The sequence below is a fragment of the Mesorhizobium sp. M0243 genome, assembly GCF_040321775.1.
Taxonomy (GTDB): Bacteria; Pseudomonadota; Alphaproteobacteria; order Rhizobiales; family Rhizobiaceae; genus Mesorhizobium.
On record NZ_JAMYSF010000009.1, the window covers coordinates 1 to 113,569 of the forward strand.

The window sequence follows — 113,569 nt, forward strand, 5'->3', positions numbered from 1 at the left end:
CATCTCAAAACACGAACAGGATGGAAACGAATCTCCATCCTGTTCGATAGGTCTTACCAGATCCTCATCCAGCCCAACTTAAGTGAACTGCATTACGCCCAATGGGCGGCGTTTTTCGTTTGTAGCCAATTGATTTCGTTGCATCCGAGCAGAGACTCCAGCCAAAGGATTGACCCTTCGCCATGGTTGCGGCACCCTTGGCCGTGGGTTGGGTGTCACGAACAAGGCGCCTATGGATGTCGAAGAAGTTGAAAGCTGCAATCATTGCAGCCCTTGTCGCTCTGGCTGCTGGTTTCGCCGTCAGCAACGGGCTGATAAGCCAGCAGACGGCCGATGAGATCAAGGCCAGGACTGACCAGGTTCTGACCGAGGAAGAGGCCGCACAGCCTGCGCCTCAGCCTGACAGCCCCGCCCCGCCTTCCACGGAACCCGCACCGCAGGCTCCGGCCCCTCCCGCCGCGGCACCCCCGCAAGGATCACAACCGGGTCAATGAAGAAGCCCCGCCAGAATGGGCTCCTCTCGTGCGATCGTGCCATCACCATACCTGCTGAGTGTATCGTTTTAATACAATCGCCGATTGGTAGACTTGCGCCACGGATAGGCAGTTAGTTTCAGCGTCAGGCAAAAAGGGGGGAAATGCCTCGCACTGGGAGAAAACGATGTCCGTACAAAAAGGCGACTTTCGAACCAACAGAGCCGACTACGTGATTGCCGCGATGCATGGCGGAGTGACCGCCGAAGACAGCGTTCGAGACGAGAACCTGGCAAGGAGAAAGAAGTCCCTGTGGCTGAAGGAGCGGCGATCGGCCAAGTCGGCTGAGAACCCGTTGGACAGCTCGCCGCTGTCTAAAAGAAGCCCTCGCGGTTAGCGATTTACAATCACCCTTCCGCGATCACACCATATCCGCACACAACCCACTCACCCATATTGCAGGTGCCGCCGTCGGTGTTGACTAGCTCCGACGGCGGCCTAGTTCGTGGCGAAATAACCTCCGTTTTTTGAGAAGACGGCGGGACTAAGGTCTTGTGCCCTACACGCAAAGGTCCGAGTGGTCCTGTTAGGTTCCGGAAATGTCTCTTGGACGTTCCGCTATTTTATCCAATTGAAATTTAGCGTTACCGTGTATTCTCGCCCGATAGCGGCGCCTGATCCGGCTGCCCGCATCCGCCCTGGCTGAGTCCCCTCAGCCGATGCGCTCACCGCTCTTCGGATCGAATAGATGCAGCTGGTGTGGTTCGGCCGCCAACCGTACCTCGTCGCCGGGCTTCACGCCGGCACGGCCCATGGCAAAGACGCAAAGCTGCTGGCTGGCCAGCTTGACGTAGAACTGCGTCGAAAGCCCGAGCGGCTCGACCACCCTCACCTCGCCCTTCAACGCGCCGTCATCCGCCAATTTTATATGCTCGGGCCGCAAACCGACGGTGATTGCGTCACCATCCTTGAGCGGCAGGCCTTCCGGCAGCCTCAGCGCCTGGCCATCGGTCAGCACGGCCTCCGGGGTAGCGCCCTCCCGAACCGTCGCCGGCAGGAAATTCATGCCGGGTGAGCCGATGAAACCGGCGACGAACATGTTGGCCGGCCGATCATAGAGATCAAGCGGCGCGCCGACCTGCTGGATCAGCCCGTCATGCATGACGACGATCCGGTCGGCCATGGTCATCGCCTCGATCTGGTCGTGCGTGACATAAACCGATGTCGTCTTCAGCTGCTGGTGCAGCGCCTTGATCTCGGCGCGCATATGGACGCGCAGCTTGGCGTCGAGGTTCGACAGCGGCTCGTCGAACAGGAAGACCTTGGGGTCGCGCACGATGGCACGGCCCATGGCGACGCGCTGGCGCTGGCCGCCGGACAATTGCCGCGGCAGGCGCTGCAGGAACGTGTCGAGCCCGAGCCGCTTGGCGGCGCCGTCCACCCTGGCGTCGATCGTCGTCTTCTGCGCCTTCTTCAGGAGCAGGCTGAAGCCCATGTTCTTCGACACGTCCATATGCGGATAGAGCGCGTAGGACTGGAACACCATGGCGATGTCGCGGTCCTTGGGTGCCACGTCATTGACCAGCCGCTCGCCGATGCGGATCTCGCCGCCGGAAGCCTCCTCCAGCCCGGCGATCATGCGCAAGAGCGTGGACTTGCCGCAGCCTGACGGGCCGACCAGGACGACGAACTCGCCATCGGCGATTTCAAGGTCGACCGCGTGCAGGACGCGGACGGCGCCATAGTCCTTGCGGACCTTTTCGAGCGTAACAGAGGCCATCGATCTATCCTTTGACGGCGCCGGCGGTCAGGCCGGTGACGAGATAGCGTTGCAGGAAGGCGAAGAAGATACAGACCGGGATCAGCGCCAGGATGGACGCCGCCATCATCTGTCCCCAGTCGACGGCGAACTTGCCGATGAAGGTGAGCAAGCCGACGGCAAAGGTCTTTTGGTCGTCGCTGGAAATCAGCATCAGCGCGAACAGAAGCTCGCTCCAGGCGGCGGTGAAGACGAAGCCGAGCGTTGCGCCCATGCCCGGTAGCGTCAACGGCACGATCACCTTGCGCATCGCCTGCGCTCGGGTGCAGCCGTCGATCATCGCGGCCTCCTCCAAATCCTTTGGAATGCCGTCGAAGAAGGACTGCATCAGGAAGGTGGCAAAGGCCGTGTTGAAGGCGGTGTAGATGATGATCAGCCCGGTCAGGCTGTTGATCAGGCCGATCTGACCCATCACGCGGTAGATCGGCGGAATGACCATCACCAGCGGAAAGGTCTGGGTCAAAAGCAACATCAGCGCAAGTGCTGCCTTGCCGCGAAAGGTGAAGCGCGACATGGCATAACCGGCGAGCGTGGCGATGATTGTCACCAATGCCGCCGTCGATACCGAGACGATGACGCTGTTGAGGAAATAGCGCGGGAAATCGGTGGCCTCGAGCACGGTGACGAAATTCTTCAACGTCATCTGCGACGGCCAGAACGTGATGCCTTCGGAATAGAGCAGCCGCTCCGGCGTGACCGAGATCTTCAGCGTCCAGTAGATCGGGAACAGGGCAAAGAGCACGTAGGCCGCGATTGCCGCGTAGAGGCCGATGCCGCCGAAGAAGCGCTGCGAGGTTGAGCGTCCTGCGATCATCAGACGTGCCTCACCAGGGTGCGGCGGATACCGATCAGCGCAATCGCATAAGCAATGAGCAGGACGAGCAGCAGCACCGCCACCGCCGAGGCATAGCCCTTGTCCAGCGATTTGAAGGCGCTGACATAGATGTAGACCGGCACCGTGTTGGTCGAGCCGGCTGGCCCGCCCTCCGTCATGACGAAGATCAGGTCGGCGAAGGTGGCGATCCAGATGGTGCGCAACATCACGGTGATGGCGATGGTCGGCGCCAGAAACGGCAGCGTCACCTTGGTGAAGCGCTGCCAAGGCGAAGCGCCGTCGATGGCCGCTGCCTCATGCAGTTCCGACGGAATGGATTTCAGCGCCGCCAAGAGCGTGATGGCGAAGAACGGAATGCCGAACCAGATGTTGGCGACGATCGGCCCCCACATGGCGGTTGAGGGATCGGAAAGCACATTGGTCGGCTGGGCTTTCAGCCCCAACGCAAACAACCAGTGCGGCAATGGGCCGATGATGGGATTGAACAGCCAGGCCCAGGTCAGGCCCGACAAGAAGGACGGCACCGCCCAGGGCAGGAACACCAGGGCTTGCACGGCCTTGCGGCCGCGAAATGGCTTGTCGAGCAGCAGCGCCAGGCCGAGGCCAAGGAAGAACTGGAAAAACAGACTGGCGACGGTCCACCACAACGTGTTGACCAGCGCCTGCCCCAGCACCTGATCCGACAGCATCGCCTGATACTGCCCAAGCCCGACATATTCGGACTTGAACGCCGAGAATTTGCGGAAGGAGTAGCTGATGCCGATGACCAGCGGCACCAGAAGCACCACGACCAGCAGGATGATCGCCGGGCTGAGATAGAGCCATGGCTCGATTGCGGCGTGGGATAACCGCTTGCGGCGCGGCTGGCCGGCGGATCGTATTTCGGACACGGCATAGGTCATTGGTTTAGGGGTCACTCCTGGAACGTCGGCTGGCGGAGAGCGTCCTTCTCCCCGTGAAACTGGGAGAAGATGCCGTAGACAGATGAGGGGCAGCGCTAACCTGGCAGAAGCTAGTGCTGCCCTCATCCGTCATTTCGTGACACCTGCTCCCCGTGAACGGGGAGAAGGGAAGAAAAGCTACTTCTTGTTCTTCGCCAGCCAATCCTGCTGTTCCTTGGTCAGGAAGGCAGCCCACTGGTCGGCGACGTCCTTGGCCGTCTTCTGGCCAAGCAGCACTTCCTGAAAATTCTTGATCGCCACCTGGTCGACGAAGTTGCCGAGGTTCTCCAGATGCGTTGGCGGGGTCACCATTTCATATTTGGAGCTGTCGCTCAGCTCCGTGAACCAGCCCTTGAACTGCTCGGTCTTGAAATGGGGATCCTGGTCGGCGCCGTTGTGGATCGGGACGACGCCGACTTCCTTGGCCCATTCCAGATTGTCCTTCGGCGAGAGCAGCGTCGCCATCAGCTTCCACGCGTCGTCCTTGTGCTGCGAGTTGGCGAACATCGCCCAGCCGGCATAGCCCAGTGTCGGATAGGATTTGCCGCTCGGCCCGACCGGCAATGGCGCTACCGCGAAATCGTCGGCGCTCATCTTCTCGGCAATGCCGAGCAGCGCGTCCGGATCCTGGTTGAGCATGGCGCAGGTGCCGGAATAGAAGCCGGTGACCGTTTCGTTGAAACCCCAACTCACCGCATCCTTAGGCGCCAGTCCGTCCTTGTACATGTCGGCCAGCATCTGCAGGCCCTTGACCGAGCCTTCTTCGTTGATCGTCGAAGTGCCATCCTCGTTGAAGTAGCCACCCTTGCCGGCGGCGATGTTCATGAACATGTGCATGCCGTTGAAAGCGCCCGGCCCGCCGCGCAGGCAGTAGCCATATTTGCCCGGCAACGCAGAGATTTTCTTGGCGTCGGCGATGAAATCATCGAGCGTCGCCGGCGGGCCATCGAGGCCGGCTTCCTTGAACAGTTTCTTGTTCCAGAACAGCGCGTTCACATAGTAGCCGTAAGGGATCATGAACTGGGTGTTGTTGACGGTCGAGCCGAACTGCTTGGCGCGGTCGCCCAGCGTCTTGGCATCATCCCATTTGGCCATATAGGGGCCGAGATCCTCGAGCTGGGCATTGTTGGCGTAGAGGCCCATCCAGCGTTCCGGCATTTCGACGATGTCAGGCGTATCGCCGGCCTGCACCATGGTCAGGAATTTCTCGAACGCCTGGCCCCAGGGCAGCGAGATAAGCTCGACCTTGATGCCCGGATTGGCGGTTTCGAATTCGGCGATCTGCTTCTTCAGGAATTCGGTGCGCGGCGGGCTGGTGATGACTTCGACCATTTTCAGGGTCGAGTCGGCCACAGCACTTCCGGCGGAAATCGCCAGTCCCGCAACGGTGGCAAGCATGACGGTCAGTTTTTTCATGTTCAAGACTCCCATTTTGAACCCGCTTGTTATTTTCTGGCTTTTTCGAAGGCTTGGGCGACATCCGCCCACAGGTCTTCGACACTCTCCAATCCGATATTGAAGCGGATGGTTCGGGGGCTGACGCCGAAGCGCGCCATCGAATTCAGGCCAGGCGTCTGCTCCAGCGACGCCTTGGCCGGCACGACCAGGCTTTCATGCCCGCCCCAACTGACGCCGATGCGGAAATATTTCATCGCATCGACGAAGACGGGGATGTCGATCTCGTCCGTCACCTCGAAGGAGAACAGACCGGCATAGCCGGCCAGTGTCGCCTTGCCCGGATGGTTCGAATAGACAGGATGGTTGACGCGCTCGACATTGGCATGCGCCTTCAGCCGTTCGGCGATGGTCAGGCCGCTCTTCATGTGGTGCGGCAGGCGCAGCGGCAGCGTGCGCAAGCCGCGCAGCAACAGCCAGGCTTCGAATGGCGACAGCTTGCCGCCGAGATAGGAATAGGTCTGCTCGTTGATGTGCTTGATATGAGCGGCCGAACCCGCGACGACGCCAGCGACGGTGTCGCTGTGGCCGCCAAGGTATTTCGAGGCCGAATGCAGCACCAGGTCGACGCCATGCGCGATCGGCTTCTGGAACACCGGCGTCGCCCAGGAATTGTCGATGGTGGTGACGATGCCCTGTTCCTTGGCCAGCCGTGTCAGATGCGCGATGTCCTGCAGCTCGAACATCATCGAGGTCGGGCTTTCCAGGTAGAGCAGCTTGGCGCCGGGAAGTGCCGCCGCGACCGCATCCGGGTCGGAGCCGTCGACATAGTCGACCTTGATGTTGAGCCGAGGCAACAGCCGCTCGAACAGCCGGTAGGCATCGCCATAGCAATTGCGCACCGCCACGATGCGCTCGCCTGCCCCAACGAACGCAAGCACCGTGGCACTGATCGCCGCCATGCCGCTGGAAAAGCCGCGCGCGGCTTCTGCGCCCTCAAGCGCTGCCACGCGCGCCTCGAACTCCATCACCGTCGGATTGTCGCCGCGCGAATAGATCGGCTGCTTTCGTTTGCCAGCAAAGGTATCGGCCATCTCGGCATAGCTGGCGAAGGTGAACAGCGAGGTCTGGTAGATCGGCGGCACCACCGCACCGCCAGGGAACGGTTCGTCATGCGCCAAGAGTGTCGCCGCCTCGGCGAGATAGTCGTGATCGAAACCGGATGGATGCTCGTTCATGTCTGGCTCGAAAGTTTGAGTTTGGCGGCACCGCGCTTGAGATCGTCCTCGACGGTAGCGATCAGCTTGAGGGCTTCGGCGCGGGCGCCCTGCGGGTCACGGGCTGCGATGCATTCGTAGATGGTGCGGTGATAGGGAAAGCTGGCATGGCCGAAATCGCGAACGCCGAGCGGATGCTCCCAGAAGCGGTGGAACAACTCGTACATGGCGGCGATGATCTGCTCGAACAGCGGATTACCCGAGGCCCGGTAGATCGCCTGGTGGAACTCCCAATCCTCTTCCGCCGACATGCCGTCGCGCGTGCGGAACGCCTGCTCCATGATGTCGAGCTTGCGTGCGATTTCGGCGATATCTGCCTGGCTGGCGCGTTCGGCGCAAAGAGCTGCGGCCTCCGCCTCCAGCGCGCGGCGGATCTCCATCGTCTGCATCAGGCTGGTGAAATCATTGCCGCCCGCCAGCGTCAGCGGCATGTGCAGCATATCGTGTGAAACAGCCGCCTTGAGATAGGTGCCGCTGCCCTGCCGCCTCTCGACGAGGCCGAGCCCTTCCCAGCGTGTCAGCGCCTCGCGCACGGTGTTGCGGCTGACCTTCAGCCGCTCGGCCAGAATGCGTTCGGTTGGAAGCCGCTCGCCCGGCTGCAGGGCTTCGGCGCGAACAAATCCCACCAACGCCTTCAACACCGCGTCGTCGCGCGCCGTGGTCTGAATGGGTGGCAGGCTGTTCTGGTCCACATTTCCTCCAAGTGGTCCAATGGTCCAACCAATTTCTGCACAGAAGGAAGCTCCTGTCAACCAACTGTCAGGAGCACTGTCGGAGGGAGCGACGCAATACTTTCAAGGCGGTCGCGCGATCGCGCTTCGATCGTATCTGCTAATCTGAGGCAGCAGGCGACCCGAACCAGGTGGTCAGCGCGTCCACCAGCCCCTGTTGGGTTCCCGCCCCGGCCCAAGCCACATAACCATCGGGCCGGATCAAGACGGCGCCGGGCGCGGCGACCCTCCCGAGCACCGGGAGGTCCCAGATACCGGCGTAACCGGCGTCGATCTGCCGGACCCGATCAGCCCAGGGCGCGAGGTCCAGCCTGCCGGGCTCACCGAAGTTGAGCAGCACGGGCCGCGCGTCGTGCAGCAAGGTGAAGACCCGCAACGGTCCGTCAGCGGTGGCCAGATCGAGATCGGGCATTCGCCGCCCAAGCAGCGGATGCCCCTCGCCGAAGTCGTAATGGACGCCCAGGCCGGACATCTCGGCGGCGATCCGTTTGCGGGGCTCATCCATGCCGAGCAACTCGGCAAAGATGTCGTTCAATGCCTTGCTGCGGTCATCCGTACGACGAAGAGCGACCTGTGCCATCGTGTTGCGCAACACGCGGGCAGCGACCGGATGGCGTTCGGTGTGATAGCTGTCGAGCAGGCTTTCCGGTGATATCAGCTTGACCACTTGGGCGAGCTTCCATCCCAGGTTAACCGCGTCCTGCACGCCGATGTTGAGGCCCTGTCCGCCCATCGGCGGGTGGACGTGCGCTGCGTCACCGGCCAGCAGGACGCGTCTGTCGCGGTATTTCACGGCTTGTCGCGTCATGTCGGTGAACCGCGAGAGCCAGGTCGGATTGTGGACCCCGTAATCGGTGCCGTAGATGGCGATCAGCGCCTCGCTGAGCTCGCGCAGGGACGGTTCGCCGCGGGCCTCCAGGTTCGGTTCCGTCAGCACGACGCCAACTTTTTTGCCGTCCTCGATCTTACCCAGGGCATGAATTCCGAAGGCGTTGCTGCGGAAGCCCCATTCCGGCTCTTCCGATATCTCGACCTCGGCAATCATCCAGCTCATCGTCGGATCCCATCCGGCGAACTCAATACCGGCTGATTTGCGAACGGTGCTGCGGCCTCCGTCGCAACCAACCAGATATGTCGTCTCAGCCGGTGGCCGTTGGACAGTTTGACATCGACGCCGCTGGCGTCCTGAGCAAACCCCGCAACCTCGTGTCCGCGATAGATCGGCACCTTGAACTCGCCGACCCAGTCGGCCAGGATGCGCTCGATGTGGTTTTGCCGCAGCGCCAGCAGATAATTGTGGCGCGTGGGAAAATCGCTGATGTCTAACCGGATCATGTGGAAGCCCACGGACGGCGATATCTGTCCCTGTGAAAGAAACCGATCCGCAATTCCGCGCTGGTCGAGCACCTCAAGAGTGCGCGCATGCAGGCCGCCAGCGCGCAATCCTGCCAGTTTCTGATCCGGTCGCCTTTCGACAATGGCAACGTCCACGCCTGCCAGCGCCAGTTCGCCTGCCAGCATCAATCCCGTCGGACCACCCCCGGCGATCACAACCGCATGATCTGAAATCATTATCATAACTCCCGTTTTCCGCACCCTGGCTTGGGTCGCGGTTTTACGGGAGGAGCCGGGTCTTGCCGCAAGCCTCTTGTGCGCCATATGTATGAAATGGAAGGGGTATTCTTCCCCTCATCGTTGGCTGCCCTCACAGCGAAACTGTGTAGGAACGGCTAGAACGGGTGTTCCGATTTCACATGCAGAAACGCAGATTCCTCCGTGCTTTGGCACGGAGTTCTGATGTTCTTTTGGAGAGAAGGGGGCCGGTCGGCGTTTGGCAGCGGTACGAGGAGGCCACTATGTGCCAGCGCCGGCCGGCCGACCCCACGGACCCAGGAGATGCGGCGGACCTGAGCATCATGGGGTATTCCCAGGATCGGAGCCGGCTTTCTATCCTCGTGCCGGCTTCGTCTAGGCCTGCACAGTTGCGCAAGAGTTTATGAAAATCAACAGTTTCTTAACCAAGGCTCGCGAATCGCTTGGATTAAGGTAAACGGGTAACCCTGTCAGGTTGACAGGATAATCGGGGCTGGATCGCTACGCCGCCTTGGCGACGACGCGATTTCGGCCGCCGCTTTTGGCTTCGTAGAGCGCGAGATCGGCACGCTTCATCAGCGCCGCGACCGTGTCCACCCCCTTCAGCACCGACGACACGCCGACGCTGACCGTGACTTCGATCGCCTTGCCGTCCTGCCCGATGGCGAAAGCCGCCTGGGCGATTTCGGCGCGAATGCGCTCGGCTACCTTCTCGGCCACCGCGCCCTCGGTGTCCGGCATCACCACGACGAACTCCTCCCCGCCAAAACGGCAGGCAAGGTCGATACCCCTGACATTCTTGCGCAGCCGTCGTGCGAATTCCCGCAGAACCTCGTCGCCCCCGTCATGACCGTGCGCGTCGTTGATCGCCTTGAAGCGGTCGAGGTCGGTGATCATCACCGACAGCGGCCGGCGCCGCGCCACCGCGCGATCGAACAGCGTCTGCAGATGGCTGTCTAGATAGCGGCGGTTGTGCAGCCCCGTCAGGCCGTCGGTCACCGCCATTTCGATGGTCTGGGTGACGCTGGCGCGCAGCTGGTCGTTGTAGCGCTTGCGGCGCACCTGGGTGCGCAGCCGCGCCGTCAACTCCTGCTGGTCGATCGGCCGCATCAGATAATCATTGATGCCGAGTTCGAGGCCGCGGATGATGCGTTCCTCCTCGCCCTCCTCCGCCAGCAGGATGATCGGCACGAAACGGGTGCGATCGAGCGAGCGCAACTGCGAACAGAGCCTCAGCGGATCGAAATCGGCGAACGCGGTCGAGATCATCACGCATTCATAGGACGTCTCGGCGGCCTGGAAGAAACCGGCATGCGGATCGCTGGAGATATCGAGATCGGCGCGGTCGCGCAGCATCTTCTGAATGCGCTCGACGGATGATTTGCGTTCGTCGATCAAAAGCACTTTGGGCGTCGTGTCCTCGGATGCGAAATTGCGGCTGAGCAACTCCTCGATGCCGATGTTGCGCGTCGTCGAGGCGCGCAGCCGCAACTCGTCGGTCAGCGACTTCAGGCGAACCAGGCTCTTGACGCGCGTCATAAGCTGCAGGTCGTTGACCGGCTTGGTCAGGAAGTCGTCGGCGCCGGCCTCGAGCCCGCGGACGCGGTCGGAAACCTGGTCGAGCGCGGTGATCATCACCACCGGAATGTGCGATGTCGCCGGATCGCTCTTCAGCCGCCGACAGACCTCGAACCCGTCCATGTCAGGCATCATCACGTCGAGCAGCACGACATCGACCTTGCCGTTCTCGCAGGTCTCGATCGCATCCGGCCCGTTGGTGGCGGTCAGCACTTCGAAATATTCGGCCAGCAGCCGGACTTCCAGCAGCCGCACATTGGCAGGGATGTCGTCGACGACGAGGATCCGCGCAGTCATTTCACAAGGCTCCGGCTCGGCTGAAAGGGCACATCACGCATCGCCCAGATAGGATTTGATGGTTTCGATGAAACGCGGCACCGAGATCGGCTTCGAAATATAAGCCTCGCAGCCGCCCTGGCGGATACGTTCCTCGTCACCCTTCATGGCGAAGGCGGTCACCGCAATGACCGGGATGACGTGCAGCTCGTCGTCTTCCTTCAGCCATTTGGTCACTTCAAGCCCCGACACTTCAGGCAATTGGATATCCATCAGGATCAGATCCGGCCGGTGCTGGCGCGCCAGATCGAGCGCTTCCAGACCGTTGCGGGTGCGCACGGTCTCGTAACCGCTTGCCTCGATGAGGTCCCGAAAGAGCTTCATATTGAGCTCATTGTCCTCGACGATCATAACCTTCTTCGGCATCGATTTCCCGTCCCGGCTGCCCTTCCGCTTCGAAGGCGACCGTCATGCGCCCATGTCTGAACGCACCAAACCCTGCTTCACTTTACGGCAATATGATTGACGAAACGGAAATCCGCGGCTGGAAAACAGCGCGAATTCCACCTCGTCCCTGCGCGTCCAAAGGGCGCGCCACGCTCTAATGGCTTGCCGCAAGCAACTCTTGCCATTACTGCGGGAGAGACTCATTCCACACACCGAAGGTAGTGATGGCAAACGCAGCGTCAATGCGCGAAGAAGCGGAATCGATTGCCGTGAAGGCCCTGGGCTTCGTCGCCTCCGATCCGGAGCTGCTGCCGCGCTTTCTGGCGATCACCGGCATAGAGGTCCATTCGATCCGCAAAGCCGCCAGCGAGCCGGGTTTTCTGGCCGGTGTCCTGCAATTCATCCTCGCCCACGAGCCGACTCTGATGCGCTTTGCCGAGGAAACCGGCACCCCGCCGGCGGCTGTCGGCAAGGCCTTGCGGTCGCTGCCGCTGGGCGACGACAACCACGAGCATTCCATATGAGCGATGATCCGGAAACCGCGCGCCAGATTGAAGAACTGGCAGCCGACGACCGACCGCTGCTGGTGCTCGACGTCGATGACGTCGTGCTCGAATTCATCCGACCGTTTCCGAATTTCCTCAAGGCGCGCGGCTATGGCTTGACGCTGGCCTCGTTTCGGCTGACCGGCAACATCGCAGAGACCGCCAGCGGCCGCCTGATCGAACAGCCCGAAGTCACGGCACTGCTGGCCGATTTCTTTGACGCGCAAGCCGATTGGCAAAACATTACGGACGGCGCGGCAGAAGCCCTGGCAGGGTTTGGCGACCGCGCGGAAATCGTTTTGCTGACGGCCATGCCGCACAAGCACCGTGCCGTGCGTCGCGTCCATCTCGACGCGCTTGGACTGAGCTATCCGCTTCTGACCACTGAAATGGCCAAAGGACCGGCGGTGGCCAAGCTTCGCGGCAGGGCCGGCCGACCGGTGGTTTTCGTCGACGATCAGCCGCACAATCTGGCGTCGGTACGGGAATCGGTCGCCGACGCCGAACTGTTCCACCTGATGGCCGACAATTCGCTGCGCGCATTCCTGCCGCCGGTGACGGACGATGTGGTCGTCGTCCAGGACTGGCACGAGGCAGCGCCCAAGATTCAAAGCGCGCTGGGGCTCTGAACTCCAGCTTCAGGGGTTCAGTTCGCACCTGCGCCGCCGCTGTCGTCTCCGCTGTCATCGGCGCCGTCACCATCATCCACGCTGTCGTCCACGGCCGGATCGGCGGGCTTCAGCATGACGCCATTGACGGTGACCGAGCCATCGGCCTTGGCATTGACGATCCATTCCAGCCGGCCATCGGGCAGCGTCTTGCCAAAGCCCTTCGCCATGAGAGCGACTGGCACGTATTGGCCAACCTCCGGTTCCGACTTTGCCGCTTGCTGCAGGCCTTCGACAAGCTTGTCGAAGCCGGCGACATTGACGGTCACGCTACCTTCGGGCTTTTCGCCTGGGAATGTCATCTCGCCTTCCAGCGCGATCTCCGTGTCCTTGTTCTTCACGGTGCTGTGGCCAAGCACGACCTTCGGCATCCTGGCCATGAAGTCGACTTTAAGTTGCTCGCCGAATTCGGCCGACAGCGGCGGATTCTTATTGAGATCAAAGGCTTCGATCGCCTTCTTCGCCATGCTGTCGAGATCGATATTGGCGCCGCCAAAGTTCAAATCGACATCGGTGGGCAACAACCCCACGCTCCAGCTCGGCAGAAGCTGGGTCGGCACGGTCAGCCCCGATGCCTTGATGCCGTACGTGATCGTGCCGTTCTGGGCCACGCCATCGGTGCCGAACACGGTGCTGAGCTGGGTGGCGCCGAAATTGCCGACCGGGCTTTCCACCGCGAAATCCTTGAAACCGTAGGTCCCGTCGATACGCTGCCAAAGCGGCAAGGCGGCGAGCAGAAGCGATTTGAGCTGCGCCTGGTTGTCCTTCAGCGTCGCCTCGTCCTCGTTGGCCACCGCAAATGCCAGGAGATCGAGCAATGGCTTGGTCCGCACGCCCTTGCCGCTGGCTTCGACCGACAATTCCGGCGACCTGACGGTGACCGGGAATTTCAGCCCGCTCTCGGGGTCATCGAAATTGATCGCTTCGACAAAACTCGACACCTTCTGCGAGGTTGTGAAATCGACGCCCCCGGTCGCCGACTTGGTCGCGGCAACGGTCGCGATGCCGGCGCCCGTGCTGGCTTCCATGTGCTGCTTGGCATCCTTCGATGCCATCGTCATGCCGGCCATCGAGCTGGTGCCGCTGGTAAAGGCCGCCAGATTTGGATCGTAGACGCCCGAACCCTTGCCGTCCTTGATCGAAAACTGAGTGCTTTGCAGCCCCTCGGGTCCGTTGAACTCGAAGGAGGCGGTTTGGGAGAAATCCATGGAGACATCCCAGGACCCGTCGCTGCGCGGCTTGACCATCAAGGCATAGGGCGCGAAGTCGAACTTCAGCAGTTTCTGGTCCGGAAATGATGCGGCAAGTGCCTTGAAATCGAACACGATCTTGTAGGCGCCACCTTCGAGCGAAACCTTCAAAATGCCTTTGTCGATGGCCTGCTTGCCGACATAGCGGGACAAGTCGTCGGACAATTGCTTCGCACCCTGACTGTCGGCGGTCTGGCTGAAAGCAGGGGCACTCAACGCAAGAAGGAACACGAATGGCAGGGCACGGTTCACGCGAATTCTCCGTTTGACCTAGAAGAAAGACTTTGTCCGTCTGGTATGAAATTACCGCTGCAACCGCAAGGTGAGATCGACAACGGCACCCGGGCAGACCATCTCGATCAAAGCACCAGCCGCATCAGCGGGCGACCGGCCTTGCGTTCCACCAGCCGCTCGAAACCCGCCTTCTCGAAGACCCGTGACGAACCGACGAACAGGCCGATCGAGCGCGAATCGCGAGACAGGTCCATCGGGCACGCCTCGAGCAGCCGGGCCCCATTCTGGCGGGCGAAACCTATGCCGCCTTCGACGAGGCGATGCGTGATGCCCCTGCCGCGCGCCTTGGCGCGGATGAAGAAGCAGGAGATCGCCCAAACGGCCGCATCCCCCGCGTCGGCAGGATCGACCGGTGCCGACCCCCTGCCCTGATTGTTCCATTCGGGCACGTCGGCGCGCGGTCCGATCTGCATCCAGCCAACCGCCTGGCCATCCTCGAATGCCAGCAGTCCGGGCGGCGGGCCGGCTTCGATACGCGCCTTGATGTGGTCCTTGTTGCGTTCCCGGCTGCTCTCGCGGCGCATCGCCGGCGCCAGCCGGAAATGCGTGCACCAGCAGCCGTAGCAGGCGCCTTGCTTGCCGAAGAGGTCCTCGAATTCAGCCCAAAGCTCGGGCGCAAGCGGCGCTATGGTCGTGCTCATGCGTTCTCCCCAGGCCAGCCTTGTCGCTGGCCTTGCACTGTCGTACCATTGCTTCTGTTCTCTTTATGTTCGCAGCGATGGCGGCCCCTGTCAACAATCCCGATCACGGTTTTTGCCGCGACTGCCTGATGTTTCAGCGCAGCCCGACGCGCCGCTGCGAGCGCTGCGGCAGCCCCCGGCTTGTGCGTCATCCCGAGCTTTACCGGCTGCATCTGGCCCATATCGATTGCGACGCCTTCTATGCGGCGATCGAAAAGCGCGACAATCCGGCGCTCAAGGACAAGCCGCTGATCATCGGCGGCGGCAAGCGCGGCGTCGTCTCCACCGCCTGTTACATCGCCCGCATCCAGGGCGTCCGCTCGGCCATGCCGATGTTCAAGGCGCTCGAAGCCTGCCCGGAGGCGGTCGTCATCAGCCCCAACATGGAAAAATACGTGCGCGTCGGCCGCGAAGTGCGCGCCATGATGCAAGCGCTGACACCGCTGGTCGAGCCGCTGTCGATCGACGAGGCGTTTCTCGACCTCGCCGGCACCGAACGACTGCACGGCCTGCCGCCTGCTGTGGTGCTGGCGCGCTTCGCGCAGGCCGTCGAGAAGGAGATCGGCATCACCGTTTCGGCCGGCCTGTCCTATTGCAAGTTCCTTGCCAAGATTGCGTCTGATTTTCGCAAGCCGCGCGGTTTCTCGGTCATCGGCGAGGCCGAGGCAGTCGGCTTCCTGGCGGCGCAGCCGGTGACCATGATCTGGGGTGTCGGAAAGGCATTCAACGCCACGCTGGAGCGTGACGGCATCCGCACTATCGGCCAGTTGCAGCAGATGGATCGCGGCGACCTGATGCGCCGCTACGGCACGATGGGCGACCGGCTCTACCACCTTTCGCGCGGCGAGGACGTCCGCCGCGTCGATCCCGACCAGGATGCCAAGAGCGTATCGGCCGAAACCACCTTCGACACCGACATCGCGTCGCTGGAGGAACTGGTCGCGGTTCTCAGGGGTCTTTCGGAAAAGGTTTCGGCACGGCTGAAAAAGTCAGGCATTGCCGGGCGCACTGTGGTGCTGAAACTGAAGAGCCAGGATTTCAAGCTGCGCACGCGCAATCGCCAGCTCGGCGATCCGACCCGGCTCGCCGACCGCATCTTTCAGACCGGGGTGGAGCTTCTGCGCAAGGAAACCGACGGCACGAAATATCGGCTGCTAGGCATCGGCGTCAGCGACCTTTCGGACGACGACAAGGCCGACCCGCCCGATCTGGTCGACATCCAATCGCGCAAGCGCGCCATGGCCGAAGGCGCCATCGATGCCCTGCGCGACAAGTTCGGCCGCAAGGCGGTGGAAACCGGCTACACATTCGGCAAGGGCCGCGACGCCCATCCGCCGGAGCCGCTTGAGGATTAGGTGCGCTGCAGATCAATCCTGCTCGTCACCACGCTCTTGCCGGTTTTCGGGTCGGTGTCGATGACGGTCAGCCGCATGCCGTTCTCGCCGCGTTTCTCGACCTTCATCTGCGCCCTTCGGTCGCCATTGACCTCCTTGGCCCAGCGAATGCCCAGGTTGATCGCGTTGCCCGAACGGCTGCCGTTGAGCTGTGCCGGTCCCGTGCGAGAGCCGACATAGATGCCGCTGTATTTGGCGCCGCTGGCCTTCAGATCCGCGCTGATGGCACGCGTGACCACGACAAGCCCCCGGCAATTGCCGTCGAGCGACAGGGAGGTCGATGTCGCGTTCGAGCTGAACGTGCAGGACACGTTCACGGTCGGCGCATCGGTGGTGACCTTGACGATACCCTTGCCGGCGAAATTGCCCTTGAACGACTGGAGAAATTGCGTCTCGTCGGCATGTGCCGCGCCTGCCGCAACCAGTAAACCGCCGGCAAGCGCGAATTGCGCGAAGAATCTCATCGAAGCTCTCCCTGTCGATCTTCAAAAAGGCGGGACGGTCCGCCAGCACGGCTGACCATCGGGACTCAACGCCACTTGCCGTTTCAGGTTCCGCCCGCCACATGACTGTTTCACAACATCCAGCAGTCGCGACTGGCCCAGAAGAATGCCTTGCGTAGCGATTGCGGCAGAAGTCCTGGGCTGCGACATAGCGCGAATGGCACCCACACCCTCGATCCCCAAGGCCGCGTTCTGGATGGCGCTGTCGATCGCTTCCTTCCTTGGGATGACGGTCGCCGGCCGAGCCACGACAGCGGAGCTCAACGTCTTCCAGGTGCTGGAGTTGCGCTCTGTGATCGGCTTCTTCATCCTTCTGCCGCTGGTGATGACGAGTGGCGGCTTTCAAGCCATGCGCACGCGGCGCCCCATTGCCCACATCGCCCGCAACGTCATCCACTACACGGGCCAGGCGGCCTGGCTCTACGCCCTCACTTTGATCCCGCTGGCCGTGCTGATCTCGATCGAATTCACCACGCCGATCTGGACAGCTATCCTGGCGGTGATTTTTCTTGGCGAAAGGCTGAACCGAGCCAAGCTGGCAGCGATCGGGCTGGGGCTGATCGGCGTGGTGATCATCGTGCGCCCCGGTGTCGGCTCGGTCGATCCTGGACATCTCGTCGTGCTGGGTGCCGCGGCCTGCTTCGGCATCTCGGTGGTCACGATCAAGTCGCTGACCCGGACGGACAGCGTCGTGCGCATCATCTTCTGGATGCTGGTTATCCAATCGGTGGTCGGTCTCATCCCGGCGCTTTATACGTGGCGCAACCCGCCACTGGAGCTGTGGCCATGGATCATGCTGATCGCCTTCACCGGCATGTCGTCGCATTTCTGCATGGCCCGTGCGCTTGGTCATGCCGACGCGACCATCGTCTCGCCGATGGATTTCCTGCGCGTGCCGCTATCGGCACTGATTGGCTGGCTGCTCTATAGCGAGCAGATCGACGCCTTCACCGCCGGTGGCGCGCTGCTGATCCTGATGGGCAATCTGCTCAATCTTCAGCGCAGGCCAATGAAGCCGGCCGAAGTGGCGGCGTCGTAGTCCCGCCGGCCGTCAGTTCCCTTCGTCGGGTATGTTGAGGAGATGGCCGCAGGCTTTGCAATGCACGGCGTCCGGCTCGTGCCGCCGCAAACCGCACTGCGGACAGGGAAACAACACCTTGGCTGGCCGGAAGATCGCCTGAGCCAGCCTGACGAACAGCGATATGCCGATGATCATGGTGACGATTGCCGTCAGCTTGCCGGCCATGCCCGGCAGCACGATGTCGCCGAAGCCGGTCGTCGTCACCGTGGCGACGGTGAAATAAAGCGCGTCGATATAGTTCTCCAGGCCGGCGCCAGTGCGGAAGAAGAACGTGTAGACGAAGCCGGTGATGACAAACAGGAAGGTCAAGAGGTTGATGACCGCGTGGCTGGCCTCGCGCCACGGCCGCAGGCCGCGCATCTCCAGATGCCGCCAGAGCGAACCGCTGCGCGACAGCGACCACAGCCGCAGGATGCGCAGGAAGGCGAGATTGGCGAACGCCGTCGGCATCAGCAGCGTCAAAAGGATGAAGACATCGACCCATGACGTCGGCTGCTTCATCAGCCGCAGCATGTTTTTGGAGGCAAGCAGCCGGGCGACCAGGTCCGCGGCGACAAGCGCGGCCGCCGAATAGTCGAGCCAGAGGAATGACGGCTTGTCCTGAAGAACCGGCGTCGCGATGAAGAAAGCGATGATGGCGAGGTCGATGACGACGGCCACCAGTTGGAACCGGAAAGCGGCCGGCGTGCGCCCATGATAGAGCCTGCGCAGCCTGTCACGCAGCCGCGCCAAGGTTGAAACCGTCTGCGACCCGTTCCTCTGTGCCGGCTTCATGCTGACTGCGCTGGCGTTCGCGGCAGCGACCGCCCGGCTGATTGCCGCGCGCGAGAAAGAGCGGGGGTCACACCAACTCCACTTCGACCACGCCCGGCACCGCGCGCATCGCCGAGGCGATCTGCGGCGAAATCCGGTAGCGGTTCGGCAGCTCGATCTCGATTTCCCCCTCGCCCTCTTCCTTGATCAGCACGAAGCTGACCTGGCCTTCGCCCCTGACGGTCAGTTGGCCGGCCAGCGTGTTGATCGGCGAGGCGTTGCGCACGAAGATGCGAAGTGCCTTCTGGATACGGCTTGCCTCGTCCTCCAGCGACTGCACTGAGTTGATGCGCAGATTGACGCCTTCCGGCCTGTCCTCGGCGGCAACGGTGATGACCACGGAGCGGCCGGCCTCGAGCAGATCGCGATATTGCGCCAGTCCTTCGGAAAACAGCACGGCTTCGTACTGGCCGGATGTGTCAGAAAAGGCGATAACGCCCATCTTGTTGCCGGTGCGCGTCTTGCGCTCCTGCTTGGACGTCACCGTGCCGGCCAGACGGCCGGCGGCGGCACCGCGTTTGACGGCCGCCGAAAACTCGGCCCACGTCTGAACCCGCATCTTCTGCAGGGCCGCCTTGTACTCGTCGAGCGGGTGCGCCGAGAGATAGAAGCCGACCACCTGGAATTCACGGTGCAGCCGATCGGCGGCGAGCCACGGCTCTGTCGCCGGCAGATTGAGTGCCTGCGACTGGGCGCCGAGCGAAGCGCCGAAGATGTCGTGCTGGCCGGAAACCGCATTCTGCTGCGCCAGCGACGCCAGTCCCATCATGCGCTCCACGCCCGCCATCATCGACGCGCGGTCGTGGCCGAAGCAATCGAGCGCACCGGCCATGATCAGGCTTTCGAAGACGCGCTTGCCGACAATCTTGGGATCGACCCGCTCGCAGAAATCAGCAAGGTTCTTGAACGGCTTTTCCCCACGTTGGGCAACGATGTGTTCGACCGCCGCGTCGCCGACGCCTTTGAGCGCCGCCAGCGAATAGTAGATGCGGTTCTCACCGACCTCGAAGGGGCGAAAGCTCGATGTCACCGACGGCGCCAGAACCTCTATGCCGAGGCGTAGCGCGTCCTGGCGGAAATCGGCGAGCTTGTCGGTGTTGCCCATGTCGAGCGTCATCGACGCCGCCAGGAACTCGACCGGATAATGCGCCTTGAGATAGGCGGTCTGGTATGAAACCACCGCGTAGGCGGCGGCATGCGATTTGTTGAAACCATAGTCGGCGAACTTGGCCAGCAGGTCGAAAATGAAGTCGGCTTGCGGCTTGCCGACGCCACGCTCGACAGCGCCGGAGACGAAGCGCTCGCGCTGCTTGTCCATCTCGGCGCGGATCTTCTTGCCCATGGCGCGGCGCAGCAGATCGGCTTCGCCGAGCGAGTAGCCGGACAGCTCCTGCGCGATCTGCATCACCTGTTCCTGGTAGACGATGACGCCTTGCGTCTCCTTCACCAGATGGTCGATCTTGGGATGGATCGACGCCATCTCCTCTTCGCCATGCTTGCGGGCGTTGTAGGTCGGAATGTTCTCCATCGGACCGGGGCGGTAAAGCGCCACCAGCGCAATGATGTCCTCGATGCAGTCGGGCCGCATGCCGATCAGCGCCTTGCGCATGCCGGCGCTTTCCACCTGGAACACGCCGACCACTTCGCCGCGCGACAGCATGGCGTAGGTCTCGGGATCGTCGAGCGGGATCGTTGCCAGGTCGATCTCGATGCCGCGCCGGCGGATCAGCTTCACAGCCGTTTCCAGCACCGTCAGCGTCTTAAGCCCGAGGAAGTCGAACTTCACCAGCCCGGCCTGCTCGACATATTTCATGTTGAACTGGGTGACCGGCATGTCCGAGCGCGGATCTCGGTACATCGGCACCAATTCCGACAGCGGCCGGTCGCCGATGACGATGCCGGCGGCGTGCGTCGAGGCGTGGCGGTAAAGGCCCTCCAGCTTCTGCGCCATGTCGAGCAGCGTGTGGACGATCGGCTCCCTCTCGGCCTCTTCGGCAAAGCGCGGCTCGTTGGCGATGGCGTCGGCGAGCTTGACCGGATTGGCCGGGTTCTGCGGCACCATCTTGGACAGCTTGTCGACCTGGCCATAGGGCATCTGCAGGACGCGGCCGACGTCGCGCAGCACGGCGCGAGCCTGCAGCGTACCGAAGGTGATGATCTGGCCGACCTGGTCGCGGCCGTATTTCTGCTGGACGTAGCGGATGACCTCCTCGCGGCGATCCTGGCAGAAGTCGATGTCGAAGTCGGGCATCGACACGCGGTCGGGATTGAGGAAGCGCTCGAACAGCAGCGAGAAGCGCAGCGGATCGATGTCGGTGATGGTCGTCGAATAGGCGACCAGCGAGCCTGCGCCCGAACCGCGGCCCGGCCCGACCGGAATGCCTTGCGCCTTGGCCCATTTGATGAAGTCGGCAACGATCAGGAAGTAGCCGGGAAACTTCATCTTGGTGATAATGCCAAGCTCGAAGTTCAACCGCTCGCGGTATTGCTCGACCGTATAGCCGGCGGTTGGGCCATGCATGGCGAGGCGCGCGTCGAGCCCCTCATGCGCCTGGCGGGCCAGTTCGTCGGCTTCCGCCTGCACGGCGGCGTCATTGTCGGCGACATCGCCGCCGGTGAAGCGCGGCAGGATCGGATTGCGGTTCTTCGGATAATAGGAGCAGCGCAGCGCGATCTCGACAGTGTTGTCGATCGCCTCCGGCAGATCGGCAAAGAGCCTCGCCATATCGGCCTGGCTGCGCAGGAAATTGTCCGGCGACAGCCGGCGACGATTGTCGGCGGCGACGACCGATCCCTCGGCGATGGCGATCAGCGCGTCATGTGCGTCATAGTCGTCACGAGAGGAAAAGAACGCCTCGTTGGTGGCGACCAGGGGCAGTTCATGGGCATACGCCAGATCGATCGAGGATTTTTCGATCACGCGGTCATAACCGGAAACCCGGTCCAACTCGACATAGAGCCGGTCGCCGAACATCTCCTTGAGGGTCAAAAGCCGGGCTTCGGCCAGGTCGCGGCGATCTTCCTTAAGCGCGGTGCCGATCGGTCCGCGCGGCCCACCGCTGAGGCAGATCAATCCGTCACAATAGCCGTCCATCATTTCGGTGGTCAGGTGCACGGCTTCGCCCGGCGGTGTTTCGAGGTAGACGCGACTGACCAGCCTGACCAGATTGGAATAGCCGGCCTCGGTCGCGGCGAGCAGGACGACCGGCCGCATATCCGGGCCCTGCCGCCTGCGGTCGCGCTGGCCATCGCTGTTTTCGCCGGAAAAGGCGAGCGCGGTCTGACAGCCGATGATCGGCTGGATGCCGTCCTTCACCGCCTTCTGCGCGAATTCCAGTGCGCCGAACAGATTGTTGGTGTCGGTGACGGCGATGGCCGGGGCTTCGTCCTTGACCGCGTGAGCCACCACCTTGCCGATCTGCAAGGCGCCTTCCAGCAGGGAATAGGCCGAATGCACGCGCAGATGGACGAAGGGCCGCGCCGGGGCCTCCGGCCGCGCCGCAGCAATCGCTGCTTCGCGCTTCAGGGGATCGCGGGGAAGTTTTTCGTCGGCCATGGCGCTGCGTGAAGGTCCTTGAGTCGATGGAGATGTATTGTCCGGGACCGCGCGATGCCAGTCCAGCACAAACCGCTGCTGATCACAGGCTGCCTGCCCGGCCAGCCTTACGCAAACTCCATGATCACCGCATCCACGGCCAAGCTGTCGCCTGGCTTGGCGTTGAGTTTGGAGACGACAAGGTCGCGTTCAGCACGCAGCACGTTTTCCATCTTCATCGCTTCGACCACCGCCAATGTCTCGCCGGCCTTGACCTCCTGGCCTTCGGCAACGGCAATTGACACGACAAGGCCAGGCATCGGGCAAAGCAGCAGGTTCGACGTGTCCGGCGCCACCTTTTCGGGCATCAGCCTTTCCAGCTCGGCGGTGCGCGGCAGCATGGCGCGCGCGGTCACCGACATGCCCTTCCAGGCAATGCGAAAGCCGTTGGCAACCGGCCTGACCTGAGCCGCGACCTTGCGCCTGCCGACCGTGCCGCGCCAGATCAGATCGCCCGGCCGCCAGTCGGATGCAACGGTCAGCGCCCTGCCGCCCTCGATCGACAGATCGATTTCCATCGGAATGGAAATCATGCCCTCGATGATCGACGCCGACAGATAGTCATCGCCGATCTTTACCACCCAGTCGCGCTTCAGAGCTCCCGAATGCGGCGCCAGCCGCCCGCTCAGCCGGTCGAGCCGGTCACGGCGCAGCAGTTCCACCGCGGTCGCGATCGACGCCAGCACGGCCTTCTCATCGTCGTTCGGTACGACCGGCGCGAAGCCGTCGGGATATTCCTCCGATATGAAAGCGGTCGATATCCGCCCTTCCCGCCAACGCGGATGCTGCATCAAGGCGGCCAGGAACGGAATGTTGTGCTCGATACCGTCGACGACGAAGCTGTCGAGCGCTTCCGACATGGCATCGATGGCCTCCAGACGCGTCGGCGCCCAGGTGCACAGCTTGGCGAGCATCGGGTCGTAGAACATCGAGATTTCGGAGCCTTCGGTGACGCCGGTGTCGTTGCGGATGACGACATCGCCGAATTGTCCTTCCTCAGGCGGCCGGTAGCGCGTCAGTCGGCCGATCGAAGGCAGGAAGTTGCGGTAAGGGTCTTCGGCGTAGAGCCGGCTCTCCACCGCCCAGCCGTTCAGCTTGATGTCGCTTTGCTTCAGGCCAAGCTTTTCGCCGGCGGCGACGCGGATCATCTGCTCGACCAGATCGATGCCGGTGACGAGCTCCGTCACCGGATGCTCGACCTGCAATCGTGTATTCATTTCAAGGAAATAGAAGTTCTTGTCCTTGTCGACGATGAATTCGACCGTGCCGGCGCTCTGGTAGTCGACGGCCTTGGCCAGCGCCACCGACTGCTCGCCCATGGCCTTCCGTGTCGCGGCGTCCAGGAATGGCGATGGAGCCTCTTCGGCGACCTTCTGATTGCGTCGCTGGATCGAGCATTCGCGCTCGCCGAGATAGAGCGCGTTGCCATGCGCATCGGCCAGCACCTGGATTTCGATGTGGCGCGGATCGACGACGAATTTCTCGATGAAGAGACGATCGTCGCCGAACGAGCTCTTGGCTTCCGAGCGCGCGCGGTCGAAGCCGTCGCGCACTTCGGCCTCGCTCCAGGCGATGCGCATGCCCTTGCCGCCGCCGCCGGCCGAAGCCTTGATCATCACGGGATAACCGATCTCGCCGGCGATCTTTTCGGCATGGTCGGCATTCTCGATGACGCCGAGCCAGCCGGGCACGGTGGAAACCTTGGCGGCGTTGGCGAACTTCTTCGATTCGATCTTATCGCCCATCGCCTTGATCGCCTTGGGCTTCGGGCCGATGAAAATGATGCCTTCCGCTTCCAGCGCTTCACAGAAAGCCGCCCGCTCGGACAGGAATCCGTAGCCGGGATGCACGGCCTGGGCTCCCGTTTCCTTGCAGGCGGCGATGATCTTTTCCGGGACGAGATAGCTCAGCGCGGCTGGCGAAGGCCCGATATGCACCGCCTCGTCGGCCATCTCGACATGCACGGCATCGCGATCGGCATCGGAATAGACGGCAACCGTGGCGATACCCATCTTGCGCGCCGTCTTGATGACGCGGCAGGCAATTTCGCCGCGATTGGCGATCAGGATTTTCGTGAACATGCGAAATGTCATCCCCTCGGGTCGGCCGTTCCTTTTATGGCCTGTGCTTGCAGGGTCAAGCCGACCATGCAATTCACTGCCTTTCAATCGACTTGCGATTCCAATTCATCGCTGTGGCCCAGTCGGGGAGCCAGCTGCCAGTTGATCGTGTCGGCAAAACCTGAAACCTTGGAAAAAACCCGCATTGGAGGACGCCTGATGAAAACCCGCGCCGCTGTCGCTGTCGCCGCCGGAAAGCCGCTGGAGATCATGGAGGTCGATCTCGACGGCCCACGCGAGGGCGAGGTGCTGGTCGAGATCAAGGCGACCGGCATCTGCCACACCGATGAGTTCACGCTGTCGGGCGCCGATCCCGAAGGCCTGTTTCCGGCGATCCTCGGCCATGAGGGCGCCGGCGTCGTCGTCGATGTCGGCAAGGGCGTCACTTCGCTCAAGAAGGGCGACCACGTCATCCCGCTCTATACGCCCGAATGTCGCCAGTGCCATTCCTGCCTGTCGCGAAAGACCAATCTGTGCACGGCCATCCGCGCCACCCAGGGCCAAGGCCTGATGCCCGATGGTTCATCGCGCTTCTCGATCGGCAAGGACAAGATCTTTCACTATATGGGCTGCTCGACTTTCTCCAACTTCACCGTGCTGCCCGAGATCGCGCTGGCCAAGGTCAACCCCGACGCGCCCTTCGACAAGATCTGCTACATCGGCTGCGGCGTCACCACCGGCATCGGCGCTGTGATCAACACTGCCAAGGTCGAGATCGGCGCGACAGCCGTGGTCTTCGGCCTCGGCGGCATCGGCCTCAATGTCATCCAGGGCCTGAAACTTGCCGGCGCCGACATGATCATCGGCGTCGATTTGAACAACGACAAGAAGGAGTGGGGCGAGCGGTTCGGCATGACGCATTTCGTCAATCCGAAGGAGATCGACGGCGATGTCGTGCCCCACCTCGTCAACATGACCAAGCGTGGCGCCGACCAGATCGGCGGCGCCGACTACACATTCGACTGCACCGGCAGCACCAAGGTCATGCGCCAGGCGCTGGAAGCCTCGCATCGCGGCTGGGGCAAGTCGGTCGTCATCGGCGTCGCCGGCGCCGGACAGGAGATTTCGACACGGCCGTTCCAGCTGGTCACCGGACGCACCTGGATGGGCACCGCCTTCGGTGGCGCGCGCGGCCGCACCGACGTGCCCAAGATCGTCGACTGGTACATGGACGGCAAGATCCAGATCGACCCGATGATCACCCACACGCTGAAGCTCGAGGACATCAACAAGGGTTTCGATCTCATGCATGAGGGCAAATCGATAAGAAGCGTCGTGGTTTACTGAGGAAGATCACAGGCCGCCACCTAACCGGCCCGAGACCTCCGTGGTTTACAATGGGGGAGAAAAGAAACATGAGCGAACTCCCCGCCATTCTCGTCGATGCAGACGCCTGCCCGGTCAAGGCCGAGGTCGAAAAAGTGGCCGACCGGCATGGCGTCGTTGTCACCTACGTCTCCAATGGCGGCCTGCGGCCATCGCGCGATCCGATGGTCCGCAATGTCGTGGTCTCCAAGGGCGCTGATGCCGCCGACGACTGGATCGTCGACAATGCGCGCACCAACGACATTGTGATCACCGCGGACATTCCGTTGGCCGCCCGCGCGGTGGCACTCGGCGCCCATGTGCTTGGGCCAACGGGGCGCCCCTTCACTCCGGAAACGATCGGCATGGCGATGGCGATGCGTGACCTGAAGCAGCATCTGCGCGAGACCGGCGAAAGCAAGGGCTACAATGCCAGCTTCGCGCCACAAGACCGGTCGCGGTTTCTGGGCGAACTCGACCGCATCTTGCGGCGGGCGCTCAAATCCGCCACACCAGACTAGAAACCGAGCGCCATCCAAGGTTGGAGCCGACATGGCTGCCGAAACCCCGGTGAAGTCTCCCATTCAGCGCCACATGCTGTTCGCTGTGTCGGCCTGCGTTGGCGTTTTTGCGCTTCTCGTGGCGTTGCTGCTGCACGCCCCGCTTGCCTATTCGATCGGCGCCAACGCGTTCTTTGCCGCCTATGTCATTCTCGTCGTCGCCCAGATGCCGAAGTTCACCGGCAGGTATCTGAGCAGGAATGCGCGTGCCACGGACCAGCCTGTGCTGGTCATCTTCGCTGTGACGCTTGTCGTCGTCGGCGTTGCCGTTATCTCATTGTTCCTGCTGATCAATCAGAAGGACAGAAGCCATCCCGTCGAGCTCACCTTCGCGCTGCTGTCGATCCCGCTCGGCTGGTTCACCATCCATGCCATGGCAGCGCTCCATTATGCCCATGTCTACTGGATGGACGGCGATGCGGTGGATGCCGAGACCAGGAAGAAAATCCCTGTCGGCGGACTGCTGTTTCCGGGCGACAAACGGCCGGAGGGCTGGGACTTCCTGTACTTCTCGACGGTGATCGGCATGACGGCACAGACCGCCGATACCAACATCTCGACAACGCATATGCGTCGTGTCGTGCTTGTCCATTCGATCCTGTCGTTTTTCTTCAACACGGTCATCGTCGCCGCCGCCGTCAATCTCGCCGTCAGCTTGGGCGGTCCGTAATAAATCCGTGATCGGATGAAACATCGGTTTGGATCGCGACGTATCAGGAGGACAATGAACGCGCAGGCCATGCCGCGAGGCCGGGAGACGAAACACGATGGAATCCGTTGCCAGAAGCCAATCCGCCGCCGATCGAGGCGCTTCTGCGTCGAACGACAAAACGCTGATTTACCGGCAGTCGCGCTGGACGCGGCTGACGCATTGGCTATGGGCTATCTCTTTGTTCTTCATGCTGCTGTCAGGCCTGCAGATATTCAATGCCCGTCCGCAGCTCTATATCGGCAAAGAATCGGGCTTCGAATACAACAACATCATCTTCGCCATCGGCGCTGAGAATTCCGACGCGGGTCCGCGCGGCTACACGGAAATCTTCGGCAAGCGCTTCGACACGACTGGCGTGCTCGGCTGGTCGGGTCCGGCCGGCCAGGAGACGTCCCGCGCCTTTCCGTCCTGGGCGACCATCCCGTCCTACTATGATCTCGGCACCGCGCGCGTCATCCATTTCTTCTTTGCCTGGATACTCACCACGACGTTGATCGTCTGGTTTGTCGCCAGCACCGTGAACGGCCATCTGCGGCGCGATCTCGCGCCACGCCTCGACGATTTGAAACGATTGCCGCAAGACATCGTCGACCACGCCAAGCTCAAATTCCACCACGCGCGCGAATACAACACGCTGCAGAAGATGGCCTATGGCGGCGTGCTGTTCGTGCTGTTGCCGCTGATGATCATCACCGGCCTGGCGATGTCGCCGAGCATGAATTCGGTGCTGCCGTTCCTCAACGATCTGCTCGGTGGCCGGCAGACGGCACGCACCATCCATTTCACCGTCATGGTGCTACTGGTCGCCTTCTTCGTCGTCCATATCCTGATGATCCTGGCCGCCGGCCCGATCAACGAACTGCGCTCGATCATCACCGGCTGGTATCGCACCGATCCTCCCGCACAGGACGACAAACCCGTCGAGAGGAGTGCCTGACATGGCAAAATTCCAGATCAGCCGCCGCACATTCCTGACCGGTGCCAGCCTTGGCGGCTCCGGCATCATGCTGTCGAGCTGCGACGCCTTCGACAGTCAGCTAGGTGTCGGCAGCGGCCTGCGAAGTTTCCTCGAAAACGCCAATGGCCTGACCTATCGCGCACAGCGGCTGCTTGCCGGAAGTGACGCGCTGGCCCCGGAATTCACCGAGGCCGACATCCGCCAGCCGCAGCGGCCGAATGGTGTGACGGCTCCCGATGACGATGTCTACAAGGGCTTGCTCGCCAACAACTTCGCCGACTGGCGACTGGAGGTTTCAGGCCTTGTCGAGAAGCCGCTGTCGCTCAGCCGCGAGCAACTCCAGAATATGCCGAGCCGCACCCAGATCACGCGCCATGACTGCGTCGAAGGCTGGAGCTGCATCGCCAAATGGACCGGCACGCCGCTGTCGCTGGTGCTGGACCAGGCGGTTGTCAAACCGCAGGCGCGCTACGTCATGTTCCATTGCCTCGACACGATCGACCGCAGCCTCTCCGGCGACATCAAATATTACGGCAGCATCGACCTGATCGATGCCCGTCACCCGCAGACGATCCTCGCCTATGGCCTGAACGGCAAGCCGCTGCCGGTCGAGAACGGCGCTCCGCTGCGGGTTCGCGTCGAACGCCAACTCGGCTACAAGATGCCGAAATATCTCTACAAGATCGAGCTGGTCGACGGCTTCGCCACTGTCGGCGGCGGTCGCGGCGGCTATTGGGAAGACAATGGTTATGACTGGTACGGCGGAATCTGAATCGCACACCGCAAACGCCGCGGCCCCAAAGATGGCCAACCTATAGCGAGCGGCGAAACAGTTCGCCCTTTCCGGCGATCTGCTCGCCAATGCCGCCGAGCCGCAGCATGTGCCAGGCAAGGGCGTGATTGCTCGAGGTTACCGGTTTCCCCAGTTCCTTCTCGACCTCCTCGATGATGCGGGCAACGCGCATGCTGGTGCAGGAAACGAACACCGCCTCACAGTCGCTCGACGCACCGATTTCCAAGATGGCCTGCTTGACCGATGCCGGCGTGATGCGTGCAACGACATTGTCGTCCGCCTCGTTGAAGGAGCCCATGACCGGAATATCCATCCCCCGCGCCATCAGCGATGCCCGCAGGGAATGATTGATTTTTGCCAAATAAGGAGTGAGCAACGCGATCCGCGAAACGCCCAGGGCCTTCAGCGCCGCCCGCGCCGCCGTCACCGGGTTGGTCACTTGCACGCCCGGCAGCACCTCGTGAACGCGTTCGGCGACCTTGTCCTCGCCGATAACCAGCGCTCCCGAAGTGCAGGCAAAGCCGATCACCTCGAACTTGACGTCCGGCAAGAGCCCGACCGTTCCCGGGATGACGGCCGACATCTTCATCAGGTTTTCAGGCGTGATCTCGACATCGCTGTAGAGCCGCGCCTCGTACAGCGCGATGGCGCGCGCGGGCAGCGCATAGCGGAATTCATCCTCGATGGTCTGGTCGGTCCGAAGGACGAGCAGGCCGAGATTGGCGCGGGTGCCGATGCCGTCGTCGGTCGTGAAGGGAATGTGTTCCTTGTCGAGGACAAGCGTGTCGTCGGCGCGGCTAAGCGGGGCGTCCATGGCACAGTCCCCTTCCTGATGCCAATCAGAATTGTCGACAATAGAAACGACAACTTTGCCAAACGTGTCAAGAGCTCCGTTCGAATTTTGGCAACCGAGAAATGCAGGAATTTCGCCCTGTCTGAACGGTGAATCGATCGTCAACCCACGTGCCGTTGACAATGACCAGCGTCTTCCTATTGAATTGTCGACAATAGAAACGACAACCATTCGGGACAGCGATGCGCGTATTGATCTTGGGCGGCGGCGTTGTCGGGATCACCACGGCCTATCAGTTGCAGAAGGACGGCCACACGGTCACCGTTCTCGAGCAGGCATCACAGGTAGCCGAAGGGGCAAGCTGGGCAAATGCCGGCATGATCGCGCCCGGCCATTCCTTCGTCTGGTCATCGCCGGCCGCGCCAAAAACCCTGCTGAAGTCACTGTTCCTGAAGGACCAGGCGCTTCGTTTCAAACTCTCCGCCGACCCGCATCTCTACAGCTGGTCGCTGCGCTTCCTCATGCAATGCACGGCCGCCAAAGCGCGTCGCAACACCCTTCTCAAACATCGGCTTGCGGTCCATTCCCAATCGGTCCTGCAGGCGGTCGTCAGGGAAGAGGCGATCCAGTACGACAGGACGTCGGACGGCATTCTTTATTTCCACCGCAGCCATCAGGCGCTCGACAAGGGCGTCGCCAACATGCGCCTGCTGGAAGCCGACGGCCAGGAGATCCGCATTGTAGACGCGCAGGAAATCGTTGACCGCGAGCCGGCGCTGGCTTCGTCGCGCGACAACATTGCCGGCGGCGTATTGTGTCCGACCGACGAAACCGGCGACGCCGCCAAGTTCACGCGCGCGCTGGCGGCCATCGTCGAAAATAGGGGCGGCAAGATCCTGACAGGGACCAGGATCGTGGGGATCGAACGCAGAAAGGAAACGATCACCAAGGTCGTCACCGACAAGGGAGAGTTTCTGGCCGACACCTACGTTCTGTGTCTCGGCGCCGAGAGCCCCGTCCTCGCCCGCAAGATCGGCCTTGGTCTGCCGATCTACCCGGTCAAGGGATATTCCCTGACCATTCCCATCGTCGATCGGGCGCTGGCTCCAAAACTCCCTGTCATTGATGAGCACAACCTCGTCGCCATCACGCCGATGGGCGATCGCATCCGCGTGACCGCCACCGCGGAATTCGCAGGCTATGATCGCAGCCACAAGCCTTCGGATTTCGCCTTCATGAAGCGCGTCACGCAGGACCTGTTCCCGCGCGGCATCGCCTATGATCGCGCCGAGATGCGGGCCTGCCTGAGGCCCATGACGCCCGACAACCTGCCGATCCTCGGCCTGCGCAACATCAAAAATCTCTGGCTGAACACCGGCCACGGTCATATCGGGTGGACGATGGCGCATGGATCGGCCCGTATCATCGCCGATCTGATCGCCGGCCGGACCGCGCCGGTCGCCCTCGACGGTATCACACAGGCGCGGTTCACCGAACCAAGCGCCGCAAAGGCTTGACGACGCCATGCTCCGACCCGCCAGGCAAAGCAACCGGGACAACAGCGCGGCGTTGGCATCCAAGCCGATCAAGACCGGCCCGCGTGTCTATGAAGAAATCCGTCGCATGGCGATGGACTATCGCTTCAAGCCGAACGAGCGCATCAACGAAGTGGCGCTTGCCGCCAGGCTGAATGTCAGCCGCAGCCCGATCCGGGAGGCGCTCCAGCGGTTGGTCACAGAAGAACTCATCACTTTCCAGACCAATCGCGGCTTCTTTTGCCGGGGCTTCGATGTCGACGAGATCGTCAATCTTTCCGACGTGCGGGCGGTGCTCGAGGAGCGCTCCGTCAGGCTGGCGATCCAGCGCTCGACAGATGAGGAGCTTGCCGCGCTCGTCGACTGGTGGACGCTCACCATGGCGCGCGCCGACTCATTTTCCAGCACTGAGCTGACCGCCAGGGACGAGGAATTTCACATCCGCATCGCCAGGCTGTCAGGTAATTCCGAACTGGCGCGCATGCTCGAAGGCATCAACACGCGCATCCATTTCGTTCGCAAGATCGAAGTGGAGAAGCACCGGCGATTGTCGACGACCTACACCGAACACAGCGAAATCGCCCGGGCCATGGTAGCCCGCGATGCCAACAGGGCCGCAAGGCTCATGCACGACCACATCGCCATCAGCGTCGCCGATGCCATGTCGACCGTCAGGGAAGGCTTGGCAAGGATATACATCGACGTCGACCAGATCTAATCGGGCAACCCCGGCTTTGACCGAGGCAACCCCCTACCGCTCAGGCAACCTTGTCGAGCAGCGGCCTCAGCGCCGGATGGATTTCCGGTGAGGCGTGCTTGATCAGCGTCAGCAGCGCGCGTTCGTTCTCGTAAAGAGGCCTGTCGACGCCGATATGTTCGATCAGCCAGCCGGCTTCGCCGGCATCGATCGTCTCGGCGCGGCGGGCCAGGGTCTCGGCCGCCCTGTTCTTGGCTTCCCACTCGGCCTCGATGTCGCCCGGGGACCGATAGGCTTCCATGATGCCGGCAAGGCCGCCAGAGATCATGCGGCTGAAGAAGCCGCCGATTTCCGGATCGGCATGTTCGAGGAAGGCATCGCGGCGCAGCGCCACATCGCGCGTCGGTGCTTCGTAGCCGGCCGAGCACATGACGAAATTGGCGATCGCCTTGACGAACAGCTCGTTCCAGGACGGATCGTTGTGCCCTTGAGCAGTGCACTCGTTGATCTTGAACAGCACCTCGGCCTCGGCGCGCGTGATGGCGATGTTGCCGTCGCCGCCATGGGCATGGAGGATCCGGCGCAGCAGCTCGACCTCCGCCTGTGCGATGAGGCCGGGAGCCAGCGCGCCGCCGAGCATCAGCGGCCCCTTGCCGTCAATGACGGCATGCGCCACCTGCTCCAGCGCATAGACGCAAAGCTGGCTCGGCGACGATCTTGCCTGTTCCAGCACATGCACCAGCAATTCGAGCTCGGTCCGGCTGTCGACCATGCCATCGCGCGAGATCGTGCGGATCAGCCAGTCGGCATTGTCCTGCGAGATATAGCCCGACGGCTTTTCCTGGTGGACGATATAGTCGGTAACCGCCTCCACGAAGAAGGGCGGCCATTCCTCGCATTTGTCCTTCGCCGTTGCATCGAGCGCAAACAGCGCCTCGGCCTCGCCGCGCGTCACGACGCCATCGCCGAACACTTCATGGCGCAACATCGCCACGTCCTCCGCGGCGATGCGGCTTTTCGAGGTCAGCCCGGCCACCGGCGCGCTCATGATCAATTCGCCCATTTGTCGTCCCCGTCCGCCGTCGCCAAGCGCCGGCCCCAAGCGTCATACAAGCCAACATATCAGCAGTGTCTTGAAAAACCGGCAAACGGCGTGGTTAGCGAAGACTTGTCGGCCAACGCATGTCGCCCAAAAACGTGCCGCGGTTTTGAAGAATGGCATGCACGCGCTTTAGATGTCGCTGACAGGTGACAAGCCGTCGCGCGCGAGCTATGGATGGCGCGTCGAGGACTCAGGGTCTGAGTCCTACCTGTTTGCGGGAGAGAACAGCGAGAGCTGTCGCCGAAGGGGAAATCGCCCGAAATCTCTCAGGCAAAAGAACCGTAGACGGGAAAGACACTCTGGAAAGTCGGGGCTTGCCCCCGCGCCGAAGGTGTAAGCGCCGCTGACAGAGCTCCGGCTGCGCGAGTCTCTCAGGCTTCAGACAGAGGGGCACGGACTGGTCGCCATTCGCGGCCGATTGCGTGCGACTCTGGAGACGACATGACGGGCGACGATACAAGACACCTACCCCTCGAAGACATCCATGTGGCCGCCGGTGCGCGTTTTGGCGCTTTTGCCGGCTGGTCGATGCCGCTGACCTATCCGGCGGGCGTCATGAAGGAACATCTTCACACCCGCGAACAGGCTGGCCTGTTCGACATCTCGCATATGAAGCTGTTCGAAGTCAGCGGGCCGGAGGCGGTTGCGCTGCTCAACCGCGCTTGCCCCTTGGATGCAGGCGCACTCCAAATCTCACAGTCCAAACTGTCCTTTTTCCTCAACGAGGCAGGCGGCATTCTGGACGACCTGATCGTCACCAGACTTGGCGATAGCAGGTTCATGGTGGTCGCCAACGCAGGCAACGCCGTCGCCGACGAAAAGCATTTGCGTGCACTTGCCGCGGATTTCGACGCCAGGGTCGAGCCGCTCGACCGCGTCTTCCTGGCCATCCAGGGTCCTGAAGCCTGGGCCGCCCTTTCGCGCGCCGGCATCGAGACCGGCTCGCTGCTGTTCATGCATGGTGTCGAACCGCGCAAGAACTGGTTCATGAGCCGGTCGGGCTATACCGGCGAGGACGGTTTCGAGATCGGCCTGTCGGAAGCCGATGCGCGCGACCTCGTCGCGAAGCTGCTCGGCGATGAACGCGTGCTGTGGATCGGCCTGGCCGCCCGCGACAGTCTGCGGCTGGAGGCCGGGCTCTGCCTGCATGGCCAGGACATCACGCCGGAGACCGACCCGGCCAGCGCTGCCTTGATGTGGGCTATTCCGAAAGACATCCGCGCTTCCGGCACTTTCATCGGCGCCGATGCGCTCCGCGCCGCCGTGGAACGAGGACCCGCGCAAAAGCGCGTCGGGCTGAAGCCGGAAGGCCGCCAGCCGGTGCGCGCCGGCGCCGCGCTCTTTGACGCCGACGGCACGCCCGCCGGCCATGTCACATCAGGCGGCTTTGGCCCGTCAGCCGGCCATCCGGTCGCCATGGGCTATGTCACGGCGCCACTGGCCAAACAGGGAATACGGGTTTTCGCCGATGTTCGCGGCACGAAAATCCCAGTCGATATCAGCTCCCTGCCCTTCACACCGCATCGCTACCGCAAAGGATGATCTCAATGGCAACGACCTATTTCACATCAGATCACGAATGGCTCCGCGTCGAGGGCGGCATCGCCACTGTCGGCATCACCGACTATGCGCAGGAGCAGCTCGGCGACCTCGTCTTCGTCGAACTGCCGGAGACCGGAAAGAAATTGACCAAGGGCGACACCGCCGTCGTGGTCGAATCCGTCAAGGCGGCTTCCGATGTCTACGCGCCGGTCGATGGCGAGATCACCGAAGCCAACAGCACGCTGTCGTCGGACCCGTCACTGGTCAACTCGGCGGCAACCGGCGCCGGCTGGCTGTGGAAGATGAAGCTTGCCGACGAAAGCCAGCTCGCGGGCCTCATGGATGAGGCCGCCTACAAAGCCCATATCGGCTGATATCAGGACGGATTGACATGACCGCAGCACTCACTCCCTTCTCGGCCCGCCACATCGGCCCGAGCGTCAACGATGTCAGAGCCATGCTTGCCGTGATCGGCGTTCCGTCCATCGAGACGCTGATCAGCCAGGCCGTGCCGCAGTCGATCCGCCTCGACTTGCCGCTGACCCTGCCCGCACCGGCCAGCGAAGCGGAAGCGCTGGCCGAATTGTCGGCGACCATGGCCAAGAATACGGTGCTGAAGAGCTTTATCGGTGCCGGCTATCACGGCGTGCATGTGCCGCCGGTCATCCAGCGCAACTTGTTCGAGAACCCGGCCTGGTACACGGCCTACACGCCCTATCAGGCCGAGATCAGCCAGGGCCGGCTGGAGATGCTGTTCAACTTCCAGACGCTGGTCACGGAATTGACCGGTCTGCCGGTGGCGTCGGCCTCGCTGCTGGATGAAGCAACCGCGGTCGCCGAAGCCATAGGCATCGCCTTGCGCCACCACCGCGACAAGCGCACCAAGATCGCACTTGCCGGCACGCCACACCCGCAGACACTGGACGTCGTGCGTACCCGCGCCGAGCCGCTCGGCATCGAGATCGACGGCGAGACGATCGACGACAACACCGCTGCTTTGCTCGTCTCCTGGCCGGATACGTTTGGCGTCTATGGCGACCACAAGGCGGCGATCGACAAGGCGCGTGCGACCGGCGCCATCGTCGTCTTCATTGCCGATCCGCTCGGCCTGGCGCTGACCGATGCGCCGGCCAAGCTTGGCGCCGACATTGCCGTCGGCCCGATGCAGCGTTTTGGCGTGCCGATGGGCTTTGGCGGGCCGCACGCCGCCTATTGCGCCGTCTCCGACAAGTTGACGCGGCTGATGCCTGGCCGCCTGGTCGGCCAATCCACCGATAGCAAAGGCCGGCCCGGCTACCGGCTTGCCTTACAGACACGCGAACAGCATATCCGCCGCGACAAGGCGACCTCCAACATCTGCACCGCACAGGCGCTGCTTGCCAACATGGCGACGGCTTATGCGATCTGGCACGGCCCCGCCGGGCTGCAGGCGATTGCCGGGCGCATCCACACGCTGGCCAATCGTCTGGCAAGGGGCCTCGAAGCGGCAGGCGTGTCGGTGATCGGCGCCAGCCGTTTCGACACGGTGACGGTGGAGACCAAGGGCAAGGCGGCGCAGATCGCCACTGCGGCTGAAAAGACCGGCCGGCTGCTGCGCGTCATCGATGCCGACCTTGTCGGCATCAGCTTCGATGAGACCTCGACCGATGCCGATCTCGATGCGATCGCCGCCCTGTTCGGCGCCAAGGCCTCTCCGTCGGCCGACAGCACCGTACCTGGCAAGCCGCGCGGCAAGGAGTTCCTGACCCAGCCTGTGTTCCATGAGAACAAGTCGGAAACCGACATGATGCGCTTGCTGCGCCGGCTGGCCGACAAGGATCTGGCGCTCGACCGCAGCATGATCCCGCTGGGATCCTGCACCATGAAGCTCAACGCGGCGGCGGAAATGATGCCGGTAAGCTGGCCTGAAATCGCCAATTTGCATCCCTTCGCGCCGGCAAGCCATTCGGCCGGCTATCGCGCCATGATCGGCGAACTGGAAGGATGGCTGTCGGAGATCACCGGCTTCGACGCCGTCAGCCTGCAGCCCAATGCCGGCAGCCAGGGCGAGTATGCCGGCCTGCTTGCAATCCGCGCCTATCATCGCTCACGCGGCGAAGGTCATCGCACCGTCTGCCTGATCCCCTCCTCCGCTCATGGCACCAATCCGGCAAGTGCTGCGATGGCCGGGATGAGCGTTGTCGTTGTGCGCTGCCTGGAGGACGGCAATATCGACATGGACGACATGAGAGCCAAGGCCAACGAGCATTCCAAGAATCTCGCGGCACTGATGTTCACCTACCCCTCGACGCATGGCGTCTACGAGGAAGGTGCACGCCACCTCTGCGCCCTTATCCACGAGCATGGCGGCCAGGTCTATTTCGATGGCGCCAATCTCAACGCGCTGGTCGCCTTGGCGCGGCCCGCCGATATCGGCGCCGATGTCTGTCATATGAACCTGCACAAGACCTTCTGCATTCCGCATGGCGGCGGTGGCCCGGGCATCGGCCCGATCGGCGTAAAGGCGCATCTGCAGCCCTATCTGCCGGGACATGTCACCGAAGGTTCGGCGCACGCCGTGTCGGCCGCACCATTCGGCAGTGCCTCGATCCTGCCGATCACCTGGATGTATATCCGCATGATGGGCGCCGCCGGACTGAAGCAGGCGACGGAGACCGCCATCATCTCGGCCAACTACGTGGCGACACGGCTCGCGCCGCATTTCCCGCTTCTCTACAAGGGCAGGCACGATCGCATCGCGCATGAATGCATCCTCGACACCCGCGTGCTCAAGGACAGCGCCGGCATCAGTGTCGACGATGTCGCCAAACGGCTGATCGACTACGGCTTCCACGCGCCGACCATGTCCTTCCCGGTCGCCGGCACGCTGATGGTGGAGCCGACCGAATCCGAGCCCAAGCGGGAACTCGACCGCTTCTGCGAGGCGATGATCGCCATCGCAGGCGAGGCAGCGAAAGTCGCCAGGGGCGAATGGCCTTTGGCCGACAATCCGCTGGTCAACGCGCCGCACACCGCCGCCGAGGTGCTGGCCGGCCAGTGGACGCATCCCTACTCGCGCCTGGAGGCGGCCTATCCCGCCGGCGACGCCGACACGGCAGCCAAATACTGGCCACCGGTGTCACGCATCGACAATGTCGCCGGCGACCGCAACCTGGTCTGCTCCTGCCCGCCACTGTCGGACTATCTGGGTGCGGCGGAATAATTACGCGGAGCGCAAGGCCGGCTTGATAGGTTCGGCCTTGCCTGTCCTTTTACGGCTGATGACGCAGTTTCGCCCGGCGCGCTTGGCGGCATAGAGCGCCGCATCGGCCTCGGTCAGCACCTCATCGAGGCTGCTGCCGCTTGCCTCGCCAAAGCCGATGCCGCCGCTGACCGTGCTGCGCAACTTGCCGAGTTGGGTGGCGACGATCTCGGTGCCGAAGGCCACACAGATCTTGCTGGCGAGATCATGGGCCTTCTCTTCCGTCATTCGCGACATGACGACGGCGAATTCCTCGCCGCCCAGGCGAAAAGCGTCGACGCCGGTCCTGGCATATTTCTTGATGACCGCGGCGAAGCGGCACAAGACCTGGTCCCCGACCGGATGGCCATAGACATCGTTCGTCCGCTTGAAGTGGTCGAGGTCGAACATGACGACGGACATGAACGGACCGAAACTCCGCTCGCCGTAGAGCGACGTCAACGCCCGCCGGTTCATCAACCCCGTCAGCGGGTCGGTCATGGTCTCGGCCTTCAGCTCGATCTGCGCCTGCAGATGGTGGAGGGAGAGCGTCAATGCGCCGAGCCCGGTCATGCAAGCCACCGCCACGACGGAATTCAGTCGTTCGGCCCAGTTGTCGGGCGCGACCGCGAGCGTCCATTGCCCCTTGGTCAGCAGAACCACGCCACAAAGCGCAAACGACACAGCGCAGGTGCCGCTCAGAAACGAAACCACCAGCAGGATCCGGCGATCGTGACTGCCATTGATCCAAAACATGGCGCCGATCGCCGACAGAAGCACCGTCACCGTGGCGTAGGTGACGATGAAGCCGACACCGTCAAGCCCCAGGAAGGTCACTGCCGCACAGACAGCCATGGCGGCAAGCGCCGGTGCAACGGCGCGTCTGTGGCCGGGCACGCCCAGATATTGCATGGCCGACACGCAGAGGATCAGGAACCCCAGGCTGAGCAGCGCAAGCACGATCTGACAGAGCAGCGGATCGGGATCCTTGGTGTATCGCCAGAACAGGATCACATGCGCGACGAGCACCAGAATGCCGCACGCCACCGTCAGCACGAAGCCTGCCTTGGGCGCGGTGAACCAGATCGCAAACATGGTGACGCTGAGGCAGATGCCCGACAGCGCAGCTGCGAGCAGGAGCGAACTGAAGTCCAGCATATCGGGCAAGGGCCTCTCGAGCGTCGGCGGTTGCGCTGCACTCTAAGGTCAGCGGCAGCCCTCAGATATGGGTTTTCAGCCGATCTATCGATGCAACCTACGGATAGGGTTTACAAAACGTTCGATGCCATGTGTCCCGAAACCGGACCCTTGGACGACGCGAGGTCAACCCTTGTTCAAGAGAGCGAGGTTGGCGTTGACGACGGTGGGATCGGCCATGCCGGCCTTCGCTTCGAGCAGCAGCGCCTTGGCCTTCTTGCGATTGCCGCGCAGCAGTTGCGAATAACCCATATTGTTGACGATCTGCGGCTTGCGGCCGGCGACTTTCAAAAGCTGGCCGTAGGCACGGTCGGCGAAGTCGAAGCGGCCGAGTTCATCATAGGAAGCAGCGAGCCCCATCCAGGCCTCCGCATTGTCGGCCTTCAACTCGACGGCCTTGCGGAAGTGCTTTTCGGCGAGGCCGTAATTGGCGTCGCGAAACTGCGCCTTGCCTTGCGCCAGATCGGAGGTGTCGATGTCCTTTGCCGCCGGTTGGATGGCGGTGGTCTTGGTGGTGTCGACGCCGCCCGTTGTACAGCCAGACATCATCAAGACGGCCGAAATCGCGGCCATTGCCGTGAAGTTACTGTGACGCATGCCCCTGCCTCATCGCCCGATTTGCCGGGTCGTTCTTCAGGAAACACATTATATCAGCGACGCTTAAACTTTGGTGCCGAAACGTCACCAAAATTTGGTTTCGGGCACACCAGCCATTAACCACCAGGCATCAGACGAAGACTTATTCCCAAGAGAATCCCGGCAGCAAGCAAGCGAACGGCCTTTCACGGCCCCATGACCTTGAGTACTTCGGGAACCGGATAGCGGCTGCCGTCGTAGCGCAGCCGGTAGGTCCGGTTCACCGGCTTGCCGGGATGGGACTGGCACTCGCCATCCTTCTCGGGAGACGGATCATCGGTTTGCGTCCGCTCGAGCGCGACTATGTCGTGATAGCCGTGATGGCTCGTCGGGCTCATCGCCAGGCTGACCTCAGTCGAATGAAAGGATCCCGCGCAATTGGTATCGCCCTCGCCGCCATTGCCGGCCACGACAAGGCCATCGAGCACGAGGCGCAGGGCATCGCCGGCGAGAAGATAAAGCCGCAGGTCGGTTTCGCTGAAGGGGTTGGCCTGCGAATGGTTCGCGATTTCGATGCGCAGGCCGAAGCCCATGACCCCGGGCGCCAGCCTGTAGCGGCCGGTATCGAATTCGATCTTGCGGATGGCGATGGCATCATCGGTGATCAGCCCCGGCTGGAGCAGGCGCTGGCGCATCTGCAGGCTGTTCCTGTCGACGACCAGAAGCTCGATATCGCCGACATGGCCATCGTCGCTGGATTGCGCGCTGTCGATCAGCGGCACGGCTACCAACAGCAGGTCGTCATGGGCAGGCCAGATCTTGCAGCTCAGCCCAAACGGCGTGTCGCCATCCGTCAGGGCGATGCTGATATGGGGTTCGAGCGTGAACGAGGTGCCGTCGGCGCTCTTTCGAGCCTTGGGGTAGGCCTGCTGCAGCAGGGCGGCGGCATCGCCGCAATCGTCGGCCACAGCCCAGGCGGGCGACAGGCTGGCCGCGGCAAGGCCGAGGAAGAAGGTGCGCAACAGCATGGACTTTTCACCTGCAAGGCCGCGTTCGGTCAGAACAATGGTTTGTCAGTCCCATTGTTAGGACTCTTGTGGGGCGCTCGCTAGAGCCGGACGATTTCAGGTCGAATCGAAGCCTCACACTTTTCGGCATCATGCTAGTGCGCCGTCATTTTGACGATGACTGGAATGGCCGCGATCATCAGCACTACCGGCAGGATGCACACAACCACCGGCACCGACATCTTGGCCGGCAGAGCGTGCGCCTTTTCCTCGGCCAACGACATACGCTTGTGGCGCATGTCGTCGGAGAAGACGCGCAGCGCCCCCGACAGGCTGGTGCCGAGTTCCTTGGACTGCTGCAGCAGCGTGGCGAAGGAACGCACCTCGTCCAGGCTGAGGCGGTCGGCGAGCGCCTTCAGCGCATCATCAAGGCTGCGCCCTGCCCTCAGCTCCAACGACACCAGCTGCAGGTTCTGGCTGAGCGCGGGATAGGTCTTGGCAAGTTCCTTGGAGACGCGCTCTATGCCGGCCTCCATGCTCATTCCGGCATCCGAGCAGACAATCATCAAGTCCATGAAATCGGGAAAGCCGTTGCGGTACTCACGCCTGCGTTCCCGCACTTTCTGGCTCAGCACCAGGCCGGGCAGGAAATAGCCGGCCGCTCCCGACAGGATGACGAAGGTCCAGCGGCTGGCCATCGTCGCGTCCGGGCTGGCCATCCACCGGTTGAGCACAAACACACCGATTGCCGTGCCGATCATCGCGCTGAACCGGATCAGGAAGAACGTGCCGACAGCACGCGGCTCCATGTAGCCCGCCTGGATGAGCTTCATGCGCAGCCGGGCGACATTTTCCGGATCGCTCCTGGCGTAGAATTCTTGCGCCCGCTTCACCGCCTTCTCGCGCACGACGCCGGTATTCTTCTTCTGCACCGGCTCTGGTTTGGCGGCCACGGGACCGTTGTCGACCCTGAGCCGGCGCATGACCTCGTTGCGGTCGCCCTTCGCCATGACAACAGGCCAGGCAACAGCGGCAGCACCCGCCGCCAGCAGCAGGATGGCCACCGGCATCAACGAGGTCGGTGCAAGCGAGGCGAGGAATTCGATGAAGCCCTGCATGTCAGAACTTGAAATTCGACATCTTGAACATCATCAGATTGCCCAGCATCAGCCAGGTGATAGACCCACCGAGCAGGTACCAGGTTTTCGCCTCGCCCCAGACGTCGCTGTAGAAGCCCGGCATCAGCGCCATGATGGCGGTGAACAGCAACGCCGGCACCGCCGTCAGTATGTAGGCCGACATCCGGCCTTCTGTCGCAATTGCGCGCACCTTGCGGCGCAGTTTGCCGCGCTCGCGGATCGTCGTCGCCAGGCCGTCAAGGATCTCGCGCAGATTGCCGCCCGAACTGGTCTGGATCGAGACAGCGGTGACGAACAGCGGCAGATCCTCCTGGCCGACCCGGTCGAACAGCGAGTTCAACGCCGAAACCAGATCGGAGCCATAGGTCACCTCGTCGGCGATGACGCCGAACTCGGTGCCGATCGGGTCGGGCATCTCGCGCGCGACCATGGCGATCGCCACCGGCACCGGATGGCCGGCCTTTAGGCCACGCGTGATCAGTTCCAGCGCCTCCGGCAACTGCATGCCGAACCGCTTCACCCGGCGCTTGCGCTTGAAGCGCAGCGTGATCACTGGCAGCACCGGCACAAGCACCACAAACAGCACAAGCCCCATCAGCGGCGGCAAGCCGTACCAGATGGCGACCAGGGTCATCGCCATCGCCACGCCGCAGGTGATCATCAGGAATTTCGACAGCGGCATGATCATGCCCGACTGGGTTCGCAAAGCGCGGAACCGATCCAGAAAAAACAGCGGCGTGCCTGCATCGAGGCCGCGTTCCTTGCGCAGTTGGACAAGCACCTGCTCTTGGGTGATCTTGCTTTCCTGCAGTTTCATGCGCCGGTTGATGGCGGTGCGTTTGTCGCTGCGACCGGCGTAAAGCAGGTAGCAGGCCTCGGCGATCAGGATGCCGGTCAGCGCGGCCGCGGCATAAACGACATAGATCGCGCTCATTCCATCGAACACTTGGCTACTCCTGCGGCCGGCCGGGTTCGAAATATCGTCCAGGAAACTCGATGCCCATAGCGCGCAGATCCTCAAGGAAGCGCGGCCGGATGCCGGTCGCCTCGTAATGCCCCAGAATCCTGCCGTCGGCCTCCATGCCGGTGCGCACGAAGCGGAAGATCTCCTGCATCTGGATGACATCTCCTTCCATGCCGGTCACCTCGGCGACACTGGTCACCTTGCGCTTGCCGTCGGACAGGCGCGTCAGCTGAACGATCAGGTCGAGCGCGCTGGCGATCTGGCTGCGGATCGACTGTACCGTCATCGGCATGCCGGTCATGCCAAGCATCTGCTCGAGCCGCGAAATGGCGTCGCGAGGCGTGTTGGCATGAATGGTCGCCATCGACCCTTCGTGGCCGGTGTTCATCGCCTGCAGCATGTCGAAAGCCTCCTCGCCGCGGCACTCGCCGAGAATGACGCGGTCGGGGCGCATGCGCAGTGCGTTCTTGACCAGGTCGCGCTGCTTCAGCTCGCCATGGCCTTCGATGTTGGCTGGCCGCGTCTCCATGCGCGCGACATGCGGCTGCTGCAGCTGGAGTTCGGCCGCGTCCTCGATGGTGATCAGCCGCTCGTCTTCCGGAATGAAGGCCGACAGCGCATTGAGCATGGTCGTCTTGCCGGTGCCGGTGCCGCCCGAAATGATCGTCGTCTTGCGGGCATGCACGGCCGCCGCCAGCACTTCGGCCATGTTCTGGGTGATGGCGCCGAATTCGACCAGTTTGTGCAGACCGAGCTTGTTCTTGGAGAACTTGCGGATCGACACCAGCGGCCCATCGACCGCAACCGGGCGGATGGCCGCGTTGAAGCGCGAGCCGTCCAGCATGCGGGCATCGACCATCGGCTGCGATTCGTCGACGCGGCGACCGACCGCGGCGACGATCTTGTTGACGATGCGCAGGAGATGCGCCTCATCCTTGAACGGAATGTGTACCGGCTGCAGCTTGCCCTTCTTTTCGACAAAGCAGTTCATGTGGCCGTTGATCAGGATGTCGTTGATGTCGGGGTCCTTGAGCAGCGGCTCGAGCGGACCGAGGCCGACCATCTCGTCGACGATGTCGTCGACCAGTGCGTCGAGCTCGACGGTGTTGATCGCCATCCGCTCCTGCTTGGTCTTTTCCGACACGAAATCATGCACTTGCCGGCGCATCTCTTCCTTCGGCAAACGCTCCAGCGCGACAAGATTGATCTCTTCGAGCAGCAGCCTGTGGATACGCACGCGCGCATCGAGCACCTTGTTGGCATTCTTTGCCGGCGCAGTGTCCGGCTTTGCCGGCAAAGCCTTTCGGCTGGTCGGAATGACGACGGCATGATGGGCGACCGGCGTCGTCTCAGGCGCGCGCTGCGGAAGCGTATCGCGGTTCTGCAGGGCGGAGAAGCGGGTGGTCATCCGGCTTTCCTCTTCAGCAATCCACGGCCCATACCAAACAGCGAGCGCGATTTCGCGCGGGTTGGGACCGCTTCTTCCGGCAGGATGATCTTCTTCAGGTCGTTGACGACATTGGCGTTGGGATCGATCTCGTGCAGCGGCACTCCGCGATCGACCGCTTCGCGCACCAGCCGGTAGTTGTTGGCGATGCCGCCGACGAAATGCTCGCCGAGAATTTCCTGGACGTCCGCCTGCTTGATGCCGTTATCGAACATCTTCTGTTCGAAACGATTGACGATAACGTTCGGCTTCACTTCCTTGCCGGCAGTCTCGTAGACCGCCTGGATCAGCCGCTGCGTGTGGCGCAGGCACGGCACCGTCATTTCCGCGACGATGTAGAGCTTGTTGGAACCGAGCAGCACGGTTTCCGTCCATGGAAACCAGGTGCGTGGCATGTCGATGACGACATTGTCGAAATAGGCCGAAACGAGGTCCAGCATGCGCACCACGACATCGGTCTTGAACGAGCGCATCTCTGCCGGATGCGCCGGTGCCGCCAGCACGCACAGCCCGCTGGCATGCTTGGACAGCATCACGTCGAGCAGTTGGCGGTCGAGACGCTCGGGCTGGTTCTCGATCTCGGTGATGTCGAAACGCGGTTCGAGGTCGAGATATTCGGCACAGGCGCCCTGCTGGAAATTGAGATCGACGACGCAGGTCGACGCGCCGCGCGTCACCGAGTGATGCAGCTGGAACGCGGTCTGCAGCGCCAGCGTCGTGGTGCCGACGCCGCCCGCCGCAGGCATGAAGGTGTAGATCTGCGACTCGCTGTTTTCCTCGCGCCCGGGTCCCTGCAGTGCCCGCACGACAGAGCGCACCAGATCGGCGGTGGTGATCGGCTTGACCAGGAAATCCGCGACCTTGAGCTGCACGAGAATGCGCACCGCGGCCGCGTTGAACTCCTGGGTGACGACGACGACAGGAACCTTGTCCTCCAGCCGGCGCATGATGCGCTGCAGCGACTCGACCTCCTCCAGCCTTGCCGCATCCATGTCGACGATGATGGCGCCGAAGTCGGCTTCCTGGATCTCGCCGCGCAACTCGGTGACGTTCTTCTCCACTGTCGAGAGCTGTATGATCTCGGAGGCGGAAAACGCGGTGCGCGTGTCCTGCGCAAACGTCCTGTCGGTCGATACGAGCAGGATCTTCCTGGTCTTGATGCCGTTTGCCATTCTGTCAGCCTGTCAGGTCGATCGACCGTTGGATCAGTTGCCCGTGGGATCAATTGGTCGTGCTGGACTGCGACGCCTTGGCGCCGGCCGCCTGATCGGGTGTTACGGCCGCGGCACTGCCTCGTTGGGCCGGCACCAGGAGCCTGGTGTTCTGGACCCCGTATTTCCAGGGATCGACCATCTGCATGACGGTGTTGGCGGCCTGCGCATTTCCGGCGCCGGCCGTCGGCCCTTCGCTGCGCACATAGTCGTCGCTGGTGCAGCCAGCGGTAAAGCCGGCCAGCAGCAAGGCGACGCTCGATCCAAAGACCAGACGCATGGCTTCAATCCTTCGGCAGGTCGAGGAAATGCCCAGCCGAAGCGGCCGCTGCAGGTTGAGTGACGCGGCCGTCTGCCAGCGCCACGGTGCGACCGGTGTCGGCGCCCTTCACTTCCTCGGTGTTGTTGAGAAAATAATCGGCGTTGCTGGCCGGCTGCGTGCCATCTGTCGGCTCGACGAGCTTCTTCGACGGATCGACCGGCTTGACCAGATAGGGCGTTACGATGATGACGAGGTCGGTCTCGCGCCGCTGATAGGATTTCGACGAGAACAGCGCCCCAAGCACCGGCATCTTGCCGAGGCCGGGAATGCGCGACGTGGTGATGTCGTTCTGCGACTGCAGCAATCCGGCGATCATAAAGCTCTGGCCGTTCTTCAGGTCGACCGATGTCCTGGCACGGCGCACGATGAAACCGGGCACCGAAATGCTGCCTATGTTGTAGGAGGCAGACGCGTCGATCGAGGAGACTTCCGGCGCGATGTCCAGGCTGACCAGCCCGTCCTTCAGAACCGTCGGCGTGAAATCCAGGCTGACGCCGTACTTCTTGTAGCTGACCGAGATCTTGCCGTCGTCCTCGGAGACCGGGATCGGGAACTCGCCGCCGGCGAGGAAGCTCGCCGTCTGGCCGGACCGGGCGATCAGGTTCGGCTCGGCCAGCCGCCGCGCCAAACCGCGCTCTTCCAGCGCTTTGATGGCGATATCGATGGAGACGCCATTCGACAGCAGCTTGCCGATGATCTCGCCTGTTCCCGCGCCCTGTATCGATCCGGCCGGCAGCGTGACGTCGCGGCCACCCATGCCATAGGCGAAGTTGGCGGCGTATTTGGCGCCGAGATCCTGGCCCGCCTGGCGGTTGATTTCGACAAAGCGGACGTTGAGCTGGACCTGCTGCGACGACGAGATGTTGACCGAGTTGATCACCTCTTCAGTGCCGGAAAAGCGCGTCGCGATCTTGTTTGCCTTTTCGGCGGCGACCGCGTCATCGGCCTCGCCCGACAGCACGACCCGGCCATTGGCCGATCCGACCTTGATCCTGGCATCCGGCACGCTGGCGCGAATGGTGCTGGCCAGTTGGTCGGTGTCGAGCGTCACCTCGATGTCGACAGTGCCGACAAGCTGCTTTTTCTCATCGAACAGGGCAATGCCGGTGGTGCCGAGATTGTTGCCGAGCACATAGAAGGATTTGTCGGTCAGCGGATTGACGTTGGCGATCTCCGGATCGCCGATGACGATCTGGTAGAAGGCGGCACTGGTCATGATCGTCTTCGGCTTGCCCTTGGCGACCTTGATTGACGCATTCTTGGTCGACGACACATAGACGATCTCGTTGTCAGCCCTCGCCGAGGCGCCGAAGGCCAGCATCGCGGCAGCAGCCAGCGAAGACGCGACAGCCGCCGCACGCAAAACGCGCAACCGCCCCATGACCCGATATGTGAACAGCCCGAACATTGTCCCGTCCCTCACCCAGTCCCCACTGGCTTATTTCTGGTCCCGCGAAGGAACCTGGTATTCCTCGGCCTTTGTGCCGCGCGTTACGATGACCGTCTTGAACTTCGGCTTCTCCGGCTCTTTCACCACGGCATCGAACAGCGAGCCGGCAGCGGCCTGCACGTTCGAGGCGGCCGATCCACCGAACGAAGAGATGGTGGTGACGCCGCCCTTGCCGTCGCCGCCTTCGCTGGCCGAGCGCAGCGACAGCGACAGCGTACCGACAGTGCGGGCCAGCGCCACTTTCTGCGCGCCGTCGGTCGTCACCTCGATGGTCACCGAATTGGAAATCTGCGGCGTCGTCTGGCGCTCGTCGGCACCTTGCCCGACGCTCAGCACCTTGGCATCGGCAACGACAATCTCGGAGGTGACCGTCGATCCGGCCGCACCCTGTGCATTCTTGGCCACTTCCTGAATTTCGCCGGCATCGCGCGTCAGCACGACATCAACGCGGTCGCCCGGTGTGACGAAGCCGCCGACACCTGCTATCTCGTCGGTGCGGATGGTGACCGCCCGCATTCCGGGCGTCATCATGTTGGAGAGTGTCGCGCGGCCGTTCGGACCGGACAGCTTGGTCAGCAGTACCGGCTCGTTGACCTCGATCGGCGACAGCACCACGCGGCTGCCATCGGCAAGCACCGCATTGATGGTGGTGAAGGCGCCCTGCGGCACGGCCTCTTGCGACCACGGGATTTCGCTGAGCTGCGCGCGGTCGAGCGCCATGCCGTAGCGCAATGGGGCATTCGCCACCACGATGGTCTTGAACTCGACCTTCGGCACGACAGCTGCCGGAATAGACGACGTCTTCTCTTCGGAATCGGCCTTGGCCTGGCTTTTGACCCAGAAATCCGCGGCAAAGATCGAGATCGCCCCGAAAACGGCGGCGATGCCGATCATCGATATGGCCTTGCCCCTCACGCCGAAACCCCTGATGCCCGCAGTTTCTTGTTTTGTTGGGCTTAACCCTAGGCGGCATTGTTAAAGAATCAGGAATCCTGCACCGCGGTATCAGACCTATTTCCGCCGGCTTGGTTATCGAATGGTTTTGGAGTAAGAGGGGCCATATCCCCGAACGGAACAGGAACCTCGGTCGCTTGGCGCTGAAAAGCGTGGCAGTATCGCGAGGTGATTCGCAGCATCGGACTCTATGGCAGGCATGGACGATCTTTTCGGCAATGACGACAACAAGCCGCAGCCGGTTCGCGCGCCAGCGCGCCCTGCGGATCCACTGGTGGTGCAAGCCACCAAGCGTCCTGCCTCGACCAAGGACGGCAGCGAGGGCTATAGCGCCGCCGACATCGAGGTGCTGGAAGGGCTGGAGCCGGTGCGCCGACGGCCAGGCATGTATATCGGCGGCACCGACGACAAGGCGATGCACCATCTGTTCGCCGAGGTCATCGACAATTCGATGGACGAAGCGGTGGCCGGCCATGCCACCTTCATCGATGTCGAGCTCTCGGCCGATGGCTATCTCGCCGTGACCGACAATGGCCGCGGCATCCCGATCGATCCGCACCCGAAGTTCAAGAAGCCGGCGCTTGAAGTGATCATGACGACGCTGCATTCGGGCGGCAAGTTCGACTCCAAGGTTTACGAGACATCAGGCGGCCTGCATGGCGTCGGCGTGTCCGTGGTCAACGCGCTGTCGGACCATCTCGAGGTCGAGGTCGCGCGGGGACGGCAACTCTATCGGCAAAAATTCTCGCGCGGCGTTCCCGTGACCGGGCTGGAACAGTTGGGCGAGGTCCACAACCGGCGCGGCACAAAGATCCGCTTCCACCCCGACGAGCAGATTTTCGGCAAGGGCGCGGCGTTCGAACCGGCGCGGCTCTACCGCATGACGCGCTCGAAAGCCTATCTGTTCGGTGGTGTCGAGATCCGCTGGACCTGCGATCCGTCGCTGATCAAGGAAAAGGACCAGACACCGGCCAAGGCGGAATTCCATTTTCCCGGCGGCCTGAAGGACTATCTCAAGGCATCGCTCGGCGACGACTTCCAGGTGACGCGCGAAATCTTCGCCGGCAAGAGCGAGAAACAAGGCGGCCATGGGTCGCTGGAATGGGCGGTGACCTGGTTCGGCGGCGACGGCTTCATCAATTCCTACTGCAACACCATCCCGACCGGCGAAGGCGGCACACACGAGGCCGGCTTCCGCAACGTGCTGACGCGGGGCCTGCGCGCCTATGCCGATCTCGTCGGCAACAAGCGCGCCTCGATCGTCACCTCGGAAGACGTCATGATCTCGGCGGCGGGCATGCTGTCGGTGTTCATCCGCGAGCCGGAATTCGTCGGCCAGACCAAGGACAGGCTGGCGACGATCGAGGCGATCCGCATCGTCGAGACCGCGATCCGCGACCCGTTCGACCATTGGCTGGCCGACAACCCGCAGGAAGCCTCGAAGCTGCTCGAATGGGTGATCGCGCGCGCCGACGAGCGGGTACGCCGGCGCCAGGAAAAGGAAGTGTCGCGCAAGAGCGCGGTGCGCAAATTGCGGCTGCCGGGCAAGCTCGCCGACTGTACGCAGAATGCCGCGGCCGGCGCTGAACTGTTCATCGTCGAAGGCGACTCGGCCGGCGGCTCGGCCAAGCAGGCGCGCGATCGCGCCAGCCAAGCGGTGTTGCCATTGCGCGGAAAAATCCTCAACGTTGCCAGCGCCGGCAACGACAAGCTTGCCGGCAACCAGCAGATCTCGGACCTGATCCAGGCGCTCGGCTGCGGCACGCGGTCGAAATACCGCGACGAGGATTTGCGCTATGATCGCGTGATCATCATGACCGACGCCGACGTCGACGGCGCCCACATCGCCTCGCTGCTGATCACCTTCTTCTACCAGGAGATGCCGGCACTGGTGCGTGGTGGCCACCTCTATCTGGCGGTACCGCCGCTTTACTCGATCAGGCAAGGCGGCAAGGTCGCCTATGCCCGGGATGACGCGCACAAGGACGAGCTTATGCGCACCGAATTTACCGGGCGCGGCAAGGTCGAGCTTGGCCGCTTCAAGGGTCTGGGCGAGATGATGGCGGCCCAACTCAAGGAAACCACCATGGATCCGAGGAAGCGCACGCTGCTTCGGATCGATGTGATCGACGCCGAGGCGGCGACCAAGGACGCCGTCGATGCATTGATGGGCACCAAGCCGGAGGCCCGCTTCCGCTTCATCCAGGAACGCGCCGAATTCGCCGAGACGGAAGTGCTGGATATCTAGCCACCAGCCGGTCCATAACAAGGCTCCAGTTGCGGAGACGAGCATGTGACCTGGGCGCGGCTGAAAGGCTATTTCGAGACGAGTTTAGCCGGCTTGACGCAACCGACGCGTTCGGACTGGATTTTCTCGCTGCGCACTGTTTCGGCTGGCCTGATCGCTCTGCTAGCCGCCTATGCGCTGAAGCTCGACCATCCGCAATGGGCCATGATGACGGTGTTCATCGTCGCCCAGCCGGTTGCCGGCATGGTACTGGCGAAGGGCTTCTACCGGCTGCTCGGCACGCTGGTCGGCGGCATCGCCGCGATCGGCATCACCACCGTTTGCGGCACCAGCCCCTGGGTGCTGGTAACGGTGCTTGCCGTCTGGATCGGCATCTGCACCTTCGTCTCGTCGCTGCTGCGCAATCCGGAAGCCTATGGCGCCGCCCTCGCGGGCTACACCGCAATGATCATCGGCCTGCCCGCTTTCGGACAGCCGCATCTCGTCGTCGACCTCGCGGTCGCGCGCTGTGCCGAGATCGTGCTTGGCATTGTCTGCGCCGGCCTGACCAGCCGCCTGATCCTGCCAAAACTGGCCAGCGACGCCATCGTCTCGCGCCTGAAACGCTGCATCCTTGATCTTGCCACCTATGCCGGCGGTGCGTTCTCCGGCGGCGACCCGGCAACGCTGTCCGCGCTGCACCGAAAGCTGATCACTGATGCCCAGACGCTCGGCGAGATGCGCGCCTATGCCAGGCTCGAAGCGCCAAGCTTCGCGCCGCGCGCCCATCCAGTCCGGCGCACCATCGGACAACTGCTCTCCGCGCTCTCGGCGGCACGCGCGCTGCATTCGCACGCCGCCCCGAAGAATGCGGCGCTCATTCCGGTGCGCTCGGAATTACAATCGCTGGTCGGCGAGCTGGCGACCAAGCCCGGCGCGCTGGACGATACGGCGCTGTGGATGGCTCGGCTCGATGCGATTGCCGGAAACGCCCGGCAAATGCCCGATACCTCGACCGACCAGGGCAACGACAGGGTCGGCACTATCACCCGCCTGACCATCGCCGCCGATTTCGCCGATGCGCTCAAGCAGGTGCTGCGCGGCCTCGACGCCTTGCGCGCGCCTGCCACACGTCCGGCCCGGGGCAGCAGGCAGCCTGCGCTGGTGGTGCATCGCGATTACGCCGGCGCATCGCGTAACGCCTTGCGTGCTGCCCTTGCCACGCTGCTGGTCGCGGCCTTCTGGCTGACGACGAAATGGTCGGAAGCGGCCGGTACGGTCATTCTCGTTGCTGTCGTATCGAGCCTGTTTGCTGCTCGCCCCGACCCTGTGCAGGTCGCCTGGGGTTTCTTCAAGGGAACGCTTCTGGCGCTGCCGTTTGCCTTTCTCGTCGGCCAGATCGCATTGCCTGCCCTGCCCGGCTTCGGCTGGTTCATGCTGTTTGTCGTGCCCATCCTTGTACCGACGGCGCTGGCCATGGCCAATCCACGCTATGTCGGCGTGGCGACGGCCTTCGCCATCAACTTCCTTGCCTTCCTGAGCCCGCACCAGGCGATGACCTACGATCCCGGACCCTTCTTCGCCGGTTCGGCGTCGATCCTGGTCGGCATCCTGCTGGCGATCGGTGTCTTCATCGTCGTGCTGCCCGCCGATCCGTGGCTCGCGGCCAACCGCATCGTGCGCGCCATGCGCGAGGATCTGGCGCGGCTTTGCCTGCATGAGCGCGTGCCGAGACGTTCGGCCTTCGAGAGCCTCGCCTACGACCGCATCAACCAGCTGATGCCGCTGGTGCAGAATGCCGGTCAGAAGGGCGATGCGGTTCTGGGCGGCGGAGTCGCCGCCGTCACCGTCGGCCTGGAGGTCCTTCGGCTGCGCGATGCAAGCCAAAGCCATGCCATTCCATCCGAGACCGCGCTTTCGATCGCCAACTTCCTGAGGGGACTGGCGCGCGAACTGCTTTTCCGCGCCCCCAGCGATCCGCAGACCTCGACCGTCGCCGTCGCCCGGCAGTACGCAGCGAACATCGCCGAGCGAAACGGCACCAGCGAATTGCTGCAGATCGCGGCATCGCTGCGCATCATCGCCGCCGCGATGGAGGATTTCCCCGACTTTTTCGCGAGGGATAAAGGTTAAGCTGCCGCTATCGCCAGCGCGTGGCCTCGCGCGTTCTCGCGCAGCGCATCGAGATGGATCGACTTGATCAAGGCGGCAAGATCGCCTTCGGCGGATTGCCCACCCACTTCCTTGAGCATCAGCCAGCTGACCTCCTGCACACCGGCGATGCGCTTGCCGTTGGCAACCTCGCGCCAGATCTTCAGCGCACGCAGGATGATGGCATGGGTGACTGCGGCGAGTCCGGCGCTGCGGAACAGCGCCTGCAAGGCCACGTCGTGCCCACCGGCCAGCAGCGCCCTTACCCTTTGTTCGGACTGCTGGCTGAGCGCGACCAGCGCCGAGCCGAAGAAATCCACCTTGCCATGCGCGATGGTGCGGATCAGAAAGCTCGCGGTAAGGTCGCCACGCAGCCTGAGATGCTCGATCAGGGCCGCATGTTCTTCCTGGCGCGTGCCTTCGATCAGCGTCACGGAAGCCTTGACGCAGGCGTCGCGCATGACGCGGTCGGCTCGCGCCGCGCCCATCATCGCCATCACCAGTGGCGACGTTTTCAACATTTCGCCAAGCTTGACGAGCAGCATATGCCGGCAGTCGGCCGGCAGCCTGATATCCGATATCAGCGCCTCGCGCACCAGCGGCAGGTGCCCATGTCGTTCGGCCATGCGGCGGAAGCTGAGCGAGGCGATGTCGGCGCCGCTGTTGGCGAGCAGCACGGCGCAGGCGTCCGCCTCGCCGATCTCGGCGATGGCCGCCGACAGCGCCATCGAGACGAGTGGCCGCTCGGCGATCAATTTCTGTGTCGCCTTCGGACTTGAAGCCACGCGGTTGATCAGGTCGGCGTCGGTGAGCAGCGGCGAGCGCGCCAACACCACGCCGGCGACTTCCGGCTGGTCGGAGGCCAGCACGCTGATGATCTGCATTGGCGCGTGGTGGCTCATCGACAGCGCCTCGGCCATCGCCAGCCGCACCTTCGACGAGGCATCGTCGAGCAACAGCGTCAGCGCCGCCTCGGCGGCGCAACGGTCCTCGAAAGGCAATTCGGAATTGATATAGGCCCGGGCCAGAGCGCTCGCCGCCGCGGCACGCTCCGACACCCTGGCCGTGTAGATCCATTTCAGGAAATGCGAAACAACAACCATGCCCGCCTGCTTACGCCTCTTGTCAGAAGCTTCTGACCCCACTGACGACCGTAGGCAGAATTGGTTTACGAACCGTTCACCATGTTCATTAACTGGCTTGCGAGCCTGATTTGCAGCGCCTATCACCGTCAAGCACCTGAGGAGAAAGAAATGGCCGGGCTTTATCTCGAAGAGTTCGTTGTCGGCCATGTCTTCCAGCACACGCTGCGCAAGACCGTTACCGAAAGCGACAACATGCTGTTTTCGGTAATGACGCTGAACCCGCAGCCGCTGCACATCGACTTCGATTTCGCCGCCAAGAGCGAATGGGGCAAGCCGCTGGTCAACTCGCTGTTCACGCTCGGCCTGATGATCGGCATTTCGGTCAATGACATCACAGTCGGCACCACGGTCGCCAATCTCGGCATGAAGGAGACCGTGTTTCCGCATCCGGTCTTCCATGGCGACACCATTCGCGTTGAGACGACAGTCATCTCGGTGCGCGAGTCCAGGTCGAAACCCGATCGCGGCATCGTCGAATTCGAGCATCGCGCCTACAACCAGCATGGCGATCTCGTCGCCAAATGCACTAGGCAAGCGATTATGCTGAAGAAGGCGATCTGACGCATGCGTTCGCTGCTGTTCATCCCTGGCGATTCCCAGAGGAAACTGGAAAAGGGTTTTGGTGTCGGCGCCGACGTGGTCATCGTCGACCTCGAGGATTCCGTGGCACCTCGCAACAAGGCGCTGGCACGCGAGGTGGCGGCGCGCTTCATCCTGGAACGCAGGGCGCAAACCAGTTCAGCCATCTATGTCAGGGTCAACGACCTGTCGACCGCGCTGACGGATGACGATCTGGCGGCGTTGGTGCCGGCACGACCCGACGGCATCATGCTGCCCAAGTCGAACAGCGGCCAGGATGTGCAGCACCTGTCGGCAAAGCTCAGGGTGCGCGAGGCCGAAAACGGCTTGGCCGACGGCGCGATCAAGATCCTGCCGATCATCACAGAAACGCCGGCAGGCGTGCTCGCGGCGGCGACCTATGCCGGGACAAGCGCGCGGCTTGCCGGCCTCACCTGGGGCGCTGAAGACCTGTCGGCGACGATCGGCGCGCGCAGCGCCCGCGACGAGCATGGCCGCTACACGGACGTGTTCCGTCACGCTCGCACCATGACCATACTTGCCGCCGGTGCGGCGGAGGTCGAGGCGATCGACACCGTCTTCCCGAATTTTCGCGACATGGCGGCCTTCGAAGCGGAATGCACCGAGGCCGAGCGCGATGGCTTCACCGGCAAGATGGCGATCCACCCCGATCAGGTGCCGGTCATCAACGCCGCCTTCACGCCGTCGGTCGACGCCGTGAGACAATCGGCGGCAATCGTTGCCGCGTTCGCGGCAGCGGGAAGTCCCGGCGTCGTCAGCATCGACGGCAGGATGTTCGACCGCCCGCACCTGCGGCTAGCCGAGCGGCTTCTGGCGCGGGCAAAGGCGGCAGGTGTTTCCGCCTGAGCGCCTGCTACCAAACCAACGGGATCAGGCGGTAACGGACCCGGGCCACATAGTCGTCATAGCCGCGCAAGCCGGTGCGAAGCGTCTTCTCTTCAATGAAGGTGCGGATGGCCAGGAGAACGACGATCACGAGTACCGACGCCAGCCCCCACCAGGAACCAAGCAGAAGTGCCGTGCCGGCGAAGAAGAGGATGGCGCCGGCGTACATCGGATGGCGGACGTAGCTGTAAGGCCCCGTGGAGATCACATGTTGTCCGCGTTCATCCTGGATCCTCACCACGGGCGCCGCGAAACTGTTCTCCAGCATCGTCAGATAGCAGATCCAGATTCCGAGCAGCAGGACGAGCGCGCCGACCACCTGCACCCAGACGGGAACCACGGACCAGCCGAAACGGACGTCGAACCCCATGAATATCTGCGAACCAAAGATGGCGAACAGTAGTATGGACAGCAGGACCTTGTCGGCCGTGTCCTGATTCTTCTGGATGGGAGAACTCAGCCGCTCATTCATCAGGCCGGGATCGCGCCTTGCCAGCGCCACGCCCAAGGTGAGACTGAGCCCCACCATCCCCACCAGATAGACCCAGGCCCCCGGCCAGTGCAGCGTGCCGGCCGACAGGAAGAGCAAGACGCCCATGGCGCCAAACCAGACGAATGTTTGAAGGACCAATTTCGCGATCATGATCGGCCTTTCATGATATCCGCTCACTTGCGCTGGCAATTTTAGACCATCGGTCTACCATACCGACCGACGGTCTGTAATTCAAGCGAGCTGTGCAGAAGGTTCATCATGCCCCGTGTCATCAAGCATCCAGAGTTCAGGCGAGAAGAACTTCTGGACCATGCCCAGACGCTTTTTCTGACGCAGGGCTATGACAAAGCGAGCCTCAACGACGTGATTGCGTCCGCCGGCGTCTCCAAGGGCGCCTTCTATCACTACTTCCCCTCCAAGGAGGCTCTTCTGGAAGCCTTGGCCGATCGCTTTGCAAGACAGGCACTGGCTGGCGTGCAAGACATAATCGACGATCCGGGCCTAGACCCGCTTGACCGCCTGAATGGCCTGCTCAGCCAGTCGCGGCGGGCCAAGATCGAGACCGCGCCGGAAGCTTGGACTCTTTTCGAGACGATGTTTCGGCCTGAGAATCTGGTGCTTTTCCACCGTATCAATCTGGCCGCCAGCGCGTCGTTTTCACCTCTGCTGGTCAAGATCATCAGGCAAGGGATCGAAGACGGCACTTTCAGGACCTTCGATCCGGAAGGTGTCGCCGACATCGTCATGCAGTTCGGCATGGCCACGCATGACGTCGTTGCCAAGGCAATTGCCGGCGGCAGCGACGCCGACATGGAGATCGCGATCGAGGCCCTGGAGAAACGCGTCAGGCTCTACGAGATCGCTCTCGACCGCATACTGGGTCTGCCCGATGGAAGCATCCGGATCGGCGAGCCCGGCTATGTGCGCACCGTCATGACGGCCAGGCAGCGAAGGAGTGCCGGCAAGGCGCTGGCCAAGCCTGATATCTAGTCCTTGTCCCAGCGCGGCCGGCGCATCGAAAACACCTCGTCGACGCTGGCATAGTCCATATAGCCGAGACGAGCGACATTGCCGGCCTTGGTGATGTCGAACAGGCCGTCTGTCAGGAAGGCGTCGTCGATGTGCACGCCGACCACCTCACCGGCAACAATCACAGCGCTTGTCGGCGATCCATCCAGCGCCTTTGGCCGAAAGACTTCCGTCACCCGGCATTCGAGTGCTGCCGGCGCTGCCGCCACGCGCGGCGGCCCGACCAAGCGCGACGGCGCCATGGCAAGATCGGCATAGACGAACTCGTTGACGCCGCGCGGTGCGTTGACCGATGTGCGGTTCATATTCTCCGCAAGATCGCGGCTGACCAGATTGGCGACGAACTCACCGGTCTCCTGCGCGAAAGAGGCGCTGTCCTTCTCGCCCTCGGAGGAGAACCAGACAATGAACGGCCGTGTCGAAACGGCATTGAAGAAGGAGTATGGAGCAAGGTTGATCTCACCGGCTCCGTTCAGCGTCGAAATCCAGCCGATCGGACGCGGCGCCACGATCGCCTTCGATGGATCGTGCGGCAGGCCGTGGCCCTTTGAGGGTTCGTAGAACATTCAGCCCGCCCACGGCCCCGAATAGTCACTGTACAGCTTTGCCGGATCGGGCCGGGGCCGCTCCGGTGCCGGGCCGGCATAGGAGCCGATATGGATGAAGCCGACGACGCGCTCCTGCGGCGCCAGCCCCAGCAGCGTCCTGCCCTCCGGCACATCCGAATACCAGTTGCTGATCATGTTGGTGCCATAGCCCAGCGCATTCGCTGCTATCATCAGGTTCATCGCCGCCATGCCGCCCGACAGGAACATTTCCCATTGCGGGATTTTGGGATTCTCCCGGGGGATAGATACGACGCCGATCACCAGCGGCGCGCGTGAGAACCGCGCCAGTTCCTGATTGCGGCGGCCTTCCGGCAATGGGCCCTCCCGCTGCTCTGCAAGCGCTGCCAGTTGCCTGCCGATCTCGGCGCGGGCGTCGCCACGGTAGACGATGAAGCGCCAGGGCTCCAATCGGCCATGGTCGGGCACCCGCGAAGCAGCAGTGATCATCGTCGCGACCTCCGCATCGCTCGGCGCCGGCTCCTTCAGATCGGGGATCGGAGCGGAGTTTCGGGTCAGCAGGAAATCGATGATCGGCGACGCCATGGGCGCAAGTCTCCTGAACATTCTGTTTTGAGCTGAAGCGCACCATCGGGAATTCGGGCGGCTCGGGCATTGGCGCGGGATACGCCGGACGGAAGAGTCGTATCGGACTCTTAAGCCTTGAAATTGCCACCGCCATGGGCTTCAACGCAAGGCATGTTTGAGGGGACTGTCCGTCTTTTCCTGATCTGGCTCGGCGCCCTGCTGTTCATGGCGCCGGTTTCGTACGCCATGGCGCAGAACGTCGACGGTGTCAGCGACCTGAAGCTTCCGGGAATTTCGAGCTACGCGACGCCGAAAGGCGAGACGTCACTGGCACTAAGCGGCGGCGGCGCCATCACGCTGTCCGCCCAGTTGACCGACAAGGGTTCCGACATCACGCGCGGCATCGTCTGGCGGGTCTTCAAGCCCGAAGCCGTCAACGGCAAATTGCCGATGGTCGCCTCCTCCCATGGCGGCACCGCCGTCTTCCAGCTCGAGCCTGGCAGCTATCTGGTTCACGCCTCCTACGGCCGGGCCGGCGCCACCAAGCGCATCACTGTCGGCAAGGACGCCAAGCGCGAAAGCCTCGTGCTCGACGCCGGCGGCCTCAAGCTCGACGCCGTGCTGTCCGGCGGCGTGCGCATTCCACCGAAGAAGCTGCGCTTTTCGATCTACGAGGGCACCGCCGAGGCCAATGGCGACCGCGCGCTGATAATTCCCGACGTCGAGCCCAACAGTGTCGTGCGGCTCAACGCCGGCATCTACCATGTCGTCTCGACCTATGGCGCGGTCAACGCGGTCATCCGCTCCGACATCCGCGTCGAGGCCGGCAAGCTGACCGAAGCCACCGTCGAGCACCACGCCGCCGAGATCACGATGAAGCTGGTGCGCGAGACCGGTGGCGAGGCGATCGCCGATACGTCTTGGTCGCTGCTCAATGAGTCCGGCGATCCGATCAAGGAAACCGTCGGCGCCTTCGCCTCTATGGTGCTGGCCGAGGGCGACTACACCATCATCGCCAAGAACCGCGACCGCATCTATCAGAAGGATTTTACGGTCGTGGCCGGGCAGAACCAGGAAATCGAGGTTCTGGCCACCGAGGCCGCGGCGATGGACCCTGAGGAAGGCGCTGATTAGACCAGACTGCAGTTCGCAATCCCTACCAGAGGAATCAGGTGTCTGCTTCATCCTCTGAACTGGCCGGATAATCCTGTCCGCCGTAGAGCACACGCAGGATGACCACGGTGTCACCGTTGACCCGGAAAACGATAGATACGCGGCGTTCAAAACCGACGATGCGGACGCTGGGGCCAACAGCGTCGCGCACGGTCCCGCGCTCCGGGAAGGTGGACAGCGCCATACACGCGGCCTCTATGCGGTTGACATAGTCGCCGGCACGCCGATTCCCGCTGTCGTTTTCGATGTAATTGTAGATGGCGAAGAGGTCGGCTTGAGCCGCTGGCCTGAAGACGACCTTATGCGTCACGCTTAGAGGCCTTCATGCGGTCCGCATGATGGGCGCGCAACGCTTTGAAGACGTCTTCTGCCGGGATGTCCGGACGCGGGTCGTCAAGGGCTTCCTGGACCTTGGCGTGCATAACAGCGGTGATGATCTGCTCCTCGCGATCGAGGGCGCGTAGCGCCGCGCGCATGACTTCGCTGGCGGAATCGTAGGCGCCCGAGGCCAGACGTGCGTCGACGCTGCTCTGCTGGCGGCCGAGGGTCACGGTGATTGGTTTGCTGGTTCTCATGGCAAGTTCGTTTCTTGCCTCCTTATAGCACCGCAACGTTACAGTGTCATACTATTTTCTGAACGGACGGTCGAGTCTCGGCCCCTCGTGAGCCGGACGTTTGTTGCCTCAAGCAGCCAGCTTGGTCCGCGCCGGCAGGAACGGAATCCGGCGGCGCCTCACGACTGGCGCAAGGTCGAACACGCCGCGATAAAGCCGGTCGAGCAATGCCTTGCGGTCGCGCAATGGCTCCAGCTCGCTCCAGTTCAGCACATCGCCGACGCGGACGTCGATCGCCTTGCCCGATAGCCGCGCGAATTCGTGGATGAGCAGCGACGTACGCAGCGTCAGCGAGGCCTTGCCGACGAATTTCGCCACCCGGCCGTCGCGCTCTGCCATGTTCATCGGCCCGCTGACCAGATGGAACAGCCTGCCGTTCTGCCCGGAAAAATGCATCGGGATGACCGACGCTTTGGCCTCCTGGACGAGACGGGCCGGAAACATCTTCCACGGCAGGTCGCGCGCCCGGCCAAAACCTTTTGGCGCGGTGGCGACACCGCCGGCCGGAAACACCACGATGGTGACGCCCTCCTTCAGCAGCCGCACCGCTTCATGGCGCACGGCCATGTTGTTCTTCAGCGCGTCCTTGGTCTCGGAAAAGTCGATCGGCAGCGAGTAGGGCTCCATCTCGCGGATCTTGAGCAGGTCCTTGTGGATCATCACCCGGAACGGCCGTCCGAGCTGCTCGGCCAGCGACAGCACGGCAATGCCGTCACCGATGCCGAACGGATGATTGGCGACGATCACCAGCGGCGTATCAGGCAATTGCGCTGGCGGCCACTGATCTGCCGTCCGCACGCGGACGTCGATCAGGTCGAGCATGCGGCTGAACACACGCTCGCCGGTCGGCACGACCTGACGGCGCCAAAAATCGTAAAGCGCGGTGTAGCGGTCGCGGCCCGACAGGCCTTCGATCGAATGGATGAACCAGCGCGTCAGCGCCGGCTGGCGCGGATTGGCATAGGAAAGCTCGGGAAAGGGTCGTTCGCGCGATTTCAGCTTGAGCATAGGGGTTCGTTACAAGGTCGGCGTGACAAGGATATGAAAATGGCGGTGGATCGCTCCACCGCCATTTGGCCGAAAAACTATGCCGATCAGGCAGCGCGTTTGCGCCTGCGGTCGGGCGTGACGGCTTCTTCGGTCAATTGCGCGATCGCCTGGTCAAGGCCAAGCGATTCCTGGTCGCGTGAGCCCAGCCGGCGCATGTTGACCGTCTGCTCTTCCGCCTCGCGCTTGCCGCAGACGAGGATGACCGGAACCTTGGCCAGCGAGTGTTCGCGGACCTTGTAGTTGATCTTCTCGTTGCGCAAATCCGCTTCCGCCAACAGCCCGGCGGCCTTCAGCTTTGCCACCACTTCGGTCGCATAGCCGTCGGCATCCGAGGTGATCGTCGCCACCACCACCTGCAGCGGCGCGAACCACAGCGGGAAATGGCCGGAATAGTTCTCGATCAGGATGCCGAGGAAGCGCTCCATCGAACCGCAGATGGCGCGGTGCACCATCACAGGCTGCTTCTTCTCGGAATCGGAGCCGATATAGAAGGCGCCGAACCGTTCCGGCAGGTTGAAGTCGACCTGCGTCGTGCCGCACTGCCATTCGCGGCCGATAGCATCCTTGAGCACATATTCGAATTTCGGTCCGTAGAAGGCGCCTTCGCCCGGATTGATCGAGGTCTTGATGCGATTGCCGGATCGTGTCCTGATCGTCTCCAGCACGCTGCCCATGATTGCTTCGGCGTGATCCCAGGCTTCGTCGGTGCCGACGCGTTTGTCGGGCCGCGTCGAAAGCTTGACGCTGATTTCGTCAAAACCGAAATCAGCATAGGTCGACAGGATCAGGTCGTTGATGCGCAGGCACTCCGCGGCCAGCTGCTCCTCGGTGCAGAAGATGTGCGCATCGTCCTGCGTGAAGCCGCGCACACGCATCAGCCCGTGCAGCGCGCCCGACGGCTCGTAGCGATGCACATTGCCGAATTCCGCAAGCTTCACGGGTAGATCGCGATAGGACTTCAACCCATGCTTGAAAATCTGCACATGGCCCGGACAGTTCATCGGCTTCAACGCGAAGACCCGGTCGTCATCGGTGTCGTCGCCGGCGACCGTCACCTTGAACATGGCGTCGCGATACCAGCCCCAATGGCCTGACGTCTCCCACAGGCTCTTGTCGAGCACCTGCGGCGCGTTGACCTCCTTATAGCCCTGCTCGTCGAGGCGGCGGCGCATGTAGTTGACCAAGTTCTGGAACATCTTCCAGCCCTTGGCATGCCAGAAGACGACGCCCGGTCCCTCTTCCTGGAAATGGAACAGGTCCATCTCGCGGCCGATCTTCCTATGGTCGCGCTTCTCGGCCTCCTCCAGCATCATCTGGTAGGCTTCGAGCTGCGCCTGGTCGGCCCAGGCCGTGCCGTAGATGCGGGTCAGCATCGGGTTGTTCGAATCCCCGCGCCAATAGGCGCCGGCCACCTTCATGAGTTTGAAGGCATTGCCGATCTGCCCGGTCGAGGCCATGTGCGGGCCACGGCAGAGGTCGAACCAGTCGCCCTGCGCATAGATCTTGAGATTCTGATCCTCAGGAATGGCGTCGATCAGCTCCAGCTTGTAGCGCTCGCCCTTGTCGGCAAAGACTTTTTTCGCCCTGTCGCGCGACCAGACTTCCCTGGTGAACGGCTTGTTGCGCGCGATGATCTCGCGCATCTTCTTCTCGATCACCGGAAAATCGTCAGGCGTGAACGGCTCGTTACGGGCGAAGTCGTAGTAGAACCCGTTCTCGATCACCGGCCCGATGGTCACCTGCGTTCCCGGCCACAATTCCTGCACGGCTTCCGCCAGCACATGGGCCGCGTCGTGGCGGATCAGCTCCAGCGCGCGCGGGTCGTCGCGGGTGACGATCTCGACCTTGCCGGACTTGCCGAGCGGATCGCTGAGATCGCGAACGGTGCCGTCGATCGCATAGGCGACCGCCTTCTTGGCCAGCGATTTCGAGATCGATTCGGCGAGGCCAGCACCGGTCATCGCCGCGTCGTATTCGCGGACGGAGCCATCGGGAAATGTCAGGGAAACGGAATTCAGCATATATATCTCCTATCCAGTCCCGCAAACGAGCGCGGGTGGTTGAAATCCATGTCGCCCAAAAGTGTATGGCGGTTTTGGGTTACGACATGCATAGGGAAAAGCCGGATGCGTCCGGCAGCGGCTGTCTTTTATGGACAGATTCCGCCTCCGTAAAGCCCGGCTCAAATTCAGCGTTCATTTGATGAGGAGCGGCAGGTCCTTCAGGAACGCGGCCCGGGTCTTGAGGCCCTTGGGCATGTCGGTGCGGTTGGTGTCGACGACAAGCCGCGCAAAGACGATCTGGCGGCCATCCTTTTGCGCCCAGCCGACGAACCAGCCGAGCGAACGCTTGTCCTGAACCTTGTCGACGTCGTTGCGCAGCCTGGTGCTTCCGGTCTTGCCTTGCACCGTCCAGCCTCCGGCCTGGAAGGTCGGGATGATGGCTGATGTCATGTCGTAAGCCCTGGCCGAGACAGGCAGCTTGCGGGCCAGCAGCTTGCGCAGGAATTCGACCTGCTCGACCGGCGTGATCTTGAGCGAGGAATTCACCCAGGACTTGGTCAAACCATCATTCTTGCCGGGATTGCCGGAAACATCGGCGTTGCCGTAGTCGAATTTCGAGACATAACCGGCAAAACTCTCAGACCCAAGCCGGCGGGTGATTTCCCGGGAAAACCACAGGATCGAATCCCGCTCCCAGACCACCGGATCGACGGTCTTCTGATCCCGCTTCACCGCGTTGAATTCAGGCTTGTAATCCCAGCTCGGCGTGTGCTCGTCGCTCAGGATCCCGCTGTCATAGCCGATCAGCGACAACGGCACCTTGAACGTCGAAGCCGGGCTGAACCGCTCGTCGCACACCCCGTCCTGGTAGAGCCTTGCCGCTCGCCGCATCGGCGATCACCGTGCACTGCACGTCCCCCAGCGGCGCCGATTGCGCGCGCAGCGGAAATCCCAGCAGCCAGGCGAGCAGGAACAGTATCCCGGCAAAGATGAAGGGAAGACGGTCGAAATTGCGCATTTTCTGCTCGCTCCAGAAGGGGGTTCGGGAGCGGCTTAGCGAGGTCTCTTGTCTCGATTTTGTCTCAAATGCGCAGTCTTTGTGCAGGCTGTTGTTAACCCTACCGGATCGTAAACGGGCAGAGCCGGCGGGACCTGACTGACGCGATCACCCCTGCGCTTCGCCGCGCTTGCTGCCGATCCGCCAGTACCGCCATGGCGTGAACCAGACATAACGATCCTCCAGCACCTCCGGCACGAGGTCTATGCCATGCGTGCCGAATGGCCCGCAGCGCAGCACCCGGAAAAATCCCATCCAACCGCCCGCCCACAGGCCATGGCGGGCGATCGCCTCATGGGCATATTCCGAACAGGTCGGCAGATGCCGGCAGGAATTGCCGACAAAGCCCGACAATGTCAGCTGGTAGAGGCGCACGAGCGACGTGCCGAGGAGACGGCCCGGCGTCTTGCGCCATGGACCGGGCCAGTTACGGCCGCGTTTCGGCGGCCGGGCGATATGCGCATGCCCATGCTGGTCGCGCACCACAGTCTCCGTTTCGCTGTTCCCCCGCGATAGATGTGGGCTTCTACTGGAGAACGCAATCCCCGCGCCCTGCATGGCCCCACCGTCAAGGATGGAAACGACGAAACGGCTGCCAGTCAGCCGAAGCCACCCACCGGCCACGACTGGTCGGCTCTTCGTAACGCTTTTCATGCTGTCTTCTGTCACGCCATTGAAACGTTGCGATCCGCATGACATCGCCAAAGATGCTCAGCAACTGGATCATGGTCGGTCTCCTTTGATGCGATTAGACGGCCGCTGGCCTTCGCCTTCAAACGAGTATAATTTCCACTTCGGATAATCCTGGGTTATGCGAAATGAAGCGTGGGCGCCTGCCGCTGACGGCATTGAGGAGCTTCGAGGCGGCGGGCCGGCATCTGAGCTTCAGCCGGGCCGCCGAGGAGCTTTTCGTCTCACAGGCGGCGATCAGCCGGCAGATCCGGGAACTCGAAATCTTCCTGCGCCAACCCTTGTTCGAACGTCACCATCGCCGTGTCGAACTGACCGACACCGGACGGCGTCTGCTGGATCAGCTTGTCAGAAGTTTCGACGCTATCGATACCTTGCTTGGAGAACTGGTGGCGACACCGGCGCAGTCCGTGGTCCGTGTCAGTGTCGAGCCGTCGCTTGCATCCGTGTGGCTGGTGCCACGGCTCAACCGGTTTCGCCAATTGCGGCCTGACATCGACATCTCGCTCGAGGTCGATCCAAGGCTGATCGAGTTCCGCAGCGATCAGCCGGAGCTTGCTTTGCGCTTCAGCGCACATGCCACCGCGTGGCCGCGCAGCGAAGCCGAGCAACTTGCTTCGACAGTCGACTCACCTGTTCTGTCGCCGGCGCTGCTTGCCTCGGGCCCCGCCCTCGAGAGGCCGATCGATCTTGGTCGCTACACGCTTTTGCACGAGGAGAACCGCCAGGGCTGGGCGCGCTGGTTCGAAGCGGCCGGCGTGCCCGCCGACGCCGTGCCGGCGCGCGGGCCGATGCTGGCGGATGCGTCGCTTTCAAAGCAGGCCGCCTTGCTCGGACATGGCGTTGCACTGGGCGATCTCTTGCAGATCGGCGGAGAAGTCGCGTCCGGCGCGCTGGTCAAGCCGTTCGACATCGACGTCGCATCCGGCGCCTATTGGCTGGTGGCCAGAAGCTTGCGCGATCTGTCGGAGCCGGCCGCCGCGTTCGCGGACTGGGTACGCGGCGAATTTGCCGAAAGCAGACGTGCATTGTAAACGGTCGGTTGCCGGCCCTCAGGCTTCGGCGCGCTTCTCGATCTGGCCGATGGCGTCGACCACGGCGTCGAAAGTCAGCATGGTCGAGGCATGACGGGCCTTGTAATCGCGCACCGGCTCCAGATATCTGAGGTCCGCGAAGCGACCGTCCGGCGGGGCGCCATTTTCCTTGAGCATCTTCAGCATGGTGTCGCGCACCGCGCGCAATTCCTCGGCGCTCGCGCCGACGACATGTTGCGCCATGATCGATGACGACGCCTGGCCGAGCGCGCAGGCCTTCACATCATGGGCAAAGTCCGTGACCACGCCGTCCTGCATCTTGAGGTCGACGGTGACCGTGGAACCGCATAGCTTGGAGTGCGCCTTGGCGGTTGCGTCAGGATGATCGAGCCGGCCGATGCGGCCAATGTTCCCGGCAAAACCGAGAATTTTCGCGTTGTAGACCTCGTTTATCATTATTTTCCAATCCGTCGCCGCCAAGCGAACAGCGATTGCCGCTGTCGTGTCTTCCTTTCGCTCGCTATGACCTTATATAATGGTGGCAGTCCGGTATCGACAAGAAGACGAAAGCCAATGTCCTTGCCGGGAAGTTCACGCCGCTTACGGGGCTGGAAACAGGGCGAGTTTCCGACACCGAAAGGTCGTGGTCCGTTCAACTCGTTCCTCCGCCGAGAGGGACTACGGGAGACGCCTTTATGGATGCCGTCATCAAGAAGCTCATGCCACAGTCAGCCTATATGGAAAAGCCGGTCACCGACCGGCCGAGCGAAGCCGAAGTCGAAGCCGCCGTGCGCACGCTTTTGCGCTGGACCGGCGACAATCCGGACCGCGAGGGGCTGGTCGACACGCCGAAGCGGGTGGCAAAGGCCTACCGCGAAATGTTCGGTGGCTACGACATGTGCCCGGCCGACGAGCTCGGCCGCACCTTCGAGGAGGTCGCCGGCTACGATGATCTGGTCATCGTCAAGGACATAACATTCCATTCACATTGCGAGCACCATATGGTGCCGATCATCGGCAAGGCGCATGTCGGCTATCTTCCGGACGGCAAGGTTGTCGGCCTGTCCAAGATCGCCCGCGTCGTCGATATCTTCGCCCACCGCCTGCAGACCCAGGAGGCGCTGACGGCGCAGATCGCCGGCGTCATCCAGGACGTGCTCAATCCGCGCGGCGTCGCCGTCATGATCGAGGCCGAGCACATGTGCATGGCCATGCGCGGCATCCGCAAGCAGGGTTCAACCACGCTGACCTCGACCTTCACCGGCGTTTTCAAGGACACGCCCGAAGAGCAGGTCCGTTTCGTCACCATGGTGCGCGGCGGCGGGGTCTGATCGGCCCTCGCCGGCCATCAGACCATGATCCCGAAAAGTGGAGACCGGTTTTTCGGACAAGATCATGGTCAAAGAGGAAAATGGACCGGCGATGTCGGCACTGGAATTTCCAAAAGCTCCGTCAGACAAGAAAGCGCTTGAGGAAGGCGCGGTGTTTTCGCCGCGCTTCGATGCAGCCGGGCTGGTCACGGTCATCGTGACAGACGCCGCGGACGGCATGCTGTTGATGGTTGCGCATATGAATGCGCAAGCACTGGCACTGACACTGGAGACCGGCATAGCCCACTACTGGTCGCGCTCGCGGGACGCACTTTGGAAAAAGGGCGAAACATCAGGCAATTTTCAGCATGTCGTCGAGATGCTCACGGATTGTGACCAGGATGCCATATGGTTGCGCGTCAAAGTATTGGGCCACGACGCAACCTGTCACACTGGCCGGCGTTCATGCTTTTATCGGACGGTGGGGCTGATCGATGGCAAGGGGACGCTTGCCGACGACGGCAGCAAGCCGCTGTTCGATGCGGAAAAAACGTATCGGAAACCACTAGCTTGAACCTTCTGCCTGACACCGACCACACGGATTCATCATTTCGATACGGCCCGCTCGTATAGTAGCCGTGGGACAAGGGAGATCATGATGCTCGAGTGGGCGTCATTGCGTAACAGACCAGATGTCAGGGAGGCCAACGGCCTGTCCTCGTCAGGCGGCGCGTCCGAAACGAACTCCCAGAAGAAAACAGGCATTTCGCTCGCCTTAGGTGGCGGGTGCGCCCGCGGCTGGGCGCATATAGGCGTGCTGCGCGCGCTCGACGAAGCCGGCATCGAAGTATCGATGATCGCCGGCACCTCGATCGGCGCGCTGGTCGGCGGCTGCTATCTCGCCGGCAAACTGGACGAACTGGAAGAATTCGCCCGCAGCCTGACCAAGCGCCGCATCTTCGGCCTGCTCGATCTCAATTTGCGCGGCAGCGGCCTGTTCGGCGGCATGAAGCTCGATGCAAGGCTGCGCGAGCACATGGCCGGCATTCGTTTCGAGGACCTTGCCAAGCCGTTCGTGGCGGTCACCTCCGAAATCCGCACCGGCCACGAAATCTGGCTGTCGAGCGGCTCATTGATCACCGCCATGCGCGCCTCCTATGCGCTTCCCGGCGTGTTCGAGCCGGTGAATTGCAATGGCCGCGTGCTGGTCGACGGCGCGCTGGTCAACCCCGTACCGGTTTCGGTCTGCCGCGCCTACGAGCAGCCGCTCGTCGTGGCGGTCAACCTTCACTATGATCTGTTCGGCCGTGCCGCGGTGATAAAACACAGCGCCGGCGAACTGGTCATCGAAAAGGACGCACCAAGGCCCGGCAAGGTCGACGCCGAGCACCAGTCGCATCAGACGCGGCTCGGCATTACCGGCGTCATGGTCGAGGCCTTCAACATCATCCAGGACCGCATTTCGCGTGCCAGGCTTGCCGGCGACCCGCCCGATATGTCGCTGCAGCCGAAGCTCAGCCATATCGGCCTGACCGAGTTCCACCGCGCCGACGAGGCGATCAACATCGGCTATCAGGCGACGATGGCCCAGATCGGCGAGTTGACCCGGCTGCAGACCGTTCTCGCCTGATCAAAACCTACGCACGCGCCGCATCGGTGATGCGAAACTGCACGGTGCGGTTGCCGTTCCAGTAATTTCCCGACAGCGAACCGGCGACGTGGATCGTCTTGCCCCGGTTCTTGAACAGAAATTCGCCAAGCGCGGTATCGACGGCGCGAAAGGCGATCGCCTGGATGCGGCCGCCGCTTTCCGATTGCAGCTCCACGCGGATGTGGTTGGTGCCGACCGGCCGCGCATCGGCTAGTCGGTGGCGCGGCAGCGCGAAAACGGGGGCAGCGTGCCCGGCACCGAAGGGTCCGGCCTTCTCCAGCGCATCGAGCAGGCTGAGCGTCGCGCCTTCAGCGGCAAGCGCACCGTCTATGGCCAGGCTTTCCTCGCCCTGCAGGCGGAACACGTCGGCTGCCGCCCGCTCTTCGAAAAACGCCCTGAGCTCACCAAGCTTCGCCCGCTCGACGGTGATGCCCGCCGCCATGCCATGGCCGCCGCCCTTGACGATCAGCCCCGCAACGGCCGCCTCGCGCACCAGCCGGCCGAGGTCGAAACCCGAGACCGAGCGGCCCGAACCGGTGCCGATGCCCACAGTGTTGAAGGCGATGGCGAAGGCCGGCCGGCGGGCGTGGTCCTTCAATCGCGAAGCGAGCAGGCCGACAATACCCGGATGCCAGCTGTTGCTGGCGGTGACGACGATAGCCGGGCCATTGCCGCCGGCAAGCTCTGCATCGGCCTCGGCGCGCGCCGCCGCGAGCATCTCCTGCTCCATCAACTGCCGTTCCTGGTTGAGCCGGTCGAGCGTCTCGGCAATGGTGCGCGCCTCCACCGGGTCGTCGGTCGCAAGCAACCGGCTGCCAAGTGCGGCATCGCCGATGCGTCCGCCGGCATTGATGCGCGGACCGATCAGATAGGCCAGATGGAAAGTGCTGATCGGCTCGCCGATGCGCGACACCCGTGCCAGTGCCGCCAGCCCTTCATTCTTCTGCTGGCGCGCCATCTGCAGCCCCTTGACCACGAAGGCACGGTTGACGCCGGTCAGTGGCACCACGTCACAAACAGTGGCCAATGCCACGATATCGAGCAGCGAAAGCAGGTCTGGCGGCGTAGCATCGGGCATGCGGCTACGCAGGATCCTGGCCGTCTGCACAAGGGCGAGGAAGACCACGCCGGCGGCACAGAGATGGCCCTGCCCGGAAAGGTCGTCGTCGCGATTGGGATTGACGACAGCGATTGCCGCCGGCAAGGCACCGCCGACCTGGTGGTGGTCGAGCACCACGACGTCGGCCCCGGCCTCGTTGGCGGCATCGATGGAAACGGCGCTGTTGGTGCCGCAATCGACAGTGACGATCAGTGTCGCACCACGCGAAACAAGTTCGCGCATGGCGTCGGGGTTGGGGCCATAGCCCTCGAAAATACGGTCCGGGATGTAGATTTCCGACGGCACCGAGAAATGCGTGAGGAACCGCTTCAGCAACGCCGACGAGGCGGCGCCGTCGACATCATAGTCGCCGAAGATCGCCACCTTTTCCCTGGCCATCACTGCGGCGGCGATGCGGGCCGCCGCCCTGTCCATGTCGGTCAGCGATGCCGGATCCGGCAGAAGATCGCGGATCGTCGGGTCGAGAAACCGCTCGGTTTGTTCGGCGGTGACACCACGGCCGGCAAGCACCCGCGCGACGATGTCGGGCACGCCATGGCCTTGCGCGATGGCGAGCGCAATCATGTCCTGGCGTTCTGTCAGCCGATGTTCCCAGGAAACCCCTGATACCGACTGCCTGACATCGAGGAAGAGGCGTTTTTCGCCGGTCATACGCTTTGCCAACTCATCGTTGGCCGCACGACAATGCATGCCGCCCATAAGTGCGCAGCGGTTTTGAGGCCACGACCCGCATTGGCAACAATTTCAAGCGCGTCACGTTCACGCGACGCTCTATAGGCCAAAGGCGGGCAAAGCCATGCGATTCACGGGTGTGCGCCGTCCCGGAATAGGTCAAGAAAACTGCGCTTTCCGCTTTTCAGCCTGTCGCCTAAGCCATTCGTCGGCCGCATCGCCCATCGTCTTTTCCACACCGTCCTTGAGCCAGGCCATGAAAGGCCGGTCGAACATGAATGCGTTGCCGCATTCCCGGATGAGAAAGCGACGCACATTCTGGGTGTTGCGATAGGACTTTGTGATGGCGGTGGCACGCGAAATCGGATCCGCATGCCAGTCGAACGGTTTCATCGTCAAATCCCTGCAGCCATCATCGGATGCGCCCGAATGGCTAACAATTGCAAGGCGGCTTCGCAAGCGAGCGTCAGAACTTATCCAGATCCTGATGGCGGGCCTTGATCTCGCGCACCGTCCGCGACGACGAGCGCAGCACGATCGTGTGGGTGGTGATGTAATTGTGGCCGAACTTGACGCCAGCCAGCATGTTGCCGTCGGTGACACCGGTGGCCGCGAACAACACATCGCCGCGCGCCATGTCCTCCGTCCGATAGACCCGTTTCGGATTGGAAATACCCATCTTTGCCGCGCGAGCAACCTTTTCCGCCGTGTCGAGGATCAGTCTGCCCTGCATCTGGCCGCCGGTGCAGCGCAGCGCGGCAGCGGCCAGCACGCCCTCGGGTGCTCCGCCAGTGCCCAGATAAATATCGATGCCGGTTTCTTCCGGGTCCGTGGTGTGGATGACGCCGGCGACATCGCCATCGCCGATCAGCCGGATCGCGGCCCCCGTGGCGCGCACGGCATCGATCAGCTTGGCATGGCGCGGCCGGTCGAGAATGCAGGTGGTGATTTCCGATACAGCGACGCCCTTGGCCCGAGCGAGGCTGGCGATGTTCTCAGCCGCCGAGGCGTCGATGTCGATGACGCCGTCCGCATAGCCCGGACCGATGGCGATCTTGTCCATGTAGACGTCCGGCGCGAACAGCAGGCTGCCCTTTTCGGCGATCGCGATGACCGCGAGTGCATTGGGCAGGTTCTTGGCGCAAATCGTCGTGCCTTCGAGCGGATCGAGCGCGATATCGACGGCCGGACCTTTGCCAGTGCCGACTTCCTCGCCGATGTAGAGCATCGGCGCCTCATCCCGTTCGCCTTCGCCGATCACCACCGTGCCCTTGATGGAAAGCCGGTTGAGCTCCTGGCGCATGGCATCCACGGCTACCTGGTCGGCCGCCTTTTCGTCGCCGCGCCCGCGCAGCCTGGCGGCCGCGACGGCGGCTCGTTCGGTGACGCGCACCAGTTCCATGGTGAGTATCCGGTCAAGGCCGGCGACGATGTTCTGGGCCACATTCATCTGGTGATTTCCTCGTTGGCAATGCGGCCCCCGCCGGAGGCGGGCCTGTTTTGTCAAACGAGCATGACAACGGCAAGACCTGCGGAAGATTTTATCGAATAGTCAGCAATATCAATCGATTAAACCGCATTTTTGAAACAAGGCCAGCCGGCCGCAATGAACCGGGCCGGCCTTGAAAAGCGAAAGTTAGACCTCTTTGGCGCTAGAAAACCGCAAGATATTTGAGCAGCGAAATGATGCCGATTATGAGGACGATAACCTGCACGATCTGCCTCATCCGGCCGTCGAGCGGCAGGCGCTGAACAAGATAGAGAACGAGGATGATGACGAGGAATGTGATCAGGATGCTAATCAAGGCGGATAAAGCCACAGTGCCCTCCTTAAAAATGATGTGCTGAAACAAGGAAACGAGCCGGCAAACCCGGCCCTATCGCGCCGTGGTCAATACCAGCGGCGCGACGTATCGTTCGTCGACTGACCTATGGCGAAACCGGCCATAAAGCCGAGCAAACCGATCACGCCGACCAGGGCAGTCGTCGTACCGGGGTTTTCGCGCGCTACTTCCGAGACGGACTGAGCCTGGCTGCGCAGTTGTTGCGCCGTACGCGAAGCGCGGCTCGCGGCCGTGTCGTACAACTCGGACGCCTGTTCGCTGGCGTCATCGAGCATTTCCGCGCCCCGCGCCGAAATGCTCTTGTTGATCTTGGTGATCTCCTTGCGCAAATCGGCAATCTGCTTTTCCAGCGTCTTCTGGATGTCGTCGATATTAGGGGTGTCGGACTTGTTGGCATCGGCCATGAAGCGGTTCCTCTGGTTGCTGACCAAGAGAACGGCGACGACACCAATTCGTTCCCGTGTGGCGGCTGTCCCCACCAGACCGGACCTCAATGCCTGCGGGATTCCTGTCCCGCAGGGCCTATCGGGCAAAAGCTACCCTGCCCGCTCGATGCGGATGACCTGCGGCTTGTCGGTCAGATGGCCATCCTTGGTGATGCCATCGACGGCCTTGCGCACAGCGGCCTCGGTCGTCTCGTGGGTGACGAGGATCACCGTCTTCTGTGCAGCCGCCTCGCCATTGACCGCGTGCTGAACGATCGATTCCAATGAAATATCATTATCGGCCATGCGCTTGGCGATTGCCGCGAACACGCCGATGCGGTCATGCACGGTCAGCCGGATGAAATAGCCGCCGGCATGGCTGCGCATCTGCGCCTTCTTGTAGGGTTTCAGCTCCTTCGCCGGCCGTCCGAAGACCGGACCATGCTGGAAGCCTGGCCGGCTCTTGGCGATGTCGGCGATGTCGCCGATGACGGCCGAGGCGGTGGCGTTGCCGCCGGCACCGGGGCCCGACAGAAGCAGCTCGCCCAGAATATCGGTCTCGATCGCCACCGCATTGGTGACGCCATGCACCTGCGCGATGACCGATGCGGTCGGCACCATGGTCGGGTGCACGCGCTGCTCGATGCCGCTCTCGGTGCGCTGGGCGACACCCAGCAACTTGATCCGGTAGCCAAGATCGGCGGCCGCGCGGATGTCGGCCTGGGTGATGTTGGAGATGCCCTCCATATAGATGTCATTGGCGGCGATCCTGGTGCCAAAGGCAAGGCTGGTCAGGATCGACAGCTTGTGCGCGGTGTCGTGGCCCTCGATGTCGAAGGTCGGATCGGCTTCGGCATAGCCCAGCCGCTGCGCGTCCTTCAGGCAAGCATCGAACGAGATGCCCTCGGCCTCCATGCGCGTCAGGATGTAGTTGCAGGTGCCGTTGAGGATGCCGAACACGCGGGTGACCGAATTGCCGGCCATCGCCTCGCGCATGGTCTTGATGACGGGAATGCCGCCCGCCACCGCCGCCTCGTAGTTGAGCAGAACACCCTTTTTCTCGGCGATCTCGGCCAGCGCCACGCCATGCTTGGCCAGCAGCGCCTTGTTGGCGGTGACGACGTGACGGCCGGCTTCGAGTGCCGTCTTCACCGATGAGCGCGCCGGGCCCTCGTCGCCGCCGATCAGTTCGACGAACACGTCGATTTCTGCGGTCTGCGCCATCTTGACCGGATCGTCGAACCACTTTGCCGAGCTCAGATCGACGCCGCGATCACGCTTCTGGTTGCGCGCCGAGACGGCGGTGACGATCACGTCACGGCCGCACTGGCGGGTCAGTTCCACCGCCTTGTCGCGCAGCACGCGCGCCACCGACGCGCCAACGGTGCCGAGGCCGGCAATTCCAACACGCAATGCTTCAGCCATGTCCGGCGACGTCCCTCAAAGTCAGATCGAATTTGCGTGCGGCAAGCTACCGGTGAGCGGAGAGCGGCACGACATTGTTGGGCTGCTTGGCGCTGGTCGACAGGAAGCGCTTGATATTGCGCGCCGCCTGCCGGATCCTGTGCTCGTTCTCGACCAGAGCAACGCGCACGAATTCGTCGCCATGCTCGCCGAAGCCGACACCGGGCGCCACGGCCACGTCGGCATGTTCGATGAGCAGCTTGGAGAATTCGAGCGAGCCGAGATGCTTGAACGGCTCCGGAATCGGCGCCCAGGCAAACATCGAGGCCGCCGGTGCAGGAATGGTCCAGCCGGCGCGGCCGAAGGCGTCGACCATCACGTCTCGGCGCTTGTGGTAGATGTCGCGCACCTCGGCGATGTCGGCGCCGTCGCCGTTGAGCGCGTGCGCCGCCGCCACCTGGATCGGCGTGAAGGCGCCGTAATCGAGGTAGGATTTCACCCGCGTCAGCGCCGAGATCAGCCGCTCGTTGCCGACGGCAAAGCCCATGCGCCAACCGGGCATCGAGAAGGTCTTCGACATCGAGGTGAATTCGACGCAAACGTCGATCGCGCCAGGCACCTGCAACACCGAAGGCGGCGGATTGCCGTCGAAATAGATCTCCGAATAGGCAAGGTCGGACAGGATGATGATGTCGTTCTTCTTGGCGAAGGCGACCACATCCTTGTAGAAATCGAGCGAGGCGACCAGCGCCGTCGGGTTCGACGGATAGTTGAGGATCAGCGCCAGCGGCTTCGGGATCGAATGCTTGACCCCGCGCTCGAGCGCCGGGATGAAGCCGTCGTCCGGCTCCACCTGCAGCGAGCGGATGACGCCACCCGACATGATGAAGCCGAAGGCATGGATCGGATAGGTCGGGTTCGGGCACAGGATCACGTCGCCGGGCGCCGTGATCGCCTGTGCCATGTTTGCGAAGCCTTCCTTCGAGCCAAGCGTGGCCACCACTTGCGTGTCGGGGTTAAGCTTCACGCCGAAGCGCCTGCCATAGTAGGCGGCCTGGGCGCGACGCAGGCCCGGAATGCCGCGCGACGAGGAATAGCGATGCGTGCGCGGGTCGCGCACGACCTCGCACAATTTGTCGACGATAGCCTTGGGCGTCGGCAGGTCCGGATTGCCCATGCCGAGGTCGATGATGTCGGCGCCACGCGATCGGGCGCTGGCCTTGAGCCGGTTGACCTGCTCGAACACGTAAGGCGGAAGCCGGCGAACCTTGTGAAATTCTTCCATGGCAGTTCCAGACAGCGAAGGGGGTGTTGGGCGCGCGCTATATACTTATTTGCAGGTAGGGTCGAGGGTAGGGTCGCATTTGGCTTCGATCTGCTTCAGCGTTTCGTCGCCATGCTTCTTGGCCAGATCCGTCAGCGCCGCCTGGTTGGCGACCTTCGGGCCGCCGCCCTTTGCCGCCTGCGCATTCTCATCCGCCTTCAATTGCGCGAGCTTGGCGTTCTTCTCGGCTTCGGTGAACTGCGACGCCGCCACTTGCGGCTTGATGTTCAGGTTCGGAAAGGTGCCGGTATCCTTCGGCCCCGTACCCGCAGCGACAGGCGTCGGGCCATTCGTGTTGGTGCTCGAGCACCCGGCAATCCCCATGAGGACGATCGCCACGCCGATGCGGCAAAAACGTCCGGCACCGAAAAAAACAGTCTCGCCAATATTAATCGTCATATTGTTTCCCTGGCAGCCGAGGTAGAGCGAGATTGGCCCGGTCGGATGTCCCATGTTAATATGTCAAGAAAAGGCCTCGGGAGGAACCCCGCCAACCATGTCCAAAACACCCGATTCGGGCAAAGCGGAAGATGACGAGCCTTCGACCGTCGAGCAATATCTGGTGAAGGACCCGGAACGCTTCGCCCTGAACATGGCGCGCATGATCGAGCAGGCCGGCAAGGCAGCTTCCGCCTGGGCTGAGCCGCGCGAAAAAGGCGACGTGCGCGACCATGTCGCCGAGCCCGTTGTCGATATGGTGAAGACCTTTTCCAAGCTCAGCGAATACTGGCTTGCCGATCCGCAGCGCGCGCTGGAAGCGCAGACGCGGTTGTTCTCCGGCTATATGACGGTCTGGGCCAACGCCATTCAGCGCACCAGCAACGCCGCGCAAGACACCGAAGACGCGGTCAAGCCGGAGCGCGGGGACAAGCGCTTCCTCGACCCGGAATGGGGCCGCAACGCCTTCTTCGATTTCCTCAAGCAGGCCTATCTCGTCACCTCGCGCTGGGCGGCCGATCTGGTCGAGCACGCCGAAGGTCTGGACGAGCACACCCGCCACAAGGCCGGGTTTTACGTCAAGCAGGTGTCCAACGCCATCTCGCCGTCGAATTTCATCCTGACCAATCCGGAACTGTTCCGTGAAACCGTCGCCTCGAACGGCGAAAACCTGGTGCGCGGCATGAAGATGCTGGCCGAGGACATCGCCGCCGGCAAGGGCGACCTGAAGCTGCGGCAGGCCGACTACTCCCCCTTCGAGATCGGCCGGAACATCGCCACCACCCCCGGAAAGGTGGTCGGCCGCAGCGACGTCGCCGAAATCATCCAGTACGACCCGGCGACCGAGATGGTGCTCAAGCGGCCCCTGCTGATCTGCCCGCCATGGATCAACAAATTCTACATCCTCGATCTGAACCCGCAGAAGTCCTTCATTCGCTGGGCGGTTGAACAGGGCCACACCGTGTTCGTCATCTCCTGGATCAATCCGGACGAGCGCCACGGCACCAAGAGCTGGGAAGCCTATATCCGCGAGGGTCTGCAATATGGCCTCGACACGGTCGAGAAGGCCACCGGCGAACGCGACGTCAACGCGATCGGCTATTGCGTCGGCGGCACGCTTTTGGCGGCGGCACTGGCGCTGATGGCGCAAGAGGGCGACGACCGCATAAAATCGGCTACGTTCTTCACCACGCAGGTCGACTTCACCCATGCCGGCGACCTGAAAGTGTTCGTCGACGAAGAACAGGTCGCCGCTGTGGAAAAGTCGATGAGCGAAAAAGGCTATCTCGACGGCACCAAGATGGCGACCGCCTTCAACATGCTGCGCTCAGGCGACCTGATCTGGCCCTATGTCGTCAACAACTATATGCGCGGCAAGGATCCCCTGCCCTTCGACCTGCTCTACTGGAATGCCGATTCCACCCGCATGGCGGCGGCCAATCACTCTTTCTACCTGCGCAACTGCTATCTCGAGAACAACCTTTCGCAAGGCACGATGGAACTGGCGGGCCACACGGTTTCGCTCGGGGACATCACCATCCCGGTCTACAACCTCGCCTCCAAGGAAGATCACATCGCGCCGGCGCTTTCGGTGTTCCTCGGCTCGAAATATTTCGGCGGCGCGGTCGAGTATGTGATGGCCGGGTCGGGTCATATCGCAGGGGTCGTCAATCCGCCGGCATCCAACAAATACCAGTATTGGACCGGGGGTACGCCGACGGGCGACTTCAGCCAGTGGATAGCCAATGCCACCGACCATCCAGGATCCTGGTGGCCGCACTGGCAAGACTGGATAGAGGCCAAGGACAACACCCGCGTGCCTGCCCGCAAACCGGGCAAGCATATGAAAACCTTGGGTGATGCTCCCGGCACCTATGTGAAAGTACGTGTGTAACGGACTGTAATGTGTGGTGAGTTGACGGACCGCCAAAAGCGGGCGAAATGGTGTCGTCAACCATCAAGCGGCCGTAATTCGGCAATCACCGCAAAAATACTTTCAGGCTTGCGGATTTGACACAGGTCTCGTTTCCGGATCGGAGACAAAGGTCACCCTGGCATCGACGCATGCGTGTGGCGCCAAGGATATACCGACCGGACATCGAGGGGGAATTTGACTTTGAAATCAGCAGGATGGAGCCTCGCAAAGGGAGAACGCCGCGCCATTGTGGCAGCGCTCTGCTCCTTGCTTCTGGCCTCCTGCACTTCGGCTGGCGACCCGACAATGTCGGTCGGAATGCCCGGTTACAATGCCATCGCATCGGACATAAACGCGGCCTCCAGCGGCAAGGCGATCGCCTCCGATTCGTCTGATATCACGACCGAGCAGACGACGGTGATGACGGCAAGCGATACGGCGCTGCCTGAAAAAGTCGCCTACGTGCCTATGTCCAAACCGGGAGCTGCCTTTCCGCTGATCACGCCGGCGGGCGCCGAAACCATCGTTGGAAACACGCCGCAATCGCTGACGCAGCAGGCACAGACCGCGCAGCAAACCGACGCGGTCGCCCAGCAGATTGCCGCGGTCGACGGCGATGTGGCGGCGCCGAAGCCCGCTTCCGCTCCGGCCATGAACAACCCGGTCTATGTGACGGCTGGCGAGATGCCGCAGGCCGAAGCACCAAAGAAGAAAGGCTTCCTCGCCTCGATGTTTGGCGCAACGCCAGCCTCGGCGACACCAGCCCCCATCATCAGCAACGCCCGGACGGGCGAGCAGCCCCCGGCGCAGGCAAAAGCGGCGCCACCAGCGGCAAAGCCGATCATCACGCTTGCCTCGGCCAGTTCCACGGCCAAGCCGGCGCAGCTGGCTTCGCTCGGCGGCGATACCGGCCACGTCACTGGCAGCGATGCCCTGCCCGGCGTGCGCCAAACGGCCCTGTTCGAGATCAAGCGCAAGTCCGGCCTCGATGACGAAAGCGACGTCGACCTCAACGAGGATGAGGGGCCAATCGGCGGCTCCTATCAGGTTGCGTCAGCCGCCGGCATGGCCCGGTTGGCGCCCAACGGGCTGCTCAAGCAGAACGAGAGCGTCGACGTGGCCTGCCTGAAGCCGTCGCTGGTGCGTGTGCTGAAGACGATCGAAGGCCACTACGGCCGCAAGATGACGGTGACGTCAGGCTATCGCGACCCGGCCCGCAACCGGCGCGCCAACGGCGCCAAAAATTCGCTGCACATGTATTGCGCCGCCGCCGACATCCAGGTGCCCGGCGTTTCGAAATGGGAACTGGCGAGCTACATCAGAAGCATGCCCGGCCGCGGCGGCGTCGGCACCTACTGCCACACAGAATCGGTTCACGTCGACGTCGGCCCCGAGCGCGACTGGAACTGGCGCTGCCGCCGGCGCAGCGGCGGTGACGGCTAGCGCGGATCTGAGATCGGCTGGCGGCCAAGATCGTTCCGTTGGGCATCCCGAATATCGGATTGGCCGAAGCCTTCCCAACTTCATCATTCCGGAGCAGAGCGATGCGGCGTCCCCGCTAATCGTCAAGCTCGCCAACTTCGGGAAATCGTTGATTTGGCAGGCCCGGAAAAAAGTTGTCCAAGGTGGCACCTGACGGGTTGCCGGTTGCGCACAACGCCAGTATAAGCCGCTTCGTCTGAGCGCGCCCATCGTCTAGCGGTTAGGACACCGCCCTTTCACGGCGGTAACAGGGGTTCGATTCCCCTTGGGCGTACCACCTAACCACCTGAATTTATTGATTGTTTTGGATCGACCCCGAGAGCGGCGGATTTTCGTTGTCGGAATCGTTGTTTTGAACAGCGGCCGGCCGCGAATTGCGCGAGGACTCCTTCAGACCCGATTCGACCCAAGCCACCAACGTGCTGCCGGTCGGGGGCGCCGGAGAATGGCCGAACCGGGCGCGGCTACCGGTTCCGCAGTGGATCCGGTAGTCGGGGCCAAGATTCAGCGCCGGCCCGTTCGCGCTTTCGGATCAAGCAGCTTTGATCGCCGAGTCTTCTCCGCTCCGCACCATTTTGGTTACGGCAGCAAAGTCGAGCTTGCCGGAGCCGAGGACGGGCACTTTGGGCACGACGCGCACTTCGGCCGGCACCATTAGGTCCATGGCGCCGTTGGCCTTGGCGAAGGTCAGGAACTCGGCGCGGGTGGCACCGGCGGCCTCGGTGATGAGGATCAGCTTTTCGCCCTTGCGGGCGTCCGGCACCGTGGTAACAGCCGAAAGCGCGCCTTTCCACAATTCGCCGGCCAGCGCTTCCACCGCCGCCAGCGAGATCATCTCGCCGCCGATCTTGGCGAAACGCTTGGCGCGACCGCGTATGGTGATGAAGCCGCCCTCGTCGATCGCGACCACGTCGCCTGTATCATGCCAGCCATCTTCGAGCGGCTCGAGCACGCCAGGCTTCTCGGCCCTGAGGTAGCCCGCCATGACGTTGGGGCCGCGCACGAACAGTCGGCCGCCCTCGTCGACGCCCGGCACCGGATCGAGGCGAAATTCCATGCCGGGCATGATTTTGCCGACGGTTCCGGAGCGGTTGTACATCGGCGTGTTAATGGAAATCACCGGTGCGGTCTCGGTGACGCCATAGCCCTCAAGGATGCGCACACCAAACTTCTCCATATAGGTCATCCGCGTCGCTGCCTTGACCGGTTCGGCGCCGGCAAAACAATAGCGTATTGAGCGGAAGTCGTAGGGATGTGCAGTGCGCGCGTAGCCTGAAAGGAACGTATCGGTGCCGAAGATGATCGTCGCGTTCGAAGCATAAATCAGCTCCGGCACGATGCGGTAGTGCAGCGGCGATGGGTAGAAGTAGACCGGCACGCCTGAAATCAGTGGCAGGACCGTGCCTGCCGTCATGCCGAAGGAATGGAAGATCGGCAGCACATTGAAGACCTTGTCGCCCGCGTGGAAGTCGATGCGCGAGGCAGCCTGGGCGGCGTTGGCCAGAATGTTGCGGTGGGTCAGCACCACGCCCTTCGGTGTGCCTTCCGAACCCGAGGTGAACAGGATCACCGCTGCATCATCGGGCTTGCGGGCAACGCGGGGCGTGCTCTTGCGCAAAAGGCCGAGCAGCTTGTCCTTGAGGCCGATAGTCAGGCGCAGGTCGTCCAGCCAGACGATGTCCACCGAGCGGCCGAGCTCCTCGACCACCGCACCGAGCTTTGCCTGCTCGACAAAGGCACGCGAGGTGAGCACCGTTCGGACTTCGGCGGCCTTGCAGGCGGACAGGATATTGGCGGCACCCGCCGTGAAGTTCATCATCGCCGGGACCTTGCCCGCCGACATGACGCCGAGCAAAGCGGCGCAAGCGCCGTTGGCGTTGGGCAGCATGATACCCAGCGTCGTCTGATCGGCGTAGAGGTGCTTGAATTTCTCGCCAAGCACGGCGGCCGCCGTCAACAGCTTGCCATAGCTCAGCGAACCGGTGACCGGATCCTGGACGGCCAGCCGTCTCATGCCGCGCTCGTTAGCCGTCAGGACGATCTTTTCCAACACCGTCTTGTCGATGTCCTGGGTGCGGAAGACAAGATCCGACATCACCTGATAGAGTGCCGCACCCGCCGCGGCGCGGCGCTTGCGGCCCTTTAGTTCCTGCGGCACTTCGAGCTTGACCGGTTCCAATATGGTCACCTTGACCTTCGGGAACAGGCGGCGGCGGACATGCTGCGACGTCAGCCGGGAGAACGGGCTTTTCTCCAGTCCGTCAATGCGGATCGGCACGACCATCGAGCCAGTCTTGTCCGCCACCATGGCGGCGCCGTCATAGACCTTCATCAGCCCGCCGGTGACGGTGATGCGGCCTTCGGGGAAGATGACCAGAGGATCGCCGCTCTGCACGACCTTGATCAGCGTGCGGGTCGACATCGGCTTGGCCGGGTTGAGCGGCAGAGCGCGGGCAAGCTTCATGAACGGCTTCATCCACCAGGCCTGGGCAATGGTGTAGTCGATGGCGAAGACCGGCTCCTCGTCGGTCAGCGTCAGCGCCAGCGGACCGTCAAGGAAGCTGACATGGTTGAGCGCCAGGATCGGCGCCTTGCCGGCCGCCTTGAGGTTCTCAATACCCTCGACCTCCAGGCGCAGGAAGGCGCGGAACAGGATGGAGACGAAGTCGCGGAACGCGTTGGTCGGCAAGAATTTTAGCATCAGCCAAGCAGCAATCGCATTGGCTAAGGCGAGCCCGAACAGAATGCCGCCGGTCGGGACTTTCGTCTGAATCGCGGCGACGATAATGCCGCCGACCGTCATGAAGCCGGCATTGACGATGCTGACGGCAGCGACGACACGCGCGCGGCGCGCTTCGGGCGACCATGCCTGGACGGCGGCGAAGGTCGGCACCACGAGGAAGGCGCTGGCGATAGCCATGCCGGCGAGGTCAATCGCGACACGGATCGTGTTTGGCCCGGCGAAGAATGCGCCAAGGGTTTCGGCGCTGGGCGAAGGCTGCATGCTCCAGATGGTCCAGGCCAGATGCAGGCCGAACAGCGCCAGCAGCGCCGTGCCGACCGGTGCCGGCAAGAGCACGATACGGCCCTGCGACATCCAGGCGGCAATGGCTGAGCCGATGGCGATCGAAACGGCGAACACTGCGAGATAGACAGTGACCGCCATCTCGTTGCCGCCAAGCGAATCCTTGACCAAGGTTGGCAGGATCGAAAGGACGATGGCGCCGATGAGCCAGAACCACGACGTCATCAGGCCTGCGCGCCAGATCCGCTTGTCGGTGCGCAATTCGCTGACCTGACGCCAGGTCGAGCGGAAGATGTTCTTGTCGATGACAAGGTCGGGTGCCGCCGAACCCGTGGACGGAATGTAACAGCTGACGAGCCAGCAGCCGACAGCCAAAGCCATCATAATCGGTCCGAACACGGTGACGCCGATGCCATCGGCGGAAACGACGCCACCGGCAATGGTGCCGCCGAGGATGGCGGCAAACGTGGCGGACTCGATCCAGGCGTTGGCCTTGGGCAGTTCTTTACGCTCAAGGTGATCGGGCAGGATGCCGTATTTGATGGGTCCGAACAGCGCCGAGATGATGCCGAACATCAGCAACGCCACCATCAGCACCGGGATCGACGATAACGCGATGCCGACAACGGAGACACCCGCCGCGGCGATCTCGGCGAATTTCAGACGCTTGGCTATGAGGGCCTTGTCGAAGCGGTCAGCGATCTCGCCACCAAGCGCCGACAGAAGCAGGAACGGCGCCATGAAGACAGCGCCCGCCAGGGTGACCAGTGACGCCGCCTGGTCCGCCGCGAGTGTGAACAGAATAAGGAACACCAGCGTGTTCTTGAGGAAGTTATCGTTGAAGGCGGACAGGAACTGCGTCCAGAACAAAGGCGCAAAGCGCCGGGACGTCATCAGATGAGCTGTGGGACGGTTGATCGGGGCGATTTCCATAGCGGCGACTTCCATTGGGCAAGACCGTTAAACCCTTTGGGGATTGATCAGCGATCTCGCGCGGTTTGAGCTTTGTTGTAGCGGGAACTGGGATAAACTTCGTTACTGCGGCTGGCACCCATTAGCGGCTTCTCGGCCTTGGCGTCTTCAAGCGGGTTGATGAAACGGCTTGCCTCTTCCTAGTCGTGCGGCGCCTTGGTGATGGTGACCGAGATATACACCAGCATGATCGCAGCGATGGCGTAGGACCCTTCCGTGATTCAGTCCTTGGGGGAATAGGTGTTGACGGTCATCGGTATGAACCTTTCGTTTCCGGGTTAGGTTGGTCCGGCGACGGTCTGTTTCAGGCCTGATACAATCAGGCCGGCTTGGCCATCTTGCTGGCCAGCCGTTCGAGCACAACGTCGGCGCTGCTCCTCGACGGCATGCCCCGGCGGCCGCCAGCTTCTCGCTCACTGCGGCCGGATCGCCTGACTGTTCCATCTCGGCAGTGCCGGCAGACAAGATACTCTGAATGACCTGTATCAGGCGCAAAGTTTTGATGACTTGGCGGCCTGCGTATTGCTTGGGGTCCACAAGAATCGCCTTGAGCAGAAGCAGCCGCTAATTAATCCAGTGCAAAAAGAAGGAGACGCATTGACGAGAAGTGCACAAAAGCAGGACTGTAGCGCGTCCATACTCTGGGGGATAAGCGCTGGTAACCTACCAAACTGTGCCGAGCGGCAGCATCGGCAGTCTAAGGGGCGCGTGATCGTCCTCGCGGTTTGGCCGCCATTACCTTGCGCGCCGGTTTGATCAGCATGGGATTGGGGACGCAACTATGACCGTCGCGAAAATTGCCTCAATGGCAGGGCTTGCTATGCTTTGCGGATGCGGGTCAGTGCCACGAATGCAGAGTGAATACGGCCTTCGGATCTCAGATATTGTCGATAACGTTCGTTGTGAACTCAAGGCCGGTAGGAACACCGCCGATTTTCTGCGAGAGAAAAAAGGCTGGAATGCCGCGGTTGATCTATCTCTCAACGTGGTGGCAAACGCGGGTGGTGGCATAGGTGGAGGAAACGAAGTTCCTTATACGCCCCAGGTCATGACCCTTGCGCTATCGACCGATGTGAGCGGAAGTGCCGATAGAAAGGTCGGTTTCGTGTTTACGACCGATCTGGGCAAAGAGGACACTATCGAATGTGGCGACGTGATCAAGAGACGACGGCCAAATTCGCGGTTGGTCGGCGATTTGGGAATTACGACGTGGCTCCAGGAGATGCAGAACATCTACCATGATACACAGGCTCGTCCCGACACCGTGTCGTACATCTTGGAGTTCACCGTACTCCAGAGCGCGGACTCAAGCATCAAAATCGTGAAGATTCCTAACGGTGAGTCGACAACAAATTTGGGCTTTTCTCTCAAGGGCTCGTGGAAGGATGTCAACAAGCTGACGATAACGTTCAAACCAAATCCAGAGGCTACGAAAGGCCCGCCGCCCAGCCGGCCGAAACGTGTAACAAAGCTGCCCCCGGGTGACCAGAAGAAGTTGACGCCGCCGCCGCCGCCGGTCGACCCGAATGCGAAGGGGCCGTTGCTTCAAGACTTGCAGTTTCTGCTTCTGCAGCAGGAATTAGATCGATAATCCCTTGCGGGACGTTGAACTTGCCCTGTCGCGGCGCGATCCGTTTCCGATTTTCGAGAATTCTGCTATTGTTTTCTTCATCTTGGAGAAAGAGACCTCTTGAATCCTCGCCCAAAGCTCCGATCAAAGCTGACAAAGAACGGCAAGATCCGCGGCCGGCGCCCGAAGCCGTGTGAACAGTTCGAAGAACTTGCGTATGAAATTCCGAAAAGGCGCAGTCGCCCTGGCCCCGGTCGTTCCTACACGCTTGGAATTATAGCGGCCGTCATCTCAAAGCGTGGCGGCGCCAGCATTACCGAACGAGCTCAATGGCTTCTTGAACATTCTGGCCGTTTCCCCGAAAAGATGCAGCGGACCCCTCGAGCACTCGACGCCGTAAGGCGCTTCCTGCTGGATCCGACCCGATCGGCACTCCCATCTGCGGCAAGTTTGTCTGCTGCGAACGGGCGGAAACTGCCAAAGCGGTAAAACATTTCCGATTATTATCGTTTAAGAACAACTACTTGAGCTTGCTCACGCTTTCGTTGGCGTGTGGGGTCTCCAACCTCGTATTTTAAGGCCTCACGTAGTCGCGAGGCACATCATGTCGAAGAAAAACGCTACCCAAGACGCAACGGCGCCGGCTGTGTTCACGGTGGACGAGGTCGCAAACTACTTCCGCATTTCCCGTGCAGGCGTGTGGCGCTTGCTCCAGGAGCAACGCCTGCGAAGGACAAAAATCGGCGGCCGGACTTTGATCAGGCGCGTCGACGCCGACGCCTTCCTGGCCAGTTGCGTCGAGGTGGCATCATGACCGAGCGACGGCATAAGGACGCGTCGTTCGCCAGCCCTCATCCCGACAGTTGCCTGGCATTTCTTCTTGCCGGTGCCGATCGCTTGGCAGCCGACCCCGGCGTCGAGGTCTACTGGCGGCCCTTCGAGATCCACGAAAGCACTCCGCCGCAAGTGGCCGCCTGGATGCGGCGTGTGAACCCGTTGCTGACGTACATCGAGACCGAGTTTCGCGCGTACATTCTCGACGATCTCCGATCTGCGGGCATGCCGGCAAAGCGATTGGCCGCACCTCGCTCTCCCGAGGTCGAAGCCTACATCGGGCGCCGGCTACGGGAACTCCGGTTGGCAGAAATGGCTGTTGAGCAGAAAACGCTCTCCGGCAAACCCCAATACCGCGATCAATTTAAATCTGCGGCTAGGATCATCGCTGGTGTCGTGTCTGTCACGCCGCTTGGCCGAAGCGAAAGCGATCAGTTTAACCGCGCGGCTGCGATACTCAATCGCGACGCGCCAAAGGGTCTCACAAGCGCCCTGACCGGCCACCATATCCGCCGAGCGGATGCACGGTATCGCGCCGATCTACTCGAGGTGGTCAACGCGGCGATCAGGCGAAACAGCATCATCAGCACCGACCAGCTTTTGAGGGCGGAAGTGATCGGGTTGACTGGCACAGTTCGGGCTCTCCTATCCTTATGGGTGGCAGCCAAAAAGCACCCGCGTTTCGGTCGCTTGAAGGGCAATGAACTCGCGAAAAGGATCGACGCGGAAGACGACTTTTCCGAGCGGTTCACCCGAGCTCTCGAACTGACAGCCCGCCAAACCGCCGCCTGAGTTGTGCGATCAACGCTCTGAAATCGGCGCTGTTTTCGCACGCGCCCGGCTCGCATCATCATTTGCCTAACACAAGGATGACGACCATGAAACTATCAAGAGAAAACGCGCCTCCTGAATATTTGACGGTCGCGGAAGCTGCGGCGATTGCGCAGCGATCAGCCAGCTGGATCCGAAACTGGATTTCGTGCGGCCAGCTTACAGCGTGGCGCATGGGCACCCGAAACAGGCTTCACGTGCTGCGCTCAGATGTCGATTTTCTGATTAGCCAACGGCGCCCGAAGCAGAGGTCGCCTGTCCCATATCTCAGGCTCGTCATCGACAACACACGAAACTGAAATGCGGACACCGGCCGCCCCCTGCAACGGGGCGGTCCGGTCGTAAATTTGTTACGGGAACGAAATGACTTTAGCAGAGAAGACCCCGGTCGGGCAAGTGGTGGCGTTCGGCGATTTGCTCGTGAAGACGCCGCAGTTGTCTGCCTCCGCGGCGGAAGCAATTTCGTTCCTCAAGATTCTGGACCCGACGGGGCGCCACAACCTCGTCGCGTTCGATCCGACCCGTGATCACGGGGCGCCACTGGAGGCGCGAACCTTCGCACCGACTGATTGGAGCGGCATCGCCGCCTTCGTCGATAAGCATTGCGGGATCAACAACCTCTATTTCAGCGCGAACGAGCCCGTCGCAGACGGCCCAAATGATAAGCTGCGGAAAGAGCATATCGGAAAGATCCGGGCCGTTTACGCAGACGTTGACCCGGCTTCGGGAGTGGATCTGTCCATAGCCCGCGATGCCTTAGCCGCCCAGGCGAGGAGTTTGGCAGCCGGAACCGTTCCGCCGACCGTCACTATCGATTCCGGCGGAGGCACCCAATACATCTGGCGGCTGTCCGAAAAGCTCGACCCCAGCAAGTTTCAACCTTGGGCAGAAAGCCAAGGCCGTGGTCTTGCTCGAGAGCTCGGCGGCGACAGTGTTCAGAATATCGACAGGATCCTACGTCTTCCCGGCACCGAAAATATTCCAACGCCGGCCAAGATCGCTAAAGGCCGGATTCAGCGTCAAGCGAGAATCGTCAGCGCCGACGCAAGTCGCCATTACACACCAACAACGTTGTCGAACGCCGTTACTCCGGTGCTGCGCTCCTCTGCCTCCGATAGTTCCGATCATCACATCGCAGCCGCGCGACTGGCGATCGACATCAATGACGTCCAATCCCATTCGTCGCTTGAGGATTTGCCGGCAGAACTCCAGGCCAGGTTCGCCAAGGCCTGTGACAATCATCCCAGCCTGCGAAGACTGTGGGACGGAGATCGCTCCGCGCGCATTGGCGATGAGAATGACGACACGAGCTCGGCCTGGCGGATGAGTCTGGCCATAAAACTCAGCGGCATCGAGGGTTTTGAAGCGAACGACTACGCGCGTCTGGCTTACGTGTGGCCCCACATAGCCAAAGACCAGGACCGGATGGATGAGCGGCAACTGTCAAAGGATTGGGGCAAGTTCGGGGCGCCGAAAGTCGAAGAGCGCCGCCTCCTGATTGAGCAGTTTTTCGATCCAGATGAAACAGTCGTTTCGCTGTTCGGGGACAATCCGAGCGACGCGCCCGCAGTTGAGATGTACCGGACGCTGTCGATCGCGGACATGTTGGCAATGCCGGATCCGCAGTTCGTCGTCGATCGCCATCTTCCAGAGCGGAGCCTCGGATTTCTATACGGCGCGCCGGGCGCGAAAAAGTCGTTCATCGCGCTCGACTGGGCGCTTCATCTCGCATTCGGCAGGGCCGACTGGCATGGCGACCCAATCAAAGCAAAGCGCGACGGTGTTGTACTCTTCCTGGCCGGCGAAGGCGCCGCGGGAATGAAGGTGCGGGCTCGAGCGTGGATGCAGCAGCACAATATCCCGAAGGCCGACCAGAACGCCGGCCGCTTCCACCTACTCCCCCAAAGTATCGAGTTGATGAAGCCCGAGAACGTCCGGAGGCTCGCGAACACGCTGCGGGTGGGCCTGGCAAAGCCGGTGATCGCGATCATCGTCGACACTGTCTCACGAGCAATGCCCGGCGCCGACGAGAACGCGCAAAAGGACATGTCGCTATTCGTGAGAGCCTGCGACACCCTGAAGGACGAATTCGATTGTCTAGTGCTGGGCGTCCATCACGCAGGCAAAAAAGGCGATATGCGCGGCTCGACGGTGCTGCTCGGCGCCGGCGACTTTGTCTTCAGGATGGACTGCGAGAGGGGCAGACTGACCGGACACCTGCATTGCGAGAAGATGAAAGATGCGCCCGACGGCTGGAGCAACGCTTATCGCTTCGACGTCGTCAACGTTGGTGTGGACGCAACCGGCAAAGTCCTTTCCTCTCTGGTCCCCTCTCGCTCCGGCGAAGTCGAAGTGGACGCCACGCCGGAACTCACGATGCGGATATTCGCCGCCGTGCAGGCCGCCTGGGACGCTGGCGAACCTTGGGCGAAGTCGAAACATAAGACTGCGGATCGATGGGCAGTCCGCCAAATCGTGACAGGCTTTGGCATCGCCGCGGATCAGGCAGAGAGGCTTGTCGATCTATGGGAGCGCACTGGCGAAATCGTCGAGGAGATTTTCGACAAGAAGAGCAAACGACGTGGCTATCGCGTCGCTGAGAGATCAGGAGATGACGACGGTGGCGATAGTGTTTTTGAATGAGCCGAACATCGTCGCCCACACTTCAGCTTTCCCGTCGCTGGACAATTTGTCTGCGAGGGAGGCTAGCCCGTTGGCGGAAATGCGGCGGAAATGGTCTTTGCGGAAATACTGCGGAAATAGGCGGAATTGCGGAAATGGCAGGCTAAGACGTTGAAATCATTAGCGGAAATACCTTGCGGAAATGGTGGCGGAAATGGTGGCGTGTTTTGCGGAAATACCCCACCTAAGTCATTGATTTCATTGATGGCGGAAATCGAGCGGAATTCCCTAAAGGGGGATCGGCGGCTGCGCACCGCCCGCTCGCTCGGCTCCGCCCCCTCCCCCACTATTTGGGCCCAAGCTGTTTTAGGAACGCAGAGACAAATTGTCTGTAGGTCGCGCAGACCTATAGTCATTGGTGGGAATTGGCAGGCCGGTTCGGCGATACCTCACGCGCTCGTATCGATGGGAGCGGGGCAGTGAGACGTCGCGGCCGCGCCGATCACCTGCTCGCTTGGACGAAGTCCGCCCAATGGCGCGCTATCTGCCGCGCGCAGGCCCGCAAGAACCTAGCTGTCTGGAAAGCAAAGCCTCGATGCAGTGCCATGGCTCGCACAACCGGTGAGCCATGCAAAAATGCTGCGAAGGATGGGTCAGTTAGGTGCCGTCTTCATGGTGGGGGCACTCCGAAAGATCGAGGGGCGAAGGTCGGCGGATGGCACCAGCCGACGCCCGCTATCACGGCGGCGAAAACGGAACGCAAGATTCGCGACCGCATCAAGAACGCGGCCAAAAAGGCGAAGCGCCTTGCGAAGATGAGCCCTCAGTCTCTCGAGCTTCACAAGCTTTGGCAGCGCGACCACCGGCCGAGCAATCCTGCGGAACGTCAGGCGCGGCGCAACGAACGCCGGCAAGCTGCCGAGATGCGAGAACGGTTGTCGACAGCGCCGGCGCCTCCCTCGCCCGAAGTGCAAGCTTTCCAGGCCCAGATTGATGAGCTGAAAGCGGAACTGGTGCGGCGACAGATTGAACAGAAGTTGGGAGTGTTCGGATGATGGACGAGGATTTTGAAGACGGTGAGGACGATCGCAGGCGAGCCGAGATCATTCGGCGGGCCCGCGTGGAAGGTATCGAAGTCGCCTACGAAACGGCGCTCGCGGTATGCAAGGACGCGAAGGCACCCGCTCAAGCCAAAGCGTCAGCGCAGCGCACACTGATGCAAATTGGCGGTCTGCTCGATCGAAACGAGCGCCAGGCCGAGCAAGACAAAGCACCGCACGAGATGAGTCCGGAGGAGTTGGCCCGCGCTGTCAATCGCCTGAAGAGGTCGCACCGAACGACATCTGAGGGCGAAACCGCGCCGGGCAACGTCTTCGATTAGATACTAGCCCGATCAAGGATCCGCTTGACCGACATAGCCTTGAGGCCGACGGCATCGCCGATCGCGCGAAGGGGAGCCCCGGCCTCCCGCATCGAGCGCATCTTGGCCAGGATCACCATCTGATCGACGTTCGGCACCAGCCGGCCTTCCACTACGTCAAATCCGAAGGGGGGCTTTCCGCCGCCATAGACGCCTTGTGAGGCGAGGTGTCGCTTCACCTCTCGGATGCGCTCGCGGATACGGTCCCGCTCGTTCTCGGCCACTGCTGACAGGATGGTGAATACCAACTTGGATATGCCGTTCCCGGTAACGTCGCCGCCCAGGTCGATCATCACTAGGCCGGTGCCTTCCTCCTTAAGCAACTCTAGCGTTCCCAAGGCGTCGGAGGCGCTGCGGAACATGCGATCGAGCTTCGGCGTGATGATCATATCGCCCTTGCCTGCGGCAGCCAGCAGTCGTTCGCCCTGTGGTCTGTCGGCCAGTGGAACCGAACCGGACACGCCGGCCTCAACGAATATCTCGCCAACGGTCCAGCCCTGCATCATCGCGTAACCGGTGATCTTGGCCTTCTGTGTTTCAAGGCTATCACCATTCGCTGCCTGCTCGGCAGTGGAGACCCGAACGTAACCAAAAACCTGCATTTTGGAGCCTTTTGTAACGTCGCTTTAGCAATGTTACAAAATAGGCAATGTTACAGACTGAGGCAAGTTCATTTTTCGTCCTTCTGTTTGCGGAGCCTCTTCTGCCGCCATTCCATTTTGAGGCGCGTTTGGAGCACGCGCGTGTAGATTTCCTGGCTGCGAAGTTTTTTATATTCTGGCGTCCCAACCTCAGGGCCTTCGCGCATCTTCTTCTCCGCGGCCTTCCGCGTGACGAACGCATCGATGTCCGATAGCGCGATGAGGATAGGCGGCCCGACGAAGTAACCCAGTTTCCCAGTCAAACGCAGCCGCACGATGGTCGATTTACCCAACTTCAGCCGCGCTGCGGCCTCGCGTTCCGTAAACAGCGGCTGGGAGAGCCAGGTCATTTGTTTTTGTTTCGCTGCCGCAGTTGGTATTTTTGGTAAGCGGCTCGTGCGCGCTCCGCAGCGGCTTCATGATCTACCTTCGACACGACCGGCTCCGGTGCCAAAGGGCGAGGTTCGCGCCGGATCGAGTCAAGATAGCGTTCAACTGCGACCGATTCGATGAGAACAGGGCGCCCAGGCAGGTATGCCATTTTTCCTGTCGTCCGCAGGCGTTTGATCTTACTGGGGGAGCAGCGAAGAAATCGGGCGACCTCGGCCTCGGTCAGCAATTTCAGTGAATGCGGGGAAGGTCCGTTTTCCATCTAGCAATTTCACCGGCTGGCGCCAATCGAGTCAAATAAAAATTGGCAAATAAGATATATTTTCGACGTGAGTCTTGGATAAGTCGGTTGACTGGGCGAATTTTGAAGCTAAATCCGTTGTATACAAAGCAGGATAGTCAATTTTGACGCTTTACCCTCTTTACACTACTCATGGCGGCGAATTTGACGGATCAAGGCGTTAACTGTATGAGTCGATTGTTGGAAAAGCCATTCTAATTACTAATTACTTCGATTATGACAAGCCCGTCCGGCGTCCGTGTCATGTCCAGCCCGCGAGGGTAAAAAACACGGGGCCTCGCTATCGGCTTTTCCACGCCGGACAACTTGCAACGCTGGCGGAAACCGGCAGAAAGATAGCGAAAATGGCTGTAATTCTTGATTTCATAACCCAAAATGCGGCTAACCCTGGTCACCAAGAAAATGAAAAACTCGCCCGCGCATGCGGGATGTCAAACGTTGAGACCGATTGGGCTCTTCGAGCAGATCCGTCTCATCACAAAGGGATGGTCGTTCTATCCATCTTAACAACGGTGGAGGGCGCTCAAGAGATCGAGCGGGCTTTCCATAGCGGCTTGAGAAGCCTGTACCAGGCTTGCGACCGGGCAGCTCTCGCCTGAGAATCCAATGACCGTCGAAAGCAGGAGGGCGCCTAGGGGCGCCCTTTTCCACCCGCGGGGCGAATAAATCCCCGCTGCCGGCTGCTGCTGCGTAAGCTACGGTCGCGGCAGACGCCTCGACAATCGACCGTCGCTACAACGATCCCCGCCCCCGGCTGCCGACCCCCGGCGGGCGCCAGTCACCCCCCTGGATACCCCAAATCATGTCGCTTGAGCCTCAGCGGACCTCACGAGAAATTTGGGCCAATTTGAAACTTTTGATCCGCCCCGGCCGCCTAACCCCTCCCCGCCCACGCACCGCTAGTTTGTGCGATTAACCCGTCTCGATTTCCGATAGTTTCGCACGCCTTCCTCTCGCATGCTGAGTGCAGAAAGGGTGCCCCGATGGATATCCATATCGCCGAACAGGACTTCTCCATCCCGGATGCCGACGAAGGCTTCGACGGCGACCCGCCTTCATGCGAGGAGATCCACCATCATGAAGAGGTTGCCAGCCTGATTTTCCAATTCAACAAACTGGCACTGCCTGACATCGATCTGATTTTCGAAGGTCGATACACGCTAAGCCTGTTTGACCACCGGACGTCGAAGCTGGAGCTGCACGAGGACGACCAGAACGAAATGGTTGCCGCAGCGGGTCAGGCCTTAAGCGCGTTCGAAAAGAGCAATGTCGGGTGGCGGCTTCGATATCTGCGGAAGGGCTTCCAGGCCATCATCGCCGAGATTCTTTGGTGGGCGAACACTCACGACTATCGCGAAACGGTCACCCGTGACGAAAGGCTTGATCACCAAGCGTACTTCCAGTGCCTCCGAAATGAAATCCGAACCGCTGACCTTGCTTTCTCCATCAGACATCGTCGTGCCGCCAAGACTGTCAACTCGCTAAAAGGCCTTGCCAATCAAACCGCGAGGATCGTCGCGTGACTCTGGCATTCGCCTTCGAGATTTGCTATGATTTGCGGACCGGAACCTCGTGGACCTCGGGTAGCCACATCGCCGTCGAGCAATACTGCTCGGCATGTTCAACGAACCTTCCACGTCGCGCAGTGTCTGCGCCGAGGGTTCTTGAAAAGCGGAGTTTCCGGTGATCCCCACCTATCACGAAACCTCGTCTGCTTTGACCGCGAAACAGCGCGTCCAAAACGCGATCTCGTGCTTGCAACTGATCGAACAAAAGAAGTTTGCACCGGAGCACCTCGCAAGCGTGGCGTTGAATGAGATTTTCCTGGCCGCCGCATGTGCCGACCTTACCGCCGCAGCCCCGGAGGCCTCGATCGTTGCAAGCAGAATGCTGCGCGAGTGCTGCCCGATCGTCGATGCGTCAACGAGCAACCGGATTTCATCTGAACGGTTGTACCTGTTCATTGGGACTGCGACCGGTCTGCTCACGCTGACCCAGGATCCGTTCCGCGCCGATCGCCTCGCCTACACCGGAATCATCGCCGCGGAACTCGCGGCTCTTCATCACCGGCGCTGCCTCAACGAGCGCGGCAACCCACTGCTTCGTGATTCACGCATGCGCCGCGCATGGGCTGCGCCACGCGCCCCTGGATTTGATCAGTAAGAGAGACCTCGATGCCAACCGTGAAATCATCTCCCTACTTCAACAGCCCCGCGTTCGCGCAGGCGGCGGGCAATCTCGCGTCGCTGTTCGAGCCGCCGAGCGGCGCCGACGCCGCCGGGTGGGCCACCGCAAACGCCAAGAAGGCCGAAGCGTCGCGGTTGCAGGAGTTGTTCGATTATCGGAAAGCTCCCGACTTCGATCAGCAAGATTTTGACCGCGGCAACATCGCGGTCGGAAATTACGCCCCAACGTCGTCCTACCAGGCGCAGGAGCAGAACGATGCCACGAAGCGACGCGGTGACGATATCACGGGGGCCACGTCGCGCGCCAACAACACCGACGACAACACCCGCGCCCTCGAGGTCGGCCGTATCGGCGGGCTCGCCGATCTCTACGGTCCGTTGAGCGAAGGCCAAATCCGGCCGGAGCTTCCCGCCGAAGTGGCCCGGCGTTTCGGTGTGGGCGGTGCGCTGCCGGCCGCGCAGGGCCGCGAGAAGGCACTGTCGGAAACGGAAGTCCAAGGCGGGCTCGTGCAACGGATGCGCGACGCCGGATTGATCGACGACAACATGATCGTCGATCGGTATGTCGGCGACAAGACGCCTGTCGAAGCGGTCGGCCCTGATGGTAAGCCGCGCTACATGGCGCCTGGCGCCGCGGTCCGCGCCGGCGCAGCTCCATACGACGCGCCGAAGGGCGCCGGCATGACCACGACGTTGCCGGATGGCACGGTCATTCAGATGGGCGGGGCCGGCGGCAAGCCGACTGATGCGCAGCTTAAGAGCGCATACGCCGGCACCATGTCGACGGCACCGACAATCGATCTCTTGCGCGCCTACGACACCGGCGCGTTGCCGACCGGTTGGGACTTCCAACTGAACGGCGCGCGGTCTGTCGCTCCGAACGCACTGCAGCCTGCGATCGTCGGCGGCATCTCGGATCCGGGCCAAATCTTCTATCAGAACCTCGCGACCGTGCTGCCTTACCAGTTGATGGCGCAGTCGGGCCAGGCCGTTACCGAGCAAGAGTATCAGCGCAAAATGAAAGAACTCGTGCCGGTGCCGGGCGAGAGCAAGGAAGTGACGGGGGCAAAACGCCGGACGCTCGAAACGTATCTGCACGCCGTTGCGAACTACGCTGGCTCCACCAACGGCAAGCCGATCCTTGATGCGCTTGACCAGTATCGCGCAGGCGCGGCTCCTTCGCCTGCTCCTGCGCCTGGCGCCCCCGTGGCTGCGCCGACAGCCGCCGTGCCGTCGCCGCAGGCCGTCGAGTTTCTGAAGGCGAATCCCGACGCCGCCGCGCAGTTCGACGCTAAGTACGGCGCCGGCGTATCGGCCACCGTTCTCGGGGGCAAATAAATTGGCCAACATCTTCGACCAGTTCGACGCACCCACCGCTCCGGCTAAGGCTCCGGCGCCGTCGGGCAACGTCTTCGACCAATTCGACGCGCCGGCCCCCGCTGCGCCCGCACCGCCGATCTCGACCGGGCTGGACGTAGCCGAATCTGCGGCCTCCGGCCTGCCCCGTGGCCTGGTCGAAACCATAATGTCCCCGGTAACACTCGCCCGCATGACCGAAAGTGGGCTTGGCTACGTCGGGGAAAAGGGCGCTGATCTCGGCGCCTATCTCGGTATGACGCGGCTGACCGACGAACAGCGTGCGGTATTTCGCGAGCCGTCGGCGATCACCAAGCCGTTCTATGATTCGCAGGACAAGGTCCGCGACTACATGAACCACAAGCTGCACAAGCCGCAGACCGGCCCCGGCAAGTTCGCCGGCACGATCGCCGAATTTGCCACGCCCGGCGGCTTCCCAGGGAAAGCGTCTCGTGAAGCGCCGAATGTCCTGTCGAAGATTGGTCGCTATGCCGAAGAGGCTTTCGGCAATGTAGTCGCGCCTGCGATAGCGTCTGAAGCAGCCGGCCAAGCAACGGAAGGCACCTCGTATGAGCCAACGATGCGCTTCTTGGGCGCCTTGTTTGGAAATGCTGGCACCGCCGCCGCTCGCGCCCACAATGCGCCCGAATCAGTCATCCGCCGGGCAACGGAGGGCACCACGGACGCCCAATGGGCCGAAGCGCAGCGTCTTCAGAACAACGGCACGGGTATCCGCCTGAGCGGACCTGAAGCCATCAGCCAAGCCCAAGGCGGTGCCTCCAAACTCACCGACATCCTCAGGATTGTTGAGGGATCTCAAACTGGCGGGAATCGCACCGCGCCATTCTTCGCGCAGCGGCCCGGTCAGGTCGACAACGCCGTCGGCGGCGTGCTCGACCAGATCGCCCCGCAGAGCCCGCAGCCGTCGGCGCTCGGCGCGATCGCGGCCACCGCCGCGCAGAAAGCAATCTCGGCGACGCCGCAAGGCCAAGAACTGATCGACGCCATCATGGGCGCCGGCCCTCGCACGACCGCGCTGGAAGCGGGACAGGCCATCCAAGAGCCGTTGCGCGGTATTTATGACCGTCGCGAAGGAATGCGCGCTGCTCTCGGCGACCAGGATTACGCCGCAGCGCGCAAAGCGGCGCCGTCTATTCCGGTCGACGGCCTGGTTCCCGAATCGACAACCGTTCGCCCGGCCTACACTAGCATCAAGCCGACAGCGGCCGAAGGCGAAGATGTCGCCACGGCCATGACGCCCGTCGCCGTACCCGCCAAGACCGAAACGCCCGCGCTCACCAGCCGGACAGGGCCGGAGGCTATTCAGGCAGATCCGCGCGACGTCGTTAAGTTCATCGACGATCTGGCGCCGACGGCGAAAGCTTCGGCGAAAACGGCGCTCCAACAGGTTCGCCAATCGCTCTTCGACAAGGGCGGCGTCGATACCAGCGTTACCGGTCTGGACGCAACGCGCCACCAGATCGGCGACATGATTAATGTTGCGACGCGCAGCGGCGAGAATCACACAGCCACCGTGCTGCAAAAGGTGCTCGACAAGCTAGACGAAAATCTGATGTCCGTTCCCGAATACGGTCAGGCCAAAAAGAACTTCGCTGCGGCCAGCGCCCCGCTCGAGCCCTTCGGTTCGCCTGGCATGTCCAAGGCGATCGATCGCGACCCGTACAATAAGCGGTTCGTGACAGCGCCTGAAGACGTTCCGGCCGCGCTGTCGTCACCGTCGGAAGCGAAGAATTTCAACGCGGTGGCGCCGACAGACGCGCGCGTCGCCTATGAAAACCATCTCGCGACGCAAATTCTCGACAAGGCCACAGACGCCAACGGAGCGGTGGACGCCAACCGGCTCGCTCTCGCGCTTCGCGACAACCAGGACATGCTTTCGCATTTCCCGGCAGTGGCCGACAGGCTCGGCAAAATCGTCAACGCTGACGCCGGTATGGCGTCTGCACGGGGCGGCCCCGTTGGCCAGATCGCCAATGCCCAGGACACCGCCACCGCCAGCAGCGCCATTCTTCCGCAGAACCCGCTTGCGGGCTCGGCGCCGGAAGCGGCTGACGCCACGGCGCGGCTTGCCGCCCAAGACCCGGAGACAACGGCCGCGCTGGTGCGCCAGAACTTGGCCGATCGTTACTCGGCCGCACAAACGGAAACGCAGGGCGGCAGCCGCGAGAGCGCCGGCGCCAAGTTCCACAAGAGCGTCGCCGGCAACGACCAGCGTCAGGAAGTGCTCGACGCGGTGCTGCGGGCCCTGCCGGGTGGCCAGGCTGCGGCGGCCATGCCGGAATTGCTCGACGTCTTGCAGGCCACCATGCGCCGCCAGGGGCCGGGCAGCGCGACTGAGTTCAACAGGCAGATCGCCGACAGCCTCGGCGGCGGGTCGATCCTGTCGAACTTGGTTCGGCCCGATCTGATTCCTGGGAAGATCACGGGCCTGGTCACGAATGCTGGCGATGCGGTTAGGCGTGTGCAGTTGGGTCGCAATGTTCGAACACTTGCCGATCTATTCGTCGATCCGCAGTCCGTCGATCTCATCCGGGATACAGCCAACCGACGTCCGAGGAACGGCTATGGGGATGCGGCAGGGCGAACCGCATTGGAGGCCGGTCAGACGCTCTACGATCCGCAGGGCGCGCGCTGAAACGTATGTTCAAAGTTGATGTGTTGTGCTAATCTGAAGACCGCCGGAACTCCGCGAAAATCGGGCATTCGCATCACCCGCCTTGGTCAACCAGGGCTTCGATCAACCAGCTTCCAAATCGATCTCATCAAAAGTTGAGAATTTGTCGTCCCCAAGCGGATGACATCGATCGGAGCCGTGTTGCGAGTGATGCAAATGCCGTCTCCAGAAAAACCCGTCATCGATTTCAGTTACATCTACACGCCCTACGGTTCTCAGCTCGACAATGACCTAGCCGAATTGGTGCGAGCGGCCGACGAGACGATCGACGCCCTGGCCGACGTCAGACGCTCCGATGGGGCGCTGGTCAATGGCGTTGTCACGCCTGATGCGTTGTCGGCCGCCACGCGGGCGCTGATCACCGGCGAAGGGGCGACAGGCCCCACGGGGCCATCCGGACCGGCCGGCGCAGGATCCACCGGGGCCACCGGTCCTGCCGGCGCTACGGGGCCGACAGGCGTCGGTGCGACCGGGGCAACGGGTCCAGCGGGCGCAACCGGCATCACGGGCCCGACCGGCGTCACCGGCCCTACAGGACCGACGGGCGTCGGCGCGACTGGGCCGACGGGCGTAACCGGGGCTACCGGCCCGACCGGCGTAACCGGCGCCACGGGGCCGACCGGCGCAACTGGCCCCGACACCGTCGGAACCGTGCTGACGACACGCGGCGACATCATTTTTCGCAACGCGACCGTACCCGCGCGCCTCGCCGCCGGGACGTCAGGTTACGCGCTTATAGCGGCAGGAGCCGGCGCCGATCCGGCATGGGCGGGCTTTCTGCAGGCCGGCACCAGCGCCGCCACACGCACATGGCAGGACAAGGCCAGGGAGCGCATCAGTGTCAAGGACTTCGGCGCTGTTGGCGACGGCGTGACTAACGACAGTCTCGCGATTGCTGCGGCGGAAACCGCTCGTGCAGCCGTAGGTGGAGAGTTGATATTCCCACCCGGTGCGTACCTTTTCGATGGACAGGCGATCAACCGCGCGACCGGCGGTAGTTGGCGCGGCGTCGGCGAGGCAAAGCTGATCCCGACTGTCAACAACACGATCATGATCGACGTCACTGGCGCAGTGATATCGGCGAACTCGCCGATCCCGTTCCGCGTCGAAGGCATCCATTTTGCGGCCAACGGCAAGACGGGTGTCACCTGCTACCGAGAAAGCTCGCCCTACTACACATCCCTATCTCGTTTGAGCTTTACGGGTGCCTTGGCGTATTGCGCGATCTTCACGGGCAGCGCGGCGTCCAGCCAGACAGGCTGGATCAATATCGACGACATTCACCAGCGGGGCGCGGGCACCTGGGTTTTCCAGAGCGCCGACGACACGCACTACTTTTTCAATGTGAACATCAACAATTTCAATCAGCAAGGCACCGGCGCATCGACCTGGCAGGACTTGAAGATGTTCAAGCTAAGCCGCGCGGTGTCGGTCTACTTCAACAACGTCAATGTGGCCTCGCTCGACGGCGGCGCTGATGGCATTTCCATGGTTGGCGACTGCCAAGGCGTGTTTCTTACCAACGTGATTATCGGCTGGCCGAGGGTGGGTGTTCACGCACAGGTCGGTACCGACACTCTTATTCCGTCGTACGTCTACATCGTCAATTGCGGCATGGATCAGGCGACGGTCGCCGGCTTCGACATCGCGGGGCGGACCTGGCGCATTCACAACTCCAACTCCACCAACGGGTACCTGCGGGGCAGTACCGATGCGTCCCTGCGCATCCGTGCCACGGCAACCGACATCGTGGTCCGTGACTTCCTCGCCGCCTACATGAACCATGACGGCATCAAGGTCGACGTCGGCGCGCAGAAGGTCATCCTTGCCGGCGTCACGTCCGAAAACAACAATCAGAACGCGGGCGGCAACTTCGAAATCAATCTGACAAGCTGCCTGCGCAAAGACGTGATTATGGAGGGGCGAAACTACATCGGCGCCGCCGGCGTCAACGCGACTGGACAACGCGTCGTGAATGGCAAGTCGTCGGAAGCGGTGTCGTTCAACGTTACGCCGGCATCAACGACGGCAGTCACCACAGCCGAAGACCTGATGACCTACAGCATCCCGGCCGCCTCGCTGGCGATCGGCAGGCGTGTACGCGTCAGGGCGTGGGGTACGACGGCGGCCAACGCCAACACCAAGACCGGACGCCTGTGGTTCGGCAGCGCGAATATGGGCGGTTGGTCAGCCACGCTGAACGCTATCGGTTGGGAAATCAGCGCCGAAATCCTCATCACCGGCGCGGCAACCCAAACCTACTTCCGCAAGACGGTTGGCGGAAGCAGCATTTCGCAGATTCTACCCGGCACGGCGACGGAGGCCATCAGCGGCGCCGTCGTCGTCAAGTTCCAAGGCCAGAACGGCGTTGCCTCTGCCGGCGACATCACTTGCAACGGGCTTGAGGCCGAAGTTCTGGACTAACCGACCTGGGGGAGGCGCTTGGGCACCACGAGCAGCCCCTTCGCCGCTTCGCCGATGGCCATACCCGGAACTTCGACTGCGGCGTGGACGACCCACGCTAGCATCAGGGCGAGGGCGATCGACGTGACGCTGTAGACGGCAAAGAGCGAGTAAGGATCCAGATCGAGCGCCCTCACGCCTAGCTTGACCACGATCAGCGCGCCCGCCAGGTGGAGCAGATAAAAGGGGTAGCTGACCCGCCCGAGAAAGTGGGCGAGCGGATTGGCGGTAATCCAGATCGAATGCCGCGAGACGTAGGCGACAACGCATAAGGCGCCGGCCATCTGCCAACAGCGCATGGCAAAGCCCGCGCCGAGTACGAAGTCCGCGGTCATCAGGGCGCCAAACCCGAGCACCGCGGTAACGCGATTGACCGCGACAGTTGGCAGATCGTCGATGACCGCGCCCAAGGCAAAAGCGCTCATAAACAGCGGCACCGGTCGGTGGTCGTAATACGACACTGCCAACGTCACGGCCACAAAGGCATAGAAGAGCACTCCGTCCGTGCGGCGGGCCGTCGCAGCGGCGTAGACCCAAAGGCTTCCCCAAACCTCGATCTGCAGGGTCCACAGCACGCCGTTGAGTGACGTGTCATAAAAAATCGAGGCCCCGAGGATCTGCGACCATGTGCTTGCCGGCGTGAGGAAGCCGACGATAAGCGCCGAGACGGCGGCGACAGGCACGAGGCGGAAAGTCCTTCGCACGAGATATGAGATGATGCCGTCGTCCTTCCGGCAGAGCGATCGGGAAAGCACCTGGCCAGACAGCACGAAGAACACAATGACAGCAGCGTCGGCGTGGAAAACGATGTGAAGAAATCGGAAGATCGCATCCTGCAGTGTGGCGTGCTGCGCAGTCTCGATCGTCATCCGATAGGCGGGGCCCAGCCCGCCTGCAACGGAAGCGCAATGCCCAACCGCAACGCTCAGTGCAGCTAGGCCACGGAGCCCGTCAAGATCGTAATTCCGGGGTGCCGCCACTAACTGGCTTGAGCTTGAGCTACGGGACTAACTAAATGCGCCCCTTTGGCGATCGGCCGCCAGTATCTCGTATACATCCAGTGCTCTAAACGCCCGAAAGCCAAGCCGCCAAGCAGACCGCACGACAACGTGGCGGCGATCATCGCCCAAAGCGGCCAGCCGGGCGCCCAATTATAAATAGCGGCGATGATCGGCAAGTGGGCTAGATAGAGCCCGTATGAATGGTCCCCTGCTTTCGCCAGCCATTTCGGCACAAGGCCTTCGTCGGCCTTGATCGCAATGAAAACAGTCGACCCGCACAGGACTGCTAGCGCCAGGTAGGTCGCGCTCCAAGCGTTTGCATATACGCTCATGGCGGAGGTCAGTAGCACCATAGCAAAGAACGGCCGCCATTCCCTGGTCATCATTCCCAATGCCATCACGTAACCGAAGGCGAAAAACAGGTTCACAGCGGCAAAAGGGATCTGTGTGAGGGTTGGGTTAGCCACCGGGACTTTCGCCCCGGCGACACTCGCAACAAGGATGATGAGAGCCCAACCGACCGTAAGCCACATCCTCGCGTAATGAGTCGTTCGACAAAGAGCGGCCAACCAAAGCAGGAAATAGAACTGCATTTCATAAATCAGGGTCCAGTAGGGTACGTTAAAACTGGAATTGAGGGTCCCCGTCGGAAGCAACAACAAGGATGCGTCTGGCGTGATCTGGGGTGGCTGTCCGGCGATGGAGAGGACGATATACGCCAGGCCCAGCGCGAGAAAGTAGGCCGGATATATCCGGGTCAGCCGCGAAAGGGCAAAGGCAGTCGGGCCTTCCTTTGTAGTCGCAAGCGCCATGACCGCCCCTGAAATGAGGAAGAAGATGAAAACACCCGTGGTGCCAAATTGGAGACCCCGAAAACTTGCAGAGTCAGTGCCTGTGGCAAGGCATGAAAAATAGACAGAGTGCTGAATAACAACCAGTAACGCGGCCAGAGCGCGAAGCGCCTGCAGACCGACGAATGTCTTTTTCTCTGTCATTTGCGTCCCCCTGCCCGCCGAGTAGGGCGAGCAAGCCTAGCTTCTGCCAGAGCGCGCATGGATCATCAATAGCAGCTTGCAGCATACTCGACTGGAATATCTCTAAAGCCGCCAGGAGGCTTCAGCATGTTGCCGCAGATTGGAGATGAGCGTGCCGGATAGAAAGAGAACGCTCGGAGCCAGTTAATCGAGCGGGCCGGGTAAATCTGCGGCTAAGGAAGAAGATTCTACAAAGCGTTCGGCGGCCCGGTTGAGCAAGTGCTCGTCTTGGCGCGCACCTGCTAGCCGCCATTGGTACGCTGTCGGCACGGGGTCTTTCGACGGTTTATGATTGGCGCAGCCTACGAGCTGGCGCTCCGACATAGATCCCCCCGGCTTGGGTCGAGCGGGTCAGGACGGATCCCGCGCTGATCACGCAATTCGGCGCAATCTCGATGTTGTCGTGGATCGTGGCGTTCAGGCCGATGAATGTCCCAACCCCGATCGTAGTGCTTCCGCCGATACAGGCTCCCGCAGCAATGAAGCATCGGTCGGCAACCTGGACATGATGCGAGACATGCGCGGCGCTGCGGATTATGCAGTTGCCCCCTACCGTCGCGAAGGGCTGGATCACCGCCCCATCGAATATGAAGGTGTTCTCCTCGACCGCTAAATTCGACGCGGCAATAGCGCGGCTCGCCAGATAGCTGATCGTTTGGAACCCCCGGGCCTTGACCTGATCGAGAAGCCTTGCCCTGACGCGATTGTTGTCATGCGGGCCGATCGCAACCGCAATCGCTGTCTCCGACGGATCAAAGCTCTCCTCGATATCCTCGAAGGCATGGACCGGCAGATCGTTGTGACGGTCTTTCGAAAGAAAAGCTCGTTCGACAGTGAAGGCCGCCACAAGGTGGCTGCTGTCATGCGTCAGGCAATGCCACACCAAACTTGCGAACGGCCCGTCGCCAAAAATAACCACCTTCATGACCTTACCCCCTGGGAGAGGCTGCGACAGAGACAGAGCCGAGCGCCATACGCTCTAGCAGCGCCATGATTTGCTCATCGGCGATATCAGCCATGTCGCCATGACAAGGAATGTTGACAATCCGGTCGTGAATGGAACTGGCCATACGGGCAGAGGTCGACAACGGCACGTAGTACTTACCGCAGTCGAACCCGACATCCGGCAGTTCTTCAAGTTTGATTGGCCGGCAGGCTAGAACCGGCACGCTGGCCGCTATGGTAACGTCGTCATAGTCCCCCAATGGTTTGAGGGCGGATTGCTCGACCAGACCCACGATTCGCCGGCGCTGAGCGTGATAGCGGGCCGACCATGCCGGCATCGTTTCGAGTCGATCGATAATCGCGGCAGCCGCGAGTTCGGACAGCTTGCCGTTGGAAACGCTGGGCAAGACCCAGGCTGGCTGATCCTCCCCAAAACTTAGAATCGAGCGGGCCAGTACCTCATCTGCCGCGGGCGCGAATATGCACCCTCCTTCACCGAATCCCCACGGCTTTGTGTGGTGGAAGCTAACGATTTCAATGACGTCCGGACCTATAGTGGGAAGCCCTGGAAAGGCCAGCGCAGCGTCAACGATCAAGGGCTTGCCCCGTTCGTCGCAAAAGCTGCGATAGCGCGACATGTCGCGCTCGAGCCCGAAGGGTCGGGTGACCAGCAACCCGTCCCAAATGTCATCTGGCATCTTGGCAAGCGCGGAGAGGTCGAGGAAGCCTTGGTCGTCGCAATCAACCGTGATGGTCAGCCCGGCGAACGGGCCTGTGAGCGTCGCGGAGAACCCGAAAGCCGAGACCGCCCAGCGCAGAGGCTTGCCAGCTCTTGCGGCAAAGATGCCAGCTGCAGCATACAGCGCTGCAGTTCCCGAACTGGCCATCACAGTGCAATGTGAATCCGGCACATGTGAGACATGGCTGATGATGCGACCAAGCGCCAGCGACAGGGGGCCGCTATTGGTCCACTGATTTTGCTCCGCACAAAGACTGCTCAATTCCGTGAGGCGCCGCCAATCCGGCATCTTGGCTTCGACATAACGGATGCGGCCTCTCGCAGGCCGTTCAGCATTGTCGCCATGGGGCCGCGGCGGGATACCGCCAGCCAGCGCCAACTCACGGCAATGATCAATGTAGAGGGTCGATGTGCTCATGCCTTGCCGCTCCGCAATTCATGAGGCGTTGCGTTCAGGTGCGGGATAGTCATTCCCAATTGGCCAATGCCGAGGAACCGGGCGAGATCCCCCGCAGCCGTATTATGGGCGAGATTGAGCACGAGCAGGCTGTGTGGGCGGTCTTTGAAATGTGCGATCACCTCTGCGTTGTGATTTAGGTAGTGCGCCTTGTAAATGTCAGGGTCATATAAGGATGCTTCATTGATGCCGTAGACATAGAGCTGCTGGCGCCACAACCAGCCCGGTTCGTGGTAGCTGAACTGCTTCAGATCGGCTGGTGTCGGACGTCTGTCCAACCCCATCAGGTAGGCGTGAAACGTCGTGACTGATTTGTACCATTGATCCGCGGAATCCCGCACTGTCAGGATAAACTTTGCGCCTGGGAACGCACTGTCGAGCGCCTTGTATGTAGAGGGCAAGCTGAACGGCACATCCTGGAAGGCATCTGCCGAATGGCAATATTCTATCAAGGAACGAAAATCACGACGGTGCCATTCATCGAGCAGAGCCTCTGCTTGATGCTGTGAACCAATCCTATAGCCAACCGCCTCCAGAGCCGCAGCAAGGGACGTTGTTCCGGTCTTGTTTCTGCCTATCACGAAGACCTTTTGAGTTATGGTGAGCAGATCATTGATGGCCTTCAGATGGGTGGCGAATGTACGTCCTTCTGATTTGCCGTGTTGGAGGTAGTGCAACAGCGGATTAATCCGGGCGGCCCGAACATCTTCATAGGTGTCCAAATACCAGACAGTGCTGAAGCTCGGGCTTGGGTCGCGATTCTCGAACCCACCATGGACGAGATAGTGCAAGGCAGGGTCGACACCGGCATCGCGCACATCACGATAGCGGTCAAGGTACCAGGCAGAGTTGAACAGGAAGGAGGCCCTGATCAGGTCAAGCCGGGCCGCCCGCCTGGTGCGTCCAGCCACGCGTCTTGCAAGGAGCCGCACTACCATCTTAGCACCGCATCAATGCACAAACGCCCACGAATACCGAAAAACGCGACAATTTCTTTTTCGAGCGCATTAATTTGGTCTTTGATGATCTGCTGTCGGGACGGGTGATCGGGGCATAATTTCAGGACCTCGTGCAGCATGACTACGATGCACAGACCGTGGGCGCGCAGATGTGCGTATCTGTCTCGAGAGCCCTGCCACCAGATTCCGCCAGAGTGCCGTCTGTATGCTGCCATGACCTCAGGAATGAAGCCGATCTTGCCGTATAACGCGTGAAAAAGGCTCAGGTACCAATCGTTCGGCAACATGTTCGAAACCGACAGATTTCGGTAGGATCGCCGCCGAAACATCGCCGAGTTGGCCGGAATGAAATTCTGGGACAATAGAGTCTCAAGGTCAAACCTGGCGACAGATCCATCCTGAGGATACTGAGAGGCGGGTTCGCTGTCGTCGTCAAAACGGAACTGAACTGGGTGGAAGCACACCGAACATTCCGGCCGCTCATCCAGGAATCTGACCTGCTTCTCCAGCTTGTGCTCGTCGGTGAAATAATCATCACCATCGCAGACAATCCAGTAACGACCTCGAGCCAGCGGCAGCAGAAACTTCGCAACCATGCCTCTGACCCCAAAGGAATAGAGATTGGTTTTCTGTATTACCGCGCTCACCATTCCCGGATATTTCGCCACGTAAGCGCGGACGATGTCTGTCGTTCCGTCGGTTGATGCATCGTCATGCACGATCACCTCGAACGGGAAGGTGGTTTTCTGCATGACAATGGAGGACAAGGCTTGGTCGATGAAGGATGCGTGATTGAAGGTCTGGCAGAGCACCGAAACACGGAGGCCATTATTTGCCGGTTCAGCGAGCGGCATGTCCAAGTGTCCTTGCTTCGTTGCATTTTCCTTAGGGAGGTAATGGCTCGGTGTAAATGTCCGAAAACGTTCTTGATCTGTGTGAGCCGACGCATTCAGAGAGGAGCCGCCCATCGATAGCGGGACCGCCGGGCGCGGGGTGCCACCCTTGCAATCCGAGCATGCGAAGAGTCCGACAAGATCCGAATGCATCGACCGGTCAGGACCAAGCCAGTCTATCAGCGCCGGGATGTCGAGCCTTGTTGATTTGCAGCACATCGCGTGACCGCAATTCACATAGACGGTTTCACGGGCCGCAAAGGTATCGGCGAGTGTCTTTGTCACCCCCGGAAGCGTTCGGTATGCCAGTGGATCTTGCCATCTATCTTCATGGGCTTGTGGATCACCAGGCGCTTTGGCAAATGCTCCGGATGCACCTCCAGCAGAGTGATCTTGATCTGCGGTTTGCAGCGGCTGCAGTCGAACTTCAGCGTCTGCGGATCGACCCCACCGCCGTAGACCATCATCAGGTCGGCCGATCGGCAGTAGCGGACATTGCCGCAACTGCACTCTGCTTTCACTAGCATGTTGTGCCGGGTCGCCTTGCCCAGTGTGTCGATCGGTTCGTGCGCCATCCCTTTAAAAGAGGAACATATTCCTCTCAGGTCAAGAGGCTCTTGACTCAATCGTTCTCATTTTGTTCACTGTTGGCAGAATGGAGACACAGCCATGAAACCGATCATCGCCACCGAATCCGAACAACCCGAGATGTACGCGACGGTAAAGCGTGAGCGCCCTGCGATTGACAGGGCGGTTAACAAGATGGCCAAGCAAATGCGCGGCCTGTCCGATGTTAGTCAGAAAGTGGCCATTGCCCAGCTTACCGCAACCTGGGTCTTAGCGAATTATCCCGATGACGTCGGTCTTGCGTTATCTCTGTCGGAGGCAATACGCCATCAGACCGACATCTATCTCCGGGAAGTCATGAAGGCCGGCTCTCGCCACTGATCGAGATTTCTGCGGCAACAGGGACAGGTCATGTGCGGTCGCTACACCAGATATCTGTCTTGGTCGGAAATCCACCGGCTCTATCGACTGACGGCGCCGGCGGAGACCGGCCGCAATGACGCCCCTCGCTACAACATCGCGCCGACCGAGGAAGTCCCGTTCGTCACTGCCGGCGAAGACGGCAATCACAAGCTCCGGGAGGGCCGCTGGTGGCTCGTGCCGTTCTGGGCGAAAGAGATGCCCAAGGCGGCAATGTTCAACGCCAGGATCGAAGGCGTCGATACGGCCCCGGCCTTCCGTGACGCGTTCAAGTCGAAGCGCTGTCTGATCCCGGCCGACGGCTTCTACGAATGGACTATCTCGCCGGCCGACGGCAAGAAGGACCCTTGGCACATCTATCTGCCCGGCCACGCGCCGTTCTCACTCGCAGGGCTGTGGGCCTACAACTCCAACCTCGACATCACAAGTTGCACCATCATCACCGAGCCCGCCGGCGACCCGATGAAAAACCTGCACGATCGGCAGCCGGTCATCCTCGACCATGCCTACTATGATGCGTGGCTGGACCCGGCTACGCCCAAGGACGATTTGAAGGATATCCTGAGCCACGACATCGACGGCCAACTGCAGTTCAATCGCGTAGGTCGCGACGTCAACTCGACCCTCATCAACAAGCAGCCCAACGACCATCCCGCATTGGTCGGGCCGATCAATCCGCTATGAGTGACGAACCCGCCAGACTTGCCGAAGGCATGGAAGCTCCGCTGCGCGAACGCCAGCGGATTGAGAACCACGCGTGCGAGCACGCTGGATGCGGCCACCGCGCGCCGTTCGGCTTCGCGCGACCGAATGGTCCATCACATTGGTTCTGCCGCGGGCATCGCGCCGACGGCGATCAATATCTCTTGGGAGGAAGGCACCAATGACCCGCTCGACGTTCGCCGATGAATTGCAGCAGGCGTCGGACCGCATCGCAGACATTCCGCGCGCTGATCTTCAAATCATGCTTCGACGCGCCGCGCTGATAATTCGAAACACGGGCGGCATCGTTCTTGATCCTGGCGTTCAGGATACGCTGTCCCACATCGCAGTAGAGTTGGGGTTGGCGAAATCGGATCTGATCAAGACCGTCATTGGCGATTGGCTCATTGCCAACGCCTATCTCCCGGTGCCGCGTCTGTTCGATGAGGAAAGCGAGACCGAGGGCTCTGCCTAATTCCCTGCATCCGACCATTGAGAGTTGTCTACCCAGAATGGCCGGCCGGCCACCCCTGAAATGCCTATAGAGTAGACCAGACTGCCGATCGGCCCCGCCGGGGGTGTACAGGATCCCCGCATTCGGATGCCGCAAAGTGCGATCGGCGCGCCCATTAACCACCTTCCTTGATGGAGTGGACCCCAAAGGGCATGCTGGGGGTTTACGTTGCATGGAAAATCACCAGCACAGATTTTACTGTCATGTTGAACGCGACGGATCGTGGGGAGTTTGGGATTGCGTCGCCGATAGGCCGGCAAGGTTGGGCGGTGGCGACCTTCTCGGGTGCACTCCCCAAAGGGCTCAAGCTGCGGAACACATCCTGACGAGAATTTACGACGGCGGACTTGATGCCGTCGCTATCCACATCGCGGGCATTGTCAGTTCTTCGGGTTCGGCGTGATCGATCTCTGCCGCTAGGCGCTATCCAGCCTTAGGGGGCAGCACCGGTCCAAGGTGTTCCACGGATGAACTCGACTTCCTTCCCGCTGACGTCCCGCACGGCCTTCAATAGCACCTCATGCAAGACGCGCGTCTGCCGGTAGTGGTCGCAATGCGGCGATATGAACGGTTTCACGATGCTCAGGTGCAGCGCTTCCGCTGCCCCCAAAAAGCGCTCGATTTCAGCCTGAGACAACTGCTTTGACGGTTTTGACCTAGCGATTGCGACACCTCTTGAGAGTCGCCCCACTCGAGGACATAATTCCTAATTCAAAGTTCTCTGTAAAGGGCTCAAACGATGTCGGGCTTGCCCTTGTCGTGTTTGGTGGCGCCCCTTGGGCGGATGCCGATTGATCGCCACGCCGGCTGAACTTTTTGCACCGACCTGAGGAACATGCATCCGCAATCCAAGTTGGAAATGTGCTTGGTTGAGATGTCCCCTCCTCAAATCCAAGCTCTGGTGCAAGGCCCGTCGCTGTCTGTGTCCTTCAGCGGCGGGCTTCCTTCGTCAGACGCTCGACCGTCTCAATGATCGCCTTGGTCAGAGCTTCCCCTTCGTGGATCGGTTCCGGCCCGTAGAGGCCAAGGACGGCTTCCTCAGATGGCAGCACGCCGGGCGGACATACCTGCTCGATAGCCATTCTGACGAGCTTCAAGGCTGCGCGTTCGCTAGTGGCTTCGATTGCCACAGGGGAGTTGAGCGGCTCGGGCGTCACGGCTTGGCCTCGCGGATCGCCCGCAACGTCGCATGGCGCAGCTTGTCCTCGCGCTTAAGGGTCTTCACGCGTCCGACAAGGCCAGGTTTGATCCATTCGGCGTCGGGCTTGTCGGCGCCCTTCGGTGGCGTGCCTTTCTCTTCTTGCACCTTGGCATAAAGACGTTCCTGCATGGCTTTGGTCAGGGCGATGTTTGCCGAGCCGACGTAGCGGCGTTCCGCATCGCGGGTTGCCATCAAGGCGAGTGGAGCCGAACCGGGCTTGCGCTGCACGCCTGCAACCTCAAAGTCGACTTCCTCATAGCATTTGGTTTTCACCCAAGCTTCGGTGTCGCCTGACCGATAGACGCTGTCTTCCCGCTTCGACACCATGCCCTCTAGGCCCATGCGATCAACCGCGGCGTAGAAGTCAGCCCCGCCGCCATGCACATGGTGGCTGTACTGGATCACGCCTTTGGCAGGCCCGACGAGTTCGAGCAGCTTTTCCCGGCGTGCCAGCAACGGCTCACGGCGTAGGTCGATGCCATCCTGGTGCAGCAAGTCGAACCCGACGAAGATGATCCGATCTGGCGCCCATCGCATCGCCGACCGCAGCGAATGGAAATCCGACACGCCTTTCTCGTTGAGAACGATTGCCTCGCCGTCGATGATTGCCGACGTGGCCGGTAGGGTTGCCGCAGCCTCGACAATCGTCTTGTACGTGGACGACCAGTCGTAGCCTCTCCGCGTGATCGTTCGGGCAGTGCCGTTCTCGATAATGACTTGAGTCCGGTAGCCGTCATATTTGATTTCGTGAATCCAGTTGTCCCCTGTCGGCGGCACCTCGACAAGCGTGGGGAACATTGGCCGGATGAATTTCAACATACGCGAACTCGGACTGACCGAATTTAAATTAGAATAAGCTAAAATGGTTGCAAAGGAACGCACCAGACGCTTGGGCAGCTCCTGAGTACCTCGAGGAGCGTGATCTTGATCCAGCCGTATGCGAACGCTGGAGCGCGACCCGGCCGGCGTCAGGGAACGATTCCGCCCTCCCGGTGTTTCAATCTCATGACAAACATCACGAAATGCCAGGGAATCGCTATGGCCGCCGATCTCGCCAATGCAAGCCAGCGCCTCGAACGTGCCGAGATCGCGATTGAGCTCTCGGAAAAGATAGTGGCCCAAAACATCGAGCGGTTAGGCAGGATTCGGCGTCTGGTCGAGGCCGCCACACGAGATCGATAGTCTCCCCAGTAACGAAGAACCTCGCGCGGCCAGGCCGGATACCGGATGTGGAACCCGGCGCGACTTTCGCTGTTCTTCTATCAGGAGGAACAACCATGCCGGACGACAAGAGCAAGCGTGATTTCCGCGACCGTGACCGGGTATCAGGCGACGAAGAATATGAGGTCGGTTATCTCGCGAGCAAGTTTCAGCTTACGATCCCCGAAGTGCGGGAACTCATCGAAAAGCACGGCAACGACCGGGAGACGCTGGAGCGAGAAGCAAAAGCTCTGGGGAGTAAATGACCAAGCTATCGGACCTTGGACCGCCCATCCCCGGCAAGCAGCACGGCGGCGAGCCTGCCGAGGAGCAGGAGAATTTCATGATTTGCCCGGTATGCGGCCAGCGGCTCGGCATGCGTGACTTCCGCCAGGTCGCTTGGCACGATCAGCCCCAACACGAGCCGTTGGAACTGGAGCTTCATGTCACGAGCCGGAATGGGTAGCGATTGCGGACGTGGTCGTTGAAATATCGGCCCTTGGCAAAGGCAGCTTTGAACGCGGTGAAGGTCTCAACCGGTACGTCCAAAAACTCATAGTGCTTCCCGCTGGCTACAAACCAGACCGAGAGAATCCTGGTGTTCGTGTCATAGTCCAACTTGCGTATCGAGGTCGACGGCATGGCGCCCAACGGGCGGCGGAGGCGTTGGTTGCATTTCCGCGACCTCGCACGCCCGCACTGACCAATACGGCAAGCGCCACGGAAAGCAGCCTATTATCGGGCCGTCTTTCCCCTCCGGCGGAGTATTCCAGTTCACCATTCATTTACGATATTAGCGCAGTCTCATATGCGGACATGCTAGGTAGCTCGTACATGCCATAAGCCCCGGTGCCGCGACCCAGCGCCGGGGCTTTTTGTCCCCGGATGAGGCGGCGACCGCTGCCGCGGACCGTGAGCCGACTCGACTCCCAGCGGAAACAGTCGCATCTTGTCTGTGGGGACGCAGGGCGTGGACAAGTATCGATACGACAACGGGTCTGATCAGTGGCGCAAGCGGCGTGCGCAGCGGGCACGTGCGCGCTTTCTGGCAGGCGTTCCCAAGCGCTTGGTCTTCGTGACGGTGGCTGCGGCAGCCGCCTTCGTCGCGCAGTTCGCGGTGCAGCTCAGCGAAGGCTCCCCTGACCTCCACGTCTCTAACTTGATTGGACGCAGCCCGGAGCCGATCACCGGCGTCGCCTCTGTCATCGACGGCGATACGATCGAGATTCAAGGGCAACGCATCCGCTTCAACGGCATCGACGCCCCCGAGTCAGCCCAGAAATGCGACAATGCCAAGGGCGTTCGCTACCGGTGCGGGGCGAAGGCCGCGGCAGCACTCGACGGGTTCTTGGCTGCCTCGAGGCCGGTCACATGCACCTTCGTCGCTTGGGACCGCTACAACCGCTTCGTGGGCGACTGCCGGCGCGCAGACGGCGCCAGTGCGGCCGCCTGGATGGTCGAGCACGGCCAGGCGCTCGACTGGCCCAAATACAGCCATGGCGCCTATGCAGCGCAGCAGGCGAAGGCGGAGGCAGCGAAGGTTGGGCTGTGGGTAGGCGCATTTCAGCCGCCTTGGGAGTGGCGCGCGGGGCATGGGGACGGCGGCGTCCGGACGACAAACAACCAGCCGCTAGGCATCATCAGCCGGCAGGTAGCGCAAAGTTACACATGCCAGCCGCGGCGAAAGTGCTCGCAAATCAGCTCGTGCGATGAGGCTCAATGGTATCTCAGCAACTGCCCGTGGGGTGGCAAGCTGGACCGCGATGGCGACGGCGTGGCATGCGAGACGCTCTGCTAAGACGCCTAAGCATCCAGCTAGGAAATCACGGAAAGAGGCGTCTAATGAGTGAACTAACCCCTGCAGAGTTCACACAAAGAATCCTAGATCAGGCGTTCAAGTTTTGGTTTACGCCCGAGGTGATTGCTCGCCAGGAAGCCGGCACTCTGCCGGTTCCTGCTCCTATGTTCGTCGCCGCGCAGGTCATTTTCGGAGCCAGCCCGAGACCACTCGTTCGCCTAAACGAAGAGGTTAAGGGAAACGCGCGGCTGAAGGCGGGCGCACCCGAAATGAAAGCCGGTCAGCCGGTCTCCGCCGACATGTTGGAGTACATTGAGAGCTTCGAATTGCCTGAGCAGGACGCCAACTTCGGTCACCTAACCGCATTTCGGCACAATAATGGCAACTGGGCAGTGACTTTTGATTTTCAACAAAACAGAGCGACGGCCGCCGATCTCGTAACGCGCGCCGGGCAATTCATAAGTGCGGCCCGCCACAGTTTCGATCAACGCTTCGAAGCTCCGTATATCGACAACCTATTTAGCGCCTGCGAACTGCTGGCAAAAGCGAGACTTATCCCCTCTTCCGAGATCGCGCTCGACAGCCGAACGCACGGCGTAATCCACTCTTCCATCAACCGTCAGCGGAAGCACGGCAATGTTAGCGGAGACTTCGTCGACCTCTTCAACGACCTGACCATTAGCCGGGCCGCAGCGCGGTATGCTCAGAACGGAAGCATCAAAGTGCGGGCTGGAGACAGCGCGCTCTCAATTGTCGAAGAAGAACTGCGGGTGCTGCAGCTTCGCTTTCGGCGCGAACTCGACGTGTAGAATGCAGCGCCGTCGCAAATGCGCACAAACCTCTTGGGATCGATGTCAGATATCGGGCGCAAGTCTCCTGATAGTGTCGGCGATATACGAAGGCGCCAGATGGGCATAGTGCTGCTCCGCTATTCGAGCGTCGCTGTGCCCAAGCGCCTGGGCCACGATGTCAGCGGCGCCCCATTGCCGGCCATCGTGCTGGCGTAGGTATGCCGCAGCTCGTGCAGTGTGATATCTTGCACATTTGCGACCTTCAGAACGGCTTTCCAGGACCGATTGTAGGTCGCCGGCGCCGCGATCGGCCGCGAGACTGGCGTACAGATCGGCGCCACCCTCTGGCAACGGGACGTGCCGCGGCTTCCCGCTTTTGCT

The 113,569-nt window shown here is 61.8% G+C and carries 107 protein-coding genes, 1 tRNA gene, 2 pseudogenes and 1 riboswitch (1 of these 111 cut by a window edge); of the genes and pseudogenes, 46 read left to right on the forward strand and 64 right to left on the reverse strand.

Going from position 1 to position 113,569, the window contains the following annotated elements; all coding sequences use genetic code 11:
- Window positions 1-660 precede the first annotated feature (660 nt).
- Entirely contained in the window at window positions 661-870 is a 210-nt protein-coding gene (locus NKJ11_RS14035) for a hypothetical protein (protein ID WP_013531922.1), read from the forward strand.
- Window positions 871-1,185: 315 nt separating this feature from the next.
- Here NKJ11_RS14035 and NKJ11_RS14040 read toward each other — a convergent pair whose 3' ends face one another.
- From NKJ11_RS14040 to NKJ11_RS14080, 9 genes and pseudogenes are all read right to left on the reverse strand, one after another.
- A complete protein-coding gene (locus tag NKJ11_RS14040) occupies window positions 1,186-2,253 on the reverse strand; it encodes an ABC transporter ATP-binding protein (RefSeq protein ID WP_352610722.1) in 1,068 nt (355 codons plus the stop codon).
- Window positions 2,254-2,257: 4 nt separating this feature from the next.
- Window positions 2,258-3,106 (reverse strand): carbohydrate ABC transporter permease, encoded by an 849-nt coding sequence (locus tag NKJ11_RS14045; RefSeq protein WP_352610720.1) that lies wholly within the window; start codon window positions 3,104-3,106, stop codon window positions 2,258-2,260.
- Window positions 3,106-4,029, reverse strand: a complete 924-nt coding sequence (locus NKJ11_RS14050; RefSeq protein ID WP_023810538.1) for a carbohydrate ABC transporter permease — start codon at window positions 4,027-4,029, stop codon at window positions 3,106-3,108. The genes NKJ11_RS14045 and NKJ11_RS14050 overlap by 1 nt, the downstream gene beginning before the upstream one ends.
- Window positions 4,030-4,206: 177 nt before the next feature.
- On the reverse strand, window positions 4,207-5,484 hold the full coding sequence (locus NKJ11_RS14055; protein WP_352610718.1) for an ABC transporter substrate-binding protein: 1,278 nt from the start codon (window positions 5,482-5,484) through the stop codon (window positions 4,207-4,209).
- Window positions 5,485-5,513: 29 nt separating this feature from the next.
- Complete coding sequence (locus NKJ11_RS14060; protein ID WP_352610716.1) at window positions 5,514-6,701, reverse strand: PLP-dependent transferase; 1,188 nt, start codon at window positions 6,699-6,701, stop codon at window positions 5,514-5,516.
- Entirely contained in the window at window positions 6,698-7,432 is a 735-nt protein-coding gene (locus NKJ11_RS14065) for a FadR/GntR family transcriptional regulator (protein ID WP_352440267.1), read from the reverse strand. The genes NKJ11_RS14060 and NKJ11_RS14065 overlap by 4 nt, the downstream gene beginning before the upstream one ends.
- 139 nt (window positions 7,433-7,571) lie before the next feature.
- A pseudogene (locus NKJ11_RS14070) lies at window positions 7,572-9,043 on the reverse strand (FAD-dependent monooxygenase).
- Window positions 9,044-9,565: 522 nt separating this feature from the next.
- A complete protein-coding gene (locus tag NKJ11_RS14075) occupies window positions 9,566-10,939 on the reverse strand; it encodes a PleD family two-component system response regulator (RefSeq protein WP_128303387.1) in 1,374 nt (457 codons plus the stop codon).
- 33 nt (window positions 10,940-10,972) lie between these two features.
- Window positions 10,973-11,344 (reverse strand): response regulator, encoded by a 372-nt coding sequence (locus tag NKJ11_RS14080; RefSeq protein WP_013531932.1) that lies wholly within the window; start codon window positions 11,342-11,344, stop codon window positions 10,973-10,975.
- A gap of 245 nt (window positions 11,345-11,589) precedes the next feature.
- Here NKJ11_RS14080 and NKJ11_RS14085 point away from each other — a divergent pair, with 245 nt between their 5' ends.
- Together NKJ11_RS14085 and NKJ11_RS14090 are read left to right on the forward strand one after the other, a co-directional pair.
- Entirely contained in the window at window positions 11,590-11,889 is a 300-nt protein-coding gene (locus NKJ11_RS14085; RefSeq protein ID WP_024503583.1) for a DUF3572 domain-containing protein, read from the forward strand.
- Window positions 11,886-12,539, forward strand: a complete 654-nt coding sequence (locus NKJ11_RS14090) for a hypothetical protein (RefSeq protein ID WP_128303385.1) — start codon at window positions 11,886-11,888, stop codon at window positions 12,537-12,539. The genes NKJ11_RS14085 and NKJ11_RS14090 overlap by 4 nt, the downstream gene beginning before the upstream one ends.
- Before the next feature lie 17 nt (window positions 12,540-12,556).
- Here the strand turns inward: NKJ11_RS14090 and NKJ11_RS14095 are convergent, their stop codons facing one another.
- Window positions 12,557-14,080 (reverse strand): hypothetical protein, encoded by a 1,524-nt coding sequence (locus tag NKJ11_RS14095; protein ID WP_352630152.1) that lies wholly within the window; start codon window positions 14,078-14,080, stop codon window positions 12,557-12,559.
- 107 nt (window positions 14,081-14,187) lie between these two features.
- A complete protein-coding gene (locus NKJ11_RS14100; protein ID WP_023810530.1) occupies window positions 14,188-14,763 on the reverse strand; it encodes a GNAT family N-acetyltransferase in 576 nt (191 codons plus the stop codon).
- A 65-nt stretch (window positions 14,764-14,828) separates the two neighbouring features.
- Here NKJ11_RS14100 and NKJ11_RS14105 point away from each other — a divergent pair, with 65 nt between their 5' ends.
- Entirely contained in the window at window positions 14,829-16,157 is a 1,329-nt protein-coding gene (locus NKJ11_RS14105) for a DNA polymerase IV (protein ID WP_128303383.1), read from the forward strand.
- On the opposite strand, the gene NKJ11_RS14110 is transcribed toward NKJ11_RS14105, so the two are convergent.
- Window positions 16,154-16,660, reverse strand: a complete 507-nt coding sequence (locus NKJ11_RS14110) for a hypothetical protein (protein WP_023810528.1) — start codon at window positions 16,658-16,660, stop codon at window positions 16,154-16,156. The two genes, NKJ11_RS14105 and NKJ11_RS14110, sit on opposite strands and share 4 nt — an antisense overlap.
- A 196-nt stretch (window positions 16,661-16,856) precedes the next feature.
- Between NKJ11_RS14110 and NKJ11_RS14115 the strand changes: the two genes are divergently transcribed.
- Entirely contained in the window at window positions 16,857-17,738 is an 882-nt protein-coding gene (locus NKJ11_RS14115) for a DMT family transporter (RefSeq protein WP_023810527.1), read from the forward strand.
- A 12-nt stretch (window positions 17,739-17,750) separates the two neighbouring features.
- On the opposite strand, the gene NKJ11_RS14120 is transcribed toward NKJ11_RS14115, so the two are convergent.
- The 3 genes from NKJ11_RS14120 to NKJ11_RS14130 all read right to left on the reverse strand — a co-directional run bounded on the left by NKJ11_RS14120 (window position 17,751) and on the right by NKJ11_RS14130 (window position 24,269).
- A complete protein-coding gene (locus NKJ11_RS14120) occupies window positions 17,751-18,554 on the reverse strand; it encodes a potassium channel family protein (protein ID WP_352440260.1) in 804 nt (267 codons plus the stop codon).
- Between the two features lie 67 nt (window positions 18,555-18,621).
- Complete coding sequence (dnaE, locus tag NKJ11_RS14125) at window positions 18,622-22,149, reverse strand: DNA polymerase III subunit alpha (RefSeq protein ID WP_352793550.1); 3,528 nt, start codon at window positions 22,147-22,149, stop codon at window positions 18,622-18,624.
- Window positions 22,150-22,256: 107 nt separating this feature from the next.
- Entirely contained in the window at window positions 22,257-24,269 is a 2,013-nt protein-coding gene (locus tag NKJ11_RS14130; protein WP_352793552.1) for an acetyl-CoA carboxylase biotin carboxylase subunit, read from the reverse strand.
- 198 nt (window positions 24,270-24,467) lie between these two features.
- Between NKJ11_RS14130 and NKJ11_RS14135 the strand changes: the two genes are divergently transcribed.
- From NKJ11_RS14135 to NKJ11_RS14155, 5 genes are all read left to right on the forward strand, one after another.
- Window positions 24,468-25,595 (forward strand): S-(hydroxymethyl)glutathione dehydrogenase/class III alcohol dehydrogenase, encoded by a 1,128-nt coding sequence (locus tag NKJ11_RS14135; protein WP_352793554.1) that lies wholly within the window; start codon window positions 24,468-24,470, stop codon window positions 25,593-25,595.
- A 68-nt stretch (window positions 25,596-25,663) separates the two neighbouring features.
- Window positions 25,664-26,134 (forward strand): YaiI/YqxD family protein, encoded by a 471-nt coding sequence (locus tag NKJ11_RS14140; protein WP_352610702.1) that lies wholly within the window; start codon window positions 25,664-25,666, stop codon window positions 26,132-26,134.
- A 31-nt stretch (window positions 26,135-26,165) separates the two neighbouring features.
- A complete protein-coding gene (locus NKJ11_RS14145) occupies window positions 26,166-26,843 on the forward strand; it encodes a DUF1345 domain-containing protein (RefSeq protein WP_023810520.1) in 678 nt (225 codons plus the stop codon).
- Between the two features lie 97 nt (window positions 26,844-26,940).
- Window positions 26,941-27,822, forward strand: coding sequence for a cytochrome b/b6 domain-containing protein (locus tag NKJ11_RS14150; RefSeq protein WP_352793557.1), 882 nt, complete (start codon window positions 26,941-26,943; stop codon window positions 27,820-27,822).
- A gap of 1 nt (window position 27,823) precedes the next feature.
- The gene (locus NKJ11_RS14155; protein WP_352793559.1) at window positions 27,824-28,615 is read left to right on the forward strand and encodes a molybdopterin-binding protein; all 792 of its coding nucleotides are present in this window, start codon (window positions 27,824-27,826) and stop codon (window positions 28,613-28,615) included.
- Window positions 28,616-28,655: 40 nt separating this feature from the next.
- Here the strand turns inward: NKJ11_RS14155 and NKJ11_RS14160 are convergent, their stop codons facing one another.
- Entirely contained in the window at window positions 28,656-29,450 is a 795-nt protein-coding gene (locus NKJ11_RS14160; protein ID WP_352793561.1) for a maleate cis-trans isomerase family protein, read from the reverse strand.
- Window positions 29,451-29,671: 221 nt separating this feature from the next.
- Between NKJ11_RS14160 and NKJ11_RS14165 the strand changes: the two genes are divergently transcribed.
- Together NKJ11_RS14165 and NKJ11_RS14170 are read left to right on the forward strand one after the other, a co-directional pair.
- Window positions 29,672-30,946 carry a D-amino acid dehydrogenase gene (locus NKJ11_RS14165; RefSeq protein ID WP_352793562.1) on the forward strand — a complete coding sequence of 425 codons (1,275 nt, stop codon included), beginning with the start codon at window positions 29,672-29,674 and terminating at the stop codon, window positions 30,944-30,946.
- A gap of 7 nt (window positions 30,947-30,953) precedes the next feature.
- Window positions 30,954-31,682, forward strand: a complete 729-nt coding sequence (locus NKJ11_RS14170; RefSeq protein ID WP_352793564.1) for a GntR family transcriptional regulator — start codon at window positions 30,954-30,956, stop codon at window positions 31,680-31,682.
- A gap of 40 nt (window positions 31,683-31,722) precedes the next feature.
- Here the strand turns inward: NKJ11_RS14170 and NKJ11_RS14175 are convergent, their stop codons facing one another.
- A complete protein-coding gene (locus NKJ11_RS14175) occupies window positions 31,723-32,724 on the reverse strand; it encodes a hypothetical protein (RefSeq protein WP_352759140.1) in 1,002 nt (333 codons plus the stop codon).
- A gap of 244 nt (window positions 32,725-32,968) precedes the next feature.
- Window positions 32,969-33,055, forward strand: a riboswitch (glycine riboswitch).
- A gap of 149 nt (window positions 33,056-33,204) precedes the next feature.
- On the opposite strand from NKJ11_RS14175, the gene gcvT reads away from it, so the two are divergent.
- The 3 genes from gcvT to gcvP are packed head-to-tail and all read left to right on the forward strand — an operon-like array spanning window position 33,205 to window position 37,507.
- A complete protein-coding gene (gcvT, locus tag NKJ11_RS14180; protein ID WP_352630168.1) occupies window positions 33,205-34,305 on the forward strand; it encodes a glycine cleavage system aminomethyltransferase GcvT in 1,101 nt (366 codons plus the stop codon).
- Between the two features lie 5 nt (window positions 34,306-34,310).
- Complete coding sequence (gene gcvH, locus NKJ11_RS14185) at window positions 34,311-34,679, forward strand: glycine cleavage system protein GcvH (protein ID WP_128303368.1); 369 nt, start codon at window positions 34,311-34,313, stop codon at window positions 34,677-34,679.
- A gap of 17 nt (window positions 34,680-34,696) precedes the next feature.
- Window positions 34,697-37,507 (forward strand): aminomethyl-transferring glycine dehydrogenase, encoded by a 2,811-nt coding sequence (gcvP, locus tag NKJ11_RS14190; RefSeq protein ID WP_352793566.1) that lies wholly within the window; start codon window positions 34,697-34,699, stop codon window positions 37,505-37,507.
- On the opposite strand, the gene NKJ11_RS14195 is transcribed toward gcvP, so the two are convergent.
- From NKJ11_RS14195 to cpaB, 10 genes are all read right to left on the reverse strand, one after another.
- A complete protein-coding gene (locus tag NKJ11_RS14195; RefSeq protein WP_023810510.1) occupies window positions 37,508-38,683 on the reverse strand; it encodes a GGDEF domain-containing protein in 1,176 nt (391 codons plus the stop codon).
- 165 nt (window positions 38,684-38,848) lie between these two features.
- Window positions 38,849-39,319: a hypothetical protein gene (locus NKJ11_RS14200; RefSeq protein ID WP_023810509.1), complete on the reverse strand. Its 471-nt coding sequence runs from the start codon at window positions 39,317-39,319 to the stop codon at window positions 38,849-38,851.
- Between the two features lie 185 nt (window positions 39,320-39,504).
- Entirely contained in the window at window positions 39,505-40,326 is an 822-nt protein-coding gene (locus NKJ11_RS14205; protein WP_352793568.1) for a PA3715 family protein, read from the reverse strand.
- Window positions 40,327-40,460: 134 nt separating this feature from the next.
- On the reverse strand, window positions 40,461-41,423 hold the full coding sequence (locus tag NKJ11_RS14210; RefSeq protein WP_127322803.1) for a type II secretion system F family protein: 963 nt from the start codon (window positions 41,421-41,423) through the stop codon (window positions 40,461-40,463).
- A gap of 1 nt (window position 41,424) precedes the next feature.
- Window positions 41,425-42,390 (reverse strand): type II secretion system F family protein, encoded by a 966-nt coding sequence (locus tag NKJ11_RS14215; protein WP_352793570.1) that lies wholly within the window; start codon window positions 42,388-42,390, stop codon window positions 41,425-41,427.
- 4 nt (window positions 42,391-42,394) lie between these two features.
- A complete protein-coding gene (locus tag NKJ11_RS14220; protein WP_352793572.1) occupies window positions 42,395-43,816 on the reverse strand; it encodes a TadA family conjugal transfer-associated ATPase in 1,422 nt (473 codons plus the stop codon).
- Entirely contained in the window at window positions 43,813-45,027 is a 1,215-nt protein-coding gene (locus NKJ11_RS14225; RefSeq protein WP_023810504.1) for a CpaE/TadZ family protein, read from the reverse strand. The genes NKJ11_RS14220 and NKJ11_RS14225 overlap by 4 nt, the downstream gene beginning before the upstream one ends.
- A gap of 49 nt (window positions 45,028-45,076) precedes the next feature.
- Complete coding sequence (locus tag NKJ11_RS14230) at window positions 45,077-45,346, reverse strand: hypothetical protein (RefSeq protein ID WP_128303365.1); 270 nt, start codon at window positions 45,344-45,346, stop codon at window positions 45,077-45,079.
- 4 nt (window positions 45,347-45,350) lie between these two features.
- Window positions 45,351-46,769: a type II and III secretion system protein family protein gene (locus NKJ11_RS14235; protein WP_502897886.1), complete on the reverse strand. Its 1,419-nt coding sequence runs from the start codon at window positions 46,767-46,769 to the stop codon at window positions 45,351-45,353.
- Window positions 46,770-46,826: 57 nt separating this feature from the next.
- A complete protein-coding gene (cpaB, locus tag NKJ11_RS14240) occupies window positions 46,827-47,753 on the reverse strand; it encodes a Flp pilus assembly protein CpaB (protein ID WP_245273189.1) in 927 nt (308 codons plus the stop codon).
- 229 nt (window positions 47,754-47,982) lie between these two features.
- On the opposite strand from cpaB, the gene parE reads away from it, so the two are divergent.
- Both parE and NKJ11_RS14250 read left to right on the forward strand, forming a co-directional pair.
- On the forward strand, window positions 47,983-50,040 hold the full coding sequence (gene parE, locus NKJ11_RS14245) for a DNA topoisomerase IV subunit B (RefSeq protein ID WP_023810500.1): 2,058 nt from the start codon (window positions 47,983-47,985) through the stop codon (window positions 50,038-50,040).
- 45 nt (window positions 50,041-50,085) lie between these two features.
- Window positions 50,086-52,152: an FUSC family protein gene (locus NKJ11_RS14250; RefSeq protein WP_352610680.1), complete on the forward strand. Its 2,067-nt coding sequence runs from the start codon at window positions 50,086-50,088 to the stop codon at window positions 52,150-52,152.
- Here NKJ11_RS14250 and NKJ11_RS14255 read toward each other — a convergent pair.
- A complete protein-coding gene (locus NKJ11_RS14255; protein WP_352610678.1) occupies window positions 52,149-53,273 on the reverse strand; it encodes a DUF2336 domain-containing protein in 1,125 nt (374 codons plus the stop codon). The genes NKJ11_RS14250 and NKJ11_RS14255 overlap by 4 nt on opposite strands.
- Before the next feature lie 150 nt (window positions 53,274-53,423).
- On the opposite strand from NKJ11_RS14255, the gene NKJ11_RS14260 reads away from it, so the two are divergent.
- Together NKJ11_RS14260 and NKJ11_RS14265 are read left to right on the forward strand one after the other, a co-directional pair.
- Window positions 53,424-53,876, forward strand: coding sequence for a MaoC family dehydratase (locus NKJ11_RS14260; RefSeq protein ID WP_352610677.1), 453 nt, complete (start codon window positions 53,424-53,426; stop codon window positions 53,874-53,876).
- Between the two features lie 3 nt (window positions 53,877-53,879).
- Window positions 53,880-54,761 carry an HpcH/HpaI aldolase/citrate lyase family protein gene (locus NKJ11_RS14265; RefSeq protein WP_352610676.1) on the forward strand — a complete coding sequence of 294 codons (882 nt, stop codon included), beginning with the start codon at window positions 53,880-53,882 and terminating at the stop codon, window positions 54,759-54,761.
- A 7-nt stretch (window positions 54,762-54,768) separates the two neighbouring features.
- Here NKJ11_RS14265 and NKJ11_RS14270 read toward each other — a convergent pair whose 3' ends face one another.
- Complete coding sequence (locus NKJ11_RS14270; protein WP_352793574.1) at window positions 54,769-55,443, reverse strand: methyltransferase family protein; 675 nt, start codon at window positions 55,441-55,443, stop codon at window positions 54,769-54,771.
- A gap of 108 nt (window positions 55,444-55,551) precedes the next feature.
- Between NKJ11_RS14270 and NKJ11_RS14275 the strand changes: the two genes are divergently transcribed.
- Window positions 55,552-56,283 carry a TetR/AcrR family transcriptional regulator gene (locus tag NKJ11_RS14275; protein WP_352552891.1) on the forward strand — a complete coding sequence of 244 codons (732 nt, stop codon included), beginning with the start codon at window positions 55,552-55,554 and terminating at the stop codon, window positions 56,281-56,283.
- Here the strand turns inward: NKJ11_RS14275 and NKJ11_RS14280 are convergent.
- Window positions 56,280-56,888, reverse strand: a complete 609-nt coding sequence (locus NKJ11_RS14280; RefSeq protein WP_352610673.1) for a flavin reductase family protein — start codon at window positions 56,886-56,888, stop codon at window positions 56,280-56,282. The genes NKJ11_RS14275 and NKJ11_RS14280 overlap by 4 nt on opposite strands.
- A complete protein-coding gene (locus NKJ11_RS14285) occupies window positions 56,889-57,473 on the reverse strand; it encodes a nitroreductase family protein (protein WP_352630177.1) in 585 nt (194 codons plus the stop codon).
- 153 nt (window positions 57,474-57,626) lie between these two features.
- On the opposite strand from NKJ11_RS14285, the gene NKJ11_RS14290 reads away from it, so the two are divergent.
- Window positions 57,627-58,589 (forward strand): RgsD C-terminal domain-containing protein, encoded by a 963-nt coding sequence (locus tag NKJ11_RS14290; RefSeq protein WP_023810491.1) that lies wholly within the window; start codon window positions 57,627-57,629, stop codon window positions 58,587-58,589.
- 34 nt (window positions 58,590-58,623) lie between these two features.
- Here NKJ11_RS14290 and NKJ11_RS14295 read toward each other — a convergent pair whose 3' ends face one another.
- The 7 genes and pseudogenes from NKJ11_RS14295 to NKJ11_RS14325 form a co-directional block, all read right to left on the reverse strand.
- Window positions 58,624-58,938, reverse strand: a complete 315-nt coding sequence (locus NKJ11_RS14295) for a type II toxin-antitoxin system RelE/ParE family toxin (RefSeq protein WP_352630179.1) — start codon at window positions 58,936-58,938, stop codon at window positions 58,624-58,626.
- Window positions 58,928-59,203, reverse strand: coding sequence for a type II toxin-antitoxin system ParD family antitoxin (locus tag NKJ11_RS14300; protein ID WP_023810489.1), 276 nt, complete (start codon window positions 59,201-59,203; stop codon window positions 58,928-58,930). The genes NKJ11_RS14295 and NKJ11_RS14300 overlap by 11 nt, the downstream gene beginning before the upstream one ends.
- 108 nt (window positions 59,204-59,311) lie before the next feature.
- Entirely contained in the window at window positions 59,312-60,250 is a 939-nt protein-coding gene (locus NKJ11_RS14305) for a lysophospholipid acyltransferase family protein (protein WP_352630181.1), read from the reverse strand.
- Between the two features lie 86 nt (window positions 60,251-60,336).
- On the reverse strand, window positions 60,337-62,313 hold the full coding sequence (gene thrS, locus NKJ11_RS14310) for a threonine--tRNA ligase (protein ID WP_352630183.1): 1,977 nt from the start codon (window positions 62,311-62,313) through the stop codon (window positions 60,337-60,339).
- Between the two features lie 174 nt (window positions 62,314-62,487).
- Window positions 62,488-63,313, reverse strand: a pseudogene (gene blaOXA, locus NKJ11_RS14315) (class D beta-lactamase).
- Window positions 63,314-63,460: 147 nt separating this feature from the next.
- Complete coding sequence (gene yidD / locus NKJ11_RS14320) at window positions 63,461-63,835, reverse strand: membrane protein insertion efficiency factor YidD (protein WP_127297163.1); 375 nt, start codon at window positions 63,833-63,835, stop codon at window positions 63,461-63,463.
- Between the two features lie 85 nt (window positions 63,836-63,920).
- Complete coding sequence (locus NKJ11_RS14325) at window positions 63,921-64,079, reverse strand: hypothetical protein (RefSeq protein ID WP_352630185.1); 159 nt, start codon at window positions 64,077-64,079, stop codon at window positions 63,921-63,923.
- Between the two features lie 91 nt (window positions 64,080-64,170).
- On the opposite strand from NKJ11_RS14325, the gene NKJ11_RS14330 reads away from it, so the two are divergent.
- On the forward strand, window positions 64,171-65,076 hold the full coding sequence (locus tag NKJ11_RS14330; RefSeq protein ID WP_352630187.1) for a LysR substrate-binding domain-containing protein: 906 nt from the start codon (window positions 64,171-64,173) through the stop codon (window positions 65,074-65,076).
- Window positions 65,077-65,094: 18 nt separating this feature from the next.
- Here NKJ11_RS14330 and NKJ11_RS14335 read toward each other — a convergent pair whose 3' ends face one another.
- Entirely contained in the window at window positions 65,095-65,532 is a 438-nt protein-coding gene (locus tag NKJ11_RS14335; RefSeq protein WP_352630189.1) for an iron-sulfur cluster assembly scaffold protein, read from the reverse strand.
- Window positions 65,533-65,771: 239 nt separating this feature from the next.
- Between NKJ11_RS14335 and folE the strand changes: the two genes are divergently transcribed.
- The 3 genes from folE to NKJ11_RS14350 all read left to right on the forward strand — a co-directional run bounded on the left by folE (window position 65,772) and on the right by NKJ11_RS14350 (window position 68,016).
- Window positions 65,772-66,407 carry a GTP cyclohydrolase I FolE gene (gene folE / locus NKJ11_RS14340; RefSeq protein WP_023810482.1) on the forward strand — a complete coding sequence of 212 codons (636 nt, stop codon included), beginning with the start codon at window positions 65,772-65,774 and terminating at the stop codon, window positions 66,405-66,407.
- Window positions 66,408-66,498: 91 nt separating this feature from the next.
- Complete coding sequence (gene hisI / locus NKJ11_RS14345) at window positions 66,499-66,960, forward strand: phosphoribosyl-AMP cyclohydrolase (protein WP_352440229.1); 462 nt, start codon at window positions 66,499-66,501, stop codon at window positions 66,958-66,960.
- An 81-nt stretch (window positions 66,961-67,041) separates the two neighbouring features.
- Complete coding sequence (locus tag NKJ11_RS14350) at window positions 67,042-68,016, forward strand: patatin family protein (RefSeq protein ID WP_196815316.1); 975 nt, start codon at window positions 67,042-67,044, stop codon at window positions 68,014-68,016.
- A gap of 7 nt (window positions 68,017-68,023) precedes the next feature.
- Here the strand turns inward: NKJ11_RS14350 and recJ are convergent, their stop codons facing one another.
- From recJ to NKJ11_RS14390, 8 genes are all read right to left on the reverse strand, one after another.
- Window positions 68,024-69,808, reverse strand: coding sequence for a single-stranded-DNA-specific exonuclease RecJ (recJ, locus tag NKJ11_RS14355; protein WP_023810479.1), 1,785 nt, complete (start codon window positions 69,806-69,808; stop codon window positions 68,024-68,026).
- Between the two features lie 180 nt (window positions 69,809-69,988).
- Window positions 69,989-70,222, reverse strand: coding sequence for a DUF6434 domain-containing protein (locus NKJ11_RS14360; protein ID WP_023810478.1), 234 nt, complete (start codon window positions 70,220-70,222; stop codon window positions 69,989-69,991).
- Window positions 70,223-70,295: 73 nt separating this feature from the next.
- A complete protein-coding gene (gene glpX / locus NKJ11_RS14365) occupies window positions 70,296-71,279 on the reverse strand; it encodes a class II fructose-bisphosphatase (protein ID WP_023810477.1) in 984 nt (327 codons plus the stop codon).
- Between the two features lie 202 nt (window positions 71,280-71,481).
- Entirely contained in the window at window positions 71,482-71,649 is a 168-nt protein-coding gene (locus NKJ11_RS14370) for a Thivi_2564 family membrane protein (protein WP_352793576.1), read from the reverse strand.
- 71 nt (window positions 71,650-71,720) lie between these two features.
- Window positions 71,721-72,077 carry a hypothetical protein gene (locus tag NKJ11_RS14375; RefSeq protein ID WP_023810475.1) on the reverse strand — a complete coding sequence of 119 codons (357 nt, stop codon included), beginning with the start codon at window positions 72,075-72,077 and terminating at the stop codon, window positions 71,721-71,723.
- Between the two features lie 132 nt (window positions 72,078-72,209).
- Window positions 72,210-73,523, reverse strand: a complete 1,314-nt coding sequence (locus tag NKJ11_RS14380) for a homoserine dehydrogenase (RefSeq protein ID WP_352630192.1) — start codon at window positions 73,521-73,523, stop codon at window positions 72,210-72,212.
- Between the two features lie 46 nt (window positions 73,524-73,569).
- Window positions 73,570-74,787, reverse strand: coding sequence for an LL-diaminopimelate aminotransferase (locus tag NKJ11_RS14385; RefSeq protein ID WP_013531991.1), 1,218 nt, complete (start codon window positions 74,785-74,787; stop codon window positions 73,570-73,572).
- Between the two features lie 45 nt (window positions 74,788-74,832).
- Window positions 74,833-75,225 (reverse strand): hypothetical protein, encoded by a 393-nt coding sequence (locus NKJ11_RS14390; protein ID WP_127297171.1) that lies wholly within the window; start codon window positions 75,223-75,225, stop codon window positions 74,833-74,835.
- 97 nt (window positions 75,226-75,322) lie between these two features.
- Here NKJ11_RS14390 and phaC point away from each other — a divergent pair, with 97 nt between their 5' ends.
- The 3 genes from phaC to NKJ11_RS14405 all read left to right on the forward strand — a co-directional run bounded on the left by phaC (window position 75,323) and on the right by NKJ11_RS14405 (window position 78,938).
- A complete protein-coding gene (phaC, locus tag NKJ11_RS14395) occupies window positions 75,323-77,158 on the forward strand; it encodes a class I poly(R)-hydroxyalkanoic acid synthase (RefSeq protein WP_352610664.1) in 1,836 nt (611 codons plus the stop codon).
- Between the two features lie 216 nt (window positions 77,159-77,374).
- Window positions 77,375-78,622 (forward strand): YcbK family protein, encoded by a 1,248-nt coding sequence (locus NKJ11_RS14400; protein ID WP_352793578.1) that lies wholly within the window; start codon window positions 77,375-77,377, stop codon window positions 78,620-78,622.
- Window positions 78,623-78,863: 241 nt separating this feature from the next.
- Window positions 78,864-78,938: transfer RNA gene (locus NKJ11_RS14405), tRNA-Glu, on the forward strand.
- 255 nt (window positions 78,939-79,193) lie between these two features.
- Here the strand turns inward: NKJ11_RS14405 and NKJ11_RS14410 are convergent.
- Window positions 79,194-82,619 carry an acyl-[ACP]--phospholipid O-acyltransferase gene (locus NKJ11_RS14410; protein ID WP_352793580.1) on the reverse strand — a complete coding sequence of 1,142 codons (3,426 nt, stop codon included), beginning with the start codon at window positions 82,617-82,619 and terminating at the stop codon, window positions 79,194-79,196.
- Between the two features lie 820 nt (window positions 82,620-83,439).
- On the opposite strand from NKJ11_RS14410, the gene NKJ11_RS14415 reads away from it, so the two are divergent.
- The 4 genes from NKJ11_RS14415 (at window position 83,440) to NKJ11_RS14430 (ending at window position 88,536) form a co-directional block, all read left to right on the forward strand.
- Window positions 83,440-84,249 (forward strand): hypothetical protein, encoded by an 810-nt coding sequence (locus NKJ11_RS14415; protein ID WP_352793581.1) that lies wholly within the window; start codon window positions 83,440-83,442, stop codon window positions 84,247-84,249.
- A gap of 583 nt (window positions 84,250-84,832) precedes the next feature.
- Window positions 84,833-85,042, forward strand: coding sequence for a helix-turn-helix domain-containing protein (locus NKJ11_RS14420; protein ID WP_352793583.1), 210 nt, complete (start codon window positions 84,833-84,835; stop codon window positions 85,040-85,042).
- Window positions 85,039-85,854, forward strand: coding sequence for a hypothetical protein (locus tag NKJ11_RS14425; RefSeq protein WP_352793584.1), 816 nt, complete (start codon window positions 85,039-85,041; stop codon window positions 85,852-85,854). Before NKJ11_RS14420 ends, NKJ11_RS14425 begins: the two co-directional genes overlap by 4 nt.
- Before the next feature lie 402 nt (window positions 85,855-86,256).
- The gene (locus tag NKJ11_RS14430; RefSeq protein WP_352793586.1) at window positions 86,257-88,536 is read left to right on the forward strand and encodes an AAA family ATPase; all 2,280 of its coding nucleotides are present in this window, start codon (window positions 86,257-86,259) and stop codon (window positions 88,534-88,536) included.
- Window positions 88,537-88,598: 62 nt separating this feature from the next.
- Here the strand turns inward: NKJ11_RS14430 and NKJ11_RS14435 are convergent, their stop codons facing one another.
- A complete protein-coding gene (locus NKJ11_RS14435) occupies window positions 88,599-88,829 on the reverse strand; it encodes a hypothetical protein (protein ID WP_352793588.1) in 231 nt (76 codons plus the stop codon).
- A 291-nt stretch (window positions 88,830-89,120) separates the two neighbouring features.
- Between NKJ11_RS14435 and NKJ11_RS14440 the strand changes: the two genes are divergently transcribed.
- Together NKJ11_RS14440 and NKJ11_RS14445 are read left to right on the forward strand one after the other, a co-directional pair.
- Window positions 89,121-89,570, forward strand: coding sequence for a hypothetical protein (locus NKJ11_RS14440; protein WP_352793589.1), 450 nt, complete (start codon window positions 89,121-89,123; stop codon window positions 89,568-89,570).
- The gene (locus tag NKJ11_RS14445; protein WP_352793591.1) at window positions 89,567-89,896 is read left to right on the forward strand and encodes a hypothetical protein; all 330 of its coding nucleotides are present in this window, start codon (window positions 89,567-89,569) and stop codon (window positions 89,894-89,896) included. The genes NKJ11_RS14440 and NKJ11_RS14445 overlap by 4 nt, the downstream gene beginning before the upstream one ends.
- Here the strand turns inward: NKJ11_RS14445 and NKJ11_RS14450 are convergent.
- The 3 genes from NKJ11_RS14450 to NKJ11_RS14460 all read right to left on the reverse strand — a co-directional run bounded on the left by NKJ11_RS14450 (window position 89,893) and on the right by NKJ11_RS14460 (window position 91,228).
- Complete coding sequence (locus NKJ11_RS14450; RefSeq protein WP_352793593.1) at window positions 89,893-90,537, reverse strand: recombinase family protein; 645 nt, start codon at window positions 90,535-90,537, stop codon at window positions 89,893-89,895. The genes NKJ11_RS14445 and NKJ11_RS14450 overlap by 4 nt on opposite strands.
- Before the next feature lie 68 nt (window positions 90,538-90,605).
- Complete coding sequence (locus NKJ11_RS14455) at window positions 90,606-90,926, reverse strand: helix-turn-helix domain-containing protein (RefSeq protein ID WP_352793595.1); 321 nt, start codon at window positions 90,924-90,926, stop codon at window positions 90,606-90,608.
- Window positions 90,923-91,228, reverse strand: coding sequence for a helix-turn-helix domain-containing protein (locus NKJ11_RS14460; protein WP_352793597.1), 306 nt, complete (start codon window positions 91,226-91,228; stop codon window positions 90,923-90,925). Before NKJ11_RS14460 ends, NKJ11_RS14455 begins: the two co-directional genes overlap by 4 nt.
- Before the next feature lie 383 nt (window positions 91,229-91,611).
- Between NKJ11_RS14460 and NKJ11_RS14465 the strand changes: the two genes are divergently transcribed.
- The 6 genes from NKJ11_RS14465 to NKJ11_RS14490 all read left to right on the forward strand — a co-directional run bounded on the left by NKJ11_RS14465 (window position 91,612) and on the right by NKJ11_RS14490 (window position 99,928).
- Window positions 91,612-91,866: a hypothetical protein gene (locus NKJ11_RS14465; RefSeq protein WP_352793599.1), complete on the forward strand. Its 255-nt coding sequence runs from the start codon at window positions 91,612-91,614 to the stop codon at window positions 91,864-91,866.
- 384 nt (window positions 91,867-92,250) lie between these two features.
- Window positions 92,251-92,790: a hypothetical protein gene (locus tag NKJ11_RS14470; protein ID WP_352793601.1), complete on the forward strand. Its 540-nt coding sequence runs from the start codon at window positions 92,251-92,253 to the stop codon at window positions 92,788-92,790.
- A gap of 160 nt (window positions 92,791-92,950) precedes the next feature.
- Window positions 92,951-93,430 carry a hypothetical protein gene (locus NKJ11_RS14475; protein WP_352793602.1) on the forward strand — a complete coding sequence of 160 codons (480 nt, stop codon included), beginning with the start codon at window positions 92,951-92,953 and terminating at the stop codon, window positions 93,428-93,430.
- A gap of 11 nt (window positions 93,431-93,441) precedes the next feature.
- A complete protein-coding gene (locus NKJ11_RS14480) occupies window positions 93,442-94,791 on the forward strand; it encodes a hypothetical protein (RefSeq protein WP_352793604.1) in 1,350 nt (449 codons plus the stop codon).
- A gap of 607 nt (window positions 94,792-95,398) precedes the next feature.
- Window positions 95,399-97,465 (forward strand): hypothetical protein, encoded by a 2,067-nt coding sequence (locus NKJ11_RS14485; protein WP_352793606.1) that lies wholly within the window; start codon window positions 95,399-95,401, stop codon window positions 97,463-97,465.
- Window positions 97,466-97,654: 189 nt separating this feature from the next.
- Window positions 97,655-99,928 (forward strand): glycosyl hydrolase family 28-related protein, encoded by a 2,274-nt coding sequence (locus NKJ11_RS14490; RefSeq protein ID WP_352793697.1) that lies wholly within the window; start codon window positions 97,655-97,657, stop codon window positions 99,926-99,928.
- Here the strand turns inward: NKJ11_RS14490 and NKJ11_RS14495 are convergent.
- The 7 genes from NKJ11_RS14495 to NKJ11_RS14525 form a co-directional block, all read right to left on the reverse strand.
- Window positions 99,925-100,947: an acyltransferase family protein gene (locus NKJ11_RS14495; protein ID WP_352793608.1), complete on the reverse strand. Its 1,023-nt coding sequence runs from the start codon at window positions 100,945-100,947 to the stop codon at window positions 99,925-99,927. The two genes, NKJ11_RS14490 and NKJ11_RS14495, sit on opposite strands and share 4 nt — an antisense overlap.
- Entirely contained in the window at window positions 100,947-101,963 is a 1,017-nt protein-coding gene (locus NKJ11_RS14500) for an acyltransferase family protein (protein WP_352793610.1), read from the reverse strand. The genes NKJ11_RS14495 and NKJ11_RS14500 overlap by 1 nt, the downstream gene beginning before the upstream one ends.
- Window positions 101,964-102,288: 325 nt before the next feature.
- Window positions 102,289-102,927: a NeuD/PglB/VioB family sugar acetyltransferase gene (locus tag NKJ11_RS14505; RefSeq protein ID WP_352793611.1), complete on the reverse strand. Its 639-nt coding sequence runs from the start codon at window positions 102,925-102,927 to the stop codon at window positions 102,289-102,291.
- Window positions 102,928-102,931: 4 nt separating this feature from the next.
- Window positions 102,932-104,104 (reverse strand): DegT/DnrJ/EryC1/StrS family aminotransferase, encoded by a 1,173-nt coding sequence (locus NKJ11_RS14510; RefSeq protein ID WP_352793613.1) that lies wholly within the window; start codon window positions 104,102-104,104, stop codon window positions 102,932-102,934.
- Entirely contained in the window at window positions 104,101-105,054 is a 954-nt protein-coding gene (locus NKJ11_RS14515; protein ID WP_352793615.1) for a sulfotransferase, read from the reverse strand. Before NKJ11_RS14515 ends, NKJ11_RS14510 begins: the two co-directional genes overlap by 4 nt.
- A 20-nt stretch (window positions 105,055-105,074) precedes the next feature.
- The gene (locus NKJ11_RS14520; protein ID WP_352793617.1) at window positions 105,075-106,280 is read right to left on the reverse strand and encodes a glycosyltransferase; all 1,206 of its coding nucleotides are present in this window, start codon (window positions 106,278-106,280) and stop codon (window positions 105,075-105,077) included.
- Entirely contained in the window at window positions 106,277-106,570 is a 294-nt protein-coding gene (locus NKJ11_RS14525) for a hypothetical protein (protein WP_352793619.1), read from the reverse strand. The genes NKJ11_RS14520 and NKJ11_RS14525 overlap by 4 nt, the downstream gene beginning before the upstream one ends.
- A gap of 94 nt (window positions 106,571-106,664) precedes the next feature.
- Between NKJ11_RS14525 and NKJ11_RS14530 the strand changes: the two genes are divergently transcribed.
- The 3 genes from NKJ11_RS14530 to NKJ11_RS14540 all read left to right on the forward strand — a co-directional run bounded on the left by NKJ11_RS14530 (window position 106,665) and on the right by NKJ11_RS14540 (window position 108,159).
- Window positions 106,665-106,943, forward strand: coding sequence for a hypothetical protein (locus NKJ11_RS14530; protein WP_352793620.1), 279 nt, complete (start codon window positions 106,665-106,667; stop codon window positions 106,941-106,943).
- 30 nt (window positions 106,944-106,973) lie between these two features.
- Window positions 106,974-107,666 carry an SOS response-associated peptidase gene (locus NKJ11_RS14535; RefSeq protein ID WP_352793622.1) on the forward strand — a complete coding sequence of 231 codons (693 nt, stop codon included), beginning with the start codon at window positions 106,974-106,976 and terminating at the stop codon, window positions 107,664-107,666.
- 199 nt (window positions 107,667-107,865) lie between these two features.
- Window positions 107,866-108,159 carry a hypothetical protein gene (locus NKJ11_RS14540; protein ID WP_352793624.1) on the forward strand — a complete coding sequence of 98 codons (294 nt, stop codon included), beginning with the start codon at window positions 107,866-107,868 and terminating at the stop codon, window positions 108,157-108,159.
- A 968-nt stretch (window positions 108,160-109,127) separates the two neighbouring features.
- Here the strand turns inward: NKJ11_RS14540 and NKJ11_RS14550 are convergent.
- Both NKJ11_RS14550 and NKJ11_RS14555 read right to left on the reverse strand, forming a co-directional pair.
- On the reverse strand, window positions 109,128-109,280 hold the full coding sequence (locus tag NKJ11_RS14550; RefSeq protein WP_352793625.1) for a hypothetical protein: 153 nt from the start codon (window positions 109,278-109,280) through the stop codon (window positions 109,128-109,130).
- 71 nt (window positions 109,281-109,351) lie between these two features.
- Window positions 109,352-110,521, reverse strand: coding sequence for an ATP-dependent DNA ligase (locus NKJ11_RS14555; RefSeq protein ID WP_352793626.1), 1,170 nt, complete (start codon window positions 110,519-110,521; stop codon window positions 109,352-109,354).
- A gap of 155 nt (window positions 110,522-110,676) precedes the next feature.
- On the opposite strand from NKJ11_RS14555, the gene NKJ11_RS14560 reads away from it, so the two are divergent.
- On the forward strand, window positions 110,677-110,865 hold the full coding sequence (locus NKJ11_RS14560) for a DUF3606 domain-containing protein (RefSeq protein ID WP_352793627.1): 189 nt from the start codon (window positions 110,677-110,679) through the stop codon (window positions 110,863-110,865).
- A 5-nt stretch (window positions 110,866-110,870) separates the two neighbouring features.
- Here the strand turns inward: NKJ11_RS14560 and NKJ11_RS14565 are convergent, their stop codons facing one another.
- Window positions 110,871-111,044: a hypothetical protein gene (locus NKJ11_RS14565; protein WP_352793629.1), complete on the reverse strand. Its 174-nt coding sequence runs from the start codon at window positions 111,042-111,044 to the stop codon at window positions 110,871-110,873.
- Window positions 111,041-111,241 carry a KTSC domain-containing protein gene (locus NKJ11_RS14570; protein WP_352793630.1) on the reverse strand — a complete coding sequence of 67 codons (201 nt, stop codon included), beginning with the start codon at window positions 111,239-111,241 and terminating at the stop codon, window positions 111,041-111,043. Before NKJ11_RS14570 ends, NKJ11_RS14565 begins: the two co-directional genes overlap by 4 nt.
- A 328-nt stretch (window positions 111,242-111,569) precedes the next feature.
- Between NKJ11_RS14570 and NKJ11_RS14575 the strand changes: the two genes are divergently transcribed.
- Together NKJ11_RS14575 and NKJ11_RS14580 are read left to right on the forward strand one after the other, a co-directional pair.
- Window positions 111,570-112,397 (forward strand): excalibur calcium-binding domain-containing protein, encoded by an 828-nt coding sequence (locus tag NKJ11_RS14575; RefSeq protein WP_352793631.1) that lies wholly within the window; start codon window positions 111,570-111,572, stop codon window positions 112,395-112,397.
- Window positions 112,398-112,441: 44 nt separating this feature from the next.
- Entirely contained in the window at window positions 112,442-113,206 is a 765-nt protein-coding gene (locus NKJ11_RS14580) for a hypothetical protein (protein ID WP_352793632.1), read from the forward strand.
- A 45-nt stretch (window positions 113,207-113,251) separates the two neighbouring features.
- Here NKJ11_RS14580 and NKJ11_RS14585 read toward each other — a convergent pair whose 3' ends face one another.
- On the reverse strand, window positions 113,252-113,569 hold the 3' portion of the coding sequence (locus NKJ11_RS14585) for a tyrosine-type recombinase/integrase (RefSeq protein WP_352793633.1). The gene runs 159 nt beyond the window's last position; only the last 318 of its 477 coding nucleotides appear in the window; its start codon lies off the right edge, out of view; it ends in the stop codon at window positions 113,252-113,254.

Excerpts from the sequence above, each read along its gene's own strand:
- NKJ11_RS14035 (WP_013531922.1), top strand. The coding sequence starts at position 661 with ATGTCCGTACAAAAAGGCGACTTTCGAACCAACAGAGCCGACTACGTG.
- NKJ11_RS14040 (WP_352610722.1), bottom strand. The coding sequence starts at position 2,253 with ATGGCCTCTGTTACGCTCGAAAAGGTCCGCAAGGACTATGGCGCCGTC.
- NKJ11_RS14045 (WP_352610720.1), bottom strand. The coding sequence starts at position 3,106 with ATGATCGCAGGACGCTCAACCTCGCAGCGCTTCTTCGGCGGCATCGGC.
- NKJ11_RS14050 (WP_023810538.1), bottom strand. The coding sequence starts at position 4,029 with ATGACCTATGCCGTGTCCGAAATACGATCCGCCGGCCAGCCGCGCCGC.
- NKJ11_RS14055 (WP_352610718.1), bottom strand. The coding sequence starts at position 5,484 with ATGAAAAAACTGACCGTCATGCTTGCCACCGTTGCGGGACTGGCGATT.
- NKJ11_RS14060 (WP_352610716.1), bottom strand. The coding sequence starts at position 6,701 with ATGAACGAGCATCCATCCGGTTTCGATCACGACTATCTCGCCGAGGCG.
- NKJ11_RS14075 (WP_128303387.1), bottom strand. The coding sequence starts at position 10,939 with ATGACTGCGCGGATCCTCGTCGTCGACGACATCCCTGCCAATGTGCGG.
- NKJ11_RS14080 (WP_013531932.1), bottom strand. The coding sequence starts at position 11,344 with ATGCCGAAGAAGGTTATGATCGTCGAGGACAATGAGCTCAATATGAAG.
- NKJ11_RS14085 (WP_024503583.1), top strand. The coding sequence starts at position 11,590 with ATGGCAAACGCAGCGTCAATGCGCGAAGAAGCGGAATCGATTGCCGTG.
- NKJ11_RS14090 (WP_128303385.1), top strand. The coding sequence starts at position 11,886 with ATGAGCGATGATCCGGAAACCGCGCGCCAGATTGAAGAACTGGCAGCC.
- NKJ11_RS14100 (WP_023810530.1), bottom strand. The coding sequence starts at position 14,763 with ATGAGCACGACCATAGCGCCGCTTGCGCCCGAGCTTTGGGCTGAATTC.
- NKJ11_RS14105 (WP_128303383.1), top strand. The coding sequence starts at position 14,829 with ATGTTCGCAGCGATGGCGGCCCCTGTCAACAATCCCGATCACGGTTTT.
- NKJ11_RS14110 (WP_023810528.1), bottom strand. The coding sequence starts at position 16,660 with ATGAGATTCTTCGCGCAATTCGCGCTTGCCGGCGGTTTACTGGTTGCG.
- NKJ11_RS14115 (WP_023810527.1), top strand. The coding sequence starts at position 16,857 with ATGGCACCCACACCCTCGATCCCCAAGGCCGCGTTCTGGATGGCGCTG.
- NKJ11_RS14120 (WP_352440260.1), bottom strand. The coding sequence starts at position 18,554 with ATGAAGCCGGCACAGAGGAACGGGTCGCAGACGGTTTCAACCTTGGCG.
- dnaE (WP_352793550.1), bottom strand. The coding sequence starts at position 22,149 with ATGGCCGACGAAAAACTTCCCCGCGATCCCCTGAAGCGCGAAGCAGCG.
- NKJ11_RS14130 (WP_352793552.1), bottom strand. The coding sequence starts at position 24,269 with ATGTTCACGAAAATCCTGATCGCCAATCGCGGCGAAATTGCCTGCCGC.
- NKJ11_RS14135 (WP_352793554.1), top strand. The coding sequence starts at position 24,468 with ATGAAAACCCGCGCCGCTGTCGCTGTCGCCGCCGGAAAGCCGCTGGAG.
- NKJ11_RS14140 (WP_352610702.1), top strand. The coding sequence starts at position 25,664 with ATGAGCGAACTCCCCGCCATTCTCGTCGATGCAGACGCCTGCCCGGTC.
- NKJ11_RS14145 (WP_023810520.1), top strand. The coding sequence starts at position 26,166 with ATGGCTGCCGAAACCCCGGTGAAGTCTCCCATTCAGCGCCACATGCTG.
- NKJ11_RS14150 (WP_352793557.1), top strand. The coding sequence starts at position 26,941 with ATGGAATCCGTTGCCAGAAGCCAATCCGCCGCCGATCGAGGCGCTTCT.
- NKJ11_RS14155 (WP_352793559.1), top strand. The coding sequence starts at position 27,824 with ATGGCAAAATTCCAGATCAGCCGCCGCACATTCCTGACCGGTGCCAGC.
- NKJ11_RS14160 (WP_352793561.1), bottom strand. The coding sequence starts at position 29,450 with ATGGACGCCCCGCTTAGCCGCGCCGACGACACGCTTGTCCTCGACAAG.
- NKJ11_RS14165 (WP_352793562.1), top strand. The coding sequence starts at position 29,672 with ATGCGCGTATTGATCTTGGGCGGCGGCGTTGTCGGGATCACCACGGCC.
- NKJ11_RS14170 (WP_352793564.1), top strand. The coding sequence starts at position 30,954 with ATGCTCCGACCCGCCAGGCAAAGCAACCGGGACAACAGCGCGGCGTTG.
- NKJ11_RS14175 (WP_352759140.1), bottom strand. The coding sequence starts at position 32,724 with ATGGGCGAATTGATCATGAGCGCGCCGGTGGCCGGGCTGACCTCGAAA.
- gcvT (WP_352630168.1), top strand. The coding sequence starts at position 33,205 with ATGACGGGCGACGATACAAGACACCTACCCCTCGAAGACATCCATGTG.
- gcvH (WP_128303368.1), top strand. The coding sequence starts at position 34,311 with ATGGCAACGACCTATTTCACATCAGATCACGAATGGCTCCGCGTCGAG.
- gcvP (WP_352793566.1), top strand. The coding sequence starts at position 34,697 with ATGACCGCAGCACTCACTCCCTTCTCGGCCCGCCACATCGGCCCGAGC.
- NKJ11_RS14195 (WP_023810510.1), bottom strand. The coding sequence starts at position 38,683 with ATGCTGGACTTCAGTTCGCTCCTGCTCGCAGCTGCGCTGTCGGGCATC.
- NKJ11_RS14200 (WP_023810509.1), bottom strand. The coding sequence starts at position 39,319 with ATGCGTCACAGTAACTTCACGGCAATGGCCGCGATTTCGGCCGTCTTG.
- NKJ11_RS14205 (WP_352793568.1), bottom strand. The coding sequence starts at position 40,326 with ATGCTGTTGCGCACCTTCTTCCTCGGCCTTGCCGCGGCCAGCCTGTCG.
- NKJ11_RS14210 (WP_127322803.1), bottom strand. The coding sequence starts at position 41,423 with ATGCAGGGCTTCATCGAATTCCTCGCCTCGCTTGCACCGACCTCGTTG.
- NKJ11_RS14220 (WP_352793572.1), bottom strand. The coding sequence starts at position 43,816 with ATGACCACCCGCTTCTCCGCCCTGCAGAACCGCGATACGCTTCCGCAG.
- NKJ11_RS14225 (WP_023810504.1), bottom strand. The coding sequence starts at position 45,027 with ATGGCAAACGGCATCAAGACCAGGAAGATCCTGCTCGTATCGACCGAC.
- NKJ11_RS14230 (WP_128303365.1), bottom strand. The coding sequence starts at position 45,346 with ATGCGTCTGGTCTTTGGATCGAGCGTCGCCTTGCTGCTGGCCGGCTTT.
- NKJ11_RS14235 (WP_502897886.1), bottom strand. The coding sequence starts at position 46,769 with ATGGGGCGGTTGCGCGTTTTGCGTGCGGCGGCTGTCGCGTCTTCGCTG.
- parE (WP_023810500.1), top strand. The coding sequence starts at position 47,983 with ATGGCAGGCATGGACGATCTTTTCGGCAATGACGACAACAAGCCGCAG.
- NKJ11_RS14255 (WP_352610678.1), bottom strand. The coding sequence starts at position 53,273 with ATGGTTGTTGTTTCGCATTTCCTGAAATGGATCTACACGGCCAGGGTG.
- NKJ11_RS14260 (WP_352610677.1), top strand. The coding sequence starts at position 53,424 with ATGGCCGGGCTTTATCTCGAAGAGTTCGTTGTCGGCCATGTCTTCCAG.
- NKJ11_RS14265 (WP_352610676.1), top strand. The coding sequence starts at position 53,880 with ATGCGTTCGCTGCTGTTCATCCCTGGCGATTCCCAGAGGAAACTGGAA.
- NKJ11_RS14270 (WP_352793574.1), bottom strand. The coding sequence starts at position 55,443 with ATGATCGCGAAATTGGTCCTTCAAACATTCGTCTGGTTTGGCGCCATG.
- NKJ11_RS14275 (WP_352552891.1), top strand. The coding sequence starts at position 55,552 with ATGCCCCGTGTCATCAAGCATCCAGAGTTCAGGCGAGAAGAACTTCTG.
- NKJ11_RS14280 (WP_352610673.1), bottom strand. The coding sequence starts at position 56,888 with ATGTTCTACGAACCCTCAAAGGGCCACGGCCTGCCGCACGATCCATCG.
- NKJ11_RS14285 (WP_352630177.1), bottom strand. The coding sequence starts at position 57,473 with ATGGCGTCGCCGATCATCGATTTCCTGCTGACCCGAAACTCCGCTCCG.
- NKJ11_RS14290 (WP_023810491.1), top strand. The coding sequence starts at position 57,627 with ATGTTTGAGGGGACTGTCCGTCTTTTCCTGATCTGGCTCGGCGCCCTG.
- NKJ11_RS14300 (WP_023810489.1), bottom strand. The coding sequence starts at position 59,203 with ATGAGAACCAGCAAACCAATCACCGTGACCCTCGGCCGCCAGCAGAGC.
- NKJ11_RS14305 (WP_352630181.1), bottom strand. The coding sequence starts at position 60,250 with ATGCTCAAGCTGAAATCGCGCGAACGACCCTTTCCCGAGCTTTCCTAT.
- thrS (WP_352630183.1), bottom strand. The coding sequence starts at position 62,313 with ATGCTGAATTCCGTTTCCCTGACATTTCCCGATGGCTCCGTCCGCGAA.
- NKJ11_RS14325 (WP_352630185.1), bottom strand. The coding sequence starts at position 64,079 with ATGATCCAGTTGCTGAGCATCTTTGGCGATGTCATGCGGATCGCAACG.
- NKJ11_RS14330 (WP_352630187.1), top strand. The coding sequence starts at position 64,171 with ATGAAGCGTGGGCGCCTGCCGCTGACGGCATTGAGGAGCTTCGAGGCG.
- NKJ11_RS14335 (WP_352630189.1), bottom strand. The coding sequence starts at position 65,532 with ATGATAAACGAGGTCTACAACGCGAAAATTCTCGGTTTTGCCGGGAAC.
- folE (WP_023810482.1), top strand. The coding sequence starts at position 65,772 with ATGGATGCCGTCATCAAGAAGCTCATGCCACAGTCAGCCTATATGGAA.
- hisI (WP_352440229.1), top strand. The coding sequence starts at position 66,499 with ATGTCGGCACTGGAATTTCCAAAAGCTCCGTCAGACAAGAAAGCGCTT.
- NKJ11_RS14350 (WP_196815316.1), top strand. The coding sequence starts at position 67,042 with ATGATGCTCGAGTGGGCGTCATTGCGTAACAGACCAGATGTCAGGGAG.
- recJ (WP_023810479.1), bottom strand. The coding sequence starts at position 69,808 with ATGACCGGCGAAAAACGCCTCTTCCTCGATGTCAGGCAGTCGGTATCA.
- NKJ11_RS14360 (WP_023810478.1), bottom strand. The coding sequence starts at position 70,222 with ATGAAACCGTTCGACTGGCATGCGGATCCGATTTCGCGTGCCACCGCC.
- glpX (WP_023810477.1), bottom strand. The coding sequence starts at position 71,279 with ATGAATGTGGCCCAGAACATCGTCGCCGGCCTTGACCGGATACTCACC.
- NKJ11_RS14375 (WP_023810475.1), bottom strand. The coding sequence starts at position 72,077 with ATGGCCGATGCCAACAAGTCCGACACCCCTAATATCGACGACATCCAG.
- NKJ11_RS14380 (WP_352630192.1), bottom strand. The coding sequence starts at position 73,523 with ATGGCTGAAGCATTGCGTGTTGGAATTGCCGGCCTCGGCACCGTTGGC.
- NKJ11_RS14385 (WP_013531991.1), bottom strand. The coding sequence starts at position 74,787 with ATGGAAGAATTTCACAAGGTTCGCCGGCTTCCGCCTTACGTGTTCGAG.
- NKJ11_RS14390 (WP_127297171.1), bottom strand. The coding sequence starts at position 75,225 with ATGACGATTAATATTGGCGAGACTGTTTTTTTCGGTGCCGGACGTTTT.
- phaC (WP_352610664.1), top strand. The coding sequence starts at position 75,323 with ATGTCCAAAACACCCGATTCGGGCAAAGCGGAAGATGACGAGCCTTCG.
- NKJ11_RS14410 (WP_352793580.1), bottom strand. The coding sequence starts at position 82,619 with ATGGAAATCGCCCCGATCAACCGTCCCACAGCTCATCTGATGACGTCC.
- NKJ11_RS14415 (WP_352793581.1), top strand. The coding sequence starts at position 83,440 with ATGACCGTCGCGAAAATTGCCTCAATGGCAGGGCTTGCTATGCTTTGC.
- NKJ11_RS14420 (WP_352793583.1), top strand. The coding sequence starts at position 84,833 with ATGTCGAAGAAAAACGCTACCCAAGACGCAACGGCGCCGGCTGTGTTC.
- NKJ11_RS14425 (WP_352793584.1), top strand. The coding sequence starts at position 85,039 with ATGACCGAGCGACGGCATAAGGACGCGTCGTTCGCCAGCCCTCATCCC.
- NKJ11_RS14430 (WP_352793586.1), top strand. The coding sequence starts at position 86,257 with ATGACTTTAGCAGAGAAGACCCCGGTCGGGCAAGTGGTGGCGTTCGGC.
- NKJ11_RS14440 (WP_352793589.1), top strand. The coding sequence starts at position 89,121 with ATGGCTCGCACAACCGGTGAGCCATGCAAAAATGCTGCGAAGGATGGG.
- NKJ11_RS14445 (WP_352793591.1), top strand. The coding sequence starts at position 89,567 with ATGATGGACGAGGATTTTGAAGACGGTGAGGACGATCGCAGGCGAGCC.
- NKJ11_RS14450 (WP_352793593.1), bottom strand. The coding sequence starts at position 90,537 with ATGCAGGTTTTTGGTTACGTTCGGGTCTCCACTGCCGAGCAGGCAGCG.
- NKJ11_RS14455 (WP_352793595.1), bottom strand. The coding sequence starts at position 90,926 with ATGACCTGGCTCTCCCAGCCGCTGTTTACGGAACGCGAGGCCGCAGCG.
- NKJ11_RS14460 (WP_352793597.1), bottom strand. The coding sequence starts at position 91,228 with ATGGAAAACGGACCTTCCCCGCATTCACTGAAATTGCTGACCGAGGCC.
- NKJ11_RS14465 (WP_352793599.1), top strand. The coding sequence starts at position 91,612 with ATGGCTGTAATTCTTGATTTCATAACCCAAAATGCGGCTAACCCTGGT.
- NKJ11_RS14470 (WP_352793601.1), top strand. The coding sequence starts at position 92,251 with ATGGATATCCATATCGCCGAACAGGACTTCTCCATCCCGGATGCCGAC.
- NKJ11_RS14480 (WP_352793604.1), top strand. The coding sequence starts at position 93,442 with ATGCCAACCGTGAAATCATCTCCCTACTTCAACAGCCCCGCGTTCGCG.
- NKJ11_RS14490 (WP_352793697.1), top strand. The coding sequence starts at position 97,655 with ATGCAAATGCCGTCTCCAGAAAAACCCGTCATCGATTTCAGTTACATC.
- NKJ11_RS14500 (WP_352793610.1), bottom strand. The coding sequence starts at position 101,963 with ATGACAGAGAAAAAGACATTCGTCGGTCTGCAGGCGCTTCGCGCTCTG.
- NKJ11_RS14505 (WP_352793611.1), bottom strand. The coding sequence starts at position 102,927 with ATGAAGGTGGTTATTTTTGGCGACGGGCCGTTCGCAAGTTTGGTGTGG.
- NKJ11_RS14510 (WP_352793613.1), bottom strand. The coding sequence starts at position 104,104 with ATGAGCACATCGACCCTCTACATTGATCATTGCCGTGAGTTGGCGCTG.
- NKJ11_RS14525 (WP_352793619.1), bottom strand. The coding sequence starts at position 106,570 with ATGGCGCACGAACCGATCGACACACTGGGCAAGGCGACCCGGCACAAC.
- NKJ11_RS14530 (WP_352793620.1), top strand. The coding sequence starts at position 106,665 with ATGAAACCGATCATCGCCACCGAATCCGAACAACCCGAGATGTACGCG.
- NKJ11_RS14535 (WP_352793622.1), top strand. The coding sequence starts at position 106,974 with ATGTGCGGTCGCTACACCAGATATCTGTCTTGGTCGGAAATCCACCGG.
- NKJ11_RS14540 (WP_352793624.1), top strand. The coding sequence starts at position 107,866 with ATGACCCGCTCGACGTTCGCCGATGAATTGCAGCAGGCGTCGGACCGC.
- NKJ11_RS14550 (WP_352793625.1), bottom strand. The coding sequence starts at position 109,280 with ATGGCTATCGAGCAGGTATGTCCGCCCGGCGTGCTGCCATCTGAGGAA.
- NKJ11_RS14560 (WP_352793627.1), top strand. The coding sequence starts at position 110,677 with ATGCCGGACGACAAGAGCAAGCGTGATTTCCGCGACCGTGACCGGGTA.
- NKJ11_RS14565 (WP_352793629.1), bottom strand. The coding sequence starts at position 111,044 with ATGAAGCTCCAGTTCCAACGGCTCGTGTTGGGGCTGATCGTGCCAAGC.
- NKJ11_RS14570 (WP_352793630.1), bottom strand. The coding sequence starts at position 111,241 with ATGCCGTCGACCTCGATACGCAAGTTGGACTATGACACGAACACCAGG.
- NKJ11_RS14580 (WP_352793632.1), top strand. The coding sequence starts at position 112,442 with ATGAGTGAACTAACCCCTGCAGAGTTCACACAAAGAATCCTAGATCAG.